Raw genomic sequence first — 115,343 nt, 5'->3', positions numbered from 1 at the left:
TAAAGTGTACTATATTTGCTACACAACAATAACAAAAATATGAAAAAATGAACATTAAAGCCATTTATAAAGTAATTATTACAAGAAGAATGATTTTTGATTCTAGTAAAAACATTTTTAAAAAAAAGAGTAAAACCTTACTAAGCAATATTAAAATTTTATTGAAAAAACACTATGATGAAATTAAAATGGTTTCAAAATCAAACGGTAAAAATCTAAACCCCACAGTTTATAAACCTTTCATATATAAAATTAACACTTTGAAGGTTCCCGTTTTAAACAAACCTTCTTTTAAACAGCACAGTGGATTACCTCCATTAAACTAATAAAATTTGATAATTCTGTATAAGTTCAGAACGGTCATGATTTTTGTTTTGTTGTAGAAAAGAGGGGAAGACCTCCCCTCTTTATTTAAAAAGATGATAATAAAATTTAAAATAGAAGATAAACTAAAGTTTGTTAAACAACAAAAAGGAGAATAAAGTAGAATGGTAAAAGGATTCTAATTTCACTCAAAATAGGTCATCTACACCTTTTCTCCTTTTTCAAATCAAAAACATATACATATGGAAAATCCAACAGGACAAAATGATAACTCTATAGACATTAAACTACCCATGACAGGCAAATTTTACGAACAAATTGCTCAAGAACTTATTAGGACATCCAAAAAAAATTTTATTAAAAAAATAACTGAAAAAGCCATTGAAATCAAAAAGGCTGAAATCCTAGCAACCGTATATACTCCACAAGAAATAGCCAAAAACACAAAGCTATCAACTCAAACGATACACAAACATATAGAAAAAGGGTATTTAAAAGCTTTCGGACCTGGAAGGCAAAAAAGAATTACCGCAGAAGCTTATCAAGAATACATAAATAATAGATTTTAATAAAACACTGCTTAGATAAAATATTAAAAAGATGAAGAACTTTGAATTAATATATACTGATCACCTAAAAAAGCTTAAACACTTAAAATCAGAAGACAACAACTACCAAGAACTCAACCCAACACATTCAAAAGCAGAATGTAATTCTCTTTTTGTTGATCATAATAGTAAAAGAATGTGTTTAACCACAATAGACAACGGTGGAAGATTGACCATTCTGAAATCACTCCTTTCTGAAAGAGGATTAAAAAATGAATTTGAATTGAAAACTTCTGATCCTTGGTCTAGTTATGAAAAGTTAGAAAAAGATGGGTATCATGAGCTTAACAACAGTCACAAATCCTTCTCAGAAAGCAACTGTTTATTTATTAATCACATAAACAAAACAATGTGGTTTACTACAAAGAACAACGGTGAAACATGTATTAATTTCTTAAAAACAACCGAACAAGCTTTAGCATAATGGGAGAAAAAAAGGAATTTACACTTATTGAGGCAAATGAGTCACATGAAAGTATCGCTAAAACTTTCGGGTATTCACCATCAGAAATTGCCGTAATTCAAAAAAGTGTAGCCAAAGACACCTCTAAGGTAGAACTGGCCTACTTTATCAATGTTTGTAAAACAATGGAGCTAAATCCATTTAACAAAGAAGTATGGTGCTATAAAGACAAAAAAGGCAACTTACTAATTTTCGCTGGTAGAGACGGATTCCTTTCTAAAGCACAAAAAAACCCATTATTTAATGGAATAAGAAGTGGTGAAATTAGAGAACATGATGACTGGAAAATTGATATTCCTAATGGGCATATTAAACACGATATAACCAAACCTTTAAAAGAAAGAGGCAACGTCATTGGAGGCTATTGTATTGTATTTAGAAAGGATGGTGAACCAACAATTGAATTTGCCGATTTCGATACATACAACAAAGGTTATAACACTTGGAAAAGTCATCCAGCCGAAATGATTAAGAAAGTTGCGGAAGCCCATGCCCTAAAAAAAGCATTCGGTATTAGCGGAATACAATCCGAATACGAATTCAATATAAAAAATGGTATTGCTATACCAAACAACACTTTAACTCTTGAAGAAAAAAAAGAAGCTTTAAAAAAGAAAGGAACTAAACCTGAATTACCATGATAGAACCAGAAAGAATACATCAATACAAAGGGTTAAGTACTGATCAATACGAAGAGCTATTTAGTAATTATTTGATAGAGAGCTGGAGCTATTCAAAAGTCAATACTTTTTCAAGAAATGAAAAAGCATTTGAAAAGCAATACATCTACAATGAAGCGTTCAAAAAATCAAGTACTACTATAGCAGGTAGCGCATATCATGAAGCTTTAGAATACTATTTCTCTAACAAAAAAGAGGGAGTAGAAAAAGATATTGTAGACATACAAGAAGTTGCCTTTAAGTATATAAAAGAAGTACCTTCTAATGAGTGGAAGATTCAAAAATCAACACCAAACATTGAAGCTTGTGTTCTTTCAGCAAATAAAACAGTTACCTCACTTATTACAAATTTCTATTCTGAAAAACATGTCTATGACTTTGATGAAATACTTTTTGTAGAAATATACAACAAAGAACTCTTGACTATAAACGGTGTGGACATCCCTATACCTTGTCATTCAAAAATTGATTTGATAGTAAAAAAAGATAATAAAATTATTATCATAGATCATAAGTCTAAAAAATCTTTCTCTGATCAAAAGGAAATTACTTTAAGCATAGGAAAACAAGCCATTACCTATGTAAAATCAATTGAAGCAAAAACCAAGCAAAAGGTAGATGAAGTTTGGTTTATTGAAAACAAATACAGTAAAAATAGAAATGGAAGCAATCAACTTACATGCTTTAACATAGAGCTAAATAAAGATAATAGGGCTGTCTACGAAGCTTTGTTATACGAGCCTTTAAAAAGAATGATTGAGGCAGTTTCAGATCCTAATTATGTCTATTTACTTAATGATAGCGACAACCTAGTAGATAAAGCTGAGTTAAATGCTTTCTGGTCCAGAACAATGATAGCAGAAGTAGATGATTTCAATATTCCTGAATCTAAGAAAGAGCTTATCGAAAAAAGGCTTAAAAAAATCAGGGATTCATCAATAGCAAATATCTCCCCCATAGCTATAAAAAAATTCAAAAAGAACGCATCAGAATTTATACAATTCAATTTAAATGATAAAGACATGAAGAATGAGGAAAAGATAGAACACGTTTTGAGAACCTTGAATGTTTTAGTTAAGGTAAATACCGTTTTAGAAGGATATTCAAGTGATACCTATTTACTAGAAGCTTCATCCGGAACAAACTTAGGAAGTATTTACAAATACAAGTTAGATCTAGCGCACGCTCTGAATGTTCCAAGCATAATTATAAAAAAAGAGCTTATTATTCATAACGAACAATCGTTTTTGGCCATTGAAGCCCCAAAGAAGAGAAAAGAAATACTGAATTTCGATTTAAAACACCTTCATGGTAAAAAGATTCCAATTGGCATAAATAATTTCGGTGATGTGGTTTTTTGGGATTTAGAAAACCAATCTACACCTCATGCAATCATTGGTGGGGCAACAGGATCGGGTAAATCAAAAATGCTCGAAAGTACGTTAGAATATGCTATTGCTTCAGGAATTGAGGACATCGTAATTTTTGATCCCAAATACGAGTTTGGAAGATACAATGAAAACCCTAACATAAATGTTTATAGCGACATTGACGATATAGAGTCCATGATGGAACTATTAGTGGAAGAAATGAATAGATATGTTAAAAATCACAAGCAAAAATTACGCTTAATAATATTCGATGAATTTGCCGATGCCCTATCATCATCTAGTAAAGGGAATGATCTGAAAGTTTACGAACATCAAGTTATCGGTAATTACAAAGATGGTCGAGAAAAAACAAAAAAAATACATGTAGACACCAAAAAATCTCTTGAAGAAAACTTAAAAATTTTATCACAAAAAGGTAGGTCTACAGGGCTCAGAATTGTAGCCGCTACACAAAGAGCATCCGTAAAAGTAATATCAGGTGATACCAAGGTGAACTTCCCTGTTCAAATATGCTTCAGAGTACCTAAAGAAATAGATTCAAAAGTAGTTCTAGGAGAACCAGGAGCTGAAACTTTAACAGGTAAGGGCGATGGCTTAATTAACTCACCAGAGTACACAGATTTAGTGAGATTTCAAGGGTTTTACAAAAAATAAAAATTATGCTAAACGAACACAAAATTATTGGTCATCTAGGAAATGACCCAGAAAAAATATCATTTGAAAACGGAGGCTCAATAACAAAGTTTTCTGTTGCCACCACCAAAAAATGGAGGGATAAGCTAACTAACGAAATGAAATCGGACACACAATGGCATAATATAGTTGCTTCAGGTAGATATTCCGATTTAACTCATCAATACCTAAAAAAAGGAAGTAAAGTTTATCTAGAAGGCGAACCAAGACACAGAAGCTATGGAGAACCCAAAAAATATATTACCGAAGTTCATATAAATAAAGTGATATTCCTTGAAAAAACTGAAAGACCAACACCTTTGGATAATATGCCAAATAAGATAAAAAGTAACGACGATGATGATTTACCATTTTAAAATTAAAACAACAATGATTTATGAAAATAGTAGCTGATAAGGAACAATTAATCTAAAAGGAAAGCCTTTATAGACCAACTCCTCCCCTCTCACCTAAAAGCATTTTAAGCTTATTAGCACAAAGAATAATAATCATAGATGCTGAATATTAACGAGCAACAATTAACTAAATCATTAACCGTAAGAACTACGTATTTACACATCTTAACACTTAAGAAGTGTGTTACATAGTAGATAAATTAATCGCTCTTATTAAAGAGCGCAACTAAACTTAATAAAATCAACAACAGATGAATACTTCTATTTTATCAAAAAGGTGGTTTAATTTCTCATTTGAAAACACCGAAAAAGCCCCCTCTACACATACAGCCATATACTTCTCTACTATCGATGCATGTAATCGTCTAAAATGGAAGCAGAAGTTCTCTTTTAGATCAAAAGAACCAATGGAGGCAATTGGAAATGAACTAAAATTTAATAGTAAAAAAGATGTCTAAAAAGCGATTTATTGATATTTCAACCTTGCCCAAAACTTGGCGCAAGCTTGATTCAAACTTAAAACTAACTTGGTACTGGCTTTGGAATAACTGCGACCCATCTGGAGTTTGGGAAATAGATGAAGATTTCTTCGAGTTTGAGAATGGATTTGAAATCGATACTTCAAGCTTGACTAAAGCTCTACCAAATGAAATTGAAGCTTCAAATGGGAAAGTTCTTTTAAAAAATTACATTGTTATAAACTATTGTGATTTTTCAAAATTAAAGGAGAATTATAATCCCCACAAACCTCTTTTCAGGAGTATAAAGAAAAACAACCTTAAGCTTCAACCAAGCTTAAATCAAGCTTGCTTTAAGCTTGTAGAAGAAGAAGAAGATGTAGAAGAAGATGTAGATGTAGATGTAGATGAAATTAAAAGTGAAAAAATCAAAAAAAGAATCACAGGTAACTTAACAGAAAAATCATTTAGCAACGAAGTCGAAAAATGTTACAAAAACTGTCTAATCCATTTCCCTGTAAACCTTCACCCAAAGGATGATGTAATTTTTAAATGGAAAGAAACCATAGACAAGCTGAATAGAATTGATAGAATCCCTTTTAAACTTATCGAAGAAATAGTAAACAAAACGAGAGCAGACAGGTTCTGGGCAACAAATTTTCTAAGCATTCCTAAACTAAGAAAAAACAATCCAGATGGCATTCCATATGTCGTTGTTTTCAATGAAAAATTCATTAAAAATGCAAAAAAAATCAAATCAATTAATAATTCAGAGCCAACAGGAACAATCTATTCAGAAGATTTCTACCGCAAACACACCTCTGGATTTGGCTCCAATGGTGGTTAATAAAATAGTCAGAACTAATAGCATTTCAGGAGTGTTAACTTTTGCCAAGGAAAATAACTTGAAGACTTTCGGAATGATAAAAAAAGACAAAGGAATCAACTTTGTTAAGTCAACTATTTCTATTTGGATTGCTGGGCTAAATGAGTTTATATATGGCAACGACAGAGACAAGGCTTTAACTGAATTTCAGATAGAAAATACAGCAGACATCTTATCGGAGCGATTTGAATTCTCAAATATTAACATAGCCGATTTAAGTTTCGTATTCAAAAAAGCCTATGCTGGAGGTTACGGGAAGCTTTATGGCAGACTTCGACCCGATATTATAATTAATTGGTTTATTGAATATTTCAATGAAAGATGTAACACAGCTGCTCAAATCAGCGATAACCAACATTTTAAATCAAAGAACTTTTTTAGAGATGTTCCCAGAGATACTGAAAAGTCAGATTTCAGAAACTCGATACGAGAAGCAAAAAGTTTTTTAAGAAGAAATAAAGAAAGATCCGAAGCTAAAGAGAGAGTCAGAATTGCAAAGGAAAATTTCAATAAAAAATAAACCTCTAACGTGGCTAAATCAAAATCATTCAAATTACCTCCAAATACTGAAGTCGAAGTAGTGATGACAAAGGTTATGACAATGAAAAGATACGAGAATATATTCCAAAAGGCGAAGAAAGAAGGATGGAAAGTACAAGCCTATCAAAAAGGGTTCAGAAATTAAATTCTAAAAAACTATGTCAAAAAACAAAATAAAAGAACAGGGTTATTTCGATACGTCATTTAGTTTGTCATTAGAAGATAGAATGACAAGCTTAAGAGCTGTTTCAATTGCTGTAATTTTTTACATTATTGGCTATGCAGCTAAACTTACCGTACTATTTAGCGATGCTTTAAACGCTAAAATCCCTAACATCTACATCAGAATACCTACTTCTTTATTTACTGCATTAGCATTATCAGTAGGCTTGTTAATTGTATCAGTTAATGAGAATAACAAGAAAACACCTTACCTGATTGCCTTAATGGATGCCATTGCTTTATTCTTACTATTTGATGTTCTGAACTCTCAAGGAACAGATATAATAACAACATCATTTCTAAGTGTGTTTATGGCTTTTGTTGGTTACAACTTAATTAATGTATTTGTAACAAAAAGAAAGCAAGAATTTAACGAAGCAAAACAAACTCTAAACAACTTAGAGCAAGAAGTTAGCAACAAGAAGCAAACCCTAAACAATACAGAGCAAGAACTTGACAACGTAAAACAAGCTCTTAGCACATTAGAACAAGAAAAAACAGAAGTAGAGCAACAAAAAGCAATAATAGAACAAGATTTAAAGGAACGAACTTGTCCACATTGCGACACAACATTTACATCTAAAAAGGCTTTGAATCCTCACATAGACAAATGTAAAATGAATCCAAAAAACATAAAAAACTAACTGTAGTTATGGAAACATTTGAGGAGTTCTTAAAATATTTGAAAAAGAATAAGATAACTGAATTTACATTCAAATCATTGTCTGAATTTTTATCAAAGGAATTTTTAGTTCCTAAATCAAGAGTAATTTCTTTTTGTAAAAAAATGAAAGATATAAGTATGATTGAAAAAGTATCTATAAGCGGAAATTGTCAAAGTACTTGTGCGAGTTGTTATGAGTACGGATGTGAAGAACCAGGAAGACCGCCAATTAATTTTTGGAAAGTAAAAACATTAAATCTGTAGAAATAGTGGAAGATTTAATAATTGAAATTATTAGAGGTTTTTATTTGAGTTCAGGAGCATTAGACGGAGAGTTCGACATAAATGATTTTAATACATCGTATGTTGATAGCGTAATTGATGAGCAAACTAAAATTAACATTTAATCAGTAGTAAAAATGGCAAAGCAAATTTATAACGGAGGTATTCAAGCTGGAATATTGAGAGCAGCTAAAGATAGTGGAGCGATTCTAGGAAAGGAAGATGAAGAACGTTTAAAACTTTTGGAATCACTTCCAAAAAATCAATGGATTGATTTGGATGATAGCGATAACCCAATATCTAAAGATGAAGCTAAAAAGAATTGGAACGATCATCTTTCAAAATTTAAACCAATTAAATAACTGTAGAATATGGAATGTGTTATAACTGATTTGAATTCTGTTTGCAATGGATGTGGCTATTTTAATACGAACACCAACGCAAATAATGGTTATGCTTGCTCTCATTCAGATTGTAGTGATTGGGTTACCGTTGATAATGATGGTTATACAACGGAAATTGAAAACAACACAGCTATACGATTGGTTGCCCAATCCTTTACAAAAAGGAACATTAAATGCAATCGAAGATTAGCTAAAAAATTTTTGAAGAAAGCAAGAAAATCAGATTTACGAATGGAACTTACTAAAATAGGAGTCAAGACTATTGGACTTTGTTTCAGTTTTACCTGCCCAATTGCTTGGAGCGTCGATTTTGAAGGGATGAAAAATTACTCTAATTCAAAAGAGTATGATTATATCGAAAGCAAAGATGAAATGCCCTGGGGATTTGGAGATGATTTAATGGGTATCGAAAAATCAAAAGCAGATAAATTAGGAATAACAGTAGTAAAAATGAAATAGATTTTGGGTTAAAAACGAAATATTAATCACGAACTACGATAGCAACTAGCTATCAAAGAAATTGCACACAAGATCCCTTTGATGGGTGGAAAGCAATACAAGTAAACATTTATCGGGAGGTTTCGCACAAATGCTTTTTGTACCGATTTTTAAAACAATAGAATTATGAATAAACTAAAATAATAAATTTTGAAGATACTAAACGCATATGCAGGGATCGGTGGAAATCGAAAATTGTGGGGAACTGAGCATGAAGTTACAGCAATAGAATTTGATGTAGCAACAGCAGAAGTATATAGTAACTATTTTCCTAATGATAATGTTATTGTTACTGATGCTCATAAGTTTATCCTAGATTACCATAAAGACTTTGATTTTATTTGGAGTTCTCCACCTTGTCCGACTCATTCTGACATTCGCCGGTGTGGAGTTCACTCAGGTCAATACAATGCCTTGTATCCTGAAATGACTTTATATCAAGAAATAATTCTTTTACAAAATTTTGCACCTAAAAGAACTAAATGGGTTATAGAAAATGTAATACCCTATTATGATCCATTGATACCAGCAACAAAGAAGTTACACAGACATTTATATTGGTCCAATTTTCCTATAGGTAATTATGAAGTCGATAAACAGGAACGTAGACATGATAAAATTACAGGAAATTCAACAGTCTACGGTTTCAATATTAGTAAATCTAAAATTAAAAATAAGCGTAAAGCATTAAGAAACATGGTTGATCCCAAGTTAGGAAAATTCATTTTGAATTGTGCTTCCGGTGTCAGAGTAAAACAAAATATAAACCAAATAGACATATTTGACTTATTAGAAAAATCTTAGAACTAATGAAAAGAACGCTGAAAACAGAAGAAATAGCACTGTACTTACCGCATAAACTAAGATGTATAGTTGAAGGAGAAGAAAATGTATTTGATTTTGTAGGAATATCATATTTTACTCGGATTGAATTGAACGAATTGCCAGACTTTGATTGCTTTTAAATCTGTAGTATGAAAACAACATTTTTTACAATAATGATTTTTAAGGTAATCGGTTTTTTAGCAGGAAGATACCAAAGTAAAAACAATCAAAAACAGTAAAATTTTAGATATGGAAACACATGAAGATTATATGAATGTTTGGGCGAAAGCTGAAAACGAGATTTACGAAAAAAACCAAGAAGTATTGAATCTGGTTAAAGAAATGGTTAGCCAATCTTTTTTTGAGGAGTTAGAGGAATATTTAGAGGAATGCGACAATACTTCACAATATAATTTAACAAATGATTCTCCAAATGATAAACATAAACAAGATGAAAGCGATTACGAATTAATCAAGGTCGCTTGGGTTAATCAATATAGAAATGGTGGCTATACTGGAGATGACTTCGCAGGGCAAATTTGGATAAAAATAACCAATGAAAAGTATTTTACTTTTCATTACGAAATGTAAAACAAACAGTAGAAATCATGATAACAAGAGAAGAATTAAAAGAAATAGGTTTCAAAGAATTATCACATTTTGCAATAGGAAATCCTCTTAATTACAATTTTTCTAGAGGCAGATTCTTATCAATTTCCTGTATAGGTACACCTAACGAGATGATGGTAATAGGTCAAAAAGATGATGATGCTTCTAACGAAGTAACGGACTTAGTGGTACTCCATAATTGGGACTATGATAATTTTTTAAAAATAGATAAGGTAAAATCAATAATTAAAATACTGAGATAATGGAAAAAAATTCAAGCATATTCAATCTCATGAATGGAAGGCAAAAAAAGGTTTTTGCGAAAGAGTTCATTAGTCATGAAAAATATCATCTCCATAAAATTAACGATGTGATTATATTTAGTTTTTTTGAAGAATTTGGTGTTGTGAACAAACAATCAAATCACTTTCAATTTTTCGAAGATGAAAAAACAGCATTAAACCATGTTCTCGACTTCTTCAAAGATACAAAGAATGAACAACAGCAATTAAACTTGTAGTAAATGAAGCTAATAAAAGATATATCATTTTATGTATGCATAGCAATTATAATTTCATTGATTACAGAAGTGTTGAGCTTTAAGTTTTTATTTAATTATCTACGGCAAAATGTTATTGGTATTTTATTAGCTATGTTGACTATTAATACCACCATGTTAGTTTTAATCGCATCAAAAATTCATAATACTTTAATTAAATACCCAAAATTAAACTTTTCCAACACAAAAAAAGAAATGAAAATTTCACTTTTAGAACAGGCAATATTGATTCTGGTAAGTATTATTTGCCTGCTAATTTTAGATAATTCTAAAATATCTTATGAAGATAAAGACTTCGCAGTTAATACAATTTTGATAACTGTATTAATTTATGCGGTTAGTATTTTATGGGATACTGGGAGAGCCGTTTTCGTATTTAATGATGAATTGAAAAAAATAAAATCATGAGTATCAAAAAAAAGAACAAACAACAAAATCAAATTTAAACTAACAGTATAAAATGAAAAAATTAAGAAAAACAGATTTAGCTAGAAAAACATTTAAGAATAAAGGATTTTCATACTCAAATATAGGAAGTAAAGAAATAGGAATCCTTATTAAAATATTGAAGATAGAACTCGCTAAATTTAACAATAACGGCTTTAGAATGACATTACAAAAAGTAAGAAAAAAAGATATTGAATTCAACGAAGACGGAACTCTCAAAAAATGTTTTTTAACTGTTAATGGTTATTTAATTGAAAATAGTCTGGAACAGCTTTTTAAAGACCGTGAAGCTATTTCCTTTAACACACCAGACAAAAATGGAAATCACTTCATAGGTTTTGCAGGATGGAGTTCTTCAGCTAATGAAAAACCATTTTTAACTGCTTTTTATAAATTCATGAATACCATGGAAAACAAGAGATAAATAAGATAATTAAAATTAACTTTATAGGTATGAGATGTATTATTCAAATAGACGAGACTTGCTTTGTTGCAGGGTGGCCACAAGGAAATCCACCAAGAACTACTAAAATAGAATTTGCGCAACAATTTAACTCTGATAAAGAGGCTAACAAAAGGATTAATGAAATCAAAGCCTCTGATCCTTTAAAAATGCACAAATACAAAATCCTGAATTTTTAATTAAAAGAAAATAACTTCATTTAAAATTTAAAAAAAATATGAAAGACGATGACCTACATTTATTGAGAAAGAGAATGCAAGGAGCTCAAAATTTTATATGTTTCGCTCAAGAATATTTTTCTCCTAAAACGGGGGAAATAAAAAAAGAAAAAATTTTACCCTTGATAAAAAAAACAATCCCTCATGCAAATGCATCAATGGAGTACTTAAGAACATTTATACCTTCTTCACACTTTAGAGACAACGATGAATAAAAAAATAAAACTCGGAAAAAGCAATTCCGAGTTTTATTTTTTTGAAATAAACTTCCTAGTTGTATCCTATTTTTTTTATCTCGTTATCTTTCAAACTACTATTCTCTTTTAGTTCCTTTGGTGCGTTTAAAAACTTCATTAAATTTTCTTGGTTATAATCCCCACCTAGAATCATATTTTCAACACCATCATAAATATTCTTAAAAGTATCAGCATTTATAGATTTCGTTTTTAAATAGCCTTTTAATAATTCAAAAAGCACATTCTCATTAAACTCTCCGGAATCTTTATACTCTTTTTTTATATCATTAAATATCGTTTCCATTTCAGAAAAAATAATTGAAGATTGATAATTCCAATTCTTATCTAAAACAGCATTATTGTAGCCCCATTTTAAAACATCACTTAGAATAAAAACACCATCAAATAACCCAAGTAACCCTGCTCTTGTAATCTCATCTACGTCATCATCATCCCAATCTGTTAAAACACCAGGAACACCGCTAGCTACATACTGCCATAACATCGGCAATAAATGAGTATAGAGTAATACATTCTCTAAATCTTTGAAAGTATCTCCTTCTTTTGAAACCCTTTTAAAAGCTATTCGAGAGGCTTTTGAATTATTTATTCCTTTATTGATTTGCTCTTCTTTATAGTTTTTATACCGTCTGAGTATGTTATTACTATTTGCCGAAATTCTTCTAAAATAACTAAATTGTGAGTTTTTAAAAGGAACAAACAAACTTGTTAAAACTCCTTTTCCGTGCTGTATAATACTCAAATCGGATGCATCAGACGACTGTTGAGATAATTTAAAACTAATCTCAAAATCTCTAATTGCTTTTTTATGCGCTTCCTTTTTACTTAATCCTTTTTTAATATATTTTTTATGTTGTTGATCATAATAAACTTTTCCTCCTGTACTAATTGTTATTGCATCAATAAACTTATTCGGTGTAATTCCTAATTGAGCTATTTTTTTCAACGTCTTTTGATAAAATGAATTAGATTTTTGAGAAAATAAATTATCTATAAACTCATCACCAATACTCCCTCTACTTATTCTATCACTAAAATGTTGCGAGTTTTTCTTTAAGAATTTATAAGATTTTAATACTGAAGCAGGGTTCAAACTTATAAGCATTTTAGAACCAAAAGCAATTTTACCAACAAAAGGTAGCCGAATTTGATGCCCATTAAGCCCAATATGAACGTCATTTGCTTTTTCTGTATAGGCAGGCATTGAAAGAAACTGTTTCAATGCTGTATAACCTTTATAACCGATATACCCCGCTGCAATAGCTGAATTAAATTTATATATCTTATTTTCCCATACATGGGACCTTATCTCTGAAACATCGCCTATAACTGCTTTACTTAACTTAGTGAAATCATTAAAAGACTGCTCATCTAAGGTTTTTAAATTTCTTCTTACATTCTTATTTGATAACACCGCGTTTAGGTCTTTTGTAAACCTTCCATAATGATGAAACCTTTCCATTGATTTTAGATAACCATCAAAAACATCAAAAGCATTCGTAGTGGTATCAATTTCAATTTTATTTTTTACTCTGTTTTTTAAATGACCATTTGAGACGTTGGGTAAAGTAAAATTACTTCCTCCTAAATCAACTTTAATTGTTAAATCCTCCTCGCGATACTTTAAAGGAAAATAACCTTCCTCGAAATTCAAATCAGTTCGTAAAAGATCATTGTAAGTTTTATTGTACTTTTTATACTTGTCTTTCAAATAATCTGTCATAAACTCACTCAACTTAACATATTTTTCTCCTAGAAATTTATTAAGATTTTCAAAAGCAATTTCATCCCACCCTTGCTTGGTTAGCTTATCCTTTCCGGTTTCCATTTTTGAAACGAGATGTATGTATAAAGCTTGACCAATAGAGAGTTCTTGCGAAACTTTTTGCCTTTCTCCATCTACAATTAATTTTATATCTGTTTGTTTAATTTCATTAATCGTTTTGTCATATTTATGAGTTCGAATAAGAGAGTTTAACTTTTTTCCTAAAATCTTTTCAAAAGCAACTCTAACATCCTCTCTGATCTGCTTTTGATCTTTCTTAAAGTTTGCATCTAGCTGAACAACTCCATTTTCACCAGAATAAAAATATTTATAAATATCTCCTTCTCCATGATTATGAACTTGATCAAAATACCCTAAAAGATACTCGAAAGAGTTTGTAACCGGTTGAGTAAAGAAAGCATTTATATTTTTTCTTTTCCCTGTAATTTTTCCAAGAATAGATGTTTTTCTTTTTTCTAGTTCCGTAGCTTTTTTATTATTGCTTTTTACATCATTCCATTTATGATTGGTAGCTTCTGTAAAAGTATCTGTTATGCCTTTTAATCTTTGTGATTCTTCTATTAGCAATTCTTTTAACTTATATTTTCCCTCGTTAAGTAAAGCTTCTAAATCATTAAATACAGTTTCTTTCAAATAGGTTGCTATTTGTACCGCTTCAGAGTTTTCTTTGTTATTTTTCTTGTTCTCTATCTTCTTGGTATCCTTAAAAAGTTTTTCAGCTTCTTTTATTTTTAAAACTGTCTCTACTGCAACTTTCTCGTTTAGAATTTTATCGGAGATGTCTCCATCATTAATTCTTTCATCTAGTTCAATACTTCGGTTATAATTTGAATCCACACTTTCATCTAACTTCCTAAGTATATAATTAAACAATTTTCGAGTATCATTATCGACAATAGCCGCTTTCTGTTTTCCTTGAATAGATTTTGTAAACTTTTTGGGGTATTTTAATAAGGTAGAAACTTTTTTATCGATGTTTTTGTATTCCGCCAAAGAAATAGTGTAGCCTACCTTTTCAGCCAAAGCGTCTACTCTTTTAAAAGAATTAGCCTTATTCATTCTGTTCAAAATCAAAGAAATATCTGTTTTAGTAAAATTAGATATTGTCTCAGAATTGATCCTTTCTTTTATGTTTTTGATAAGGTCTTTTTTATACCCCTGAACGTCAGCATGCTTTTTTCTTAATCTTCTAGTAGTATCTTTAAGTTTTTCAGCTCGTATGTCTGATTTTTTCTTCTCTCTTTTAACAACATCATCAATAACTTTGTTTAAGTTGTTGAAGACGTTTCTCTCGTCTTTTAAAACATTAAGAACCTTGCTTTGTTCTTCTTTATTTAAGTTTTTATACCAATCAGTAGAAGTAACATATTTACGTCCAGCCTCAAGAATATCGAATCCAGTTTTTGCAGTCTTAACAGCTAATCTCATGGCCTGAATCATACCTCTAGCTACCACCACAGGCATATTCATACCTAAAGTTTCTGACCCGGCTTTTTTTAGATAATCATCAATTTCTTTTAACTTTTTATCCCAAGTTTCAAGAGTATGTGTTATTCCTCCTCTGTCTTTTTCTCCGTTCTCTTTAGAGACTCTAACTTCTCCTTCAGTTTCGGGTCCTTCTTTTGTTTCTGAAGTAAGTCCAGTTTCAACTTCTGAATCATTCCTTTGCTGTGTGTTTGCTTTGTCATAATAATAATCTTTATTAAAATCTAAATACTCATTAGCCAATGCTAAAACTTCCTCGTCGCTTAAATTATCAATTAAATGAGAATCATTCTCTTTTTTAAGCTTCTGGTTAATTGCCATTTCCAAATACTTGTCATTAGCTGGTAAACCTGTTAGTTCACTAAACTTATTCTCAAGTGGTTTGAAATGCTCATTTTTTAATTTCCGATAAACCTCTTCTTTACCATTTGGGTTATCAACTATGAAGTCAATAATATCTTGTGAAGATATTTCTATATTGTGGTCCTCTGATAACTCTTCACTTAAAGTATCAATTGCTTTACCATCTTTCCTTAAGTAAGATTTTGCTAGAGATTTATTTATTAAATTTTCATCGCCAAATTTAATGAATTGATCCCTACTAATAACCCCTATATTTTCAGCTATTATTCTTTGTTTGTAATCAATATTGTTTTCAATAAAACTTGTATTTCTTATAGATAATAAGCTTTCCGCTATTTCTCCAGGATTGAATGAACTTTGAGCTATGCTTTTATGATAATCCTCATTTTCAATTATATTCGCCGTCTCTCCTATCGTAAAATCAAATCCTTCGGCATACTTATCTCTTACTTTCCTATATGTAGGTTGACTAATTGATTCATTATTAGCACCAGTTATAGACAAACCTTCTTCATTAAAAACAACATTATATGATTTCCCTTTCTCTGAAAGTTTTATAGTTGATGCTTTATTTGAAATCTTTACCGAATCAGAATCTAATTTCTTCTCGGTTATTGGTGAACTTAGAATTTCTTTTTGCTCATTCTCTAATCTTTGAAAATCTTCCTTTGCATCTTTTAAAAGAATCTTCTGAACATTTTCAGAAATTTGTTTATTGCCCTTTATTTTGTCTGATTCTTCTACTAATTGTTCTTTTTTAGTTTCTTTCTTCAGAATTTCACTATAATTATTATCTGTTAAATTAGATACCGTTTCACTTACCTCTTTGAAGTTATCTTTCAGACTGATTTTCTTTTGATCTACTTTACTTTTTAGCTTCTCTTTAATTTCTTCAGGTAAATTATCCGATTCATTTAGCTCCTTCTCCAAAACAGAAATTTCATTGATAATGGAATTTAATTTTGACTCTTTATTTAAAAAAGGCTTTATTGTCTCTTTGAGTAACTTAGTTCCATGCGCTCCGCTTGATAAACTAACACCTAAAACACCTGCTGACGCTATTGCGTCTTTTAAACCATCACTTAAATGAACTTCTTTTTTTCCAAGTGCATATCGATCTAAGACATTTTGAAAAAACTGTGTTCCTCCTTCCTCTGTCATTTCAGCAGAAATCATCTTGAAAGAATCTTTTGCATACTCTTTGGCCCTATTAAACATTCCTTGAGCAATTGATTTTCGTTCAACTGCTGAAGCCGACTTAATAATTCTTCCAGCGTTCTTCATTACTGATAAATCCACTAAAGAACCTACCGCTTCCGCACTACCATAAGCGAAAGGAACCAACATTTTTTCAATATTTCCATATCCACCCTCTTCCGTCATTTCAGCATACTTGCTACCGACACTAGATGCACCAATATAACTTACACCTCCTACTCCTGTTGAAGTAATCGCTAAAATTGGTAACTGTTGAGCTATTACAGTATTCATGAACCAATCTCCAAAGTCTCCCATTGAACTGATTTGTTCAACACTCATAGGTCTTTTGATTCCTTTTCTTATGTTATCAGCGTCTTCTTTAAAATAATTAGCTCCTTTTAATAAAGTCTCCGAAACAGGATCATAAGAATTAATTCCTGTACCAGCAAGTTCTTTCATATCGTTTAGATAAGCCAAACCTGCAATACCACCCCCAATTAAATCAGCAGTCGTGGCCCGCACATTTTCTGTTAAATTTTTAAAAAAGCTATAATCTCTTTTAAATAAATCAAGATTATCATCTACGTTTCCGATTTGATCTCGGTTCTCTGAATATTTAACAAAGTTATCTTTAACCTCGTTTAATGTTTGAAGATATTCTTTGTTCTTCTCTACCAACTCACTTTTAATATGTTGAGAATCCCCCTCATGCTTCTTTCTTTCTCCTATATTTTTTATATCATTGACAACTCCTTCTAGTTTTCCTCGTAATAACTCTTGCTCTGTTAAAAGCCTTTTATCCTCTCTATTAAAACTTTTTCTTTCGAAGTTTTGATAAACAGCTAACAATGTTTTTTCTGTTTCTGGAATATTTTCTAGATAATCCTGTTTCTTCTTCTCCTCTTTTGACCTTTCTCTTTTTAGAAGCTCTAATTCCTTAGCTTTCGTGTTTATCTCTTCCTCTGAATATTGTTCTAATTGTTTACTATCTTTAAGATGCTTTACAACTTCTTCTTTAGATCGAGCTAAAGGACTAATGTCTGCTTTTAAACCTTCCTCATCAAATATATCATTCCATAAACTCTTTGCTTTATTCTTTAAAGTATTCCAAATACCTTTACCCTCAATGTCTTTTTGCAATTCTGCATTTATGATATTTTTTTCTTCAGAGGTTAATTGAGTCGCTTGTTTGTACTTGTCTATTGATTCACTGTAACTAGGGACATTCTCTTTCATTAACCTATGGTTCCTTTCTTGCTCGGATTCATGCTTATTGACTGCTCCATTTTTAGTTAAATAATGCGTTTTTGATTTTTCAGTAATATCTCCAAAATACTCATCATGAAAAGAGTTAAAATTTTTGCCATTAGTTAAAGAGTTGTCTTTTAAAAACATAAAAAGTTTGTTAGACGCTTCTTTATTTGTTCCGTATTTTACTTCAAACTCTTTAAAAGAGGATTTTGTTAGGTTGTTTTGCGACAAAAACTTATATAATTTTTCTCTTTTAGGCGGATCTATATTATCTGTCATAAATACTATTTAAAAACCTCCTTCTGGAAGATGAGTTTTATTAAAACTTTGTTGTTTTGATTTAACATCCTTTTTTTCTTCATCATCCTTTTTTTGAGTAGTAAGTGCCTCCCAATGGTTTTCTATATATTCTTTTAGTGAATTCATTCCGTCTTCGGTATCTACATTTTCAAATTTTTTACCATTAATTGAAATGTTATTTTTAAACCACCCCCCCAAGTCTTTAACATTTATAATTCCTAATTTTGCAAGTTTCTTAGTTAATTCACCTGATTTTGAAGTCTTCCCAAGTTTATTGCTTATTTCTAATTTTGTGATTCCTTTTTTCTCGTTCTTTTTATATTCTACCTCCGAAACCCCTTTTCTATACTCCTCTTCTCTGCTATCTGGATCGTCATTAGGTCTGATCATTTTTAAAATTTTAGCTACCGCACTTTTTTTGTCAGCCGTATCAATAACTTTTAGGTTTTGATCATTTAATCTTAAAACAATTTTTCCGTCTGAATAATCAACTTCTCTTATATAAACATCTTTACCATCGCTTCCCTGCTCTTCTAGTTTTTGATTTTCTAAAGACTTTAAATAGGTGTCATCACCAACTAAAATGCCATCCACTGTCGTTTTTAAACTATTACTAGGCTTATCTTTTTTATTGTACTTGGTCCAAGCTAAAGAGTTTTTACTTCTAGCATTCTTTGCACTATGATTTGTTGTTTCAAAGTCTTTAGATTTATAAAGGTTTCTAAAATCTTGTTCCAATTCACCTATAATACCTTCGTATATTTCAGGATTTTCTTGAACCTGTCTAGGTGTATATCCTTTTTGATATAAAAAAGACTTTCCTTGATTAGTTAGAGAATTAACATCCGTTCCTAAAACTTCTCGATACTTATTCTTAACATCCTCTGTATGAGATAAATTATAACCTAACTTTTCTTTTGTTGTAAAAGTTCCATCATCATTCTTCGTGTGCTTTTCTGCAAATTGTTTTTTAAGCTCTGTGTTAAAATTATTTAAATTGAAATCAGCCTCCCAAACTCCGAAATTATTTATATCTGAAAGAGATTCTAATGAAAGTTCATCTGGTAACCCATCGCCATCTAAATCAACGTTACCTTTGTTTAATATTCGAACATTACCATAATCGCCAATTTCAAATTCAACTTCTCCATTATTAATGCGATCCATATTAGTTAAATAACCTTCATTTAGTTTTTTACTAATCTTTCCACTTGCAATGCCTTCTGCTAACTTTTTATTGTAGCCTAAAATGGCATTCTTTATCCCCGCAATTCTTTGTACTTGCTGTTCTATATTGGTTTTAATAGCTATGGCATTGGTATTACCAGGGTCTGATTCTAATGTTTCCTGAGCTTCAGCATACTTGTCAATTAAGCCACCTTCTTTTCTAAATGCATCATTTAAGGAATGTTCAAAATGTAAGTATTTTGTAGATTTTCCACTATTGATTCCTTTAAGCTCCGAAGCTTTTTTATTTAAAGCCCTTTCTTTTTTTTTATTTTCTAAATCTAATCTTGCCTGATCTTCTTTTTTCTTTTGATCATTAAGTTTCTCTTGAACCAAGATAGTATCTGAAAGATCATTGTTAGGCTTAGAAAGTCTTTGCCAAGTAGCTCCTTGTCCAGTATTCATTTTATGCTTTTTAATTAAAAAGAAAGAGCTGGTAACTCAAAATTCAATTCATGACTATCCATTCCTCCAAACATTCCTCTTTCAAAATTATTTGAAGAGTTTCCTCCAAAATTCATTTGTCTTCCAATACTACCTAATGAAGAAATTCCTGTCTTAATTCCATTCCAAACCGAATGTTGCCCTACATCATACATTTGTCCATAACCAGCAAGTTCATTCTGATATCTATTTTCTTCAAATCTATTTCGTTTTTCTTCATATGATGCAATCGCATAATCTCTCTTAATCATTTGAGAATCTATATCCCTCATTGCTTCTTGATTAATCTGATTATTCATTGAAACTATTTTGGGTAATGCACTTAACATGTTCCTAGCCCCAGAACCTTGAAGTGAATTTAAAATATTAGCTGTCCTTCTTTGACCTTCTTCTATTATTAAATCACTCCCCATTGTGCTTATGCGAACATCTTCATATGGATTTTTTAATTCAGGTATTTCCAAATTAGCTATCGCCTCTTTTGCTTTTGCCTTTTGCTGTTCTCCATCGTAGATAGAATACGCTGCTGATGTTGCTCCTAGCACTGCTGATGTAACTGCTGCCATATAATTCTGATTTATTACAAATATAATTATAATAAATAAAAAGAATACAAAAAGAAAACAAATGAAGTGTAAAAGTATTAGTTTAGCATCTCAAAAGAATAGATTTGGAATTAGGACTAGAAATAAGAAATACAAAAATCACAGATTACGAAGAATTGAAATCATGGTGGAAATGGCACCGTTTCCCTATACCGAGTATCGATCTTTTAGACAACTTAAAATACGGGCTAATAGTCAGTTTCGGAGATGAAAATATTTGTGCGGGTTTCATCTATTTTACAAACGCAAAAGCATATGGTATGATGGAGTTTATTGTTTCAACCCATAAGGTTAAAAATAAAGAAATAAGAAAAAATGCCATAGAATTCTTGATTAACACAATAAAAGAAATAGCAAAATCTAAAGGTGTAAAGTATATCTACTCTAGTCTTAGAAATGAAAACTTATTAAAACATTATGAGATATGTGGATTTATAAGTGGGTCTAAAAATACAACTGAGGTTGTCTGTAAACTTTGAACTTAAAAGAAGGTTATTCTTTTTAAAAATATTTTGGCTCGGGCAGAGCCAATGTACGCTAACGTGGTGCATTAGTACGTGTGTTGTGCAAGAATCCTCCCCGCTTTAGGCAGGAGAGTGTCAATAATAGAGGTACAGTCAAGAAGCAATCGCGCGATGTGAAAGGCTAGAGTATAACGAAAGTGAGGCAAACCAAAAACAAAAAGCAAGAAATTGTGTAAGTGAAGCTAAACCAACATCGAATAGTAAACGCTCTACCTCTTTTAAATCTAATTTATCTATATCATGAAAAAACCACAAATAATAGAAATATATACCGATAATGGAGCATTAAGTCATTATGCATTGATTGATACAAATACGGGAGAAAAGCTTTGGAGTCAAAACCCTGAAGAATTTAAATCTATGGGGTTTCCTGTTAAGTTTAGCTACTTAGAGGAAAACATAAATGGAGATTATCATAGATGTAAATCTAAATCTAGCAAGTTTATAATGAATTAAAAAAACTGTTGAAAATGAATAACACGAGAAGTTTAACTAAACGAAATAATCACAACTTTTTTTGGATTGAAGATAATATTGTTTACGAATCATACGATACGACAAGGGGGCTAAGACACATGCCAATAGCAAATGTTATAATGGAAGACAAAAACTTTTTGACTGAAGAAGATATCAAGCATGTCAATGATATTCTAGAAGCAAACTATGTCGAACCATAAAATAACTTAATAAAAACGATACGAAATGAAAAAACGAGACTTAACAAATTTTTTAGATTCTATAGCTGGTAGCATAGAACAGAAAGAAATCAATTTATTCAAGTCAATAATTGAGTCAAGTGAAATTACCAACTTTAAAGATCACGAGGAATTTTTCCATGGCGTTTTATACCCATTTGACCAATTCATAAGAGGGTTCGTAAAAAGTAAAATCGCTAATAATGAAGACGTAGTTTTCATCATTAAAAATCAAAACTACATAGAGCACAATTACGCCCGAATAATAGAACAAAAAGAAGGTAGTCCTTGTAGTGCGGATAAATCACGAACCATAATAAAATGTCTTTTAGACTACTACAAAAGCGGACAAGAAATAAATTTCAACTATGAACAAGAATACACCTACCATTTACCAAAAGAAGTATTTAAAACCCACGACCACATTATTAAATTTTACGAAGGTTTAAAACATTTGTGGTATGGGAATAACAGAAAATACTTAGAAGCTCTTCTGATAATAAACGAATCACTAAAACAGTAATTGAATAAACAATAAAATGAGTAAAAATTCAACAGAAAAACAAGAGGTTATTTATCAATATCAATTAAAAATAATAGCAGCTCTACAAGAGGGATGTTTTGATGAGGACAGCGATAATCATATTTCATTTAGTGAAATGAAAGAAAGCGAAACATTACCGGAGTTTTTTCATGTATTGGCTAATTGTGTGCCAACATTTTTTTATGCCGAGTACGTAGATGATAAAGTAAACTTTTTAGATTTTAATCATATCGCTAACAAGTTGTGCTTTCAATTTTCAAATAAAAAGAAATAATGAAAATAATAGTAATAGTAGTAGCAATAATATTGATCAACGTTTTTGGGGCTTCAGAAAAACCATATACACATGAAGAATGGGACGAAGAATGCATAAAGATGTTAAAAAAATATGGACCAGTCCCGGAAGATGAAGAATAATTAAAGTCTGTAATAAAGTAAAAATCAATTTGAACTGTAGAAATTATGACTTAGCAAGAAAAAATAAAAAAAGAATGGATAAATAAACGATGATAATAAGTCAAAAAGATAAACCTTCAGTATTAGGTTGTAAGCACAATAATACATCGATAGTCATAATTGCGGGTTTTGCTGAATGGGAAGAAACGGAGCTCATTTGTGTTGATTGCAGAAAAAAAATATCCAAACCTGATAAAACCATCATTTCAATTTAGAAATGTTTGCCTTGTAAAAACATTTTAATAATCACCAAAATAAAAAAGTATGATAAAAAGAACGAGATCAGAATTAAATAAGTGTATTGTACACAAAGTCGCTAATAAATTTAATACAGGAAAAAATTCACTTTCGGAACAATTAATAAAATTTGATGAAAAAAGCTATGAATTATTTCTTCCTTTTCTTTTAAAACCTTTTAGCTCTGTTACACAAAGCTATCGTTTTAACCATCGATTTGATAATAGTCTAAACAAGATGAATAAGTATTCAATAGAGATTTTTAAGGAAGAAGATTCTTTTATTGAACATTCTAAAAACATCGTAAATCATTTGTATGAACAATCAAACTCAGCTAACATAAAAACGGGTGATGTAATTGTTGCTTATTTTGATGGACTCGAATATAGAGATGTTTTAGTTGAAGCTATAGGTGTGTTTAAAATTGAGAGTAAGGTAGATTTTTTCCAAACATATTTAGATGATGAAGAGAGTTATGATGTAGCTGTTCAAAAAGGAATTTCATCAAAAAAACTTGATAAAGGATGCCTTATTTTAAATTCCTCAGATGTTGAAGGAAATGTGGTTTTATCAGTAGATAATAATAATTATGATACTCAATACTGGATTAAAAATTTCTTAGATGTAAAGTATGCTAATGATAGAAACTTACACACTTACAATTATATAAACTTATGTAAAGAATTTTCAGAAGAAGTAATTAAACTGGAATTCGGAAAGCATGAACAAAGTAAATTCTTAGCAAATACGGTAGATTATTTTAAAGAAAATGAGAGTATTGATATTGCGGATTTTCAAGAACAAACTCTTCTTGATAAACAAAAAAATCTGTTTAAAGAATATATAGATAATTTCCAAAAATCAAATGACCTACAAATAGAAGATAAATTCGAAGTTTCTGATCTCGTATTTAAAAAGGAGAAATCTAAATTAAAAACAGAGATCAAATTAGATACCAAAATTCAAATTAAAATTGATGTCGATTCACCAGATGCTTCCGCAGAATATTTAGAGAGGGGTTTCGATGAGAGTAAAAAAATGAAGTTTTATAAGGTTTTCTTCAATTCAGAAAAGTAACATCTAATCAATTAATAATTGAAATCAAAATCAATACTGAATGAAGAAAAGAGAATTAGAATTACTAAAGCATCATCAAGAATTAAAAGACAGTTTAGATATCAGCGTAAAAATTGCTTATCAGCAAGTTTTTAAAATTACAGTTGAAGACTTAATTAAAAAAAGAAATGCCCCTTCAAATAAAGTAAGACAAAGTTTTGATGATGTTCTTAAATATTATTTAGGAGAAGAGGATTTTAAGAAAATTGTAATAGAGCAAAAACCAATTTAAATTGTAGTTAGTATGTCAAGAGATATAATTTTAAGAATGTAAAAAGATGAATTTGAAGCATTTTTTGCAATGGCTGAAGAAAACGCTATTAGTATTGGTGGTTCAGGAGATGGAGATGATGATCCTTTTGGAGATATCAATACAGAAAGAGTCAAAATAATTAATAAGATGTTGAGATACAACAGAAGAAAAGAACAAATCGAATATTAAAAGTTGTGTAGTAAAAATAGAAACTATGAAATTTCACAAAAACACAGAATATCCGCAAGTTTCAAAAGCAGATGAAAATTATTCTGTTGATGTTATTACATCAAATCCTGATGGTTTTTTAAATATCGGCTTCTATCATTTCAAAGATAAGGAATGGCAATTTCATACAGATACTTTAACCGATCCTTATGAAAATGGTATGCTCCAACCCTTTGTTTGGTGGTATCCTCCAACAGAAAGAATAGAACAATTTTAAGACAGTAGCATTTCCGCAAGTAAATAAAATATAAATACAATGAAATCAATTAAAATTTTAGCAATAATCTTAGTCACTACACTAACCTCCTGTACAGAAAAACAAAGATCTAGATCATTTGGGGGACAATTTGAAGTCAAATTGCCAAAAGGTCAAAAACTGATTGAAGCAACTTGGAAAGGAAAAGATTTGTGGTACCTGACAAGACAAAGAAGAGAAGGTGAACCGATAGAGCGATATCTTTTTAAAGAAGAATCTTCATTTGGGGTCATGGAAGGTTCAGTAATATTCAAAGAACTGTAGCTATTTAGCTATCAAAGAAATTGCACACAAGATCCCTTTGATGGGTGGAAAGCAATATAAGTAAACATTTAACCTGTAATAAAAACGATACGAAATGGAAGAAAGAAAAATCAATTTCAGAATAAACGATGATCCTACTTTGGTAGTAGATAAAGACGGAAATTTAGCGAATAAATTAGAAAAACTATATGGTTATATACACTTAAACCTAGCCTCTTGCTTCGAGCAACTTAAAGAAGGAAAGTTAACGGAAGGAATGAAAGAAACACATTTATCTCTAACTGAAAGTTACACCATAGATTTTTTAAAGGAAGCTAATTATGATAGCATACTGGCTAAAGAAAAAGAAAAAAGACTTTCAGAAATTAGGTCTTTAAATGATGAGAACAGAGAATTGAGAAAAAAATTAGGTGAAAAGGTGTCAAACGAAGATGCCAGAGAAAAAATGAAAAACCTTTCAGAATCGGTAAAAAAATGGTGGAATATTTTTGGTTTTGGTCATACTTCTAAAATTGGATATGGTCAGAACGGTCATATGGAAATAGTTTTTTCTGGTATGATTAGCGAAGGTTATTATGCTAAACCTGATAGGATTACTAAAGAAAGAAAACTAAAATATTTAATTGATTTAGGTTTTTCTTTTAATGAAGATGAGTGTGTTATAATCTCAGATGAAAATATAAACAGGTTAATAAGGTTGATTAATTCAAAATATCCTAGTGCGATGATGAAAGAATTGACTTGTGACTTTTATTCCAAACATAAAACGCTTCGAGATATAAAAGTATCAATTACTAACCTTGAGGATATATCTAATTAATTGTAGCTATTAGCTATCAAAGAAATTGCACACAAGATCCCTTTGATGGGTGGAAAGCAATACAAGTAAACATTTATCGGGAAGTTTCGCGCAAATGCTTTTTGTACCGATGTTTTAACTAAGGAGCTAATGACACAAGATGAATTGAACGAATTGCCAGACTTTGATGGCTTTTAAATCTGTAGTATGAAAACAACATTTTTTACAATAATGATTTTTAAGGTAATCGGTTTTTTAGCAGGAAGATACCAAAGTAAAAACAATCAAAAACAGTAAAATTTAAGATATGGAGAAAATCCTACGAAATATCTAACAAGCTTTTGAAAAAAACTTCCGTACATTTGTGTAAATTCAACACAAAATGAAAATTCCTCAAAATATAAAGGTTGCAGTAGATGCTGTTGTATTCGGATATTCAGAGAACAAACTACAAATATTACTCATTCAACAAAAATTTGGAATTGAAAAAAATAAATGGGCTTTACCTGGAGGTTTTGTAAGAGATAACGAAACACTTGACCAAGCAGTTATTAGAGAACTGAAAGAGGAAACAGGAGTAAAAGCAAATTATTTGGAGCAATTATATACGTTTGGGAACTTAGATAGAGACAAAAGAGATAGGATTATTTCAATATCATATTTAGCACTATTGAACCCTAAAAACTTTACTATAAAAGCTGATACAGATGCAAAAGATGTAAAGTGGTTTAGTATAAGTGAAGTACCTAACTTAGCTTTTGACCATAACAAAATACTTCTAACAGGATTAACCCGATTACAAAATAAAATCAACTACCAACCTATCGGATTTGAATTATTAAAAAAAGAATTTCCCTTTTCCGACATAGAAAATCTATATCAAACAATACTAAATAGAAAAATTGACAGGAGAAACTTCAGAAAAAAACTTTTAAGTTTTGGTTTTTTAGAAGAAACCGAAAAAATATATAAGCCAGTAAGTGGACGTCCTGCTAAGCTATTTCAATTTAATCAAAAAAAATATAAAGAGTTAGAAAGTAATGGTTTCCATTTCGAAATTAAGTTTGCGTAAAAAAAACACAAAATAATTTTGCAGAGGAAATAAAAACATTTAGATTTGTGTAAAAATAACGCAATATGATTTTAAACTTAGACAAAGATTTTAAACCTTACGATAATCAAAAAGAAATTGAATTTGAGTACTTCACATTTTCAGGGGGAGAACCACACATAAAAATCAAGTCAAATCTTGAAGCTGTAAAAGAAGTAAACATTAGTCATCGAGTAAAATCATTTAATGATATAGGAATACTATTTCTATCTGTGAATGCCTTAAGAAATATAGGTATAAAAACAATCAACTTGTTTTTACCTTATTTTCCAGCAGCAAGACAAGACAGATTAATGGTTACGGGAGAAGCCCTCTCGGTTAAAGTATATGCTGACTTGATAAACAATCAAAACTTTAACTCTGTTACAATATTTGACCCACACTCAGAAGTTACACCTGCCCTATTAAATAACTGTAAAGTAATTGAAAACTATAAATTCATAGAAAAAGTTACAAAGCAATTACCAAAGGACTTATTATTAATATCACCAGACGGAGGTGCTTTAAAAAAAATTTATAAAGTAGCCGAGTATCTTAAAGATTATGAGGTAGTTGAATGTTCTAAATCACGAGATGTTAAAAATGGTAAACTATCTGGATTTAAAGTCTATTCAGATGATTTAAAAGGAAAAGATTGCTTAATTGTAGATGATATTTGTGATGGAGGAGGAACATTTTTAGGCCTTGCAAATGAATTAAAAGAAAAGAATGCAGGAAAATTATACTTAGCTATTAGTCACGGAATATTTAGTAAAGGATTTGAAGAAATAGATAAATATTTTGATAAAACATTTACTACCGATTCTTTTAAAACAATTGAAAAAGAAACAAAATTTGAACAAATTAATATTTTAGAAATTATTAAATAAAACACTATGAATCCATTATTATATACAGACGGCTACAAGGTAGACCACAGAAGACAGTACCCTAATCAAACAACATTAGTTTATTCTAATTGGACACCAAGAAAAAGTAGAATTGAAGGTATAGATAGCGTTGTGTTTTTTGGATTACAATATTTTATAAAAAGATACATCATTCAAGATTTTCAAAATAATTTCTTTAATCAACCAAAAGAAGTAGTTTGTACTAAATATAGTAGACGTATCAATAACTATTTAGGCGAAAATTCAGTAGGAATAAAACATATTGAAGATTTACACGATTTAGGATATATTCCTATGGTAATTAAAGCACTGCCAGAAGGGGTTTCTGTACCAATTAGAGTTCCTATGTTTACAATGTATAATACTTTACCCGATTTTTTCTGGTTAACTAATTATTTTGAAACATTGTTATCTACTACAGTTTGGATGCCTTGTAATTCGGCAACTATCGCTAAACAATATCGAATGATATTAGATAAATACGCAAACGAAACATCATCTATTCCTGAGTTTGTAGATTGGCAAGGTCACGATTTTTCAATGAGGGGAATGGCTGGTTTAGAAGCAGCAACAATTAGTTCAGCAGGACATCTCTTAAGTTTTACAGGAACAGATACAATTCCTACAATAGATTTTTTTGAAGAATATTACAACGCTAATTCAGACAATGAGTTAATTGGTGGTTCAGTTGCAGCTACGGAACACTCTGTAATGTGTATGGGAACAAATACTGGTGAGCAAGAAACATTTAAACGTCTAATTACAGAAGTATATCCAAACGGAATAGTTTCAATAGTATCTGATACTTGGGATTTATGGAAAGTTTTAAAAGAGTATTTACCAAATCTAAAAAATGAAGTATTGGCTCGTGATGGAAAAGTCGTAGTTAGACCAGATAGTGGTGATCCTGTAGATATTATTTGTGGTAATCCTAATGGGAAAAGTATAGAAGAGAAAAAAGGTGTTATAGAATTACTCTGGGAAACATTTGGAGGAAATACAAATCAAAAAGGTTTTAAAGAGTTAGATAGTCATATTGGAGCTATTTATGGTGATAGTATTACATTAGATAGAGCAACGCAAATTTGTGAACGTTTAAAACAAAAAGGTTTTGCTTCTACCAATGTTGTTTTAGGTATTGGTTCTTTCACATACCAATACAATACTAGAGATACCTTTGGTTTTGCTATGAAAGCAACATATGGAGAGGTTAAAGGTCTTGGTCGTGAGATTTTTAAAGACCCAATAACTGATGATGGAACAAAAAAATCTGCCAAAGGACTTCTAAAAATAGAACTGGAAAATGAAGAATATAAACTCTATGACCAAGTTAGTTGGGAAGAAGAAAAACAAGGAGAATTAAAAGAGGTTTTCAAAGATGGGAAAATCCTAATTGAAGAAAAATTAAGTGAAATAAGAGACCGTATACGCGAAAACGTTTTACGACAATGTATATAAAACACATAATAGGGCGTTTGGGTGCTAAGCTCAAACGTCTTTTCTTATTTACAAAGTCCACTAAACATAAAATTTTCCATTTAAAACGGAAAATATTTTTATTTAGCTAAATGCAAAACTGAAGCGAAAATACGTGTCTACTGCCCTACGTCTCATATGCTAAACGTTGAAAAACATACTTACCGCATAACACTTTTATTTAGGTGTTTTTTATTTTATGTAAGAAGGAACAACTTCAGTACTTACAGAAAATAATTCATTTGCTTCTCTTGAATTATCTGATAACTCAATTTCAATAAAGTACCCTCTTATATCTCCACCTTCAATTCGATTATTTTTCTTTGATAAATAAAACCAATTCAAATTCATCGGCTTGCTATTGTCAATAGAAATCGTATTAGAGCTTATATCTAAAATTCTTCCAAGAGAATTAACTTTATTACCATCATCTATAAAACAAAGAATATCACCAACACTTACATTGGGTGGTACTTCATGGAATTGTAACTTATTCTTATTGATTTTTATTGCGGTACCAAAACCTTGTGAACTTCCGTATAGGTTTTCTAGGCTCTCATCTTTGAAGAAATGTGTGTACCAACGTGATCCTCTTTTATGAAATTCAGATGATTTTAGATGTCCTTTTGATAAGTTTGTTTTAAACCTAACAGACCAGCTATCATAAGCATCTTGTATGAGTGTTTTATAAATAATATCAGTTTTTGAAAAATCATTTAAAACAGTAGTTACTTTTGATTCATATTGAACACCGTAAAAATTATTATACCCTGCTCCTTTAGCGTTTTGCTCCCATAACTGACCATTTTTAAATGTATAAAAGTTATTACTCATTCGTAAGGCCCAATCTGGTAAAAACGAATGAAAGGAAGTAAACCCTTTTACCTTTTCATCAAAAGTAAGTGTTTGATTATTTAAACATAAAGTTAATTGGTTATAATGTGGATCATAAGCCAATAAATTCTTTAAATTATTACTGTTTTTAAAATAATCTCTAAACCAATTAGTCATTCCTTTATTAGAAATTACCTCAATACCACTTTGCCCCTTTCTTAAAACTACTCCTCTTTTTCTATCAGTCCAATATCTATAATTACCAAAAGAAACTAAGCTCTCAGGATTTTTACTAATTCCGAACTCTCCTACATATGCTTTTACACTTCCTAGCAATAAATCGCTCTTAGCCACATTCGAATTCCCATCTTCATTATAGAGTGTGGTCTTACCATATTGAACTTGGTGTACTTTATCTTCTTGCCAAACATCTAAATCGGTATTATATGCCATTATTGTCTGAATCTCTCCATATTTATCATCCAAGTCTTTAAAGTTCAATGTAGATAAATTAAACTCGTTTAAGCCGTTGTAGTTTAAACTTTGATCGTAAGGCTTACTATATGTCAATCCAGATATTTTAATATTCTCCCTATAATCGTCTATTGGCGAAGATGGTCTAGTTTTAATTGACATTTCTTTTGCGTTAAACTGATCTTTAATTTTATAGCTTTCAAAACCATTTCCCCAAGAGAAACAGTTAAAAAAAGGAAGGTTTAAAACGACGTGGCTATTTGCAGTTTGCGATGTATCGGAATCATCAAAACCAAGGTGAAACCCTTGATCAATTTTATAGGTTCTTTCTGTCTCGTAAAATACATCAGAGTTCTCTTCTACTGGGTCAGTCTCGAAAATAACTCTGTTTTTGAATTGCTTAATCTCAATAATGAATCTAATACGAGTTGAATCATCCCTCCCTCCATCCTCATACCCAAGGGACTTAATTAACAAATTCATAGTTCCTGTTTTTCCATCAGAACTGATATTAACATATCTTTCTGGGTCTTTTACACCATGAGTCCCCACATCTCCTCTTCTAAAAAAAAATCGATTAGATGCGATTCCCTTTTTTGCAAAATCTATATCGATTTTATCTCCATAAAACCATTCCTCTAAGTTTTCATAACTAGTTGTCGATATGTAATGAAAATAGAGTTTTTGATTCTTATTGTTGTATTCTTCATAGATTATATCAATAATAGAGCCTGTTTCAATCCAATCATCTTCTAACCCCCTATAAACAGCTAATGACCTTCCTGTCCAATCATCATGTGCTGTTCTCCATGATTTAGCTCTCAAGACCCATTCGTCATTATAAACATGCCCTATTTCATTCTCAAATTTCAAAGAAATACCATCAGCAACTGGGACCTCAATATCTGACTCAATTTCTTGCTCTTCAACTATAATCTCATTATTATATTCTACTATAAATTTATCTTTTGTGGTATTGCCATCCCCCTGAAAAGTTATTTTTATATGGAAGCTTTTATCTGAATTTCCAAAATAATCACCAGAAATAGTAAGGTCATTTAAAGAACTAATTCCGTAAAAAATTGGAGGCTGTATCACGTTTCTATTATTCTTTATGGGAAAATAGGGTCTCGTACTCCATTCAAAACCATTAAAATAATACCTATTCAAATCCTCTAAGTCCAAACTAAATTTTTCAGGTTTAATCTTCATATATAAACCAGGTAATTGCTTAAACTCTGCTGTGCCTGTTGTATCTAAAAAGTTTTTGTCCTTTTTTACTACTTCAATTACTTTTACCTTAATTATATCGTCTAATACTTTTCTTGTATCAGATTTCACATTTAAGTACTGACCCTCGACCACTGCATCCTTTTGATTCCCTTCTAATTTAACCCATACAAAACTATTTTCTTCATAAAAGATATTAGGTACAATGGTATGATATCCAAGTTTATTCTGTTTAATATAGACTCTATAGTATTTAGCAAAATATGGAGCTTTGTTTTTTATTTTTAAAACCAAGCTATTTTTATTTTTGGTATTTAAGTGTTCAATATAAGTAGTATTGTTTTCACTTACCAAAGGTGTTGTCTGCCTTCCGTAACTATCTAAATAAGCGATAGCAACTTCATAATCTCTATTTGTTTTACAACTTTCAGCTACACCAGAAAAAGGAACATTATTTTGGCCCAATTCTAAGTCAATATAAATTTGCTCTCCGTTCTGATTAACCAAATTATAATTCTCGGTATAATTCGCAAAAATGAGTGTATTGTTAATTAGCTCCAATGCTTTAGCCTTCAATGGTAAAGCGTCGAATAATCTATAAATTTCTTCTTCAGGGAGGCTTCTAGTTATTTTATTCTTCGAAAAGGACGTTTTATAATCTGTATCATCACTCCATCCTTTGTTTTTCTTATTAAAATTATCTACTAGGTAAATAATATTTTTTCCACATTCAATAAAAACAACCTCGATGGCCTTAACATTCTTGCTCCCTGAATTAAACTCTATCTCTACTTCATTAAATGAGTTTATCATGCTTTTATTAGTAGAAGTATAGTAATCATATTCAAACACTTTTGGTCTAAAACATACTCTACTGAAAGGAGATAATGGACTATACTCTCCATCACGGTAAACATAACGATAAGCAAACCTTAAAAACTTTTCTTCTAAATTGTTTTCTCGACTTGAATTTAATTTTAGTGAAATTTTAGGTCCAAATATGGGGGGCCGTTTAATTAAGATAATATCATCCAAATCAAAGCCGTTTTCAATAAAAGTTTTAGCTCTTTCAATATTTATAAATAACGGTTGGTTATAGTTGTCCGTTATCAAAAGGAACTTAGAATTATTATCAGTATCTATAAGTATTCTGGATGATGTTATAAGATACTCCTCTTTAAAGTTCAATACATTTTGAAGTCTTGTGTCTTTTAAAACAAATTGAGTTTCTTTATTTATAATATCATACTCTATAATAAAGCTTCCTAAAGAACTTTTTACAAACCAATAAAGGCTTTCATTGAATTCATCCGAAACACCACCGATAGTCTTTATATCTGATCCTAATTCTAAACTTGTTAGTTGTTTATTACTTAAACTTTTTTCAATAGCTCCGACATCGCTACCTTCACTATTTATTACACGAATATTTAAACCGTTTCTTATTTCTCCTTTTCTTAATAAACGTTCGTCAACATCCTTATTCATTCGTGCTGAAACAAAATTATTAGATATTCTAGACATAATTAAAAATTAGAATTTCTTGCCTTTCTAGCAATCTCGATTAAATTAAACTTTGATCTTTTTAGTTTCGCTTGATGCTGGCTAGACTTTAGTTTATTCGAAGCTCTTATTTTTTCTGATTGAGAAACATTTCTTTTGAATTGTATTAAATCAAAATAAACCCAATCAATGAGAACATTAAGTATTTCTTTATGAACCTTTATTTCTTCTTCTCCATAGGTGTCATATGATAATCCATCAGAAAAATATTCCAAAACAATTGGTTTATCATATAAATCACTACTAAATACGATCTCTTTATCTGTCACACTATATTCTCCATTTCGACTGTACTGTTTTGCGTCCCCTCCACAATGAAAAACATATTTTTTATAAGGTATATTCTGAGCATTATATGCGTCAGCCTTTAGTACATATCCATCTTTGTCAAACAAAATTTCATGTTTATGGTCCTGCAAGTAAGCTATGGCCGTGTGCATGTTATTGTTTTTGTCTAAAGGAAATAATCTGTATGACTCACTAAGCTGATCATAAAGTAAAACGCTAAGTCTAGCCAACGAAACAAAATCGTGTGGCAATGCTATTCTCAAGCTTTCGGGAACATGAATTTCCATTAGTTTTACTTCGTTCAATTTATTCAAGGTCAAATCTGATATGCCAGCCTTTATCGAAGCTATAATCTGTGAACGTTTTATGTGTTTTAAAAGGCTGTCATCATCCAAAGAGATTCTCTCAAAATGCTGAACAACTTTTTGCAATGTTACATATTGATAGCTACCATGTAAATCTTCTTTATTGTGATATTGAAATGGAGTAAGTTTCATTAGTTCGCGATTTCTTTATTAAACATATTCTGTTCTTCATTTTGAGCAATTGCGGTAATATCTTTATCCTTTAAGTTTATCCCTAGCTTTTGAAGGACTCTTATAAGTAATTCATACTTCTGAGAAGAATGAATATCTACATCAGAAAAATCACTTTTCGAAGGGTCGAATAGTGCTACACCGTTAAACTCCCTGTAGGTCCATTTAGCTAGTTTTGGTTCTCTCAAATAAAACAATTCTACAGAGCTTTTAGGTTCTGGAAATATTTGTACGCTGTTGCCATCTCTTAATCCTATTGGATAGCTATTGCTTGCATTATCTTTGTTTAACAGAAATGCTCTTTTATCCTTGCATAGCTCAACTTCATTGGCTCCAACATAAATTAAATCAACATATCTTAGATTAAGCGGAAGCTGAATAGTATTCTTAATTAATGGTGCATTTTCTTTATTAAGATAGTGTTGAATTCGATCTCTTATTTTTTGAGTAGTGTTCTCAGTAAGTGTACTAACTAATCCTCTATTTTGCCTATTTATAGACCTATTTACATCAAAAAACATTTCTTCATATAACTCTTGAACTGATGAGTTAATAAATCCGTCTATGCTTTCTGGTTTTGCGTTTCCAACACTATCTGTATTGGACCATTCCTTTACTAGCCTATGAATTGAATTAACAGAAACCATTTAATTATTTTCAAACAAATATAATTATAATTTAATTCTTTTCTAATACTTATCAAATACAAAAAGCCCTTGCATTATATACAAGGACCTTTTCAACCAATAAATGAAGGGGAATATAAATTTATCTATGCTCTTCTAATTTTTCTCTTATCCATTCTTCCTTATTTAAAAAGGCATTAGGCACTTTTTTTCCTGTCTTCTTAAAATACTCGTCTCTAAGTAATCCTATTTCGCTTTGATCTTGAGAGACACTATTTAATTTCGCCAATTCTGCTCTTAACTCAGCATTTTCCCTTTCAAGCTCATTATTCTTTAAACTTTCTTCTTGGCTTGAGATAACTACGTTGTCAATTTTTTGATTAAGCGCATTTAAAACCAACAAGCTGTCTTCTGTGTTTTTAGAAAGAAAATCACCTAATTTAACTAAGCCATTTTCTCCACGAGCTAAAGGTAATATTTCGCCACCTTCAGTATCATTCCAAACTACAGCGGTACTTCCTAAATTGTTTTTCACAATTTTCTTGTTAAACGCTAAGGCCGCTAAATACTTACTCTCATAATCTTTGGATTCTAAAACTTTTTTCAATTCAAAAGGTTTCAACCTCGCATATTCACGTAGCTCAAGCTCAGCCTTACTATCTGTCCACTGAATAGCATTAATTCCAAAAACAGCCAAAGCAATTGCTTTTCTTTGATCGTCTGAAGTCTCGTTTATGATGGTTAGAACTTCATCTCTCTTTTTATGCTCTGCTAATTTTTGATTAACCTCTGCCTCTTCTGACCATATATAATAATACTTGCCATACCAAGGATGCTTTTGTAAAATTTCATTAAGTAGTATATCTGATTCGGGTACTCTTAACTCTCCATTTTCAAACCAAATAGAAGGAATCGCTTTATAATCTCCTTTTAGATCTTCCTCATAAATTGAATTGGCTCCTGGTACATACTTAACTCTGCGTTGCCCTAAAGACTTCAACCTATTAAAATCTTCAACAAATTTCTCAAGAGTTAATCCCCTTAGCGGAACTTGAAAACTTTTTGCTTGTTTAAATTCTTTTAATCTATATATAATCTCTCCCATGATAATACTTTGTTAAAGGCAGCCATAACAACTGCCTTATTAAATTTAATTTCCAGTATAAACCCCTGTTCCTCTTCTGAATACAAAGAATTGATTTGCCCCAATAACCTGATTCGTCATTTCAGTTTCAATGTGCATTTCCATAGTATCTACCTTATGTTCTGTTCCATAAGGACCTCCAAAAATCTTTGTCTTACGGTATCTATTAATACCATTTTTTTGACGGTATCTAATCGTTAAACGAGGTCTTGAATAGTGGTTTCCATTTTCCAAAACATTTGCTTCTCCCAACGGAATCATTAATGATTGAACACTCGTATTTCTAAACTTTTGAGACCCCAATAATTCTGGTTCATCTAAGGTTGTTAGTTCTGAAGAATGGAAAGTAACACCATCTATATAGACCTCCTTAAATCCAAGTTCTAGAGCAGTTTCTTTACTGTTGTTAAACATTCCATAATTTCCACCATTTAAATAATTGGCATTAACTGATGCAAGCATTCTTCTAAAAGCGGCACTTTGTTTATGATCGTGCCACCATGAGTAAGAAGTTGCCCCTCCTTGTTGCTTAATCCTAAAAGCAATATCAGAAAGTTCTTCTATATCTTCCACAGTACTGTTTCCTATATTTCCACCTTCTTCAACTTGCTGAACAATACTTTTCATTCCTTTAGCATAACCAGCGGCGGTAGCTTCAGAATCATCATCTGAACGTCTATGTAAAAGATGTGTTAATTCAATTAAGTTATCGTAAGAGTCAATGGTACGCTGAAACTCGGGATTAAACCACCCTTCTCCACCTGCATAACCGGGTGTTTCTACCCATATATTATGCGCCATATCCGATTCGGGGGTGTCGTAAAAATCTTTAATTATTTGTGGATAATTATACTTAAACTCAGGGGTGTCTTTTCTTCCTTTTGTAAAATTACCTTCCCCTTTACCCCAACTGTTTGAGAACTTAGAAATAGTTAAGCTTCCATTTAAACCAAAGCTTCCTGCTTGTTTATTCTTTCCTATGAAAGTAGTATCGGAAGTAATTTGGTCAACCACAGCTTGCCTTTCCATTGTTCCGTCAGAAATCATAACAATTTCGCCTACACGTAAATTGTGTTTTGTCGTAGTAGTAAATGTACCGTTTGTTGGGTTAAACGAAACATCACGAAGCGATTGATGTAAATCACCTAACTCTGCGTGTTGTACTTGATCTGAAGCAAATGTGAGCAAACTACCCATCATAGAACAAAAAGGGAGTAGCTTTCCCTTTCCTCGTTGTAAGTGGATTTCTCTCATTTGGTCTGGTGCATAAACCATTCCATAAGAATAAGGGTCAATAAAATTAGCCGATGTTGCTAATTGCCCTGAAGGAGATATTAAAGACGATTGTCCCGTTACTGTATTTTGTTTTAACTCAAAAGCCATTTTTAAAATTTTAAATTAATATTTAACTCCAAACCCACTATTATTTCTTTCCGTAAAACTTCCATAACCTGTTTTCTTGTTATTTTTTTTGATTTCTTTGCGTGTGAAGTTCTCATTATTGGATTTCGCTATGAATTCCTCAATAGTTTTAGCTCTAACTTGTTTCATTGCCATCCCCATATATTTATCAAAATTGATTCCTTTGTGAATAAAGGTTGCCAATTCTTTATGGTTCAAACCATCTTCCCCCATGAAATTCTTTTGAATAAAAGAATCAACGTCTGAAGCATCTGACAGCATACTATGCCTGTCATCATCCGTAAATTCATAGGTAAAGTTTAGAGGTGTTTTTTCTCCGTCATTTTCAATAATTGATTCAACCGCTAATGATGCAGCACTGCTCACACCTTGCTTCATTGATTCAATGTATTTTTTACGATCATCCATTAAAGTATCGTATTGAGACTTTAACATTCTCTGACCGTTTTCAAGAGTTACAAATTCCTCTTTTTGCTGATTAGGATTATAATTTTGAGTAGGTTTTTTATATTCTTCTTGTAATTTTTTTGATTCTTCTATTATATCCTTTACAAAGGATTTTATTTCTAAAGCGTTGTACTGACTTTTATCTTCGTCTGTTAAGTCAATATTTAACTTATGTTCTAAATATTGGTTAACATCTTCATTGCTAATTTTACTATTTGGGTCAATTTTTTGAAGTTTTTTCTTAACCCAATCAAAATCAGAAATAGCGTCTAAGTCTTTCTGAATAAAATCATATTCATCTCTTGATCTTCCTGTATTCTTTTTGAATTCAAAATAATTTATATCATTTTGATCCATTACCCCCTCATAAGGATTAACCGTTTTTTCTACGATCTTTTCAATTTCCTTTTCTTTAACCTGAAAGATATCGTCAAATTGTTTGAACTCTTTTCCAACCTTTTGATTTATATAGCTAAGAACTGCGTCATCCGATAACTCAACTTGGTTAGTTTGCTCTGATTGACCTCCATCTGGAGTGTTAGTGCTGTCTTCTTGTTTACCCGTAGATAAGATAGATGCGCTCCCAAAAGGATTAGACACATCTGTATTTCCATTTGTTTCCCCTTTACCAAATTGAAGTCCAAAAGACATATAAGTATAATTTATAGTTTACGCAAAAATAATAAAAGAATTAAATAAAAACAATAAAGAATTAAATAAGAACTTAAAAAGAATTAATCAAGTAAATCTAAACTAAAATCATGAGGGTCAGAATCTCTTTTTCGTTGATCTATCAACATACTTTGATGTGACGATTTAACATTTTGCCTATCGTCTTTAGCTTTCTCTTTAAATTTAGCCATATCAAATTCAGATAATTTCTTTAATTTTTCCAAATAAACTTCTTGCTGAAACTTTTTCTCTTTTTCTGGCTCTCTTATCTCTTGGATGGCGACCTCTTCTGCAACTCTAATGCTACTGAGAGCTTTTTCAATCGTAATTTTCATCTTTGCTTTTATATGTTCTTCTTCAATTCTTCCTGACGAAGCTTGTTTTGCTGCAGCAATATCACTTTGAGTTTTCATTTGCATGGTAGCTTTCTTTTCCTCATTCATTTGCTCCATTCTTCGTCTTGACATATACGCTAAGTACTGAACAGCTAACTTTATGTTTGTTTTAGCTATACGCACTGCTTCACTCTTAATCTCTGGAGAGATTAATCCTTGCTGTAAGTATAAACCTAAATCCTCTTTGAATTCAGTAATTTCTTGTTGTGTCGGAAGTATTTCTATGGTAAATCCAAAATCATGTAAATGCCTATCTTTTAAACTTTCCAAGGCTTCTAAATTTTGTTTACCTACAGCTCTTTCGAGTTTCTTCCTTAAGTGTTTGGCCTTTGGATTCCTAAAAATGGCATGAATACGACTACTAATTACTTCAGCAACTTTTTTATTAAATCCTAAAGCAGCATCAACAATATGTTCCGTGGTAGTATTGCTACTCAAAAGATTCAGCTGATTAACTCCTAAAAGTGCATCATGTGGCATACTTCCATCACGAGCTGGGTTCACTCCTGTTATATCTCGTATTTGATTATAATAATGAGCATACAAGTTTAAAAGTTGAACTAAACCACTTCCTTGTTGTTGAGACATTGGACGCACTGCTGCACCATCTTTCATCCCGTCTTCTCCCATGTTAATGCGTTGACTAAATACAACCCCTTTTACATTTAAAATTGATAAGGAATGTTCCCAATTTTTTTTCTTATCTCCTTCGGTTTCCAATTCCGCTAATTGGTCTAAGTCAATATGAATTAAGTCCGGTTTTAGTTCCGAACGTAAATGTTGAATTTTTATGTGGATGTTCTGTAGCTCATCAGCTAATGGCTTTATATCATCTAAGAATGAATGTAAGCGATTTTCATACATATCAGAAGAAAAAACTACGAAGGGTGATTGCGCTTTATTTAACTCATCTTCTATAATATTCTCACTCTCTTTGTAGTCATATATAAATTCGGTTCCAATCACATAGGAACCCTCCATCCAGGTATCTTTAAAATCAACCTTCTTCTCATAATCTGATCTTTTCGGAGGCTCAAAAGAATCGTCCTTTTTGGAAATATGAATGGCACTCCCCTTCTTTTTGATAACTTTATAATTTTCCTCTTTCGTTGTTTTAAATGCAAATCGTAAAATATCAACTTTACACCACCCTATATCCTTAAAATCATCATTGGATTTATTTCTTTTAGAATACGTTTTTGCTATTTTTTTTAATTCTGAGCTTTCAAGACCGGATTCTCTTTGCAAATCATTGATCGTAATAGTGTCGACTACCCCATAATAAAAGGCATCGGAAAAATCATTCTCCGTTACATTACTATGAACTAACTGTTCAATATCAAAAGAATCTATTTTAATACCCTCTCGACTATCTGTATAAATACGAACACCGCAAATTGCATTTTCTACTAAATCTTTATTCTTCTTTTTTTCAATAATGGACCAGCGATTTGTTTTTTTTACATGATTAATAATAATTTCTTCCGCTATTTCAATCTTAGTCTTTTCTTTTAGCTGATCATAGATATTGAATTCCTGTAAATCTCTTGGTACAAAACCTTGAGGCATTAAATTAACTTTTAGTGATTTTGTAGCTTCCTTGAGTAAAGGCATTGCTCTCATATTCTTTAAATGCTTTTCCCTCTCTTTAGCTTTAATATTTAAAGAAAGTCGATCGTTAGTTCGTATATCAATCTTGTAATGATCGTCTCTAATTCCATTGCTTACCACTCGGCAAAATTTTTTCAAAGCATTTATGATCCGCCAATCCAAATTAACCAAACTTAAATCGCCGTCTTGACGCATAAATAAGTCTTTATATTTTTTTGTGTCTTGTTCCCCCCTAGCATAAAGTCTATTTTCTCGAATCTTTGCTGAACGATAAGAATATTCACACTCGCTATCTGTCAACCCTCCATTAAACCAATCTTGAGAAATTGTTTTTGCAAAGGCTAAACCATAACTATCATCTAACTTATTACTCCATTTTTCTAATGGGTCTGGAAATGTTGTTTTACTCATATTGCTTGGGATATATTACCTGAATTGTCGTATCTTTTAAATGGGTTTCTTCTTGGTTTTTTCTTTTCATCTGGCTTCTTTATTCTTCTTTGGCAACCAAGTCGGCTTAATGAACTTGAAATAAAAGCGTCATACTTTGTTCTATCCTTTAAATCAACATCTTTCCATTGTTCTAAAGTTCTAGTAAATGGCATATCTCCCATATTTCCTTTAGGCCTATTTCTGTCATCTCTAGCCACACCAATATGGTCTTCGACATAACTTTCAATAGCGTAAAATTGTTGATCTGCAATTTTTGAATTTTGGGGTGGAGCACCACCTAATTTCTTTTCTGTTGGGTTTAATTGGTTATAGCTTTTAAATGGATTATTTAATGAATAATGGCGATATCCTCTGTCTGAGATATATTGTAAAAAAGCTTCGTTTGAAAGCTCACCCAACATAGGTATTGAATAATAAACCATAGCCATCAAAACCTCTTCAAAAAAGATGGTGACTTTTTTTGCTCTATCAATGTATTCCAAAATAAATGCATCATTAGGCAAAGTAGATGTATTATAAGTAGTTGATAAATGTATAGCTCCTTTTGAGCCTCTACCATCAGCACTTTTATCTCTATTATATGGGTCTACACCAAAGCAACCTAAATGCTCTCCTTTTGGTGTCCATGCTAGAACACCGTTTTTAAATTTCTTTTCCTTTATGTTTCTATACTCTAATGGAGGGTGACAACCTTTTCTAATCCAGAAACGACCATTTAAAGGATCAGGATTCCAAACAACCTTAGTGTCCTGAATTCCATTTTCCCATGTAAAATTCCCTCTTTCAATATCATTATTTATTATAGGGTCACTTCCAGTAAATTTCTCTTCCAGCTCTTCTTTATTGTAATCAATTTGTTCCAAAATTTTAGACAAATTGAATTCACAGTCTTCACTTTCGTCTCTGAAAGCTTCTTTAACAGTTCTAGGGAACTGTCTTAACTGCTCATTATATGCCTCTGGGTCTTCTCTTAAGGCTTCTAGCTCATTATCCAAATGAGTGTTTGCACCAATAGTTATCCATTCACCTAAATCGTTAAGAACTGGTTTTTCTGGATCATCAACAATACTAAAGCCATAAGTATCGTAGAATCCTTCTAAACCATAAGCCGCAGAGATAAACAAGTTGTATAAACCACTAGCCGTTTGTCCATTTTTACTCCTTTCCCTTGGATCCGATTGCATAAAAACAGTTTCAAACTCTCTACCTCCTTTCTTCTTGGAATTCACCGTTGAACCTACCATAGATTTACCAACAATCCTTTTTCCTTGCCTATGTGACGTTTTTACGATTCTCCAATACTGATCGAATGGACATTCCTTTGGGAATTTACCTCCTTCATCAATTAAACTCAGGAAAATTTTATCTCCATCCATTGAATTCAAAACAGTATTATGCCATTCGATGGTTGTGTCTAGACCTTCTTCAAAATCATCTTCATCTTCTCCTAGTTTCTTTTTGCGAGTTGGTTCGGTTAAAACTAATTCTTTTTTCGGTGTTGTGGAACCATCCCATGAAGGTTTGAAAAAGACAGGAAGCTTTTTAAATGTTCTTACTAATTTTCCAAAGTTTTTTCGGCTATCTTTTCCTGTTTTTGAGATAATCCCTATTTCTTTGTTTTCATTAGAAGTTCCAAGATTTATTCCTTCAGAGTTGCAAATAGAAGTCCATCCCCAACGCCTGTTTTTTACATAATCTACACCATAACACCTATGATCAGCTTTACAGGCTTCCCAATAAATCAGCAATTCGTTTTGAATGATTCTAAAGACTGGGTAGCCTTCATCTAACTTATTCCATTGATAGAAGAAATGTGAAGAACCAGGCATGTAAACCAATTCCCCTTTGATAAAAATAAAGGTACCGTAAAGACGAAGATTTATTTGTCTCTCAATAAACCCCTCGTATTTTTGTTCAAACTGTGTTTTTGAGTTTAGCCCTTTCGGTTCTTCATCTCTTTTCCATTTTTGATTCTTTGTAGTTTTATCCCAATTTATAATCTCTTTTCTGTCTGAAGGCGGTTCTGGCAAACCAATATGAATTCCATTAACATAAAAAACTGATCCAAGAGTACCATCTTTAGATATAACTATAATGTCATGTTCATGGTCGTAACCATAAGACCATGACTTGAGTTTATTTCTTCCTAAGCGAACCTTTTCTTCAACTTTATCTGTTATTTTATTTCCTAAGTAGAATATCATCTAAAATTATTTTGTTTGTTTATTCTTAGATGCTGTCCTTTTTGCCCAACTCTTTTTTTGTCCGACTTCCTCTTTAGAGTTTAATTCTGTTTCTAGTTCATCAATTTTACTAATCCCCCAATCAAAATCAATAGCGGCCATTTGTCTTGACTTAATTACATTATGCAGTCTATCCTCCGTTACAGATATGTTTTTTCCTGCTCTCATAACCGCCTTAGTTACATCTGGACCTAACATTTCATTCAATTCTTTCTCAACTGAAACTAACTCATTGTAATCATCTTCATGAGGGTTCAATTCAATATCAATGACTTCCAAATTCAAATCGCACATGGTTTTCAAATGCTCAATTAATTCAGGGAGTTCCTCTTTGTAATAACTAGACAGTTCATTTTCAGATAAATTATTTAATTCTTTATAGGCTCTATCTACCTCTTTCATACCCCAAATAGACTGTTCAGCCGCTTGTCTTCTTCCTTTTACTATGTTGTGGTACTTATCCTCAGAAATAACATTATCTACTTCCTTTGTCATAACTTCATAGTTTAGAGCTACCATGCTTTTTAATTTTCTTATGTAGCTCGGAAGTTTCTCCTTTCTATAACTAGACAATCTTTCCATAAACATCTTGTGTTCTTATCCACCAATACTCCTTTCCTTCAATCCAAAATTGAACTCCTCCTCTTGGGTCCATTAATACAACATCATTATTACTAATTCCTTGATCTTGTAGTTCAGAATTTACATAAACTATCTTAACCTTTCCTTTAAATTCCTTTGTATTCTTAACATTATCAGGTAGAAATAATGTTGATTTAATTTCTTTTTCCTCCAGTACTGGTTTTACCAGTAAGTTCTTATTAAAACCTTTCCAATCATGATTTTTTGATTCACGATAGCAAACAATCATATTTGGTGTTATATGATACAAATTCTGGTCTGCATCTATAACACTATTATACCATTGCTTAACACCATGATAGATTTGTCTATAAAAAATGGTGAAGTCTATTAATACCTCATGACCTTTTTTTAAATCTCCTTCATGAAGTGCCGGGACTCCTTTAATTAAAGCAACTCTATTAGATAGCCTTTCGGGATTAAAATCAACGTTTCCAAAGAGTTCAATACCACTTTCTGTTTTAAACTTCTCGCCATACGGAGTTTCTAATTCTATGATATAATTAATTAGTCCTTTCATTTAATATTTTGTAAATAGATTCCATTTGTAACCAATCCTAATTCCTTTATTAGAATTAATTCCTAATTCAAGTATATTTCCCGTCTTGGTTTGAAATCCTGTGTTTAATTCAATTGATGTTTTATTAATAATGTCTGAGGTTATGATACTTGCTCCTCCTAAAATTGAATATCTTGGTTTAATCTTTATTACCTTCTCATAATACTTTGTTTCCTGTGGAAATACTTTGTATGAGAAATCGATACTTTCTAGAGTTCCTTTAGTCTTTACATTAATCTTGGCCGAAAGAAAACTATCCTTAACAATCTCTTTATATTCCCGTAATTGAATAGCTTTCAATAACTCCCGTAATATCATAAGAGAATCTGCTTTTTGATTATTTCTGATCTCAAGCTCTCTAATCAATCTAACATACTGTTCATTATTATCTTTATATACTACCTTATTAACTTCTCTAGGCTTTTCTATTTTAAATGAATTAGACTTTTCGGGGATTATCTTGACCACCAAAGAACTATCAACACTAATGATGTTGGTATCCTTTGAATGGTTCTTTTTATTTTTCCTTCCCAAAAAAAAGAAAAGAAGGAGCCCTATTATTAAAAAATATACTATCCGCTCTTTATTCATTTTTAGAATTAAAAAATCTACAATCTCCTAAAATCTAATAACCTATTTTGATGATATGCTTTAATGCAAACTTTATTATTTTGATTTCCACCAAGCACCCAAATCCAATTCTCATCTTGTCTTATAAAAAAGCCAACGTGACCTTTCCAGCTCTCCATACTCTCTCTCCATAAAACAACTATATCTCCCATTCTTGGGCTATCGTGAACTGTCCTGCCTATTTTCAACCAACTTCTTGCTGTTAATTTTCTAGTCATTTTTTCCCCTGCCCTCTGACAACACCAGTTCGCAAAAGCAGAACACCAAGCTGTTTCATCTTTAAGCATCTCACCATTAAACCCTATTTCATTAAAATACTTTAAAACTTCTGGGTTATCTTTTTTTCCTCTTATCTCAGCTATTCCAATTTGAGAAAGAGCTATTTCTAATACTTTATTCATCTTATTAAAAATTTTTCTAACAATCCTCTTATTAGCCGTGTTACAACTTTAAATAAGTAAGTAACAGCGTCGTATTCTCGTAAATTTTTTCCTGAATAAACTGATCCTGCATTAGCCACAACTGAATATCCTTCTGCTATAGCCAAGGCAATTAAGGAGGTGTTTACTACTCTAATAGCATTATTTTTATCAAATAATCCCCAAGTAAAACCTACGACAACAGGTATCGAAAACATTATAATTTTTGATACAATTCCTTTTTTTGCCTCTCTGGAAGATGGATTTTTCAACTCTGGTATTTTCTTTGCTTTTAATACTCCAAAGAACATATCTAATACCATGAAAAGTAGTAGAACATGAAACGCATAAGCATCTATTCCTACACTATTTAACCATGAATAAAAACATATTGCTAAATAACTCACAGCTTGGATAATTCCTTTTAAACTAAAATCTACTTCCATTAGTTATTCCATCTGATATCTTTTTTAAACTCCTACTCTACGTTAGCACCTAGTAAAGTCAACTTTTCATAAGCCCACTGATTTTCAGATACACGAACATAATAATATCCAAGTTTGCTTGGATTAGTATTGACTATTTTAAAACCTACAGGATATTTATCAAATGGAAACTTTTTATTCAAAATTGCATCCGTAGGGTTAGATAAATCATGACTCTGTGTGTTCATTATATCATCCAAGTGAGCAACAGTACCATCTTTGTCTTGTACTGTTAAAGAGCGTTTACTTGTTATACCGGAAACATCTAACAAAAAAGCATAATCCGAATGTCTTAAACCAAAAACAACTTTATTGGTTTCTGTCGCTCCTATTTTGAAACCTGATGCTCTAGAACCTTTTTCAGTTGTATTTCCGCCAATCATTACACCAGAAGTTCCAGTCATTACTGCTGTACTACAAGTAACAGAGTCTCTTGCTTGAACATAATTAGTAGCTATACCATGTATCTCAGTATGTCCTAAAATCCTTACTGTTGAATTTTTCTTAGGAGATATTATTTCTACATTTATAATACGATACCCTGCCATATCTAGGTTTTGAGTAGCTGTGTGATCTCCTAAATCGTCTCCATTCCTTTTTTCAAAAAAATTAAACTTTCTATTTGAATAATTAATTCCAAAAGCAATAGCCCCATCTGGATAGGTAAAATCATTTCTCAAAACCTTATCTGAAATTTTATCCGATTGTTTTGTTTCTCTCCATATATATTCTTTATGAGTCTTTATGCACCTCACGACCATATCCTCATAATACTTAAATGCATTTATCTCTATATTCAACCTCATTTCATCTAGAGTTAAAAACATCGTTTTACCATCAAGAGGAGATTGAGTTGCTACTTCTATAGAACTACCAATTTGAACTTTGCTATTTTTCATTTTATTTTTTAATCTATTTTATAAAATATTGTTGAAGGAGCAACATACTCTTTACTTAAGAAGTATATTGTTTTGGTTACTTCATCATACTGTTTATGAAAAAGTATGTCAGTCACGTCGTTATTCAAAAAATCGAAAATAATTGGTTCATCTCCTCTTGATATATTTTTAATTACAAAACCATACCTGCCTACATTTTTAAAAACAAATTTTTTACCATCATATACTGAGTCCTCAGAATGCAATGTTCCATAATTAGATAAAAATGAGTCATTTACTTCAGATAAGTTATCAATCCCTTTATTCAAATTGTTGAACTGAAAACTATAATACTCAACTGGAGGTTCAACCACGGTATCTATAACCTCAATATGAACTACTCCCTGACTGTTAGTACCATCAGAATTAGATATACTATATGCAAACTGATCTCTTCCGAAATAATTTAAGTTTGGCTTATAAGTAAAAGAACCATCGTTTGAAAAATCCAAATTTCCATTACTGGTTTCAAAAGCTTTAGTGAATTTATTTTCGCCATCTCCGAGTTGATCATTATGAGATACATTTCCTGTTAAGACTTCATTCATATTAACACTAAACTCATCATTAACTGCTACTGCTTGTAATGCATCTTTAGGCTTACCTTTACAAATACCGCATATACTTTCGATCAGAAAGTTTACGTTTTTGCCTGTTTTACGGCATGTTCCAAAAACAAGGTCTCCTTTTTCTGGAGTCTTGACTTTATACACTTTTAAATCACTTGCTTTCGCCATAAGAAAATATTATTCCTTTAAACAAAAATATAAAATATTTTTATTATTATATTCTAAATTAATACTTTTTTAATACTTATAGTTATATTTGAACCATGAGTACAAAAAAAGAATTACCTAACGATGCTCAGAAATTACTGAAAGGAACTAAAATCAGCCCTGTTTTTGTAAACAAGGATAATGACCATTATTCTAAAAAAAGATTTGCTTATGTATATAAAGGGTATGATTTTCTAGAAAATTTATACCCTGTAAGAATTTATATCCAAAAACGTTATGATCTTGATAGACATATTTTAGAAATACTACTAAAGCTAATGGGAATGAAAATTTTTACCCGGGCTCTATATTCTGAAATCTCGAAGAGCTTTACTTATTCACGATGGGATTCTATAGTAAAAAGTGGCTACTTAAACTTAATAATGGATCATCCCGATGTCGAAAAAAGAATGTGGACACTTAACTCAAAAGGAAGAAACATTGTTATTAAATTTTACAAATATCTTTCCGGTGAAGAAAAAATACCCGAAGATAGTGTCCATAACCCCATGGCCAATAAAAAAACACAGAAACCATTTGACCGAAAGAAGATGGAAACAATTAGAAAGCTAAATCAGTTAGAGGTCCCAGAACACAAAAGAAGCCTATTTTCTTAAATAAGAAACTACATAGCAAAATTGTGACAAGTACAACAAATCTTTATAGTCATTTGTAAATGATTGTAAACGTTTTTGTTCGGATAAATAGTGTTCTAAAACCATATAAATTGTTGATTTTTTTGAAGATTTTTGAATGGTTATTATTAATTTAACGATGTGAAAGTTAAACACACAATAAGAACAGAATGGAGAGTAAACAAAAAACTGACATACTAGAATTCTTTTTAAAGAAACCTTTATACTCTGAATTTGACTTATATACTTTAAGGTTAGAGGAAACCTTAAGCATTCTATTTTTTCATGAACATTGTCGAATTGGAGATTATCACATTGTAAATAAGTTTAAAACCATAGATAGTTATTGCACAGTTTGCAATAAAGAAACTACTTTTACTAGTAGTGTTACGGATTTAGATGTAGTAAATCAAATTTTACGGGATCCTACTAAAGATAACGTAAAAATATTAAAAATATTAAAGGAAAAAGGAACCCATCAGAGAGAACTCCAAGGAGTCTATCAGAGAGTCTTCAAATGCCCTAGACCAGAAAGTAATTCGTCACACGACCAAGTTTTTATATTTAGAGTTAAAGACTCTAAAATTATTAAAGTTGGACAAAGCCCTTCAATTGCTGATCTATCAAAAAAAGAAATTGCAAAATATAGAGCATTAAAAGAAGATATATATCAAGAACTAAATAAAGCAATTGGACTAGCGTCTCACGGAATTGGAGTTGGTTCATTTGTATATTTAAGACGTATCATTGAAAAACATATTGTTTCTCCTAAACTTGATGAACTTTTAAATGAGCAATCAATAACTCAAGAAGAAATAGATCGATCAGATTTTAAAAGCAAAATTAAGCTCGTAAAAAGTAAAACACCTGATTTTCTAGTTGAAAACAGAAAAATTTATTCTATTTTGAGTAAAGGAATCCACGAATTAGAAGAAAACGAATGCAAGGATTTTTTTCCAATTTTAAATGATGCAATTCAAATCATCTTAGACGAAGAAATTGAGAGAAAAGAACGTGAAAAAAAGCGTAAATCAATAGCTGATAAACTGAGTAAAATAAATTAAAATTACTGTGCCCGACGATGGCTTTAAGAAATTGCTTGTTCTCGTCTACTTCTGAAAGTTAGTAGCAAACCAAGCAATCACTCATAGCCGAGACTGTTAAAAAACATGTGACCCATCCATAAATATCTCTACAAATTTAATAGATAAAATTATTGAAAAATCTAAAGTTTAAATAGATCATGAAAACCGATATCAATTTAGAGCATTTACGAAATTCTTGGAGAAGTAAAGAATACTCTCTTAAAATAAAAAAAGATAACAGCATATACACTGGAAAACTATCTAAAGTCCCCAGTGTTCTTGAAAAAAACAAAATAATTGAAGGTCCAGTTTCATTCAGAGAAAAAAAACATCCAATTTATGAAATAGCAATCGGTAGTAATAAATATGATTGTATTATCAGTATAAATTCAGTTGCAAATAATTTTATCCGTAGAAAGGATGTAATCGAAACAATTACAATGAAAATAGGAGAAGATGATGATATTAAGTTTTCAAGCAGTCCAAACTAAAATATTAAATAACGATAAAATAATAAAGTTTTAAATACTATAGCTGTTTAGACTAGTTCATAAGGTAATTATCTGTTTTTTATAACATTTAATAAAACTGACTAGAATACCTGAAACGGTGAATAAAAAATAAAAAACAAACTGAATGGGAATGTTTTATAATGGAGCAAATTGTGATATCTATATCGGAAAGGGAGCAGGAAAAAAGCTCTTAAGTGACATACGTAATGCACGGAAATCTATTAAAATTGTTTCGCCATATTTATCTCCATTTTTAATTACAGAATTAATAAAATTCCGAAAGAGAAATCTTGATATTGAATTAATAACAACAGATAATATTGAAGACTTTTATGGAAATTACGACAAAAACATACATAAGCTAATAAATCAAAATGTAGAAACCGACGAAATAGCCGTTGAAAAAAGAGAAAAATGGAAAACCATTTCTAAAATTCTAACTTATATTGCATTTGGACTTCTCACAATATTAATCGGTATTACTTACTATGTTAAAAACATAAAAATGATATTTGGATTAATCCCAATTATAATTCTGTTTTTAATTGTTAAACTTTATAAAAACAAAATAAAGAATAAGCAGATTTATTCCTATTGGTATTCTCAACTTTTCCCTTTTAAAGTTTACATGTCACCTGACAAATCTGATCAAAGTGACACATTTATCCACAGTAAAATCTATTTAATTGATGATCAAATAGCGTATTTAGGCTCTCTAAATTTTACATCTAATGGAACTAAAAATAATTACGAAAGTAGAATAAGAACAGAAGACCCGAATGCCATCCAAGAAATTAAAGACGAGATTTATCAACTAATGAATCATTCTCATTTACCTGAAAGAGACATTCAGCTTTGGGGTAAACAATTATATAAAGAACCTATCAATTGAAAAAATACTATTAACCTACAACATATATAAATCTGCTATAAAACAGCTATTAAACCAGTACTTTCTTGAAAGATCAACCCTTCAATATTTTCATATTCGAAGGGAACGCCTGTATTTGAATAATACTTTACCCTATCCCCTTTCTTAACAACCTTACATTTTATTCCAACCTCTAGTACTTTTCCTATTTGTTGACTTTGCGCGGTCCCCGGTAATAAGATTCCATTAATGTTCTTTTCCGATTTAATAGGTTCAACTAGGACCCTTTCTCCTAAAATTTTCATTTTGTTTATTTCAATTAATATTTTATTTAGACTCAAAATCGGCACCTAACTCACTTTATTCCGTGTATTAACATATATGCATCTCGTTGTTCTTGATTACTTCGATTTATTCCTGTAATACTTTTAAAAAACTTGCTATTTACTTTTGATTTTCTAGGCTTAATTGTTCTATATGGTAGTTTTAAAAACTCAATCATTTCAACAATCTTCTTTCCTGTTTCATGATTAGAACCAGTTCGTTTTCCTATCTCCGCATTAATAGCGGCTGAACCGTTTTTATTTTTATGCCAATTACTTTTATTAAGCCATCCTGCTTCTACAACAACCAAAATATTTTCCTTGGTTGTTTTAACTCTTTCACTTTTCTCACTTAGAAACACGAACAAGTCAAAGAAAGAGAGATTAAATACTTCAATATGGTCGTTAATCTTTAATGCTACGCCACTTTTGTCTACATCTGGATCAATCCCTATTAAAATGTGCATTGTTCTTTTAAAGCTGCTAAATTTTCGTACTTCTCTATTTGTTTTTTAATCCATATACCATTGTGCCTAACTCCACATAATTGCAATACTTTTCTATGGATTCGAAACAGAATGGGTATTAAATAAATCCTATCTCCATAGTTATTGTGACATTCGCGACATACTGCCATTATATTTTCAATCTGATTTAATCCTTCTGGGTGTTTTTTTCGAGTCAAAATATGATGAATATCTGTAGCTCTAACCTTTTCTGAGCATGTTTCGCATTGACAAAAGTCTGATTCATCTAACCCAAAAGATTTTAAATAAACTCTAGTATAACTCTGCATCTAAAACATCGATATTTAAATAATTCTGCTCAACTGGCTATGGTAGGTTTAGCAATCGATCTAGTCTAATATTATCCAATCTTCACTAAGTATTAATTTTCTTTAATTCAATAGAAAAATCTTCTTGAAACTTCCTTGGGTCTTTTGTGTATGCTTCACGAATTTGATTCATCATTGCAAAATCGACTAAATTGAATTTCGCAACCTTTTCAATAAACTCCTCAGTCTCTCTAAATAAATTTAAAGTCAGTTCTGGATTGGATTCATATATACCGTCCACTTGCTTAACAAAAGGCTCTAACATCTTCTGAAAATTATTTCCGGCTTTCTTTATGTTTTGTTTGTAAAGATTTGTTCCTTTCATATCGTCAATAGCTTCACTTAGAAGTGCGCTCAACATGACCACCTTTAAACCATCTATTCTTAAATCTTTTTCCATTAAACTATTTCATTTTCTTTATTTAGCTCTTCCCAAAGCTCTTTGATTGTTCCTCTTTCAAAGTTATGATCGAAACAATACTGTTGAATTTTACAATTATTCTCTAAAGGGGGGAATTGGGAGTGTAATAATTTAAAAAGCTGATTTACCAACCTACTATTATCATATGGGCCCACAACCGTCTCTTTTGTGTTTAAAGCATGTTTTAAACTATCTTCAATAAGCTTTACTTTTTTCTTGTCATAGCTAAATTGATCTTTAATAGACTCTATAGTTTCAATAAACTCTCCTTCAGTAAATTTCATTTTGTTATATTTCCAGTTAGGTGTTGTTTCTTTCCCACAACCAAAGTCAGTCTTACAATTATTCTCTAAAGGCAACTTAAAAGGGTATCAAATCCCCTCGACTCAACCTTTAACAATATCCATTCGAATACATAATTGATAGCAACCTTGCCGACAAGCAAAGAAATGTCTGAGTCGATCTATAATACAAATATAGAATAAAAAAAGAATTAAAAAAGAATAGTTTAAATAAAAGAATCAAATAATAAAACTATATAAAAACATAATAGAATACTAAAAGAATTAAAACTTGTATCCACACGGTGTAGGAAGTAGACTAACTACCTAAAAAGCAAATATTTAAAAAAAACTGATTTCGAGCTAATTCATAAAAAAAATGATCTATGTGAGTAGGTTTGGAAGTGTTGGGGGGCTTGCGAGGCAAATGTCACGTTCAGAAAGTGATTTTGTTTAGGGTATGGGGGTACTTTTTGTTATTAGTTCTCTGTAGTTTTTCAGCTTTTCTAGTTTAGCCTAATTATTGGTATTAGCTCGGTGTTTACTTTTGTATGAAATAATACTTAGTTTTCTAACACCTTGTTTTTATTGGGGAAAACTGATTTAAGTATATCATTTTGACGACCATTTGTACAACTACTATTTTAAACAATATTAAAACATAGAATTTCAGAAACATATTTTTTTTATCTGCGTTCAAGTTCGCCTCAGCTTTTTTAAAATTTTGGTTTAGTGTGTGTAAAACATTTTTAGTTTATTTACTTTATAAGCTTACTATTTAAACTAAGTTAGATTTTATTGTTTCCCTTATTGATTGTATAGTGTTTTGTTTATAGTCTCTATATTATATCTGTTGTTGTTCTTTTGTTTTAGCTTGGTTACTTTTCTTTTACTTGGTCGTTCTTTTTGTTATAGGCTTTTAGTTTAATTGGTTTTGTTTTTGTCTTGTTATTTCTTTTGTTGTTCTTTTTGTATTTAAGCTATTCTTTTTTAATTCTTATCCCTTTTGTTTATTGGGTTTGTGTCTTTTAGATTGTACACTTTCTAATACTTGTTTTTTATATCTTCTTTGATCTTATTTGTAGCGTTTGTAATGCTCTTTAGTGTTTTGATCTTTTTATTATTTCGCTCTTCTTTCTATGGCCTGTACTTCTAAAATTTATAATTATTATATACTTATTGCCCTTGCAAAAGCTCTTTTGTATTCTAAATAAATTAAAACTATACAAAATATGTTTTTTATAAATTCTTAGTATCAATTTGTATTCAAAAAGTATTATATTATAATTCTTTTTTAATTCTTTTGCCGTATATTTGTATAGCGAAAGCAATCAAATAAAAAACAACAACAAACAAAAATTTTTAATCATGGCTTTTATTAATTATAACGAAAATTCACTTTCCGTAAATATTAAGCAGTTTGAAGAAATAGGGTCTTTTTTAGATGTTGAAATAAAAGACTCCGAAGTTTGGGAGATAGCGCGAGAATATGAAGAGATACCATACTTCACAAATATTTATCAAAGCTTACTATTAAGTAGAATAGTTGAAACTGCAAAAAATATTTATTCCTTAGAAATGGATTGCTTTATAAATGGCAGAGATACACACCTATACAACCGTAAAAACAACCAGTGGACAGCTATATCAAGTTTAGAAGAACTACAAGAACTAATAAATTAACAACAACAAACAAAAATTTTTAATCATGAAAACAGCGACAAATTTTATCAAAAAACAAACAGTGAAATTATTAAACGTATTAGAGGAGTTCGGCAAAGGCGCAAGCTATGCATTAAGAAATTAAAACACCGAAACAATTATAAAAAGTAAACCCGTCTAACAGCGACGAAAGGACGGGTTTTAAACATAAAATTTTATAAATAAAATCTTATAACATGGCAAATATAACAAATACAAAGGCAACGCCAGAAATTGGCACAATTATATTTTTAGACGGCTACGGAAAAACAAAAGGAAGCGCAAAAAACGAGCATATTGTATACAAAATAGAGCATACTAAATTTGGTATAAAATATTTAACCGTTGAAAAAACAACACTAGCACTACAGACAAAAGATTTCGTAAAAAATTATAATAATCTTTTCGGTATTGGTAGTTATTTTTTACCTGAATATAAATTCGATGGAACACAAGACGAATTAGATAATTTGGTAATTGATGCACATAAAAAAGCCAAAGAGGACAAAAAAGCCGAAGAATCAGAAAGACTACTACAAAAACAACTAAGAAACGCTAAAATTGAGGAAGGAAAGAAACTTATAACTATCCCCGAATGGGCAAAAGCTGTTATAGTTGCAGACCACTATCAAAATGACAGCGATACTATGACTGATTATTTTTCAACAAGCATTAAAGAAATCAATTATTTAGCTTTCTCGCGTACAACTCGTAACAACATGAACGAACTAAAAAAAGCTTGTGAAAACTGGGAAAAAACAAAAGAATTATTAAATGATCCCGAAACGGGAGAGCATAAAAAAAGTAGTAGTTATTTACCCAATTTTTTTATCGGTACTGATCATTGGTTCGGATTAAAAGTTAATAAAACAGATTCTTTCTTTGATCTGAGCAACGAAGAAAATAGAAACATGATATACATTGCAGCGGCTGAAAATCGTTGTCATTTTCCTACTGAGAAACCAACAAAAGAAAACAATAATTTAAATGTTGGAGACATCCAAATAATCGACTATTCAGAAAAAGCTATTGCAGTTATAGGAAACACAAAGCCAATTAAAGACGACTTAAAAAAACTTGGCGGAAGGTTTAACTTCAGATTATCCTGCGGGGCTGGATGGGTATTTCCAAAAACAAAACAAGAAGAAGTTAAACAACTTTTAAACCTATAATTAACCTCCTCCCCGACTAGTTAGTTTGGGGAGGTTTAAAACTCATCAAATGACATTCCAAATAAACCAACATACAGCAATAGAGAACTTTAAAAGACTAGATGAATTTGAGATTTTTCAAAAGTTTGGAGAACCATATAAATACCAAGCATTTACGGGAAAAATGGATAGAGAAAAAGTAAAAGGATTCATTTGCCTTGCTGATAATAATATTTACAAGTTAGAAAAAGAAGAAAATTAAAGCCTTTAAGGGTTAATAAACCTATCTAAAAAACAAGGCTTCATGAAAGACTGAAGCCTTATTAAAATATTTTTACTATGAAACTATCTAAAAAAGAAATAAAACTACACGAACAATCAGAGGAGATACTAAAAAAAGACAACCTTACATTTGATGAAAAGCTATTTGTCTTTAAGAACTGGCAAGAAGGAGCATTAAATATGAATTCAAAAACTGGCGCTTTTTTTACTCCTCAAGGTCTTGCAAATGATTTTTCTTTAGAAATTTATTCAGACAGTGACATAATAGACTTATGTGCTGGAATAGGAACCTTATCCTTTTTTGCTTATCACTATAGAAAATGCAATGTAACATGTATTGAATTAAATCCTGGTTACATAAGAGTGGGTAAAAAACTGTTACCAGAAGCAAACTGGATCGAAGGCAACATTTTAGATGAAAACACTTTGCTAAAGGCTGGATCTAATTTTTTTCAATCAATTTCAAACCCTCCATTTGGCAAAATTAAATCTACATCAGAAACTAAGACTAAACTAAACTACAAAGGCTCAGAGTTTGAACTAAAAACAATTGAAATAGCATCAAAAATAAGCAAATACGGAACGTTTATTTTACCTCAAATGAGCACTCCCTTTGAGTATTCTGGAAAACAAGGTTTAACAAGGGTTGACCCATCTCCCAAAGTAAAAAAATTCATAAAAGAAACTGATTTAGAATATGAATTTAATTTAGGATTAGATACTTCACTATACTTAAATGAATGGAAAGGAGTAAGCCCACAAGTTGAAATAGTCAATTTCGATTTCTCCGAATCTCCTAAATTAAAAAGAAAAGATCAAAACATACAGTATTCAATATTTAATCACAACAAAACAGCTTGAAAATGCGTAAAAAAATAATACTAAGGGGAAACCCAAAAGAGATAGATAACTTAAAAGGGTTGTTAATAAATAGCAAGGAAAGTATGCCAGAAATCTGCCCTGAATCTCAAACCTTAAATCTATGGCAAATTAAAGATGTACAAAACAAATATGAATGTACAGAGGAGGAAGCAATGGAAGTACTAGAAGAAGCCCTTTGCAATGAAGCAACAATTGATCAAATCCGGTTTGCTATCGATTTTCATGCCGAAGAATTAGGACTTGACAAAAAATAAATAAACATCATGGCAAATTACTGCAGCAACTATATAGCAATTCAAGGAAACAAAGAAGACATAAATACCCTACACGAAAGAATAGAAAAAAGTTTAGATAATGACTTTGTTTGCTTCACTAAACTATTACAAAAAGACGAAATAAAGGATTATTACACAGAACTTGGAACACGTTGGTTTTGTATTGATTTAGACAAAACAGACGAAGAAACTTTAACAATAACTGGAGACAGTGCATGGAGTCCAGCTCTACCACTTTTCACAACCTTAAGTAAAGAATTCCCAAAACTACATATTGAATATGACTATGAAGAAGGCGGCTGCGATTTTGGAGGATGGGCTGAAATATCAAACGGAGAATGTAATGATAATTGTTTTAAATATTGGGAATACCATTCTATAAGAGATTATCATTTATTCATAATGAAAGTCTTCGAAGATGAACTTCCAGACGTGATTGAAACTAGCTATGAACCAGAAGGCACAGCATTCTTCCAGTACTTGAAAGAAGACGACAAAAAGAAGTTTCTAGAAAACTATCAAGCGGAAATAAAAACACGAGCTTAAACATAGTTAAAGGCTAGAAAATTGACTTCCCCCCCACTCATTAATTTAACTATATTGCTTCCCATTTTAATTTTAAAAAAAAGAATTGATAATCAACAAAAAAGAGAAATGAATCCAGAAATAGAAACAAAAAAAGAAATAAAAAAAGAAATAAAAACAGGAATAGAACCAATTAAAAACTCTAATGAGAACTCAAGGTTTTATGATCACTTAAACATTCCTTTCAACGACAAAACTATTTTATCTGGCGTTTTCGGGATAGGAAAAACTCACTTTATAAAAGAGTTTTTTAAAGAAAATAAAGATAAGTATGTAGCATTAAAATTATCGCCAGTAAACTATTCCATTTCAAAAAATGACGACGTAATAGAGTATATTAAAAACGATTTAGCATTTAATCTTCTTTCTAAAAAAATTGACTTCGAAAAAACGGACTTTTCTTTATTACTATCATCTGAACACTATTTAAAAGATAACTTTTTAGATACTGCTTCAATCCTCGCAAAGAATGCGGTAAAAATAGGAAAAACCATTAGTGGCATTTATGAGAGCATAAAGGAGATAAACGATAACATCAAAAAACACAATAAAGAAGTCAATATTGATGAGAAAAAAGAATTAACTGATTTTTCAAAAGAATTCACAGAAAAAATTGGTTCTATCTATGAAGAAAATAGAATAACTCAATTAATATCTATCTTAATTGAAAAGCTTAAAAATAAAGAAACAGAAGATGAAAAAGAAGTTGTTTTAGTTATTGACGATTTAGACAGACTGGATCCTGAACATATTTTTAGGATTTTAAATGTATTTGCTTGTCACTTTGATTTAGAAGGTGAAAACGGCAATAAGTTTGGAGTTGATAAAATAATTCTAGTTTGTGATGTAGAAAACATTAGAAACATCTTCCATACTAAGTATGGAGCTAATGTTGACTTTACTGGTTATATTGACAAGTTTTATAGTAGAGAAATTTTTTATTTAAATAATACAAAAATTACTTATGAAACTGTAAACTATGTTTTAAATTCACTCGAAACAATTGGTATCTCAGATAGTGTTTTAAATCTAAAAGATGAAAATAACATAGGCACTTACCTTTTGAGAGAGCTACTTTTTGAATTTATAAATTCTGACCTCCTTAGTATGCGTAACTTGTTGAAATTATATGGAAAAAAATATTCTTTTGAATATTTTAATTTCTATTATTCAAGTGATTTAAAAACAATGTCAAATAGATTATTTCCTCTTTTATCAATCTTTGAACTTTTAACATTATTTTTTGGATCAATTAACAATGTTAAAATAGCACTTGATAAATTGATTCAAAAAAAACCTTTAAAAAGAATTAGTTTTACTCATTTTTATATTTTATCATATATAATTCCTTTTCTAGAACATAAACAAAAAGGTTTTTCAGATAAAAAACATGTCAATTTCACTGATACTGATTTAAAACTACAAATTGATTACATACAAGAATTTTCAAGACAGAACCGTGTCAGAACTGCAACAATACATAAAATTAACTATAATAAACATGAAATAGATTGGTACGGAAAAAATGACACAATTTCAATTAACCTTCCTTTTACTCAACTAGTAAAAAATGCATTTGAAAAGTACATCACATTAGATAAAGAAATAGAATAATTTACAAATCAAAAATGAGAACAGCGACAATATTTTATTCTGATGGTTGTATACACAAACACCGAGTTACGGGTACAACCCCTGAAATAAGAAAACAATTTTCGATTGGAAAATTGTTTTATACAGACGATTCGAAAATAAATACAGTAGAAATAAAAGCATTAACAATCGAATAAGCAATGGAACAAAAAAACGAAAAAACAACTAGTGAAATAGGAGCTAAATTTTCGCAATTCTTAAAAGAAAAAAGAATTGCGAAAGGACTTTCAATTCGAAAATTTTCTATTCTTATTTATGGAAGTGAGTCTCAAAATAGTTATTTAAACGATATAGAAAATGGAAAAAGAGAGCCAAATCTTAAAACATTAAGTCTTATTTTAGATCGCTTAAATTGCTCTATAGATTTTATCGAACATTAAACAAAAATTATTAAAACCAAAAAAGTAAAAGACAATGAAAAAATTGATAGCATTAGTTGGATTAATAGCCTTAACTTTATCATGCAGTAGTGAAAGCGAAAAATCAACTAATAAAAATAAAGAGCTTATTTATGGCTCATGGAAACTCACCAAAAGACTTGATGAGAACGGAAAATCATTAGATATTGATGAGTGTTCGAAAAAAGGAACTCTTATTATTAAACCGACGGGCACATATGACTACATTAATTTCGAAATTATAAATGGGGAGTGCAAAGAAAATGGCACCAAGACGACCAGATTTGATTTAACCGATGATAGAATGATTATTTACGACGGAGATTATCAAAAACAAGCATGGATTAACTTTCCTGATGAAAATACTTTTGAATTTACAGAGATAGTGGACGAGGTGAACGAAGTATCTGGAGAGTTCCCAGGAATCAAAGACGTTTGGAAAAGAGCTTTTTAAGCTCTTTCACTGTCTTCAAATGGTCGTCAAAAAACTGAGAATAAACAAACATAACCCCCTAGAAATAAAACATTAATAAAAAACAAACTAATTTATTATCGAAACAGTTTCAAAAAAGCCCTCACCAAGTTCTATCTCGTTTTTCAAGCTGATACTAATCGTATCTAAGCTTCATAGCACTTCGTAGTTTGTGAACCATATATCAAATAGGCTCGTGAATTTTTATATCCTAATTGATGTTAAATCTCTATTTCTGAGAATGATTTCTTTGTACTCATAATAAAATGCATAGCTATAGACCAATATTGAAAAGGTTACTTACTACTTTACATCACTGTACCGATTTTTAATTTAGTACGGTGTTTACACTTTTTACATTCTATTTGCTCTCGGTATCACTTCCAATAGTGAGCTGTAATACCACATTTTCAACAGGTAATCCCTTGCCTTATTTTGTTCGCTTTATAAGCCGCTTTGCAACTTTGTTCATTAGGTTTTTTTTATAGCTTCTAATGATTTCATATTACCTAAACATGAAAGAACTTATAGGAAAACAAGCTATAAGCATGTTTTATTTACATATGATATTTAAACTTTTTTAAAAAACAAAGAACAATACGAGTCAAATTTTTAACAAATTACACCTATTTAGTCCTTACTTAAAAATTAAGTAGTATATTGATTTTGTAATTTTGAATATAACAACTACACAAATATGTAGAATTGAAAAAGTTGCAAAATAAGTTTACGTTTGAAAAGCAAAAAAACAATTTGTTATAGATAAAATGCCACATTTATCATAAATTAATAAATACAGTTACCGCAAAAAACATGCTTTTTTTAACAATAAACTCAACTTAAGTATATAGAGTATATCGTTTATTTATTTAATTTCTCCTCTCTTCTTTTTTTTCTTTCTGCCCTTCTTTTTTTTCTTTCTTCTCTTCTTTTTTTTCTCAACTCATACAGAAATAATAACTCCTCTTTACTGTATTTATTCATAGATCTTTCTAAATCTTCTTCAGCACTTCTTTGCTGATTAATGGAGTTTTGTATAAAAGTATCTGAAAAGTTTTTAAAATCTTCCTTAGACTTTTGTAAAAATTCTTCACTATTTAAACCCTCTAACAATTCATTTGCATTAGGTCTTGTTTGTCTGTTATTTAAAGAATTATTTTGAAATTCTGTAGGACTATTAATAGGAGATGGTTCCTGATTATTGTTTAGGTTATTTATAGAATTAACAAAAACAAATCTATCGTCATTACCTATTATACTTTTAAATTTACCTTGCTTAGCAGAACCGTTAGAACGATTGAAGAAATTAATTCTTACTTGACCAATACGTTGAACCTTTCCAACATTTACAGAATTATATGAAGAAAAATAATCTACATTAACTGAACCCAGTGATCTAATTTTTCCCGTATTTGAATAGTATGAAGAAAAATATCTTATATTAAAGGTTCCTAATCGAGTCACTCTACCCATATTATCATATCTAATGGCTATATTTCGAATCCTTGAAAGTCTATTTACATTGCCAGGACTTGTTGTATGAGAAGAATAATAATCAAAAGTTATATCATTAATTTGCTTTATTTTACCTCGATTTTCAGAATTATAAGAGTCTATATAATCTATGGAGCTAAAATTACTTACATAAAAACCTATTCTAGATAAAACAAAATGATGAGTGGGGATGCTATTAAAATCAGGTCTATTTAAAAATCGAGTGGCCTGGGTTTGTGAATTAAAAGCATAAATACTGATTAATTCACCCTTTTCGCTTAATTTAAAAACATATTTGTCTATGCTTTTATAAATTGTATTTATAGTACCGTCTTGATAATTAAAATTTATAGATAAACTTTGAGAATTAAGCTTAAAACCCATAAACCAAATAGCAATAATTGTAAATATTTTTTTATTCATAATTTTAAATTTAAAAAACAATAGCAATTACATACACACTAACAATAGCTGTTTTTTTTAAAAAAATACAAAAATTATACCAAATAAATTCGATACTTGTATGTTTTATAGGAGTTTATTTTTATTTATCAACTAATCTTACACAAAAACAAAGGAGTGTCTACCTTTGTTGTGGCGATTTTTTTAGAGCCCATAAAGTATTTATATAATAGATTATAGTAAAAAATATGATAACAATTAAAGGTAATTATAGAAGGACTATTAAAATCTGGGAGTAAGACCAAACAATTTAGAGATAATTTGGGGTAACCATAGGGCTGATTAATCGATGCAAACTAGAGCTCTCAACAAGATTTGGCAATTTTTCTAAAAGGAAGATAACTATTCAGCCGATTAATACTTTGAAAAAATATTTTTAAATTATAGATAAAAAAAGTTCATTAACATTTGTTAATAGCTAATTGACAATTAAGTATTAAATTTAAAGTGTGATTAAATTAATTATTCATTTTGAATAATTAAAGCTATTTGTCTTATGCTATCAGAATAAAATGACACTCAATATGTAATTCTGATAGCTTTTATTATTAAATACAAATACTTCAAAAATACTACACCTAATTTCAATTTAAAAAAATAAAATACTTTTACAACTGTAAGATGTTATAAGCTAAACTATAACACAAAATCTTGAACATTTAATTTTTTAATAGCCGTCAAATTAATTATTCTAAACTTTATTATGATTAATGATGGCTGTTACTTTTATTTATGTTTAAACTTTATAAAAATATTTAAGTCATAAAAAGCTTTTAGTTGTTATTACCACGCACAAACTTACAATTACCTCTCATATTAGTTCATTATATAACTTATTGTTTTTCTTATATATGATACTTTGGATACTATTAATTTTAAATATTCAAAAGACTGCAAACATAGTACTAATGAGCATAATTATTTTGCAACATTTTCACCAAATAAATTCTTAGCATAAAATTATAAGCAATATAATTTTATGATCGCAAATAAGATGTAAACAGTGTTTTGTAGATTTTTCAAACTCTAAAACAGTCCTTTTTAGAAATCTATAAGGAGTTTTATATCACTAATAATGAAAAAAAAATCAAAATTATTAGCCAAAACCTATCAAAAACCCCCATAAACACTAATGGTAATCACTGTACTAAAAATAGTGATACTACTTATTTGTATATTTAATAATAAGTTGTTAATTTGTATTCTCTTAGAAACAATCTAAGATATTTATTTTTTATTTTATTTTAACCTGCTCGAGTTCTTTGAGCAGGTTCTTTTTTGAGAGTTAAAAAAACAACTTTTGTTCAAGGAATTTAAAATATTTCTTTTCCTATGAAAAAGGTAAATAATAGATCTTGACTATAATAATTTAACCACTCTACAAAATTATTACTTAAAAAAGAAAAATTGACCATGTGTAGTATATTTATATAGCCTATTAAAGTGTGTTAATCTCAAATTTAATCATTGAATAAATGTTACAACTATTATAAGCAACAGTCTGAACCACATAAAACACTCATATTCAAATATTTTAAAAAATAAAAAAATAAAAATAATGAAACATAGATGTTGTACATATGTCGTACTTTTTTAAGCTTTTATTAACACGAAAATAAGTATAAAAATTTGTCAAAAGGGCAAATTAAACTTTTTTTGAATATTTGTAATCTCGAAATAGCTTCTAAAAATGATAAGAATCTTTTAATCAATTTTCAATGAAAATAAATTTAGCTAGAAAAAGAAGAGTTCCGTTTTCTCTTTAAAAAATAAAAGTATATCTATAATTATTGACTATAATAAAATATGCATTGCACTAAAACTCTTTCGTTTTTTTGTTTTATTTAAATTTTAACGTATTCAACTTAATCTGATCTGTTTATCTAGTTACGACACCAACTAATGAAAATTGACTTTTAAACATGAAAATTTTATCCTCTAATATGAGTATTCAAATAATGTACAAAATGATTTATTGAAAAGATTCTCAAGTAGCAAACTTAAATAAGTAATTTTATTTTAAAAAAAACATTTTCTTATTTCAATTATTTACTTTATATTAAATATGTTTTTAAACTGCGTGTTGATCAAACTTTCTAACTATTTATTAAAAACCTTTCTTAAGAAAGCGTTAATACGCAGTATTTATTACACTTTAATTATTCCATGTAATAAAAACAATATTATACGTTAAGACAATTGATTATTTTAATTTTTAAAAATATTTACACTACTGTAATACTTCTAAAAAGGGATATTTAGAGTTCTTGAATCACCTCTTATAAATAAATAGGATATAACTCAAAACTCAACGTTTTTTTAATAAAAGTAACTATGATGCAAACATATAAATTATACTCTTCAATTAAATAAGCGCTACCTAACAACCGAAATAATTTTCGTGATTATTATTTTAATAGTTATTAATTATTTCTTTTTGCTTCCTTCATAAAGCTCGTACCTAACAAATCTACAGTCCAAATCACCGTTTTTTAAAGGTATTCTTTTCGAAGTTCTAAGACCTACATTTTTTAAAGCTTTTATGTCTGAGGTTATTAACCATGCAGTTGAATTAGTATAGTTGTGTTTTAAAGTATCTCCTATTTTTCTATAGAACTCTTCTACCTCGATATTCAATCGTTCTCCATATGGAGGGTTAAAAAGTATTGTTGTTTTACCAAAAACCTCTTTTTTTGAATTAAAAAAATTTACATGATGTACACCTATAAACTCATCTAAATTAGCATTTATAATATTTTGTTTGGCTTTTTTTACAGCTGACGGAGCTTTATCAAAGCCCATGATTTTAAAATGAGAACTTCTTATTTTTTTTAAAAGAGAATCTTGAATAACAAAATACAAATCTTCATCATAATCATTCCAATTCTCAAAGGCAAAATGTTTTCTATTAATATTCGCTGGTATATTATTAGCAATCATAGTAGCTTCTATCAATAATGTGCCAGAACCACACATAGGGTCAATAAAATTTTCTTCTCCTTTGTATCCTGATAATAATACTAAACCAGCTGCTAAAACCTCATTTATTGGAGCAATGTTAGTTGCACTTCTATAACCTCTTTTATGGAGTGATTCTCCTGAAGAATCCAATGATACTGTTAGCCACTCTTGATGGATATGAATATGTACTTTTAAATCTGGGTATTTCAAATCTACATTTGGCCTTTTCTTAAATTTATGATTAAAATAATCTGCAATAGCATCTTTTGACTTTAAACTAATATAATGAGAGTTTGAAGTGAAATTTTTTGAATTAACAACTGCTCCAATAGAAAATGTTCCTTCTACGTCAAGATAACGCTCCCATTTAATTCTTTGTATTGCTTCATATAAATCTTCTTCATCAAAAATCTTACTCCGTTTTATTGGTTTTAATATTCTTATAGCCGTACGCAATGCTATATTAGCTTTATACATAAACCCTTTATCTCCTCTGAAGCTAACATTTCTAACCCCTTCTGCAACTTGCATTGCTCCCAATTTGCGTAACTCATCTGCTAAAACCCCTTCTAACCCAGCAATAGTTATAGCTGTCATTTTAAAATCTTTCTCCATGTACATTATTTATTCAAAACAAAAGTACTATTAATTTAAAATCTATCAATAATATTATAGGTAATTAAGTTCTTACATTTATAAAAAATCATTATTTCATTTATTCTAAGAATATATTGATTTTTAACGAATGATTTATAGTTAAACTGCAAGTTTTACGTATTTTTGTCGACACTTTTTACTATGGAAGCAAAACAAGATTGGTTTACCGAATGGTTCAATACACCATATTATCACATACTATACAAGCACAGAAATAACAGTGATGCTCAGTTTTTCATTAAAAACATAACCTCGTTTTTGAATATTAAAGAAAATGATTGGGTTGCTGATATTCCTTGTGGAAAAGGAAGACACTCTTTATTTCTAAATTCTCTTGGCTTTAATGTTCACGGGGGAGACTTAAGTCCAAACAGTATTGAGTACGCAAGAAAATTCGAAAATGAAACATTAAAATTTGAGGTTTGGGATATGAGAACTCCTATGGAAAATGACTACAATGTTATTTTTAATTTATTTACAAGTTTTGGGTACTTTAAAGATGATCGAGAAGATATTTTAGTATTGAATAATTTTAAAAAAGCATTGAAAAAAAATAAAGGTAAATTAGTACTAGACTTTTTAAATGTTGATAAAGTTAAAAGGACATTAATACCTTACGAGGAAAAAACAATCGATGGGATTAAGTTTAAAATAAAGAAAGAAATCAAAAATGACTACATATTAAAACACATTGATTTTAAAGCAAGTAACAAACTATACTCATATACTGAACAGGTAAAGCTATTATCACTTAATAAAATGCGTCGTTATTTTGATTCCGCTGGTTTAAAAATTAAGCATATATTTGGCGACTATTCTTTAAACAAATTTGAAAAATTAAATTCGGATAGATTAATCCTTATAGCTGAATGAGTTCTATTTTATTGATTTTATCGGTTTTGGTTGGAGCATTTATTGTTTTATTTATTCAACCAACAAAACAGTTTATAAGTTTACTTTTAGCCTTTAGTGGTTCTTATTTACTTTCTGTTACTGTCTTACATTTACTTCCAGAAGTCTATTTGGATTCAAATACTCCTAAAACAATTGGAATATTAATATTATTTGGAATTTTATTACAATCAATACTTGAATCTTTCTCAAAAGGTGCTGAACATGGTCATATCCATTTACCACTAAATAAAAAAAATTTTCCTAAGCTATTATTTATAAGCTTAAGCATACATGCCTTTACAGAGGGGTTGCCCATTCATGAACATAGTGGTCATCAAAGCAATTTACTTTGGGCTATTTTTATTCATAAAATACCAATAGCTATTATATTAACAACATTTTTATTGAAATTAAAATACTCCAAAAAAACAATTTTATTTTTCTTAATTTTCTTTTCACTAATGAGTCCTCTTGGAATTCTAATATCTGAGCACTCTAAACTTATTCATAAACTTCATTCTGAAATTACCGCTTTTACAATTGGTATTTTCTTCCATATATCTACAATAATTCTATTTGAAAGTTCAGAAAATCATAAATTTAACATTCAAAAATTTACTGCTATAATTTTCGGTATATTATTAACTATACTAACCCTTTAGTAATTTTTTTTAGATTACAGTACTCATTTTCTTTGTCAGGAAAAATAAAAAGACATTCTTTAAAGTAATATGTAACAATTTTTAAGCTTAAATCAAATTAATCATTAATTTACTTTTAAAATAGTATAATTAAGAACCAATAATTTTTCAATTAGTATACCTTTATGTTCAATAAAACAAAGGCTTATGTTTATAATAATATTTTAATTAACACCAACAATAGACATAAGCCAGAATTTTTTATCATAGTTTTAGTTAAACCATATTGTAAAAGACTTAATTTTAGCTAAATCTGGTATTTGATCAATGCTTACTTTCTGCATACTAAACTCTTTTAATCCAAGGTCAGATTTATCAATTGAAATAGTAGCATTTAAATCATCAATAAAAAGCGTAGCTGAGGAAAAAGAAGTTTCTACTTTAGTTATGTTATTGTTCGCGTTTATTTCTTGAAAATCAGAGTTTATATTCAAACCTGTTTTAGTTTGAAATCGTTCATCAAAAATTTCGATACTCTTAATTGTTGAGTTTAAATCTAGCTGATCTTTAGGAATTATAGTAAGTAAATGTTTTCCTCCTTTTTCATAAATTTCATACTTATCGTCCTCACTGAGATCATATTCTCCTTTTTCTCCTTCACTTAAAATTTTTACGATAGAATCGTTTTCGAAAATAACATCAATTTCATTTATTTTAGTTTTTGTAGTTAAATTACCCACATTTCCCTTTGATACATTAAACCTGCTGTTATTGCAGTGAATAAAAGTCAAAGTTATAATTGTAATTGTTAGTGTTTTAAATAGTTTTATCATGTAATTAATTTTATTTATAACGTTTTTTTTTTTATTAAAATTGTTCTTAAATTATTTTTTTTAATATCCCAAACACACTCCTTATAAAAGTAGCACTTGTAAGTACTTTTACAACGGGATTCATAGGTGTTGATCTCTTTGAAGAAGCGGATGTTCTCCTTACTGGTTTTGTATTTACTTTATTTTTTTCTTCTTCTTTGTTTAATCTTTCAATTTTCTTGTTTAACATTTCATAAGCACTTTCTCTGTCTACAATATCATTGTATTTTTTAGCTAATTGTGAATTTCCTATAAGTTCATTAAGTTCTTTATCGGTTAAAATACCCATTCTACTCATTGGAGCTCTTAGCATAGTTCTTACTAGAGGTGTTGGAATTCCTTTTTCGTTTAATACAGAAACTAAAGCTTCTCCAATTCCCAATTGAGTTAAAACTTCTTCGGTTTTGTAGTATTCAGAATCTGGATAATTCTCAGAAGCTAACTTTAAAGCTTTCCTGTCCTTGGCTGTAAAAGCTCTTAAAGAATGTTGAATTTTCATACCCAACTGAGCCAAAACATCTTCAGGTATGTCTTTGGGGTTTTGTGTTACAAAATACAATCCTATCCCTTTTGATCTTATAAGTTTTACAATACTTTCAATCTGACTTAATAAAGATTTTGATGCCTCATCAAAAACCAAGTGTGCTTCATCAATAAATATAACAAGCTCTGGGCTTCCACTATCTCCCTTTTCTGGAAAAGTTTCATAAACCTCCGCTAGTAACTGCAACATAAAAGTGGAAAATAGCTTAGGCTTATCCTGGATATCAGTCAGTCTTAAAATTGAGATAATTCCTTTACCATCATTGTCAATACGTGTTAAATCTTCAACATCAAAAGACCTCTCTCCAAAAAACAAATCACCTCCTTGCTGCTCTATTTCAACTATTTTTCTTAAAATTGCTCCTGTACTAGAGGAAGATATTCTTCCATACTCTTTTTGTATATCCTCTTTTCCTTCATTTGTTATAAACTGTAGTATTTTTTTAAAATCTTTCAAATCTAGCAGTGGCAACTGATTATCATCGCAATATTTAAATATAATAGCTACTATACCTGCTTGAGTTTCTGTAAGGTCTAATATTCTTGAAAGAAGTACTGGACCAAATTCTGACACTGTTGCTCTTAACCTGACTCCATCTTGCTCTGAAATTGTCAAAACTTCAACAGGAAATTTTTTAGCATCAAATGAAATCCCTATTTTTTCATGTCGTTCATCTATTTTTACATGTCCTGAACTTTTTTGAGCTAAACCACTGAGATCTCCTTTGACATCCATAAGTAATACAGGAATTCCTTTTTCTGACATATTTTCGGCTAAAACCTGTAATGTTTTTGTTTTACCTGTTCCAGTAGCACCAGCAATTAAACCATGGCGATTTATTGTTTTTAGAGGAATATTTACAAATGCTTTTGTTATTGTTTCTTCTTCTAACATACCAGCACCTAAAGTTAAATAATCACCTTTACAAGCATATCCTTCCTCAATGTGATTAAAAAAAGCCTTTTTATTACTCATTGTAGTTTAAATTTTGATAAAAATACTATTTATTGCTTCAAATCAAATACAAGATTCTAAAAATCTTGATAAAATTAACTCCATACAAACTATTCTCTTTTACAAGATTATGTTTTATAAGTGTATCTGAACTAATAGATAATAAGCAAACACAATTTCGTATTAATCTTTATTTTAACAAAACAGTTAATGATTTTAATAATTTTTGACAAAACATATTAGTAATTTAGTACTCTCTTTAGTCTAAACAAGATTAAAATGAATTTTCCATAAATATTTATCTTAAAATAAACATACAAGAACTACCTTTGCATCCGATTTATTTTATTGGAAGATACCTAAATCAAATTTTAAAGTAGATGGATAATAAGACGAAAGAATTAGTAAATAAAGGCGAAATGCTTCCATTAATGGAAGAGTTTTATACAATTCAAGGAGAAGGAGCTCATACGGGTACTGCAGCATATTTTATTCGAATAGGTGGTTGCGATATTGGTTGTCATTGGTGTGATGTAAAAGAAAGTTGGAATGCCGCAATTCACCCTCCAACACATGCTGATATTATTGTTGAAAACACAAAAAAATATGCTAAAACGGTTGTTGTTACTGGAGGGGAACCATTAATGTGGAATTTAGATTATTTGACAAATAGACTAAAAAGTTACCATATCAAGACTCATATAGAAACGTCAGGCGCTTATTCATTTTCTGGTAATTGGGATTGGTTTTGCTTGTCTCCAAAAAAAACGAAACTCCCATTAGAAAAAAGTTACAATGAAGCAAATGAACTAAAAATGATCATTCATAATAAAAGTGATTTTTTATTTGCAGAAGAGCAGTCAAAAAAGGTTAATACAAAATGTCAATTATTTTTACAACCAGAGTGGAGTAAGAAAGAAAAAATGACTCCTTTGATAATTGATTATGTTATGAAAAATCCTAAGTGGAGAATATCATTACAGACTCATAAGTATTTAAATATTCCTTAATTGACAACAATATTTGCTAATATAAAACATAACTTACAAAACTGTGAAACTCCATTCTACTTAAAAAGCTTATTTTTTTATTTAGAATTTGTCACATTTTCTAAATAAAAACAATGGCTTTCCTTGAGGTAATTTCTTAGAAACGTGTATAAATAGTTACATAAAAAATAAAATGACTCTCAAATATAAGGATACTTGAATAAATAAGTAGCCTAAACAGTCAGATTCACTTTACCTTTATCTATTATAAACGCACCTAGAAAACAACTTTTCTTTAAAAACAATTAGATTATCTACTTAGTTAAAGAAGAATGAAATCTTAAAATTGCATTTATTACAAAAACTAAAACACTTAAAATCAGGTAGTTTGTTTTTTTAACATATTTTTATAAAAAACAAAATATAAAAATAAAATGACAATATTTACAAAGAGATTTTATGCTCTTATCTTTACATGCTGCTTCTTAATTCATTTTAGTTGCTCAAAAGAACAATTTGAAAATAATACATCTAATGAAGTCGATAATTTTGAGTCAAAAGCTTTTCAGAAAATCTTAGAAAATGAACTTAAAAACTATACTGCTTCTGATAGAAAAAAGCTATTTAAAGATCTAAAAACCTACATCGACACCTACAATAATTCTTCTCAAAAAACAAGTATTTTAACACTTGATAACTTAACCGATAATTTTTTATTTAGATTATTTTCTGACTTTTTCGGCGACTTTTTTGGTAGACTTCATTCAGATCGCTATGCATTTGACTACAATTCGCACAACCCTATAATTAGTAAAAAAGGACTAGCAGACCCATGTGTTATTAAGCATAATGGCAAGTACTATCTCTATCCAACTTCTAATGGGCGAGAGTATCGTGTTTATGAATCAGACAACCTTTATGATTGGGTCGATAAAGGTGTTGCTTTTAGTTCTGATAAACCCAATGTATGGGCTCCTGATGTATACAAACACACAGATGGCATGTTTTATTTGTATTATTCTGTCAACTTTAAAGTCGGTGTTGCCAAATCCTCAACTCCCTTTGGGCCATTTATAGACCACGGTGTGATTGCTTCTGGTATTGATGCTCATTTATTTCGAGACCCTAAAGACCAAAATTTATACTTATACTATACAAATTATGATAATGGTCCTTATGCTACTAATGACATGGTAGTCAGAAAAATGAAGAATCCATTAAAAGTTGACTCAAAAGAATTTTTTATAATGAGAGCTGATAAAAAATGGGAAAATGGACCTTTAATTATTCCTTTTGGTATTACAGAAGCCCCGACAGTTGTTTATAAAGAAGAATTTGATTTATATTACCTAATTTATTCAGGAGATTTTTATTTCAATAACGGTTATGCAACAGGTTATGCCACATCAAACTCTCCTCTTGGTCCCTTTAAAAAATATGAAAAGAATCCTTTTTTATCTCAAATCCATACAGATGTTATGGGCCCCGGTCATGCGTCGTATCTCAAAGGATATGATGGAAATGAATATTTATTTTATCATCAAAAATCTACACCAAAATGGACATTCACTAACGAAAACGACACAAGATATATTGTTGTGGATAAGATAAAATTCGATGCAAATGGTATTCTTAAAATATCCCCAAACGCATTAAATCCATCTAAAATGTAAATAAATAAAGTGTTAAAATAAAAAAGTCGTGTTAAACACGACTTTTTTATTTTTAATAATCTTGATTAACATTCCAAGACTCTAATATTTCTTTTAATGTCTTTATAAACATTCCTCCAAGAGCCCCATTAACAACTCTATGATCATATGAATGAGAGACTATCATCTTATGTCTGATCCCTATGAAATCACCTTCAGGTGTTTCAATTACTGATGGCATTTTTCTAATAGCTCCCAATGCAAGTATCGCTACTTGTGGTTGATTAATAATTGGCGTTCCCATTATTGAACCAAAACTACCTACATTTGTAACGGTATATGTTCCTCCCTGTATTTCGTCTGGCTTTAATTTATTTTCTCTTGATCTAGAAGCTAGATCATTGACTTGCTTTGTCATGCCTACTAAACTCAATTGATCTGCATTCTTAATCACAGGAACAATTAAATTTCCATCTGGAAGCGCTGCAGCCATACCTAAATTAACATTCCCTCTCTGTATTATTTTATCACCATCAACAGAAATATTAATTAAAGGATGCTTCTTGATAGTTTGTGCAACGGCTTGCATAAAAATTGGTGTAAAAGTTAACTTTTCACCCTCTCTTTTCTGATAAGCTGTCTTTACTTTATTTCTCCAATTTACAATATTTGTAACATCAATTTCTATAAATGACTGAACATGAGCAGAGGTCTGAATTGAATTAATCATATGCTTTGAAACGAGCTTACCCATACGACTCATTTCAATAATTTGATCTTGCCCTCCAAGGGTTATCGGTGTCGAAGCTTGTTTATTTTCTTCTAAGGAAGAAGGTCTGGTAGCCTCCTGCTTGAAAGCTTTTTTGGAACTATTATTTTTTTTATTCTCTATAAAGTTCAAAATATCAGTCTTTGTCACTCTCCCTCCTTTTCCTGAACCTTGAATATCATTAAGCTCTCCCAAAGAAATTTTTTCTGCCTGGGCAATACTTTTTACTAAGGGGGAATAAAAACGATCTCCTGAAGTTGTTTCGGTTGTAATATCTTTTACTTTCTTAACATTTTGAATTGTTTTTTCTATCTCCAAAGCAGCTGGTGAAGACACTTCATCGTTGGTTTCTTCTTTTTCAGTGATTACCTCGTTATCTTCTCCATCTATTTCAATAACTGCAATTGTTTGTCCAACCTGAACAACCGTATCTTTCTCAAATAAAATCTCTACAAGTTTTCCCTCAACTTCACTAGGCACTTCACTATCTACTTTATCAGTTGCAACTTCTACAATGGTATCATCTAATTCAATCGTATCTCCAACTTCTTTCAACCAAGAAGTAATTGTTGCTTCTGCAACACTTTCACCCATTTTTGGTAATTTGAGTTCGTATCTAGCCATATTCAATTATTTTGATGCTTGCGAATTTAGTAAAAACTAATGATTTTTCTATGATTTTGACACAAAAGATTTACAATAATATTTTATTTTTTTTATATTATTCATAAAAAAAACACTTAATCACATATTAAAACAAAATATAATCATATAAAACGATATTTTTTTTACGTAATTCATATTGCGAATTATCTAAAAAAAACAAGTTAATTTAGTATTACTATTATTTTTTTAGACAAAAAACGATCGTTATATATTTATTTACGCCCATTTTTTGGGTTCTCTTAAAACTTCAATTAAAGCAGCTTCTTGAGATCCTTCATTTGGTTGATGATCATATTTCCATTTAACAGTCGGTGGCAAACTCATAAGGATACTCTCTATTCTTCCATTCGTTTTAAGCCCAAATAAAGTTCCTCGATCGTGCACTAAATTAAACTCGACGTACCTACCTCTTCGTACCTCTTGCCATTCTCTTTGTAATTGATTGTATTCGGTGTCCTTTCTTTTTTCAACAATGGGTATGTATGAATTCAAAAAACTATTTCCTACTTCCGTTACAAAATTATATCGATCATCCATTGAGAAAGTATCTGTTTCTTTTAAATAATCAAAAAATAAACCACCAATTCCTCTAGCTTCATTCCTATGCTTATTCCAAAAATAATGATCACAAGCTTCTTTAAATTCTACATAATAATTTTCATGATGCTTGCTACACGCCTCCTTGCAAATACTGTGAAAATGAAATGCATCTTCTTCGAACAAATAATATGGAGTTAAATCTTGTCCCCCTCCAAACCATTGGGTTACAACATTATTATTCTCATCATACATCTCGAAATACCTCCAATTTGCATGTACTGTAGGTACAAAAGGATTTTTTGGGTGTATCACTAAACTTAATCCACACGCATAAAAATTACCTTCTGCTACGTTAAATTGTTTTCTTAAAACATCAGGTAACTGTCCATGAACTGCTGATATATTAACCCCTCCTTTTTCAAAAATATTCCCATTTTCAATTACTCTTGTTCTCCCTCCACCTCCTTCATTACGTTTCCATAAATCTTCTTTAAACTTTGCCTTACCATCAACTTCCTCTAACTTGTCTGTTATGGTGTCCTGAAGTTCTTGTATATATGCGTAAAACTTATCTTTCATTTGTTGAATATTTGTATTACAAAAATAAATAATCTGACTATTCTAAGTATAAATTCTTTTGATTGTTTCTTCGATTACTTCTATAACAGAAAAGGGGAAAATGAAAACAGTACTCAATACGGGAATCAACATCATTAACTTAAAAACAATTCAATTAACTATAGCAATACCTTATTCTTTAGAAACATTGATGCTTTCTTAATACCCTTATTATATTTCAAAAGTAGAATCTACATTTACAGATTCCGTTTAATAGACTTTAATTAGTAAAAAAAGAATACATTGATGATATTAACTCAACTACAATACAACTTAACAAGTAAAAACAATACAATAAAAATTATCCCCATCTAACAACGGCGAAAGGACAGATTTTAAATCTAAAAGTCATATAAAAACTTATGTAAAACGGAAAATTAATTTAAGTTCTCCAATACCTTAAAAAGGGAAATGTTCTTTGACATAATTGTGGTAAATAAAATAAACGTTTGTATTCGGATAAATAGCACCCTGTAACTATATAATATGTTGTTTTTTAAGCTTTTTAGATGGTTTAAATTAATATTACATTTGTAGCGGAAATATACACAATTGTGTATATCCACTAGTTGTAAGCAATTAAACCGAACCAATGCTGACCATTGAGAAAATAAAAATTTATAACAAGTTTGGCGGAGACATTGACGGATTAGTCCGAGTCGGAAAATCGACTGAAAAAAACTTGATTAGTTATAATGATTGGTTCTTAATTGACGAATTTGAACAGGATATAAAATTGATTTCTGATAGACTTGTATCAAAAGAATATAGAGAAAAATCTTTAATCAAGCTAAATGAAAATTGCGATTTGGAAACCAAAGACTATTTCAAATTCAAAATTCCATTTTATTCGGACTTTAAAGAAGTTTCAGAAATAGTAGATAATATCAAATCAAGAATTAATGATGAAACTGATAGTGTTTGGGCTGGATTTGACAATACGGAGGTTTTGATAAAAGAACTTGATTATGACCAAAAACAAATAGAACTTTTGGATTTTGATACTCTTGAGAAAATAATGGTGGAATTTTTACCGACCAGCACTTATCAAGAATTAGCAATGTCAAATGGTTGGAGTAATGAATATTCAAAAATAGCGAAGAAATTTGATTCCATTCATAAGCAAATCAAAGAAAAACTGCTTACAACAAAGTATAAAAATAATGGCGGAAATTCTGCTAAAATCAAGAACAGTAATAACAATAAACTTTGGTCTAAACTGAAAAGTTTGTGGTCTTAAAACCACCACTATTCTTATACAAGACCGTTAAAAATACAGTTATACAAAGCACATTTATAGTGTTTTTTATGACCAAAATTTAGAAAGCTTACTACCAATAAAGAATAGTGGTTATATGATAATTCAAGGAAATAAAAGAAACGTAAATACCCTAGGTGAGAGCATAAACAATAGTCTGGACAATTACTATATTAATTTCTAATACTATCAAGCAGAAATAAAAACGTAGTCTTTAAAGATCGTTAAAAATTAGAAAATTGACCTTTTACCCCTTCTTAATTTACCTATATTACTTTTCATTTTGATAAAAAAATGGTAATTGATTATGGATAAAAAAGAAATTACCTATTTAGTACTAAAGTAAAGGCATGTCCTATTACTATTGATATCTGTAAACTTATCGAAATAGGCACTCAAAAGAACTTTCATAATTTTAATTTAAAAATTACTTTTAATGTCTTTGTATAAAAACTCATACCTTTTAAAACATTTGGATCCATAACCATAAGTTGAAATAACAAAAAAACCTCTTTTCTTAAACGAAAGAGGTTGGTTATTTATAATATTTTGTTTTTCTATTAAAGTACTGGTTTTATAAACTCCTCTAATTCTTTTTCGTTAATTTCATTAACTTTTTCCCAATTCATTTGTTTAGAAGGATATGCGGCACCTCTTCTTACACTAAGAAATCTCTTATCTTTACTAATCAAATAAGTTGTAGGATAATCTAATTTATGGAAAAAACCAAAAGACTCTGTATAGGCTTTATTATCAAATTTTTTTGTTGGTGGAATTAATTTAATTCGTGGATCAAGCTTTTTTTGCATTCTCTGAATACCTTTCAAGTCGTCCCAAAAGAACATAACAAACTCCAGTTTACCAGCGTACTTTTCAACCATTTTATTTAGGGCTGGAATATCACCCCAACATGGAGCACATCTTGTGGACGCAGCTATCAAAACTATAGGTTTTTTAACCTTGTCTGTACTTATTTTTTTTCCATCAATTGCTACGAAATCATAATTTAAGAGATAAGAACCTATTAGGCAATCACTTATTAATCCTTCCGCAGTTTCTGCCTCACAGTTATTTACGGCAAAATTGTAATATACTTTCTCTTGAGCAAGGGCTCCGATCGAAAACAAAATACTTAATAAGAATACTATTTTCTTCATATACTTTAGGATAATTAAGGGGATTATTATTTTAAACTTTATATTCCTTTACAGCATCAATAAATGCTTGCGCATTTTCTAAAGGAATATTGGGTAAAATTCCATGCCCCAAGTTAACAATATATTTATCTTTACCAAATTCATTTATCATTTGGTGTACCATTTTTTTTATGTCTTTAGGGGGAGACAATAACCGTGAAGGATCAAAATTTCCTTGTAAAGTTATATTTCCGCCTGTTAAATACCTTGCGTTTTTTGCAGAACAGGTCCAATCTACTCCTAAGGCTGAGGCATTAGACCTAGCCATCTCATTTAACGCAAACCAACATCCTTTACCAAAGGCGATAACAGGTGCTTCATCTTTAAGAGCCTCAATAATTTGATTTATGTATTGCCATGAGAACTCTTTGTAATCCGTCGGAGATAACATACCTCCCCAAGAATCAAAAATTTGAACAGCATTTACACCTGACTTTACTTTTTCTTTTAAATAAGCAATAGTGGTCGCTGTTATTTTACTTAACAATTCGTGTGCCAAAATTGGTTTACTGAAACAAAATTCTTTAGCTTTATCAAAATTTTTTGAGCCTTGTCCTTGAACCATATAACATAAAATTGTCCATGGAGATCCTGCAAAACCTATTAATGGGATTTCATCATTTAACTTCTCTTTAGTTAACTTAATAGCATCCATAACATACCCTAATTCTTCTTGAATATCTGGAACAATAACATTATCCAATCCTTTTTGATCTCTAATAGGATTTGGCAAGTAAGGGCCAAAATCGGGTTTCATTTCAACCTCAACATTCATTGCTTGAGGAACCACCAGAATGTCAGAAAATAAAATAGCTGCATCCATTCCGTACCTTCGAATTGGTTGCACTGTTATTTCTGAGGCCAGCTCTGGAGTCTTACACCTTGTAAAAAAGTCATACTTTTTCTTTAACTCCATAAATTCTGGCAAATACCTACCCGCTTGTCGCATCATCCATACAGGCGGTCTATCCACCGTTTCACCTCTTAAGGCTTTTAAAAATAAATCGTTTTTAATCATTTTTAATATTACGCCTCCTCTAATATAATAAAGTATTTTTTAACAAACTAAAAAACAGAAACTTACAAAAGAGTAAAGACTTTTTAAATTACATATTCGATACTGCTTGAATTGATTTATCAATCGCTTTTGTTATATTTTTTAAATCCTTGTTAGAAATAGCTGAAGTCAAAAACCATGCTTCGAATTGCGATGGAGGTAAGAAAACACCATTTCTAATCATTTCCCAAAAGAAAACAGCATACTTTTTAGTATCACTAGTTTGAGCTTCCTCGAAATTTGTCACATGTACATCTGTGAAAAATGTATTGATCATTGATCCAAACCTATTAACCGTAACTTTCACATCATATTTTTTTGCTGTCTCCAGCAAAAATACTTCTAATATTTTTGCTATCTCGTTAAACTTTTCATAAGGATCTTGTTTTTTTAATTCAGAAAGAGTAGATATACCTGCTGCCATTGCAATAGGATTACCACTTAATGTACCTGCTTGGTACATACCACCTAAAGGAGCTACCATCTCCATAATTTCATTACGAGCTCCATAAGCTCCTACGGGGAATCCTCCTCCTATAACTTTTCCTAAACATGTTATATCGGCTTCTACATCAAACTTCTCTTGAGCACCTCCAAAATTCGATCTGAATCCTGTCATTACCTCATCAACTATAAGTAATGCTCCTTTTGAATTAACTAGTTTTTTTAAATCCTTTAAAAAGTTGTTTTGAGGTACAACAACTCCCATGTTTCCAGCGATAGGCTCCAAAATAACGCCAGCAATGTCATCATGTTCCTCAAAATGCGCTTTTACACTTTCAAGGTCATTGTAATTAGCTATTAATGTATTTTTGACAGCCCCTTCAGGAACCCCTTTACTTCCAGGCAAACTCAACGTTGCTAAACCAGAACCTGCTGCTACCAGTAATGCATCTTGATGTCCATGATAACAACCTGAAAACTTTATAATTTTGTCCCTTCCAGTATATGCCCTGGCCAACCGAATACCACTTAAAACGGCTTCAGTTCCTGAGCTTACAAAACGAATTTTATCCATTCCAGAAAACGCTTCGCAAATAATTTTAGCTAATTTAATTTCGTTTTTAGTTGAAGCTCCAAAAGAATAACCATTTTTCAGTGCCTTTGAAACAGCTTTTTGAACTTTCTTATGACGATGACCCAAAATCATAGGGCCGTAAGACAATACCAAGTCTACATAAGTGTTGCCATCAACATCTATAATCTTACTCCCTTTTGCTTTTTTTACAAACAAAGGATTTCCACCAACAGATGCAAATGCCCTCACTGGAGAGTTTACCGCTCCAACTAAATTTGTTAATCCTTTATTATAAAGTTCTTGTGATTTTTTAAAATCCATAAACTAGATCGTATTTTTATTGATTTATTTTATTGTTTTTCAACCCTTAAAAGAAAAGACAAATCTTTATTCTTAAAAAATTCAAAGTGATATATTTTATTCTTTATAAACGGCTTGATTATCAATGAATGGTAGTTGTTTTTTTCTGAACCTATATATATTTTACCTCCTTCAATCTTCCATTTGCGTCCTGATAACGACAATGTAACTTTAGCAAATGATTCAGACATATGTTCTGTTTTCAAACCAAAATTTTGTGTTTTTTTAAAATAAAAAAAAGCCCTTTTAAAACTAGTGATCAATTTTTTATCAATATTTTTATTCGGTAACCTCAACACCTTTGTTACTTTCCAAACACCTGAAATATCTTCATTTTTTAGATTTTGGCTATTAATATTCGTAAACCAAAACAGAACGAATATAATAAGGTATTTTTTCATAAGTGGAATTATTTTGACTACTAAAATAAAGATAACTCATAAAAATAATATTAATTTATCCATGTTTTTAAGAGCTCTAAGTAAAAGAACTTCTAAATAAATGCTACAAGAAAAATTACTTTTTTAACAATTTAGCTGCTTCTTTAGCGAAATAAGTAAGGATGATATCAGCTCCAGCTCTTTTCATTGATAGTAAACTTTCCATAATAACCTTGTCTTCATCAAGCCACCCTTTTTCACTTGCTGCCTTAATCATCGCATATTCTCCACTGACGTTATAAGCTGTAATGGGTACATTATAGTTGTCTTTTAAAGACTTAATGACATCAAGATATGAAAGGGCTGGTTTTACCATTATCATATCAGCTCCCTCTTCGATATCTAGGTCGGCTTCTATAAGTGCTTCTTTAGAGTTTGCAGGATTCATCTGATATGTCTTTTTATCACCAAACTTAGGAGCCGAATCTAAAGCGTCTCTAAAGGGTCCATAAAAGGCACTTGCATATTTTACTGTGTATGACATAATGGAAACGCTGGTATATCCTGCTTCATCTAGTATTCTTCTAATGTATCCCACTCGACCATCCATCATATCTGATGGTCCTAAGATATCAGCTCCTGCTTGAGCCTGTATCAAAGCCATTTTACCAAGAATTTCAAGAGTCTTGTCATTAATTATTTCTCCTTTTTCAACAATTCCATCATGTCCGTCACTTGAATACGGGTCCATAGCAATATCTGTCATCAATACAATATCCGGAAACTGTAATTTAACCTCTTTCAAAGCCTTGATATATAATCCATTTTTATTGTAACCTTCAGTTGCATACTTATCTTTTTGATCGTCTTCTAAAGAAGGGAATATACAGAAACCTTTAATTCCAAGTCTTATGCATTCTTCTATTTCTAAAAGTAATAAATCAAGAGAATAACGATATATACCTGGCATAGAGCTTATTGATTGTTTTTCATTTACCCCTGGTATTAAAAATAATGGAAAAATGAAATCATTTGCTGTTAGCGTGTTTTCTGCAACCATCGCTCTAATGGCCCCAGACTTCCTATTCCTTCTTGGTCGTCTATTTTGTAACATTAATAGTTTTTATTATAGAAAAAAGAGATAAAAATTTATCTCTTTTATTTTATGATTCTGCAGCAAAATGTATCCCTACCATTTCAATAACACTCTCAACAGTAGGTATTTTAGCTATTTGTACATTTTTAAAATATTTAGCAGCTTCCTTAGCTGTTGAATCGCCAATACAGAAAGCTATTTCTTCTGCATTATTTTCTTTTATATAACTTTCAACAGTTGAAGGGCTGTAAAATAAAACAGCATCTATTTTAGTTTCAAGTTTAACCGGACTGTACATTGTTTTATAAGCTTCTACCTCATTAACTAGAATACCTTTTACTCTTAATAAAGTCGGTAAAACATCTAATCTTAAACTACTACAGAAGTAGGTGATTTTTTTTGACACAACGTTCTCCTCTATATATTTGGCAAGCTTTTGGGCATTATTCTCTACATGGGTTACTTTTCCGATTTTTTGCTCTATTAACTTTTTTGTACGCCTTCCTACACAAAAAATATTTTTAAACTTTAACTCATCTTTCGTAAAATTATAAAGTAAAGCCTCAACACCATTTTTACTTGTTAAAACTACATTTTCTAGTTCGTTCTTAACCTCTTTTGGTGCAATTCTATTGAATCTAATTTTAATAAAATCACTATCTTGTACTTTTATGCTACTTGGTAATAATTTTTTTTGTACTTCTGAAAGTTTTTTAGTTGAATAAATTGAAAAATCTTTTTCAATACCTTCATCTTCTAAAATTATTAACTTTCCTCCTCTTTCTATAATTTTAGTAGCACAATCTTTTGCCAAGTACTTGTGAGCTCCCAACTTTACTTTTTTAGAAACCTCTAGCTTCTTACGCCCATCTCTACTTAATAATACCCCTTTGAAGTTTATTTCTTTATCTACTTCATTGATCATTGCCAAAGCACCTATAGGTGCTGTACAACCACCTTCTAGACGATTCAAAAACTCCCGTTCAATTTTCGTGCAAGTTTCTGTATCTCTATCATTAATTAAAGCACATGCTTCTTTTGAGAACTCATCGTCTTCTAGAACTGTTATCATTATGGCACCTTGAGCTGGTGCTGGAACCATCCAGGATAAGGATATAGCTCCTTTCGGTCTTTTTCCAATTCTTTCTAATCCTGCAGCCGCAAAAACAGCTCCATTCCAGTCATTGTTATCAAGCTTTTCAAGACGTGTGTTAACATTTCCTCTTAAATCTACTACTTCATGGGTTGGATATCTGTTTAACCATTGTGCTTTTCTTCGAAGACTACCTGTTGCTATTATTCCTTCCCTTTGCGCCATAAACTCTTCAGTATCTTTCAAGACCAGGATATCATGATGATTTGCTCTTTTTAAAACCGCTGCTTGTACAATTCCTTTGGGTAAAACAGTTGGAACATCTTTCATAGAATGAACTGCAATATCTATATCACCATTCAGCATAGCTATATCAAGATTCTTCGTAAAAATTCCAGTAATACCTAATTCGTATAAAGGCTTATCTAAAACAATATCACCTGTAGATTTTATCGGTACAATATATGTTTCATATCCATGATCTTCAAGTTGCTTTCTTACTTTATTCGCTTGCCACATGGCTAGTTCGCTTTCACGCGTACCAATTCTAATAATCTTCTGTTGCATTAATTGTTTCTAAATTGTTCCCAAAAACTTTAGACATAACCTCGATACTTTGGTTAATTGAGGTATTTTCGTTTTTTAAATGTTTTACAAACTGTGTTGTTATTTTTTGAATTAACCTAGAGGTGATTACCTCCGCTTGTTCTTCATTAAAATTTTCTATTTTTTTCTTATGAAAATCAATTTCATCTTTTTGAATCGCTTGTAAGGATTGTTTTAAAGCACTAATTGCTGGTGTAAATTTTCTATGATTTAACCATTCATTGAACTCTTCCTTATGTGTAAGGATAATAGACTCAGCTAGAGGAATTTCTTTTTTTCTTATAGCCAAGGTTTTGTCTGTTATTTTAGATAATTCATCGAGATTTATTATCTCTACGCCCTCTTGTTGTTTTAACGATGGTGATACGTTTGCCGGCATTGATAAATCAAGAATCAATATTTTTTTACCTATTGGTATATGGCTTTTATCAATCGTTGGCTGACCAGCTCCAGTCGAAACAATTAGAACATCCGTCTTAATTATTTCTTGATGTAGATCTTCATATTTAGCATGCCTTATAGAATTGTTTTCCTTTATAAAACCCTCTACTTTATGCTCTGTTCTATTTACAAGACTAACTGTCTTGTTCTTAGTATACTCAGCTAAGTTTTTACAGGTATGCTTTCCCATTTTACCTAAACCAAAAACTAAGATATTTTTAGTATTGTAATCTTCTAAATTATTAATTAAATATTGAACTGCAGCATACGAAACAGATGTGGTTCCTGAACTTAGTTTAGTTTCATTTTTAACACGTTTACTCGCCTGCATTACATTACTTAACAGCCTTTCTAAATAGCCGTTAGTAGTTCCTATTTCTTTAGCTTGTTTAAAGGCTTGACGCAACTGCCCTACGATTTCGTAATCTCCAAGAATCTGACTGTCTAGTCCTGTTCCTATTCTAAATAAATGCTGAATAGCATCTTTCCCTTTGTTTACATACGATACTTTAGCAAACTCTTCAACGGAACCTTTTGAATGGTTGCAAAGCATACTGATTAGTTGAAACGGATGCTCTGCAAAACCAGTAATTTCGGTTCTATTACAAGTTGACAAAACAAAAAGCTCATTCATCCCCAAGCCCTTAGCCTCCTCTAAAAGAGCGATTTGATTCTCTTTTGACAAAGAAAACTTCCCCCTTATTGTGGCATCTGCTTTTACATAACTGATTCCTATATTATAAAATTTTGTTGGTCTTTTATCTTTATACATCGATATCTTCTTCCTAAAAATCATTCAAAAATAGAAACTTTACTTCGTTAAAAACACCGCTAAAAGAACTTTTAATATCGTTTCAAGTTTTTTGATGCAGTATTATAGCTAAACAGCCTAAAAATGTGTATTTTTGTAGTGATAGTAGGTGCTTTAAACACTATAATATAGAATTATTCTAAATAAAAGTAATTAGCTAATAAAAAACAATCATGTCAAAAAATGTCGCAAAAAGTACATTTAGAGAAATTCCTCTTGAAAAAGGTTTTTACATTCTAAAGTTTCAAAACAATACTGGAGAGGCAGATCAATACCAAAGGGACATCGATAACACTTTTATTCAAATTCACTATTGTATAAAAGGCAACATTAAATTTAATTTTAATAATGGTAATTACGTTTTTAACGTTTTAGATAAGCATTCTATATTTTTATACAACCCACAGCAAAAATTACCAATTGACATGGAAATACTTCCAAAAACATGGGTGATTTCAGTTTTAATTTCAATAAAAAAGTTTCATTCTTTGTTTTCAAAAGAAGCTGAATACATTCCTTTCTTAAGTGAAAAAAACAAGAATAAAAAGTATTACGATAATACCGAAATTAAAAACTCCGTCTTATTTGTATTACAGGAAATATTCGCTGCCGATAGTAATAGTTCAATTAAAGATCTATACCTAAAAGGAAAAACATATGAATTGTTGAGTCTTCAATTTGATAGTGGAAAAAAAACAAATGATGAATATTGTCCTTTTTTAGTTGATGACAGAGAAGTATTAAAAATACGAAAAGCAAAAGATATCATTATTTCAAATATGAGTGAACCTCCAACACTTCAAAAATTAGCTAATGAGGTAGGGCTCAATCTAAAAAAATTAAAAGAAGGGTTTAAACAGATATACGGAGATACTGTATATAGTTTTTTATTTGATTATAAAATGGAATACGCACGAAAACTTCTAGAGAGTAATCGTTTTAATGTAAATGAAGTAGGTATTCAAGTAGGGTATAGCACCTCAAGTCATTTTATTGCCGCTTTTAAGAAAAAATTTGGAACTACACCGAAACAGTATATTATTAATCTTAATCAATAAACACAAGTAGTTTTTATTTTCAATTTATAGATTTACGAAAACATGGAACAGCTTACACACTACGATGTTAAAAATAACAAAACAAAATTTCCTCTAACTATTGTATGCGATGCAATACGAACACCAGAAAATATTGGTATGTGCTTCAGAATTGCAGAGAGCTTTGGTGTTGCTAAAATATTTTTACATGAGCAATCTCCTTCTGTAGATAATAGAATTGTTAAAAAAACAGCAAGAAATACATTAGACCAAATTAAGTACGATACTTACTCTGATTTTTCAAAATTAATTGAAAACTTAAAAAAAAAAAATAACTTTATTATAGGTATTGAAATAACCGATAAAAGCATAAACATTAGCGATTATGATTTCACGCTTCATCAGAAAATTGTACTACTTTTGGGAAGTGAAAGACATGGAGTAAAAGATATAAATTATGCTGACGCAACCATTTCTATTCCAATGTACGGAAGAAATTCATCTATGAATGTAATTCATAGTCTTGCCATTACTCTGTATGAAGTAACCAATCAGTTAACAAAAATTAATACATAAAATATATTTTTAATGAAAGGTGTTTTATTAGTAAATCTTGGTTCACCAAATAGTACTGATCCAAAAGATGTAAAAAAATATTTAGGAGAATTTCTAATGGATGAAAGAGTCATAGATCTCCCTTTATGGTTACGTACTTTTCTTGTCAAAGGAATTATCTTAAATACTAGACCTAAGAAGTCTGCAAAAGCTTACAAAAAAATATGGTGGAAAGAAGGCTCTCCTTTAATTGTTCTTTCGGAACGATTACAAAAAAAAGTTCAACAAAAAACAGAACTTCCAGTAGCTTTGGCGATGCGCTATGGTAACCCATCTCTTAAAAATGGTCTACAAGAGCTTTACGATAAAGGAGTTAAAGAAGTTCTACTCATACCTTTATATCCTCAATTTGCAATGGCCACAACAGAGACTATTACAGTTTTAGCCGAAAAATTAAGACAACAATTTTTTCAGGATCTAACCATAAAGGATATACCAGCATTTTATAATAAACCTGAATATATTAAAGCACTTTCAAATAGCATTAAAGACTATTTATCCGATAAAGATTATGATCATTTATTATTCTCTTATCATGGTGTTCCAGAAAGACATATTAGAAAATCAGACATTACAAAATCTCATTGTAAAATTGATGGTAGTTGTTGTAACACTCCCTCAAAAGCTCATAAGTATTGCTACAGACACCAATGTTATCAAACTACTAAAAATGTAATTAATGAATTAAAATTAGATGATAAAAAAGTAAGTACCTCTTTTCAATCTAGACTTGGTGTTGATCCATGGTTGCAACCTTATACTGATAGAACTATCGTTAAAAAAGCAGAAAAAGATGGTATTAAAAACTTAGCCATCGTTACCCCTGCATTTGTGTCTGATTGCCTGGAAACACTAGAAGAAATTGCAATGGAAGGTAAGGAAGAATTTATTGAAGCTGGGGGTAAAAATTTCTATACTGTGCCCTGTATAAATGATAATGAAGAATGGGTAAATGTCCTTTCTGGATGGATTAATGATTTTAATTTAAAACCATAAATAATAATTTAATGGATTTTCTGTATGTAAAAGCACTCCATATTATTTTTATAGTTACTTGGTTTGCTGGATTATTCTATATTGTTCGCTTGTTTATATATCACGTAGAGGCTGAAAAAGAAGAGGAACCTGTTAAATCAATACTTCAAAACCAATATAAGTTAATGGAAAAAAGGCTTTGGTATATTATCACATGGCCTTCGGCTATTTTGGCTAGTCTTTTTGCTTTTTTAATGTTATATCAAAACCCTATATATCTGGAAATGTCTTGGATGCATGTAAAATTATCTTTTGTCCTCGCCCTTTATTTTTATCATTTTTCTTGCCATAAAATATATACACAGTTACAAAATAATATAATTAAATATTCCTCATTAAAACTTCGAATATGGAACGAGGTAGCTACCATTATACTATTTTCTGTAGTTTTTTTGGTTGTTCTAAAAGATGCTATAAGCTGGGTTTGGGGGGTAATAGGAATTATTTTATTTTCTTTTTTATTAATGTTTGGAATAAAAAGCTACAAAAAAGCAAGGGAAAAAAAAAACTGGGATAAATACGAAAGAGAACTTCTAAAAAAAGAAAAAAAAGAAGAATAACATCTTTTTTATGCCATCTAATATCTTTTTATTCATCTACAACTATTTAAACTTTACCTTAAAATTAAGTAAACCTAGCTAATTTACTTTAATTTAAAGTAATTAAAAAGTAAATTTAAATATGTTGTTGGGAGAAGAGGTTTTCTAACTAGTTGGCCTTTTCTCTTTTCTTTTTTTAAACTTATTTATCTTTTATGTAAGCATTCTTAAAAACAAACAACTCGAAAAAAGCATATCACTCCAAAATATATCACTTAAAAACAAAACCTTAACTAATTTAAAATATCTTTAAAATAGTATTTTCAAGATACAAATAATGGTTAATACTAGTGTATTTATTAGTAATATTATCTATATAAAAATTAATTTTATTTACTGAAATTTGTAAACTCGTTTTCAAACTACTACGTATTAACCAAGCAACGTGATTCCTTTCATTCATATTAAGTTAATGCGTAGTTTTTTTTAAAGTATTCTTTTCTAATTTAATATGATTTTTTACACATAAAAATGATAATAATATTTAGTTATAATTAATAAAAAAATTATTTCCTGCATATATTGATTTTACAGCTTTAATAATTGCTTCAGGTTCACTTTTTAAGGCATATCCTTTACAATCTAAAAAACGTGCAATTTTTGCACATTCAACTGGCTGATATTCACTTAACACTAAAACATTTTCTATTAAATTATTGTATTTCAACTTTTCTAATAAGTCTATACTATGAAAGTGTGGTATACTAAAAGTAACAATTACTACATCTACCTTATGTTGTTTTTTCCACTCAATAAACTCATCATGAGAGGTAAATATTTTTTCAATTTTTATAGAATCCTCAAATTTAAACAAGGAAATATAACTCTCAACAAGTCGTTGCTTTTCTTCGACAATTGCTACTTTTATTTCTGACATACTAAAAAACAAAGAGCTCTAAAGTTACTTTTCAAAAAAACTAAAATTTTAATTTTTAGTTAAAATCAAAAAAACATAGGTTAAAGTACAACCTCATATAAAAATGGTAAGACGAATAGACTATATAATAGGTCTATTCTCAAAAAATTGACTTATCAATTCAAGAAAACTTAAAAACGTATACCTAAATAAATATTATTTTTCCCTTTCTATTTCAACATAAGTAATAACAACTAAACTATGTTATCTCTATAGAAAAATCGATTCTAATTACTTTTACAGTAATTCTAAGCATTAACTTTAAAAACAAAAACACCTTAAATAAGGTGTTCATAAATGGAATACTTACATTTTTTTAGTTAAGTACATGTTTTAAAATTAAATTGTGAAAAATAGATTTGCTATCTATTAACCCTATAACAATAAAAAAAACACCTACCACTTTAAGAATTATTTCTGAAGCTGACGCAACTTTTCTGTTCTCGAATACTTCACTTTTCTCATAATTTGGATCATAAACTATGTCAATAGGTTTGCCAACTTCCCTAGCTATATTAGTTGCTGTAGATAACTTAAATTTTCTTTTATTATTTTTAGTATCTTCTACTTCTACAATTGTGTAGTAAAGTACACTTTCTCCAAACTCTGAGAGTTCATTATCAATTATTATTCCCGTAGCTTTTTTTCCATTTTTTTGAAGTAACTTTCTTTTTATTCCTGTTTTTATACCAAAAAATAAGAGTACTCCCCCTATCATAACAAAAACTAACATAGTTTTATTTTTGAATATTTAAAACACCAAATATAGAGATTTTATCAATGGCATAACTTTTACTTCTCTTATACCATACTTGTATTTTTTCTTTTTATAATAATTATTTGGCAGCATGCACTGATGACTATGGATACATCAATTCATTTCTAAAATCAAGGGCTATTATTTTTATTCATTCTAAAAAAACAACAAGACTAAAAGTGAATGACTTAAGACAATTATTCTTTTATCAGACTTTCAATAACTTCTTCTATTTCATTAATAGTTGTCGACTTTAACCCTTTAGTTAAATAGACAATTTTAGCATTTTCATCAATGACAATATTCGTTGGATAACTTGATATTTTATAATCTTTAATAACACTCTTACTATTCGGTATTATATGATATAAAAACTCCTGTTCTTTTAAAAAAGAATTAATTTGTGCACCTCCATTCCCTGAAAAACCTAAAAACTCAACGTTATCATCGTGATATTTTTTAACTAGATTATTTAGTTCTGGCATTTCCCTTACACAAGGCTTACATTCAATAAACCAAAAGTTCAAAACAATTATTTTTCCTTTTAAACTATTTAAAGATTTTTTGTTTCCTTTAATATCTGTTACTGAAAAGACAGGCGCATTCATTCCGATTAAACTACTTTTAACTTTCTTTTGCGCCATTGTATTTAAGCAACTAAAAATGTAAAGCAAAATTGTTACGGTTGTTATTTTTATATATTTCATGATTATTTTATTATAACCTCAAGACAATACATTTTATATAAAGTTACACAATATGTAAAAAATTATTCTTGTTGGTTTTTCTAAAGTAATTTTCTATGCTAAAAACAGATTACTTATTCTTTTCTTAAAATAACTAATAACCTTCAATTTAAATCTAATAACTACATTTATATAATGAATAGTTGCTCTATTAAAACCTTAGACAAGGTGATTACCTTATGACTATTTATAACAATTTTAAGCACGAAAAAGAATTTCTCATAATAGAATTATACCTACTACTTATTTTTTATTACTCATATCACTAGGATTAAGATGTTCACACAAATGAAGCTGTTGTTTTGTGAAATTTATCTCATAAAAAACCACAAAATACCATCTAAAAACAAAATGTTAAAGTGTTTTTTTTATTTACTGTCTCTTTGTGTCTTTATTTTTGTTTTAACCTATTCAAAAAACTGTTTTTTACAACAAAAAATTTTTAATAAGAAATTATTTATTAAGTTAAAAATAAGTTATCATAAATAGATTGTTTACCATTTTTTTATGGAACCCCCTAACCAATACTTCTTTTTACTATCCGATCATTCCTTTATATTTTTGGAGATATCATATTTTTTCAAAATCATCCATTTAAAATTGATCGAACAATTTTATATTCTCATAATTATTTGTGTTTCTGACACCTGTCATAATAACTCAATTACTCTTTTTTTGAAGAGCTCATAAAACTATAACAATAAACATTTTATAGAGATCGTTTTTATTACCTCCTAATACTATTCTCCCTGCTATTCGGTGAGCTATTCATATTCTCTACGAACTATAAATATTGCATAATTCCATCCACTAAATTATTTGCAGATGAAGGATTGTTACGAACCCATAATTCAGGTTCAATAATTTCTAATTCAGAAAGCATCGGTGCCCCTTTATCATTCCAAACGATATCTACCCTTCCATAGGCCGGTAGAGGATTGCAACTAGTAAAAACCTTTTCTGCTAATTTTATTTCATCTTTAGAAGGTTCATAAGAATGTACGGTTCCACCAAAATCGTCTTGTACTCTAAAATCTCCTGGCTTTGCCTTTTTTAAAATAGCATGCGTATACTTACCATTAAAAACCATTAATGACGCTTCTCCTCTACTCATTATTGTTGGCTGAAATTCTTGGACTAACATATCACGTTCAGCCACTAGTTCTTTAAATAGTGCCTCATACTCTGATATATTCGCTTTTTTAATTTTATAGGTATGAAAAGCACCTCCTGAAATCGCAGGCTTAATCACAATATCTGACCATCCTCTAGATTCACATATACTTGATAATAATTTATGCTTCCCCGTATCAATAAATTCTGTGGCTATAATTTTTACTCCTTTTAAAGACAAATCTTTTAAATAGTGTTTATCTATATTCCATCGAATAAGCTTCAATGGATTGATCAACTTTGTTTGTTGATTAACCTCATCCAACCATTTATTAAATTCTTCGAACCGTTCAAAATAATCCCAAACAGTTCTAAATACAACTGCTTTTGTTTGTGTCCAATCATAATTGGGGTTGTCCCAATATGTCCTAGCTACGGTCAATCCTTTGCTTTCTATAGCGTTACTTAACAAATATGCTTCCTCTAAAATGTTTTGAATATAAGGAGTTAATTCAGTAGGCTTATGATAGCTTCTTTGTGTTAATATTGTAATATCTACCATTCAAAATATATGAAATTCAAGCTACATTAAATAACTTTTCAATTAAACAATAAATTTTTAAGACAAATATATATTAAAACACTAAAAATCAAAACTCAACACTAAATATTTAAATTAGACATGCTCTCTAAAATGATAATCTAAGAGATTCAATTTTCTTTTTACTTGTTTTAGTATTTATTTACTACTAAGCATCATAATAGCAAAACCCCATGGCTATTTATAAATTCTAAAAGAATAATATTATAATAAATTGTTATTGTACTTTCAATAACTGAATCTATTTTTTATGATTAAATAAGTTAAAGTAATTATTTGTAAAAACCTATATATTCATTATCATTAGCGTTAAAAAATCCAATTTTTAGGTAATTCAATTAAAAAAATCGGTTAACATAATTACGTATGATAATGGAAGCAAATGATTAACAATATTATAAAGCTTTTCAATTCAAGAAAGGTGAAATTTTTCATAGATCCAAACATAAAGCTTACTTTGTAATTTACAAATTAACGCAAAAAAGTGATATTTGTTAACTTTTAATTACCTCTCTAATGAATTTGTAAAAGGAATTCTATTAACAATACTGCGTCCAAGTGTTATTTCATCTGCAAACTGTAATTCATCACCTACTGAAATACCTCTAGCTATAGTTGAAGTAACTATATTATACGCTTCTATCTGCTTATAAATATAAAAATTCGTTGTATCTCCTTCTATAGTGGAGCTTAAAGCAAATATTAACTCTTTCACTTCTCCAGATTTAACTTTACCTACCAGCGATTCTATTTGTAAATTCTGCGGACCAACCCCTTCTAAAGGAGATATTTTACCTCCTAAAACATGGTAAAGACCATGAAATTGAGACGTATTTTCGATAGCCATTACATCACGAATATCTTCCACCACACAAATTATTTCAGAATTTCTTTTTGGATTTGCACAAATATCACACAAAATATTATCTGAAATATTATGGCATTTTCTACACGATTTCAACTCGTTTCTCATAGTATTTAACGCTTGCGTTAAATATTTAGTCATCTCTTTTGGTTGCTTTAATAAGTGCAACACCAACCTTAATGCTGTACGCTTTCCTATGCCTGGTAAACGACTTACTTCATTTACGGCATTTTCGAGTATTTTTGACGAAAAATCCATACCGCAAAATTACAATATTATAACTTATATATCTTAACTTAAGGGCTATAATCTAGTCTTCTTTTTAGGCAAACATTATCAAAATAATTACCTTTGATCCGCTTAACAAAAATTAAAATTTTCATTATGAATTTAGAAATAAAAAATATAGAGCCCAAAGCTATATGGAGTCATTTTGCTGATTTAAATGCTGTTCCCCGCCCTTCAAAAAAAGAAGAAAGAGTCATTCAATTTATGGTTGATTTTGGAAACAAATTACGATTAGAAACATTTGTAGATAAAGTTGGAAATGTAATTATTAGAAAACCAGCAACGATTGGTATGGAAAACAGAAAAACCGTTGTATTACAAGGACACCTTGATATGGTTCATCAAAAAAATTCTGATACAAATTTCAATTTTGATACTGAGGGTATCAAAATGATTATTGATGGTGATTGGGTAAAAGCCGATGGTACAACTTTAGGAGCTGATAATGGTTTAGGAGTTGCTGCTATTATGGGAATATTAGCATCAACTGATATTATGCACCCAGCTATTGAAGCTTTATTTACGATAGATGAAGAAACAGGTATGACAGGTGCTATGGGACTTGAAGGAAATATTCTTAAAGGTGACATTCTATTAAATTTAGACACAGAAGAAGATGATGAAATTGGTATGGGATGTGCAGGAGGTGTTGACATAACTGCTACAAGAAAATATAAGGAAGATGAAGTTGGAACCGAATCTATTTCATACGAAATAGCTGTTACTGGTTTAAATGGAGGTCACTCTGGAATGGATATAAATAAAGGTCTCGGTAATGCCAATAAAATAATGAATCGACTATTATTTGATGGATTTACCAATTTCGGGCTACGTATTAGCGAGATTAATGGGGGCAGCTTACGTAATGCCATCCCAAGAGAAAGTTTTGCGAATATAGTGATTGACAAAGCTTCTAAAGAGCCCTTTTTATTTGAATTAAATGATTTAATTAATTCGATACAATTAGAATACAAGAGTATTGAGCCAAATCTTTTGATTACATTAAAAGAAATTCCTTTACCAAAAAAAATCATGGATCTAGGAGTTCAAGAGGAGCTTATTAAAGCTATTTACTCAGCATTAAATGGAGTTTATAGAATGAGTCCAGATATTGAAGGCTTAGTTGAAACTTCAAATAACATAGCAAGAGTCATTGTTAAAGACGGAAACATAATGATTGGTTCGTTAACGCGATCATCTTCAGAAACTAACAAATGGGATTTAGCAAACTCTTTAAGATCTTCCTTTGAATTGGCAGGTTTTAATGTTGAATTTTCCGGGTCTTATCCAGGTTGGCTACCAAACATTAATTCCGAAATTTTAAATACAGTTACAAAATTATACGAAGAGCTTTATAAAGAAAAACCAAATGTAGCTGCATGTCATGCTGGACTAGAATGTGGTATTTTAGGTCAAAACTACCCAAATATGGATATGGTTTCTTTTGGCCCTAACATTAGAGGCGCTCACTCTCCTGATGAAAAGGCCCAAATTTCTTCAACTAAAAAGTTTTGGAATTTTTTAATTGAAATTTTAAAAAATACTCCTAGTAAAAATTAAAATCTAGTTCATGAACAATCATGTCAACACATAAAAAATTCAAATTTATTATAACAACGTACTACAGATTTTAAATTTCAAGGTTATTAAAAAACAAGGACTTAAATCCTTGTTTTTTTTTTACTTTTACTCAATGAATTTTCTGGCACATTTATATCTTTCAAATAACAACAAAGGGTTAATGATAGGCAATTTTATTGCCGACCATGTAAAAGGGAATAAATTCTCTCTTTTCCAAGATAATATTCAGAAAGGAATTTTACTTCATAGGGCTATCGATAGTTACACAGATACTCATGAAATTGTAAGAACCAGTAAACGAAGATTACATGAACGATATGGTCATTATGACGGGGTTATTATCGATATATTTTATGATCATTTCCTAGCAATTAACTGGCGTGATTATTCAGAAATACCTTTGGATATTTTCGTGAACTCAGTATATGATTTACTTCAATCAAATATCAATACACTTCCTCAGAAAACACAAGATATTCTTCCTTCCATGATAAAATATAATTGGCTTTATAATTATCAATTTGCTAAAGGGATAAAAGCAGTACTAAATGGAATGAATAATAGAACAAATGGGAAATCAAACATGAATTTAGCTATTGAAGACTTACTATTGCACTATGATAACTTTAAAAATGATTTTACAATATTCTTCAAAGACCTTAAAAATTTTTCTGAAATTAAAATAATAGAACTTTTGAATAACTAATTTAACTTTAAAACAAATGAAAAAATCACTAATTGTAATACTCAGCCTCTGCTACCTGTTTAGTAATTGTAAAACAAATTACCTAAAAGAGAAAAATACAACTGGTGTAATTGCTAATACCGCGATGGTTGTTTCAGCAAGACAAGAAGCTTCTCAAATAGGAATTACTATTTTAAAAAAAGGTGGTAATGCTTTTGATGCTATGATGGCCACTGAACTTGCCTTGGCGGTAGCGTATCCATACGCAGGTAATATTGGTGGTGGTGGTTTTATGGTATACCGAACACAGACTGGTGAAATCGGGGCGTTAGATTATCGAGAAAAAGCACCTCTTTCTGCTCATAGAGATATGTATTTAGATGAACTAAAAAATATAATTCCAGGTAAAAGCACTAAAGGCGCTTCTGCTGTGGGAGTTCCTGGTACAATTGCTGGTATTTTTGAAGCTCATAAAAAATTAGGTTCACTCCCCATAGAACAAATTATTCAACCAGTAATTGATTTAGCTAAAAAAGGTATTGTTATAACAAAAAAACAAGAGAAAAGATTACAAAAATATCGAGACATTTTTTTAGAGGTTAATAAAGATACATTCTTATTAACACGTCCGTGGAAAGAAGGAGATACTATAAAATATAACGCATTGGCGGAAACATTAACTAAAATTAAGAAGAATGGTAGAGATGAATTTTATAAAGGCGAAACAGCTAAAAAACTAGCTGCATTTTTACAGAAAGAAGGAGGCTATATTACTGAAGAGGATCTTGCCAAATACGAAGCTAAATGGAGAAAACCTATTGTTTTTCCATATGATGATTTAACTATTATTTCAATGTCCCCTCCATCTAGTGGTGGTATATGTTTAGCAGAAATCATGAACGCTATTGAGCCTTTCGATCTTCATGAATACGGGCATAATTCTGCAAAATCAATTCAAGTAATTACAGAAGCAGAAAGAAGGGCTTATGCAGATAGAAGTTATTTTTTGGGAGATCCTGATTTTGTATCTATTCCTACTAAAAAATTAACAAGTAAAGAATATACCTCTGAAAGAATGGGTTCTTTTTCCTTTGAGAAAGCTACTAAATCAAGTGATTTATCACATGGAAATGTAGAAATTGTTGAAAGCAATGAAACTACACATTACTCAATTGTTGATGCATTTGGAAATGCTGTATCCGTAACAACAACACTTAACGGTGCTTATGGAGCTAAATTATTCACATCAGAACTTGGATTTTTCTTAAATAATGAAATGGATGATTTTAGCAGCAAGCCTGGTGAGCCTAATATGTTTGGACTTGTTGGAGCTAAAGCAAATGAAATTGCTCCTGAAAAAAGGATGCTGAGTTCTATGACACCTACTATTGTTGAAAAAAATGATAAATTATGGATGGTTGTTGGAACTCCGGGTGGTTCTACTATCATTACTTCCGTGTTGCAAACCATTTTAAATGTACATGAATATAAAATGGGAATGCAAGAAGCTGTAAGTAAACCTCGTTTTCATCATCAATGGCTTCCTGATGTGATAAAAATGGAACCCAATAGTTTTTCTAATGAGGTAAAATCAATGCTTTCTGAAAAAGGATACAGTATAGATGAAACAAACGCACCTGTAATCGGTAAAGTTGATGCTATTTTAGTACTTCCCAACGGCAAATTAGAAGGAGGAGCAGATCATAGAGGTGACGACACTGCCATTGGTTTTTAAACTTAAAAATAAATGATTCCATAAGGTTCTCTATGATATAGTTACTATTTTTTCTTTACACCAATTGACTAATAAAATTAGAAATAACAAATTTTGCAATGGTTATTCATTACATTTAAAAAAATATAAGTAATGAACAAACATCACGAATTCATGAGCGAAGCAGTTAAAGCTGCAATAATTGGTATAAAAAATAATGAAGGAGGACCTTTTGGATGTATAATTGTTAAAAATGGTGAAATTATCGGGCAAGGAAATAACAAAGTTACATCTACCAATGATCCAACAGCTCATGCGGAAGTTACAGCCATACGAAATGCTTGTAAAAAACTGAACAGTTTCCAATTACATGGTTGTACTATTTACACTTCTTGCGAACCTTGCCCTATGTGTTTAGGAGCAATTTATTGGGCAAGACCTGACAAAGTATACTATGGATGTGGGCAAAAAGATGCCGCTAAAATAGGCTTTGACGATTCTTTTATATACAAACAAATTCCTTTGTCTTACCATGAAAGAAATATTCCATTTGAACAAATAGGAAGAGAAATGGCCCTTATACCTTTTGAAAAATGGATTCATAAAAATGATAAAGTCACTTATTAAAAATTGATACAATTCATTTTTTATCAAAAAAGTTTATACAACAACGAATTACAAGCAGTATTATTTGTAAATAATATTGCTTGTTCTATTTTAATTTGACAGCTTACTTGGCTATGAATTGTTTATACTTTTAAATAAAATAGAGAGCATCGCCTTAACTTATAATAATACTTGATAATGAATATTTAAGAATTCTATTAAAGATACTAGGTTTATAACTTTATGAAATTTTTAAAAGAAAACAAAATTAAACTATCTATGCATTGATAATCCTATTTATTTGAAACGTAAACCCCCTGTATTATTTCGAATTGTAGTAAACTAATCATTAATACCTATCGAACTAAAAAATCAGAGTATAAACTAACCTGAAATGGTTTCGCTGGAAACTTACCATTCAATATTATTGAAAAATCTAATAAACATATTCTTTTTGAAATTCTATATTAAGAAAATACACTTTTAAAATATCTCTTTAAATTTGATTTACAAATAAAATACCTTTGAGTTTAAAATGAGATTGTAGTTACGATACTGATACTATTTTTTCACCAAAGATACTAATTCTACTTCTAATAGTCGTTTAACGACAAAACTTCAATTTTCAAGATCACTATATCGAATTCGACAAAAGAGGGTTTCCTATTATGCATATAAAACCTAAAAATGACTTCAGAAGAATAAAATTAGATTAAAAAAAACCTGTATATCAAATCACTACACAAGGTTTCTATAATTTTTTAAAAAATCAATTTTAAAAAATACGCTTAAAATGTAAGAAACATATGGCTGGTATAATTTTTTACATTCAAAATTGAAAACACCTTGCTTTCTGGACAAAAAGAGAAGGTATTTCTCTCATTTGTTTTGAACCATGGAGTGAAATTACAATCAAAATAATACTAATGGAATTTTTAAAGACAAAGCTGGAATTATAAAACTATATCTAAACCAACTTTATACCAATACATACACTATGCTGTTTTTTTAACTTTTTGATTCTAAAATCAAATTCATTGTTTTTTTACGCTGAATTTTTTGAGTATCCGTCTCCACAAATTTAGAAATTACATAGATTTCTTTTGGTTTTTCGTACCTTCCTAATATCTCTAAGTTATCTATTTTTTTCTTTAAATCTGAAAGATTCATATTCACTTCTTCTCCCTCAATAATAAGAATTAATTTTTGTCCTAAAACCTTATCCGGAATTCCCATTACAAAAAAACGTCTTAGAATTATTTGCACTAATTTTTCTTCAATAACTTCAGGATTCAATTTAATACCTCCAGAATTGATAATATTATCGTACCTCCCTACCCATTCAAAAGAACTGTTTGAATATAATTTTATAATATCATTAGTAACAACTATTTCTTCGGATATTTTAGGAGCATGAATTACCAAACATCCTCTATCGTCTTTCTCAAATGAAATTCCTGTAAGTGCTTCATAACAGGGTTTTTCTGTATTAGAAATAAAACCATTAAGTTTTTTAACTGCCACGTGGGTAACCGTTTCGGTCATTCCATAAGTTGCAAAAACTTCGGTAGAAAAGTTTTGGAGTTGTTTCAGAGTATCATTATTAACAACTCCTCCGCCAACAATTATTTTTTTTAACTTATTTAAGTCTTTTAAGCTTGCTTGCAGCTGCAAAGGAACCATCGCTGCGAAATCATAACTTTTTTTTGTGCTAGCTAAAGGATTCGCTATTGGCTGAACAATATCTATATTCCAACCAAGAACCATTGCCCTAACTAGCATCATTTTACCTGCAATATAATCAACAGACATACATAACAATGCTGTTGTGTTTTCATATAATTGAAAAAATTCTCCAGTTGCTTTTGCAGAGTTTATCATAAACTCCTTCTTTAACTTTATATGCTTCGGCTTACCAGTAGACCCAGAAGTTTTTACAATAATAAATTTATTACTATTAAACCAATCATAAAGAAAATCGTGAACTTTTCCAGAAATATTCTTTGTGAATTTTTGGATATCACTTGATGATGCAAATGATCTACCATTTAGTTTGAAACTTGAATGGAAATACATTAATTATGAATTAGAATCATTTACCATTTGACTCATAGCTTCTTGCCTTGGAAGGTCTATTTTACCAAATAATTTTTCCTTCCAATTTTTCCATTCATATTTTTTCGAAAAGAAAAACAATAGTATTGGATATAAAACAAGTACAGGTAAAAACATTTCTAATCCTACCGAAGGTTCTGATGAGTCAATAAATAAAGCATCTGTCTGAAATACAGTCCAATCGGTGGTTACATAAAATGCAGCTACGATATTGTTAATTGCATGTAATCCTAATGCTAATTCCATTCCTTCATCCAGTAAAGTAACAACGCCAAACAACAAGCCTGTCCCGATATAAAAAACCATCGTAATAGGGCCTAACTTAGCAACTTCTGGGTTCGCCCCATGAAGAAGACCAAAAATTACTGAGGTCATAATTAAAGGAAACCATCTATTTTTTACCAGTATTCCAAGTCCTTGCATTAAATATCCTCTAAACAGCAGTTCTTCAAAAGAAGTCTGAATTGGTAAAAATAAAAATGAAATTAATACTAACACTAAAAATGACAACGGTTTAAAATTCCATGTGTAGTGCTCTGGCTCTATCATGATTCCAATAGTTACAACAAAAAAAGAAATAAGTCCCCAGCTAATAAAACTAAACCAAAATCGTTTCCAATCAATACGATTTCTACTTGTAATGACCGTTTTAAAAGGTCTTTTGTGAAGAAATTTAACTCCTAACATTAAAAATAATAATCCAAAAGCAAACATTAGAATAATTAGAAATAGGTAAAGATTACTATTAATACCCAATCCTGTAAAATTGCTTTGCGCAGCAGCGTGAAATTCATTTATATCTTCCGCATGTCCAAATGCAGTGATCAGTAAAGGAATTACTCCTAAGAACTGCCAACCAAAACCAACAACAAATAACGTCATTAAATAAATGAACCATTCGTTTCTTCCTTTATAAGCTTGCTGTATAAAATTCATAATTTAAAAATTAAAGCTCCATTTTTTATCTTTATTATAATGCAACCCTCCTTGAATGACTTCTAAAGGGGAGTCGAAATTATTTGTAAATAAGCCTCCAGTTCCCAACCCTTGAGGTAAAGGATTACCCATAGAATGAGTCCATTGTGCTATTGCATTTAAACCTACATTACTTTCAAGAGCGCTTGTTACCCAGTTTCCAATTTTATAATTAGACGCAACTTTTATCCATTCGTTACTTCCTTTTATCCCTCCAATTAAACTTGGTTTTAAAATTATAAATTGTGGTTTGATTGTTTCAATACACTTTCTCTTCTCCTCTAAAGAAAATATTCCTATTAACTCCTCATCTAAGGCAATTGGTAAAGGTGTTTTACTACAAAGCACTGCCATTTCTTGCCATTGCCCCTGTTTTATTGGTTGTTCAATAGAATGCAACTCAAGATCCGATAATTTTTTTAATTTTTCTAGTGCATTTTGAGAAGAAAAAGCGCCATTTGCATCTACTCTTAACTCTATTTCTTCTTTTGAAAACTCACTCCTTATTGATTTTAGAAGTGAAATTTCTGTATCAAAATCAATCGCTCCAATTTTCATTTTTATAGTAGTAAAGCCTTCCTTTAATTTATTTTTAATCTGCTTTTGCATAAAAGCTTTATCTCCCATCCAAATAAGTCCATTAATAGCTATATTTTTTTTGGATTCTGTAAATTTTGATGGAAACAATAAATATGGATTCTTACTATTCAGCGATAAAAAGGCTTGTTCTAGGCCAAATTGAATAGAAGGAAACTCTATAGTTGCCTCTAACAACTTCTCAATACCTAGATTTATATGCTCACAAACCCATTTTATCTTGGTCTGATAGTCAAGCCTATCATCTATACTCAATCCCCTGAACAAACCACACTCACCTATTCCTTTCTTTCCCTCCTTCTCCAAAAGGATAAACCATGTTTCTTTGGTTTTCAAAATTCCTCTAGAAGTTCCGCTGGCTTGTTTAAATTCTAATATATATTTTCTGCAATCTGCTTTAATCATTTTCTCTTTCTACAAGTTTTTTAAAATTATTCAAATACTCTTGATCCTGTTTTGATAATTTACTACTAACCAATGGTAACATACAACCTAAAATAAAACTCTCACTTTTAATATTAGTCTTCAAAATTAAAGTAGTAACTTCATTTGATGCTGCTTCAAACAGATAATCATCTGTTTTGTACATTCCGCCTCCTTTGAAGAATAACTTAATTCTTTCATTTTGAATAAACTCTAAAACTCGCTCTTCTAAAATAATTTTACTTCCATTATTATTAACCTCAATTTCGTAGAAACTTCCTTTTTCTGACTCTGTCTGAGTTATAGGTTTTATAGATGTTATATCTGGTATCCAATCCATCAGTTTCGAATCATCATTGAATATTTTAAAAACTTCAGATAGTGGTTTTTTTATAACTATCTTAGATGTATAATTTATCTCTTGAAAAATAACTCCGAGAGCAAAAAACACTAATGATAAAACTATAATAATTCCTAAAATAACCTTTACGTACCTCATTTTTATCTTGTCTGCGCTTCTTTTCTTTGTCATGATAAGATACTTTTAAAGGCTTATACTATCCCCTATTTCTAATAAAAGAAGTTCTTTTTCTTTACTAGAAAACTGTTGTTTTGCTTTTTTTTCATCAATTTCTATTGGTGGAAAAGTATTGTAATGACATCCTATTACTTTATTACATTCAAGAAAATCACTAGCTATAATGGCGTCATCAACCCCCATCGTAAAAGTATCTCCTATTGGAAGAATTGAGGCTTGCAGACTTGTAGTCATTGGGATTAACTTCATATCCATTGTTAAAGCTGTATCTCCCGCTATATAAATAGATTTATTTTCTCCTGTAATTACAAACCCTCCTGGTTGCCCTCCATAAGTTCCATCAGGAAATGATGAGGTATGTACAGCATTTACATATTTTACAGAAAAATTTTCTGTATGATAAGTACCTCCATGATTCAAAGGATATCCTTTGATACCTTTTTCACCAAAATACATTACTATTTCAAAATTCGAAACTAGCAATGCGCCTGTCTTTTCTGCCAGTAATTCAACATCCAGAATATGATCCTGATGTGCATGTGTAACTAAAATATAATCTGCTTTAATGCTATTTAAATCTATATTAGATGCTTTTGAATTTCCCGTTATAAACGGATCAACGAGAATATTGATGCCGTTAACTTTTATTCCAAAACAAGCATGTCCGTAAAATATAATGTCCATTTAATTAACTGTATTTAAATATGTTTTATAAAAATAATCCTACTGAAAAGAGTATCGCGAAAAGAAAAGTACTCAAAGCTACTTTCTTTAATTCTCCATCTAATTTTGCTTCTTCTTTATTTTTCATTACGAATAATACATGTTTTATTAGTGGAACATATGCTACCATAAATAAAAATTGATAAGGGGAGCGATATTGCAAAACTGAGTATAGAAATGTGAATAAAAATGAAGAAGCAATTAAGTAATAATGATAATATTTTGCAAACTCAGAACCTATTTTTACAACTAAGGTATTTTTTCCTGAATTTTTATCCGATACTCTATCGCGCATATTATTTAAGTTTAAAACAGCTGTACTTAACAATCCAATTGTGAAAGCAGGAAAAAAAACAATATATGTTAATTGTTTAACATATAAAAAATAAGTACCAACTACTGCCAACAAACCAAAAAACAGAAAAACAAACAAGTCTCCAAATCCGCTGTATCCATAAGAAAATTCACCTATTGTATACTTTATAGCTGCAACTATTGATATCAATCCTAAAATAAGGAATAGCATAGAATAACCAAAATTTTCTTCGCCAAAAGCCTCATAGATTAATAAAATGGCTGTAACTATACTAATAATAGAGGTTACTACTATAGCTCGTTTCATTTGATTAGGAGAAATAGCCCCTGAAGAGACCATTCGAGCTTCTCCTTTTCTATTATCATCTGTACCTTTTATTCCATCTCCATAATCATTAGCGAAATTAGACAATACTTGAAAACCAATAGTTGTTAATGTAGCCAACCAAAAAATAGAGGATTGTAATAAATTGGTATTTGGTGTGGTTGTTTGTAAATTTTCTATTACAGAGCTTTTTAATACTTCAGTAAAACCTATAGAAGCTCCAACAATTATGCCAGAAACAGATAATGGTAAAGTTCGTAAGCGTGCCGCTTTTATATAATTTCTCATTTGTTTGCTAAAATTATAATAAATCTATAGTCAAAAAACATAATAAATGCATACCACATACACTATTAATCAAGACACATAGATCATTTAACTTTTATAAAACATCAAAGATACTTATTTGACATTAAAATACAGTTATGATACTTATTCTCATTATTTAAATACATAATACTTCAATCGCTTTACCAAATATTAATATCTAAAAGGTCCAATTAATAAAAAAGAGGAAACAAATTTAATTTGCCTCCCCTTTTTTAAATTAATTAAAAAATAAATTTGTTAAAACTTGAATGTTAGCCCTGCCCTAAATGAGGTTCCATTAAAGCCAAATTGACTTATTTCAAATGGATATCTAAAACGTCCTCCAACATTTGTTTTTGGATCCCCTTTAGGATCAATTTCATCTGGATAGATATTGAATAAATTATTCACTTGTGCTCTGAAAGCTACCATTGTAGATAGATCATAACCAATTGATAAATCTGTAATTACTTTACCTGTAAATGTTTGATCTTTTGTCCTTGCAAAAGGATGTTGCCAAGTAATCTCTCCAAAATAAGTATTATTTAAATTTGCTGAAAAACTGCCAATTCTATAATCTCCTCCAAATAAAAATTTCATATTTGGTCTAGCACTTGTAGTTTTAGATTGCTCCTTTCTATTAAAAATTTCATTCTTATAACCACTTAGTTTATTTGGAGTTTCTACTTCTCCATCTAATTTAGTTTTATTAACGTTAAGAGCTAAATTAACCCCTAATTTACCTGAAGCAAAATCAATATTCTTATAACGCATGGTATAATCAAGACCGTGCGTAATTGTATTTAATGCATTGATAAAAAATTTAATACTTTGTACATTATTATCATCTAAAATTTTCTCAATTACTGGGTTTGCAACACCATTATCATCAAAATCATCTATCTCTCCAGAAAATAACACTCGATCATTCACTTTTACATTGTAATAATCTAATGAGATTGTAAAATCTCTTGATGCTTTTACCGTTAATCCGGCAGAAATATTCTCCGAAGTTTCAGCAAATAAAGACGCAACTCCCAAGTCTTGAATTACATCACTTTCGTTATTAAAGGTACCTTGACTCGACACTGAACTACCTGAGACAATTGCTTGTATATTACTCAAGTAAACTTGATGTAAAGAAGGAGCTCTAAAGCCGGTACTATAAGCTCCTCTAAGAACTCCAGCTTCTCCAATTTTATATCTTGAATTAATTTTCCAAGAAGTATTTCCTCCAAAATCAGAGTAGTTTTCATGACGTACTGCCCCACCTATTAAAAATGTATCAGAAATATCCCAATCCAATGTTCCATATAATCCTATGTTGGTTCTAGTCTCATTCAACGCATTACTTGGTTGTAGACCTGGAAAAGATAAAGCTCCTTTACCTACATAAGATTCTATTTGACCTTCAGTTACTTTGAATCGTTCTTGTCTAGCCTCAATACCGAATGCCATACTTAACTCTCCAAAGGTTCTGTTAATATCAAAATTACCAATAAAATTACTAAAAGAATAGGCCCCTGCATTAAACTTAGTAGGACTACTTGATTTTAAGGTAGGATTTATCGTATTATTAACAGTGTAATCGACTTTATTACTACCAAAAGTGGCACTTAAATCTGCATTAAAACCAGCAATTAAAAATTCACTACCAGCAGTTAATAAAATATCCTTAATATCTGTTTCAAAAGTTGGTTGAAAGCCTTGATAAAAGCCGTCACCATTAAAAAGCGCATTATCTTGTGGTGAATTTTGACCAGGTATTTCAGGCCAGTATGGCGCTCTGTAAATCATAAAACTTTTTCCTTTTCTTAAATTAAACCCTCCAAAAGCATATATTTTTGAATTATCATTTAACGGAAATTCTGAGTTTAAATAAATATCTCCTTTTGTCATTTCTGGCAAACCTATAGTCATTCCTAAATCTGGGTTTGCTTTTAACCAATCTGTGTTACCATAGAGAATGTCTGCTCCGGTGGCCAAAACACCATCCGTTGCAAAATATCCATCAGCAGCTTCAATCGGATATTCTCCGTCAACATATCGTAAGCCATATAAACTGTCTCTTCCTGGTGTTCCTGCTCTATTTGTAGAATCCTGATGTCCAACCCCTAAAGTAGCATTTATAAAAGATCCGTTAGCAAAACTCAGTGTATGGTTTACATCTACATCTGCATTAAATCCATCTCCTCGAGAGGTAATTCCAGAGTTTATATTAACTTTTGATGTGTTTATACTTTTTTTAAGAATAATATTTACCACACCTGCAACGGCATCTGATCCATATTGAGCAGAAGCCCCATCTCTTAAAATTTCTATTCTCTCAATGGCTGCTGTAGGAATACTTTTCATATCTGTTCCTACTTCACCTTTTCCAGCTGTATCATTTACATAAACTAAGGCACTCTGATTTTTTCTTTTTCCATTTATAAGAACCAAAGTTCTACTTGGTCCTAAGCCCCTTAAATCAGCTGGATCAAAGTGAGATGTTGCATCAGAAACAGCGTGATTTGTTGAATTATAAGAGGGAGAAGTATAAGTTAACATTTGATCAATACTTGACTTACCCGTCATCTGTAATTCATGACTTGCAATATTATCAATAGGCACAGGAGAATCTAGAATAGTCCTTGGCTTCGATCTGTTACCTGTTATCACTATCTTATCGAGAATACCTTTATCTTCCTCTAAAATAATTCGTATGTCTGATATTTTTGATACTGTTTTTTCTTCAGTTTTATAACCAACTGAACTAAAAACCAACACTGTCGGTAATTTGGAAACATTTAAGGTAAATTTTCCATTTTCATCTGTTTCAGTGCCGTTAAAAGTTCCTTTTACGATTACATCCGCGAAAGGAAATCCGTTACCATCTATATCTTCAACTTTCCCTTTAATTGTTTGGGAGATAATGGATGTTGAATAACAGAATAAAAACAATGCAAACCATTGCTTAAGTTTTAATTGATTGTTCATTTGTGTAATTATTATTTGATCTAAATACTTTTTCAATATTCACCTGTGCCAATAAAATAAATTTTACGGGAGATTATTTTTAGCGACTAACTAAAACACATTTATTTAATTAGGACGATGAAATTTTTTAATTGGAATTTTAAATAATCATGAGCCTTAATCTTAAATAATTTAATATTAAAAGCAAGAATTATTTAGTAAATATGAAGCCTAAAATAATCATTGAAACCATAATATTTTACTGGTAACAATACTCATAATTTTAGGTCGGGAAACCATCTATAGCCAAGACAAATTAACAAATATTCAATTAAGACAACAAATTTTTAATGGCTCTTTATGCAAATAAAAAGTAATAAAAACAGCATCTCTTTTTAACAAATTGTTAATCAATAAAAAAGAAATTACAATAAAAAAAATTATTTATTTTATTAGAGATATTTATTCAAAATAAAATTAAAATTAGAGTTTTTTATTGTCAATTTCACCCCTAAAATAAATCTAATTACGCAAATTTTTTGGAGAAAGAATCTATATTGTATGAATACTATATATTGATTTTTTTTGATATTGTTTCCTTTTAAAACTCCAATCAACAGAATTTATTAGCGATTAACTATTACTGGCATTTGCTAAGGAATAAAATGATATAGTTGTATTAAATAAATAAATTTAAACGTATACTAAGTTGACTAAATAAAATCTTTTTATCTCGTATTAAACGTTAGAAGAATGATTTTCGAATAACTATTATAGCTTAGGTTCTTTTTAATTAAAAAAATTCCTTGAGCAATAAAAAAGACAGTAGTTTGATCAAACTACTGTCTTTTTCTAATAATTAAATTATCTTTAATCTTTATAGATTATTTGCTTCAGCAATTAATTCTGCAATATCCTTTACTTGAATTTGTTCTTCTTTTTCTTTGAACTTAACCCCGTCAGTCATCATCGTATTACAATAGGGACAGCCAGTAGCTATAATTTGCGGATTAGTTTCAAGTGCGTCTTCGGTTCTTAAAATATTAATGTCTTTACTCCCTTTTTCTGGTTCTTTAAACATTTGAGCTCCTCCTGCTCCACAACATAAAGCAGTAGATTTATTCCGTTTCATTTCTGTCATCTTAACACCTAAACGCTTTATTAGTTCTCTTGGTGTTTCATAAACCTCATTAGCTCTACCTAAATAACAGGGATCATGATAAGTTAATCTTTTGCTCTTCAGTACTTGATTTTTGACAGACAACCTTCCTTCACTAATTAGTTTACTAATATATTGTGTGTGGTGAAATACCTTATACTTACCACCTAGACCAGGATACTCATTTTTAAAAGTATTAAATGAATGGGGATCACATGTAACAATAGTTTTAACACCGTAGGCATTTAATATTTCAATATTTGCCATCGCTTGCATCTGAAATAGAAACTCATTTCCAGCTCTTTTAGCCGCATCTCCCGTTGAGCTTTCTTCAGTACCTAATACTGCAAAATCAACATTTGCCTCATTTAAAATTTTAACAAAGGCTTTTGTAATTTTTTTTGCCCTATCATCATAACTCCCTGCTGCTCCGACCCAAAACAAGACCTCTGGTTGCTTATCTTGTGCCATCATGTCTGCCATTGTTGGTACGTTCATAATTCTTTAACGTTTAATTATTGATATATTCCTTAATTGATCTATTTTTACTTTATCAAATTTAGAATGATTACTCATCTTTCCAATTCAATCTATCCATTTGACTATATTGCCAAGGAGCTCCATTGTTTTCAATGTTGGTCATCATCATATTCAGTTCTTGTGGTGCCGCTGATTCTTCCATTACTAAATAACGCCTCATTTCCATAATTATAGACAAAGGGTCTATTCCTATTGGACATTCCTGAACACATGCGTTACAACTTGTACAAGCCCATAATTCCTCTCTTGTGATGTAATCATCTAATAATTGTTTCCCATCTGGTTTGAATTCCCCACCATTAAGATCTATGTTGTTACCAACTTCTTCTAGACGATCTCGAGTTTTCATCATAATCGCGCGAGGTGACAATTCTTTACCTGTTAAATTAGCTGGACAGGAAGAAGTACAACGCCCACACTCTGTACACGTATATGAATTCATTAACTGGACCCAGTTTAAATCAGTCACTTCTGAGGCACCAAACTTTTCCGGATCTCCTTCTTCCCCACTATCCTCGGGCATCGCATAAGGATCTGCATCAGGATCCATCATCATTTTAACCTCTTTTGTAACTGAATCTACGTTTGTTAGTTGTCCTTTAGGATTTAAACTTGCATAAAAAGTATTTGGAAAAGCAAGTAAAATATGTAAATGCTTTGAGTAGTATAAATAATTTAAAAAAATAAGTATTCCTACAATGTGTACCCACCAAGTTGCCTTTTCGATAACATGTAATTGATCAGAAGAAAAATCCTGAAATAAAGGAGCCAAAAATTGAGAGATTACGTTACCTGCACCTGTCTGTTGAAAAGTTACATCGGTAGCATTCATAACTAAGAACAATGACATTAAAACTATTTCGAAATATAAAATAATATTTCCGTCATTTTTGGGCCATCCTTTCATTTCTTTATTCCAAAAACGTTTCACCTTTTCTATATTTCTTCGAAACCAGAATATGATTACTGCAACTAGAACAAGCACTGCTAATATTTCAAAAGTCCCTATTAAAAAACCGTAAATACTATTTCCAAGTGGTTTTTGAAATACCCTGTGAGTACCAAATAAACCATCAATAATAATTTCAAGTATTTCTATATTAATTATGACAAAACCAGCATAAACAACAATATGTAATATTCCTGACACAGGGCGTCTTACCATTTTATATTGACCTAAAGCTATTTTGGCCATATTTTTCCATCGTTCAGGCTTCCTATCATTTCTGTCTACATCTTTCCCTAGCTTTATATTCCTTATAAGCTTTCGAACATTCATTACAAAATATCCTATTCCTACAACTAGAGTAATTGCAAAAAATATATTTGACACGTAATTTTCCATTTGTTTTTTATTATTATTTGTGGTAATTCAAATTGTACGATTAAATTAAAAATAAAGCAGTATATTCATCAAGAGATTTTATAGGATAAAAATAATCTCCTAAAATCTTAAGATTTTATAATTGATTAGTTTTGTTAATTTATACATAGTTTTGGTTTATACTAAACTATTAGTTTGTTTTTATACCTTTACTATTGTTTGTATATGGCTCAGTTTTTTTTCCAAACAATGAAAAGTGTACAAATCGCTTTGGGTTTAATTTTATTTCTCTCAAAAGCTCTTCCAGTTCTTTTGACGCATGTGTTAAATTCATATACATTGTTTCGTCCTTCATCAGCTTACCCAATGTCCCCTTTCCTTGTTTTAAATCTGTTAAAACAACATTAACATTTGTTAGAGTTGTTTCTAGTTTTTTAACTGTTTTACTTAAATTAGAATTCGCTAGATTCTCAGAAATTTTTGAAAAATTTTCTGTTATTTTTTTTGCATTCTTAGCTGATGATTCAATATTTTCCTTACTATTTTTTATCACTGAGTTTAATAATGTTAAACTATTTTTTGTATCGAGTGTAATTTTCTCAAAATTCAGAATAGATCTATTTAAACTCTCTCTTGACTTCATATCTAGTATTTGGTTGAATCCTGTAACCAAAGAATCAACCCCTTCCATTGTATGTGCGATCTTTGGTGTTAATTTATCATTCAATGAAGACAGAAGGTCTTTTTCAACTTTACCCTGCAAATAGTCTCCTGAGACAGCCTCTTCTCCTGAATAATCCGGTATTATTGATAAATTTTGTCCTCCCATTAGACCAGCTGAATATATTTTTGCAGTACTGTTTTTACCAAACCTAAATTTATTTTCAATGGTAAATCGAACAATTAGTTGACCTCTTTTTTCTTGACTGTTATTAATCGTTATTTTTGAAATTTTACCTACTTTCAGACCATTAATAGTAACGATACTAGCTTCATTTAAACCACTTATGTTATCAAACTCTACATAAAAATATCTTGATCCAGGATTGAATATATTTTGACCTTTAAGAAAATTATACCCCCATATAAATAGAGCGATTATAATTACTGAAACTATTCCTGTTTTTAATTCTTTAGACATGCAAATTGATTCTTATAGCGAAAATAGTAATTATTTTAGTAGTTATCATGTAGATTTAATCTAAATTACAAAGAATTGAGAGCCTCTTTTAAGGTTATTTTTTTATTTCCCTTGAATGCTACAACAAAAGCTCCATTATACCCTAACTTTCTTACATTTGACTGAAATGTTTTAACCTCTTGAAAACTAGCAGTTTCACCATAGTAATATTTATAGTAACCATCGATAAAAAGTGTCCTAACACCACTCAACCCTTTAAATTTCAAACCCTTACCCCCCAACTTAGTTTTAGATGCAGCTATCTGTACGCTAAAATATATCTTGTTTTTGATCGATATCGTTTCTAATTTTGTATCCTCATTTTGATTTTCTACTTTTATTTTCTTTGGCGGATGGTTCAAAATTTCTTTTTTAATAGTGTCATTACGAATTATTTCTTTTGTAGTTTCTTTTGTATTTACTGAAATATTTGGCAATTCTTTTACTGAATTTATTCTGATCCTTTTAACATATTTTTCAATAGCACTTGCTATCGCCTTTGCCATTTTATACTGACCTGTTCTAGAATTCAAAAATTTACCTTCAATTTTGTTGGATATAAAACCTAATTCAATTAAAACACTTGGCATTACTGTTTCTCTCAAAACCAAAAAATTTGCTTGTTTTACTTTTCTATCAAATCTTTTGATACCTCTAAAATTCGATTGTACGAAACCACCAAAAGCCAAACTCAAATCTAAGTTTTCTTCCTGCAAAACAGAAAGTGCTATAACTGTTTCTGGGGAATTTGGATCGTAGTCATAATTCTTCTTGTAATCATCTTCCAACAAGATTACTTCATTTTCTTTCTTTACAATTTCAAAATTTTCCTTATTGCCTCGTAATCCTAAAACATAGGTTTCTGCTCCATGGGGTTTACTTGATTTATTTGCATTACAATGAATCGAAACAAATAAATCTGCATTTTTCTCATTTGCTATTCTTGCTCTATTGTGGAGTTCTATAAAAACGTCTTTTTTTCTAGTAAAAATTACATCTAAATCTTTTTCTTTTTTTAGAATTTCTCCTGTTTTCAGAGCTAAACTTAATGCAATTTTTTTTTCTACATAACCACCTCTTGACGCCCCATAATCTTTACCACCATGACCTGCATCCAGAACAATAGTAAATTTTTTTTGCGCGCTTATTGTTTTTATTCCCAAAGAAAAGGTAAATATCAAAAAAAGTGTAAAAGTTAACTTTTTGATAATATATTTACCACATTTTAAGATTCTCATCAATTATTTTTAAGTAATTTTGGCGTTCGAATTTGGATAATCAAATAAAAGACCAAAATTTAATTTAACACAAAAATAGTATTTATAGTATTGCGAACAAATCTAACTAACATAGTTTTATTTTTAAGTTTCTTTAGTATTCATCTTTGTTACTCTCAAAATTTGAGTATTAAAGATACTTTACAGCTAAAAAAGGCAACTTCATTAGATAAACGAAATGATACTTTAAATAAAAAAAAGTTAGAAAAAAAGCTACTTAATTCAAATGATTCTATTTCAAATGATTCCATTACAAAACCCAAAGAAGTTATTGACGGGATCATTACACATGATGCTAAAGACTACACTATCCAAAACGCAAAAAACAAAACTATTACACTGTACAATGAGGCAAGAGTCACATATACTGATATAGATTTAAAAGCTGGAATAATAATTTTAGATTACAAAAACAATACTGTTTATGCCAAGGGAATTAAAGATAGCCTAGGATATCATCAGATTCCTCAGTTTAAGCAAGGAGAACAAGAAAGTGAACAGGACTCTATTATTTTTAATTTTAAAACTAAAAAAGCCTTAATTTATGGGGTAAAAACAATTCAAGATGAAATAATTACTTACGGAACCAAAACAAAGCGAGTTAATGATTCTACAATTTATATGCGTAAATTACGTTTCACTACATCTCAGAAAGAAATTCCTGATTATTATATAGCTACTAACAAAGCAAAACTTGTCCCTGGTAAAAAAATTATTGTGGGAGGAAGTCATTTAGTACTTGCAGATGTTCCAACCCCTTTATACTTACCTTTTGCTTATTTTCCCCTCACAGATAAAAGAAGTTCTGGCTTTATAATTCCTACTTGGGGAGATAGTAATAGTCAAGGGTTTTTTCTACAAAATGGAGGATATTATTTCGCTATAAATGATTATTTTGACCTGACTGCTCTAGGTGATATTTACACAAATGGGAGCTGGGGATTACGAACTGATTCGAATTACTACGTGCGTTACAAATTTAGTGGTAATTTTAGTGTAAGATTTGAGAATATTATTCAAGGAATAAGAGGTTTAAGTAATTACAACAAATCATCAAACTTTAATATTCAATGGAGTCATAGTCAAGATTCAAAAGCAAGTCCAAACTCCCGATTTTCAGCCTCTGTTAATTTAGGAAGTAGTCAATACTATAGTCAATCTTTGAATGAATTTAATAATTCTCAAAGGCTAACAAATACATTAAGCTCATCTATTTCGTATTACAAAAACTTTGTAGGAACACCCTTTAATATGAATGTGACAGCTACACATCAGCAAAATACAAATAACAACAGCATTTCGATGACTTTTCCATCACTGCAAGTAAATATGGATAGGATTTATCCATTTACAGGTAAAGGAGGAATCAAAAATAATCCTATTCAAAAAATGGGGTTAAACTATAGTATGAGCAGCCAATATAGTATCACCACAACAGATGAAGAATTCCTGAGTAAAAAAATGTTTAGAGAAGCCAAATCTGGTATTCAACACAACTTAAGTACTAATACCAATTTAAAAGCTCTTAAATATTTCACTATATCTCCTTCAGTTAGTTATAAAGATGTTTGGTATTTTAAAAGTATTCATAAGAGATATGATTCTAATGTAATAAATAGTCAAGGAAATCAAGGTGCTGTAGTAAATGATACAATTAATGGATTTACAAGGTTTCATGATTATAATTTTGGAGCATCACTGTCAACTAATATCTATGGAACGTTTAATTTTAAAAAAGGACGATTAAAAGCCATTAGACATACTATTAGACCTTCAATTTCTTATAGTTACCGTCCCAATTTTGCAGAGGCACACGAACTAACAGTCCAAAACAGTAGTGACCCTAATGATATACTTACCTACACTCCTTTTGAAGGCGGTATCTATGGAGCACCAAGTAGTGGTATTTCCAATTCCATAGGAATTTCCATCAATAATGTTATTGAAGCTAAGGTTGCTCCAAAAGATCCAGATAGTGAAGAAGAATTAAAAAAAGTAACCATTTTAAATAACCTAAACTTTAGTACAAGTTATAATATTGCCGCAGATAGCTTAAAATGGAGTCCTGTTAGTGCAAATGCGGGTACAAGGTTGTTCAAAGATAAATTAGCCTTAAACTTAAATGCAACACTCGATCCCTACCAAGTAAATGACAGAGGAACTAGAATTAACAAATTTAACGCATCTATTTTCCGTGTAACCAATGTTGGTGTTACAGCTAATTACTCCATATCCAGTCAAGATTTCGAAAAAGATGAAAAAGACGACTCAAAAAACAATGGTAACGGAGCCCAAAATACACCTGATGTTTTTGGTCAAAACTTACCTAACAGCAATGCTTTTGTAAACGAAACGAGAACTAATAGCAACAATATTTCTAAAACAAAAGTTTCAAAATTATATAATTCAAAAATTCCTTGGAGTTTAAACCTAGTTTATGCTATGAACTATTCCAGTAATGGAATAACTAGCGGTATTGGAAATAATTCTTTGATGTTTAGTGGTAACCTTGAATTATCTCCCAAATGGAAAGTCGATTTCTCTTCTGGATACGATATAAAAAATGATGCCTTTACTTTTACAAGGTTAGGTTTTTCTAGAGACCTTGATAGCTGGAGATTTAACTTTAATTGGACACCATTTGGTAGAAATACGGCTTATTATTTTTTCATTGGGGTAAAATCATCGGTTATGAGTGATTTAAAATGGGATAAAAATAAACCACCAGATAGAGTTTTATTCTAAACCAAAAATCATTTTATAATATTTAATTCTGACTTTCTTAATTAAAACATATCAAAATCAGTAATTAAATAATTTTAATTATTATTACAATCTAATATTGATAACTTATTAATAAATGATTCAATCTTATGAAAGAAATTATAACAACAACAAAAGCCCCAGAGCCAATAGGTCCCTATAATCAAGCTATATTGAAAGGTAATACCCTATATACCTCTGGTCAAATAGCTATTGATCCTACGTCTGGTGAATTAGTTTTATCATCAATTGAAGAAGAAACTAAACAAGTTATGGAAAATATGAGAGAAGTTTTAGCTGCAGCAGGTATGACTTTTGAAGATGTTGTAAAAACATCAATTTTTATTTCTGATATGAATAATTTTTCAAAAATAAACTTAGTATACGGAGAGTATTTTAGTGATAATACTGCTCCAGCTAGAGAAACTGTAGAAGTAGCTAATTTACCTAAATTTGTAAATGTAGAGATTAGCATGATTGCTATTAAATA

At 30.1% G+C, this 115,343-nt stretch carries 121 protein-coding genes (1 of these 121 only partly in view); 69 read left to right on the top strand and 52 right to left on the bottom strand.

Features of this window, described 5'->3' with window-relative positions:
* Window positions 1-47 precede the first annotated feature (47 nt).
* The 24 genes from AC2GW8_RS14950 to AC2GW8_RS14835 all read left to right on the top strand — a co-directional run bounded on the left by AC2GW8_RS14950 (window position 48) and on the right by AC2GW8_RS14835 (window position 11,844).
* Window positions 48-326 (top strand): hypothetical protein, encoded by a 279-nt coding sequence (locus AC2GW8_RS14950; RefSeq protein WP_440880682.1) that lies wholly within the window; start codon window positions 48-50, stop codon window positions 324-326.
* Window positions 327-566: 240 nt separating this feature from the next.
* Entirely contained in the window at window positions 567-893 is a 327-nt protein-coding gene (locus AC2GW8_RS14945; RefSeq protein WP_440880681.1) for a helix-turn-helix domain-containing protein, read from the top strand.
* 31 nt (window positions 894-924) lie between these two features.
* On the top strand, window positions 925-1,356 hold the full coding sequence (locus AC2GW8_RS14940; protein WP_440880680.1) for a hypothetical protein: 432 nt from the start codon (window positions 925-927) through the stop codon (window positions 1,354-1,356).
* Window positions 1,356-2,036, top strand: coding sequence for a RecT family recombinase (locus AC2GW8_RS14935; protein WP_440880679.1), 681 nt, complete (start codon window positions 1,356-1,358; stop codon window positions 2,034-2,036). Before AC2GW8_RS14940 ends, AC2GW8_RS14935 begins: the two co-directional genes overlap by 1 nt.
* Window positions 2,033-4,120 (top strand): DNA translocase FtsK, encoded by a 2,088-nt coding sequence (locus tag AC2GW8_RS14930; RefSeq protein WP_440880678.1) that lies wholly within the window; start codon window positions 2,033-2,035, stop codon window positions 4,118-4,120. The genes AC2GW8_RS14935 and AC2GW8_RS14930 overlap by 4 nt, the downstream gene beginning before the upstream one ends.
* Window positions 4,121-4,125: 5 nt before the next feature.
* On the top strand, window positions 4,126-4,515 hold the full coding sequence (locus AC2GW8_RS14925; protein ID WP_440880677.1) for a single-stranded DNA-binding protein: 390 nt from the start codon (window positions 4,126-4,128) through the stop codon (window positions 4,513-4,515).
* Between the two features lie 290 nt (window positions 4,516-4,805).
* Entirely contained in the window at window positions 4,806-5,012 is a 207-nt protein-coding gene (locus tag AC2GW8_RS14920) for a hypothetical protein (protein ID WP_440880676.1), read from the top strand.
* On the top strand, window positions 5,005-5,859 hold the full coding sequence (locus AC2GW8_RS14915; protein ID WP_440880675.1) for a phage replication protein O: 855 nt from the start codon (window positions 5,005-5,007) through the stop codon (window positions 5,857-5,859). Before AC2GW8_RS14920 ends, AC2GW8_RS14915 begins: the two co-directional genes overlap by 8 nt.
* Window positions 5,849-6,418 carry a hypothetical protein gene (locus tag AC2GW8_RS14910; RefSeq protein ID WP_440880674.1) on the top strand — a complete coding sequence of 190 codons (570 nt, stop codon included), beginning with the start codon at window positions 5,849-5,851 and terminating at the stop codon, window positions 6,416-6,418. The genes AC2GW8_RS14915 and AC2GW8_RS14910 overlap by 11 nt, the downstream gene beginning before the upstream one ends.
* Window positions 6,419-6,427: 9 nt before the next feature.
* Window positions 6,428-6,583 carry a hypothetical protein gene (locus AC2GW8_RS14905; protein WP_440880673.1) on the top strand — a complete coding sequence of 52 codons (156 nt, stop codon included), beginning with the start codon at window positions 6,428-6,430 and terminating at the stop codon, window positions 6,581-6,583.
* A 13-nt stretch (window positions 6,584-6,596) separates the two neighbouring features.
* The gene (locus tag AC2GW8_RS14900; RefSeq protein ID WP_440880672.1) at window positions 6,597-7,304 is read left to right on the top strand and encodes a hypothetical protein; all 708 of its coding nucleotides are present in this window, start codon (window positions 6,597-6,599) and stop codon (window positions 7,302-7,304) included.
* Between the two features lie 8 nt (window positions 7,305-7,312).
* Window positions 7,313-7,588 carry a hypothetical protein gene (locus AC2GW8_RS14895; protein ID WP_440880671.1) on the top strand — a complete coding sequence of 92 codons (276 nt, stop codon included), beginning with the start codon at window positions 7,313-7,315 and terminating at the stop codon, window positions 7,586-7,588.
* Window positions 7,589-7,593: 5 nt separating this feature from the next.
* Complete coding sequence (locus AC2GW8_RS14890) at window positions 7,594-7,731, top strand: hypothetical protein (RefSeq protein WP_440880670.1); 138 nt, start codon at window positions 7,594-7,596, stop codon at window positions 7,729-7,731.
* A gap of 12 nt (window positions 7,732-7,743) precedes the next feature.
* Window positions 7,744-7,968: a hypothetical protein gene (locus AC2GW8_RS14885; protein ID WP_440880669.1), complete on the top strand. Its 225-nt coding sequence runs from the start codon at window positions 7,744-7,746 to the stop codon at window positions 7,966-7,968.
* A 9-nt stretch (window positions 7,969-7,977) separates the two neighbouring features.
* On the top strand, window positions 7,978-8,469 hold the full coding sequence (locus tag AC2GW8_RS14880) for a hypothetical protein (protein ID WP_440880668.1): 492 nt from the start codon (window positions 7,978-7,980) through the stop codon (window positions 8,467-8,469).
* A gap of 189 nt (window positions 8,470-8,658) precedes the next feature.
* Window positions 8,659-9,312, top strand: a complete 654-nt coding sequence (locus AC2GW8_RS14875) for a DNA cytosine methyltransferase (protein ID WP_440880667.1) — start codon at window positions 8,659-8,661, stop codon at window positions 9,310-9,312.
* Between the two features lie 5 nt (window positions 9,313-9,317).
* The gene (locus tag AC2GW8_RS14870) at window positions 9,318-9,473 is read left to right on the top strand and encodes a hypothetical protein (RefSeq protein WP_440880666.1); all 156 of its coding nucleotides are present in this window, start codon (window positions 9,318-9,320) and stop codon (window positions 9,471-9,473) included.
* 109 nt (window positions 9,474-9,582) lie between these two features.
* Window positions 9,583-9,924, top strand: coding sequence for a hypothetical protein (locus tag AC2GW8_RS14865; protein WP_440880665.1), 342 nt, complete (start codon window positions 9,583-9,585; stop codon window positions 9,922-9,924).
* Window positions 9,925-9,941: 17 nt separating this feature from the next.
* Window positions 9,942-10,205, top strand: a complete 264-nt coding sequence (locus tag AC2GW8_RS14860; protein WP_440880664.1) for a hypothetical protein — start codon at window positions 9,942-9,944, stop codon at window positions 10,203-10,205.
* Window positions 10,205-10,462: a hypothetical protein gene (locus AC2GW8_RS14855; RefSeq protein WP_440880663.1), complete on the top strand. Its 258-nt coding sequence runs from the start codon at window positions 10,205-10,207 to the stop codon at window positions 10,460-10,462. The genes AC2GW8_RS14860 and AC2GW8_RS14855 overlap by 1 nt, the downstream gene beginning before the upstream one ends.
* A 3-nt stretch (window positions 10,463-10,465) precedes the next feature.
* Window positions 10,466-10,909 (top strand): hypothetical protein, encoded by a 444-nt coding sequence (locus tag AC2GW8_RS14850; RefSeq protein ID WP_440880662.1) that lies wholly within the window; start codon window positions 10,466-10,468, stop codon window positions 10,907-10,909.
* A gap of 52 nt (window positions 10,910-10,961) precedes the next feature.
* The gene (locus AC2GW8_RS14845) at window positions 10,962-11,372 is read left to right on the top strand and encodes a hypothetical protein (protein WP_440880661.1); all 411 of its coding nucleotides are present in this window, start codon (window positions 10,962-10,964) and stop codon (window positions 11,370-11,372) included.
* Between the two features lie 29 nt (window positions 11,373-11,401).
* The gene (locus AC2GW8_RS14840) at window positions 11,402-11,590 is read left to right on the top strand and encodes a hypothetical protein (RefSeq protein WP_440880660.1); all 189 of its coding nucleotides are present in this window, start codon (window positions 11,402-11,404) and stop codon (window positions 11,588-11,590) included.
* A 38-nt stretch (window positions 11,591-11,628) separates the two neighbouring features.
* Window positions 11,629-11,844, top strand: a complete 216-nt coding sequence (locus AC2GW8_RS14835) for a hypothetical protein (protein WP_440880659.1) — start codon at window positions 11,629-11,631, stop codon at window positions 11,842-11,844.
* Window positions 11,845-11,899: 55 nt separating this feature from the next.
* Here AC2GW8_RS14835 and AC2GW8_RS14830 read toward each other — a convergent pair whose 3' ends face one another.
* From AC2GW8_RS14830 to AC2GW8_RS14820, 3 genes are read right to left on the bottom strand one after another with little or no spacing between them, the layout of a single operon-like run.
* Window positions 11,900-18,250 carry a rhoptry family protein gene (locus tag AC2GW8_RS14830; protein WP_440880658.1) on the bottom strand — a complete coding sequence of 2,117 codons (6,351 nt, stop codon included), beginning with the start codon at window positions 18,248-18,250 and terminating at the stop codon, window positions 11,900-11,902.
* A gap of 9 nt (window positions 18,251-18,259) precedes the next feature.
* The gene (locus AC2GW8_RS14825) at window positions 18,260-19,903 is read right to left on the bottom strand and encodes a hypothetical protein (protein ID WP_440880657.1); all 1,644 of its coding nucleotides are present in this window, start codon (window positions 19,901-19,903) and stop codon (window positions 18,260-18,262) included.
* Window positions 19,904-19,917: 14 nt separating this feature from the next.
* The gene (locus AC2GW8_RS14820) at window positions 19,918-20,508 is read right to left on the bottom strand and encodes a hypothetical protein (protein ID WP_440880656.1); all 591 of its coding nucleotides are present in this window, start codon (window positions 20,506-20,508) and stop codon (window positions 19,918-19,920) included.
* Window positions 20,509-20,612: 104 nt separating this feature from the next.
* Between AC2GW8_RS14820 and AC2GW8_RS14815 the strand changes: the two genes are divergently transcribed.
* The 16 genes from AC2GW8_RS14815 (at window position 20,613) to AC2GW8_RS14740 (ending at window position 29,378) form a co-directional block, all read left to right on the top strand.
* On the top strand, window positions 20,613-21,026 hold the full coding sequence (locus AC2GW8_RS14815; protein WP_440880655.1) for a hypothetical protein: 414 nt from the start codon (window positions 20,613-20,615) through the stop codon (window positions 21,024-21,026).
* Window positions 21,027-21,311: 285 nt separating this feature from the next.
* A complete protein-coding gene (locus AC2GW8_RS14810) occupies window positions 21,312-21,527 on the top strand; it encodes a hypothetical protein (RefSeq protein ID WP_440880654.1) in 216 nt (71 codons plus the stop codon).
* Between the two features lie 14 nt (window positions 21,528-21,541).
* Window positions 21,542-21,748 carry a hypothetical protein gene (locus AC2GW8_RS14805; protein WP_440880653.1) on the top strand — a complete coding sequence of 69 codons (207 nt, stop codon included), beginning with the start codon at window positions 21,542-21,544 and terminating at the stop codon, window positions 21,746-21,748.
* Window positions 21,749-21,773: 25 nt separating this feature from the next.
* Window positions 21,774-22,289 carry a hypothetical protein gene (locus tag AC2GW8_RS14800; protein WP_440880652.1) on the top strand — a complete coding sequence of 172 codons (516 nt, stop codon included), beginning with the start codon at window positions 21,774-21,776 and terminating at the stop codon, window positions 22,287-22,289.
* A 16-nt stretch (window positions 22,290-22,305) separates the two neighbouring features.
* A complete protein-coding gene (locus tag AC2GW8_RS14795) occupies window positions 22,306-22,584 on the top strand; it encodes a hypothetical protein (protein WP_440880651.1) in 279 nt (92 codons plus the stop codon).
* Window positions 22,584-22,727: a hypothetical protein gene (locus AC2GW8_RS14790; RefSeq protein WP_440880650.1), complete on the top strand. Its 144-nt coding sequence runs from the start codon at window positions 22,584-22,586 to the stop codon at window positions 22,725-22,727. The genes AC2GW8_RS14795 and AC2GW8_RS14790 overlap by 1 nt, the downstream gene beginning before the upstream one ends.
* Before the next feature lie 89 nt (window positions 22,728-22,816).
* The gene (locus AC2GW8_RS14785) at window positions 22,817-22,981 is read left to right on the top strand and encodes a hypothetical protein (protein WP_440880649.1); all 165 of its coding nucleotides are present in this window, start codon (window positions 22,817-22,819) and stop codon (window positions 22,979-22,981) included.
* A gap of 49 nt (window positions 22,982-23,030) precedes the next feature.
* Window positions 23,031-24,080 carry a nucleoid-associated protein gene (locus tag AC2GW8_RS14780; RefSeq protein ID WP_440880648.1) on the top strand — a complete coding sequence of 350 codons (1,050 nt, stop codon included), beginning with the start codon at window positions 23,031-23,033 and terminating at the stop codon, window positions 24,078-24,080.
* Window positions 24,081-24,120: 40 nt separating this feature from the next.
* Window positions 24,121-24,351: a hypothetical protein gene (locus AC2GW8_RS14775; RefSeq protein ID WP_440880647.1), complete on the top strand. Its 231-nt coding sequence runs from the start codon at window positions 24,121-24,123 to the stop codon at window positions 24,349-24,351.
* A gap of 69 nt (window positions 24,352-24,420) precedes the next feature.
* Complete coding sequence (locus tag AC2GW8_RS14770; RefSeq protein WP_440880646.1) at window positions 24,421-24,561, top strand: hypothetical protein; 141 nt, start codon at window positions 24,421-24,423, stop codon at window positions 24,559-24,561.
* Window positions 24,562-24,586: 25 nt separating this feature from the next.
* Window positions 24,587-24,817 carry a hypothetical protein gene (locus tag AC2GW8_RS14765; RefSeq protein ID WP_440880645.1) on the top strand — a complete coding sequence of 77 codons (231 nt, stop codon included), beginning with the start codon at window positions 24,587-24,589 and terminating at the stop codon, window positions 24,815-24,817.
* 39 nt (window positions 24,818-24,856) lie between these two features.
* Window positions 24,857-25,120, top strand: coding sequence for a hypothetical protein (locus tag AC2GW8_RS14760; protein WP_440880644.1), 264 nt, complete (start codon window positions 24,857-24,859; stop codon window positions 25,118-25,120).
* Window positions 25,121-25,214: 94 nt separating this feature from the next.
* A complete protein-coding gene (locus AC2GW8_RS14755) occupies window positions 25,215-25,940 on the top strand; it encodes a hypothetical protein (protein WP_440880643.1) in 726 nt (241 codons plus the stop codon).
* A gap of 361 nt (window positions 25,941-26,301) precedes the next feature.
* Complete coding sequence (locus AC2GW8_RS14750; RefSeq protein WP_440880642.1) at window positions 26,302-26,991, top strand: NUDIX hydrolase; 690 nt, start codon at window positions 26,302-26,304, stop codon at window positions 26,989-26,991.
* Between the two features lie 65 nt (window positions 26,992-27,056).
* Window positions 27,057-27,899, top strand: a complete 843-nt coding sequence (prs, locus tag AC2GW8_RS14745; RefSeq protein ID WP_440880641.1) for a ribose-phosphate diphosphokinase — start codon at window positions 27,057-27,059, stop codon at window positions 27,897-27,899.
* 6 nt (window positions 27,900-27,905) lie between these two features.
* Window positions 27,906-29,378: a nicotinate phosphoribosyltransferase gene (locus AC2GW8_RS14740; protein ID WP_440880640.1), complete on the top strand. Its 1,473-nt coding sequence runs from the start codon at window positions 27,906-27,908 to the stop codon at window positions 29,376-29,378.
* Window positions 29,379-29,588: 210 nt separating this feature from the next.
* Here the strand turns inward: AC2GW8_RS14740 and AC2GW8_RS14735 are convergent, their stop codons facing one another.
* From AC2GW8_RS14735 to AC2GW8_RS14665, 15 genes are all read right to left on the bottom strand, one after another.
* The gene (locus tag AC2GW8_RS14735) at window positions 29,589-33,458 is read right to left on the bottom strand and encodes a hypothetical protein (RefSeq protein ID WP_440880639.1); all 3,870 of its coding nucleotides are present in this window, start codon (window positions 33,456-33,458) and stop codon (window positions 29,589-29,591) included.
* Between the two features lie 2 nt (window positions 33,459-33,460).
* Window positions 33,461-34,282: a hypothetical protein gene (locus tag AC2GW8_RS14730; protein ID WP_440880638.1), complete on the bottom strand. Its 822-nt coding sequence runs from the start codon at window positions 34,280-34,282 to the stop codon at window positions 33,461-33,463.
* A complete protein-coding gene (locus AC2GW8_RS14725; RefSeq protein WP_440880637.1) occupies window positions 34,282-34,968 on the bottom strand; it encodes a hypothetical protein in 687 nt (228 codons plus the stop codon). The genes AC2GW8_RS14730 and AC2GW8_RS14725 overlap by 1 nt, the downstream gene beginning before the upstream one ends.
* 121 nt (window positions 34,969-35,089) lie before the next feature.
* Window positions 35,090-36,052 carry a hypothetical protein gene (locus AC2GW8_RS14720; RefSeq protein WP_440880636.1) on the bottom strand — a complete coding sequence of 321 codons (963 nt, stop codon included), beginning with the start codon at window positions 36,050-36,052 and terminating at the stop codon, window positions 35,090-35,092.
* Window positions 36,053-36,097: 45 nt separating this feature from the next.
* A complete protein-coding gene (locus AC2GW8_RS14715) occupies window positions 36,098-37,474 on the bottom strand; it encodes a hypothetical protein (protein WP_440880635.1) in 1,377 nt (458 codons plus the stop codon).
* Between the two features lie 15 nt (window positions 37,475-37,489).
* Window positions 37,490-38,611 carry a hypothetical protein gene (locus AC2GW8_RS14710; protein WP_440880634.1) on the bottom strand — a complete coding sequence of 374 codons (1,122 nt, stop codon included), beginning with the start codon at window positions 38,609-38,611 and terminating at the stop codon, window positions 37,490-37,492.
* 83 nt (window positions 38,612-38,694) lie between these two features.
* Window positions 38,695-41,049 (bottom strand): hypothetical protein, encoded by a 2,355-nt coding sequence (locus AC2GW8_RS14705; protein WP_440880633.1) that lies wholly within the window; start codon window positions 41,047-41,049, stop codon window positions 38,695-38,697.
* A complete protein-coding gene (locus AC2GW8_RS14700; protein ID WP_440880632.1) occupies window positions 41,046-43,295 on the bottom strand; it encodes a hypothetical protein in 2,250 nt (749 codons plus the stop codon). Before AC2GW8_RS14700 ends, AC2GW8_RS14705 begins: the two co-directional genes overlap by 4 nt.
* A 6-nt stretch (window positions 43,296-43,301) precedes the next feature.
* Window positions 43,302-43,916, bottom strand: coding sequence for a hypothetical protein (locus AC2GW8_RS14695; protein ID WP_440880631.1), 615 nt, complete (start codon window positions 43,914-43,916; stop codon window positions 43,302-43,304).
* A complete protein-coding gene (locus AC2GW8_RS14690; protein WP_440880630.1) occupies window positions 43,900-44,496 on the bottom strand; it encodes a hypothetical protein in 597 nt (198 codons plus the stop codon). The genes AC2GW8_RS14695 and AC2GW8_RS14690 overlap by 17 nt, the downstream gene beginning before the upstream one ends.
* On the bottom strand, window positions 44,497-45,126 hold the full coding sequence (locus AC2GW8_RS14685) for a hypothetical protein (RefSeq protein ID WP_440880629.1): 630 nt from the start codon (window positions 45,124-45,126) through the stop codon (window positions 44,497-44,499). It abuts the gene before it with no gap.
* Between the two features lie 17 nt (window positions 45,127-45,143).
* Entirely contained in the window at window positions 45,144-45,566 is a 423-nt protein-coding gene (locus AC2GW8_RS14680) for a TIGR02594 family protein (protein ID WP_440880628.1), read from the bottom strand.
* On the bottom strand, window positions 45,563-46,030 hold the full coding sequence (locus AC2GW8_RS14675) for a phage holin family protein (RefSeq protein ID WP_440880627.1): 468 nt from the start codon (window positions 46,028-46,030) through the stop codon (window positions 45,563-45,565). The genes AC2GW8_RS14680 and AC2GW8_RS14675 overlap by 4 nt, the downstream gene beginning before the upstream one ends.
* 32 nt (window positions 46,031-46,062) lie before the next feature.
* The gene (locus AC2GW8_RS14670; RefSeq protein WP_440880626.1) at window positions 46,063-46,968 is read right to left on the bottom strand and encodes a hypothetical protein; all 906 of its coding nucleotides are present in this window, start codon (window positions 46,966-46,968) and stop codon (window positions 46,063-46,065) included.
* 8 nt (window positions 46,969-46,976) lie between these two features.
* Window positions 46,977-47,744, bottom strand: coding sequence for an Ig-like domain-containing protein (locus tag AC2GW8_RS14665; protein WP_440880625.1), 768 nt, complete (start codon window positions 47,742-47,744; stop codon window positions 46,977-46,979).
* Window positions 47,745-47,839: 95 nt separating this feature from the next.
* Between AC2GW8_RS14665 and AC2GW8_RS14660 the strand changes: the two genes are divergently transcribed.
* The 4 genes from AC2GW8_RS14660 to AC2GW8_RS14645 all read left to right on the top strand — a co-directional run bounded on the left by AC2GW8_RS14660 (window position 47,840) and on the right by AC2GW8_RS14645 (window position 50,907).
* The gene (locus AC2GW8_RS14660; RefSeq protein ID WP_440880624.1) at window positions 47,840-48,400 is read left to right on the top strand and encodes a hypothetical protein; all 561 of its coding nucleotides are present in this window, start codon (window positions 47,840-47,842) and stop codon (window positions 48,398-48,400) included.
* Between the two features lie 188 nt (window positions 48,401-48,588).
* Window positions 48,589-49,482 carry a hypothetical protein gene (locus tag AC2GW8_RS14655; protein ID WP_440880623.1) on the top strand — a complete coding sequence of 298 codons (894 nt, stop codon included), beginning with the start codon at window positions 48,589-48,591 and terminating at the stop codon, window positions 49,480-49,482.
* Between the two features lie 179 nt (window positions 49,483-49,661).
* Entirely contained in the window at window positions 49,662-49,994 is a 333-nt protein-coding gene (locus AC2GW8_RS14650) for a hypothetical protein (RefSeq protein ID WP_440880622.1), read from the top strand.
* Window positions 49,995-50,139: 145 nt separating this feature from the next.
* Window positions 50,140-50,907 (top strand): phospholipase D-like domain-containing protein, encoded by a 768-nt coding sequence (locus AC2GW8_RS14645; protein WP_440880621.1) that lies wholly within the window; start codon window positions 50,140-50,142, stop codon window positions 50,905-50,907.
* Between the two features lie 35 nt (window positions 50,908-50,942).
* Here AC2GW8_RS14645 and AC2GW8_RS14640 read toward each other — a convergent pair whose 3' ends face one another.
* The 5 genes from AC2GW8_RS14640 to AC2GW8_RS14620 all read right to left on the bottom strand — a co-directional run bounded on the left by AC2GW8_RS14640 (window position 50,943) and on the right by AC2GW8_RS14620 (window position 52,824).
* The gene (locus AC2GW8_RS14640) at window positions 50,943-51,191 is read right to left on the bottom strand and encodes a co-chaperone GroES family protein (protein ID WP_440880620.1); all 249 of its coding nucleotides are present in this window, start codon (window positions 51,189-51,191) and stop codon (window positions 50,943-50,945) included.
* A 50-nt stretch (window positions 51,192-51,241) separates the two neighbouring features.
* Window positions 51,242-51,676, bottom strand: a complete 435-nt coding sequence (locus AC2GW8_RS14635; RefSeq protein WP_440880619.1) for a hypothetical protein — start codon at window positions 51,674-51,676, stop codon at window positions 51,242-51,244.
* On the bottom strand, window positions 51,664-52,005 hold the full coding sequence (locus AC2GW8_RS14630) for an HNH endonuclease (RefSeq protein WP_440880618.1): 342 nt from the start codon (window positions 52,003-52,005) through the stop codon (window positions 51,664-51,666). Before AC2GW8_RS14630 ends, AC2GW8_RS14635 begins: the two co-directional genes overlap by 13 nt.
* 85 nt (window positions 52,006-52,090) lie before the next feature.
* Window positions 52,091-52,444: a hypothetical protein gene (locus AC2GW8_RS14625; protein WP_440880617.1), complete on the bottom strand. Its 354-nt coding sequence runs from the start codon at window positions 52,442-52,444 to the stop codon at window positions 52,091-52,093.
* Window positions 52,444-52,824 (bottom strand): hypothetical protein, encoded by a 381-nt coding sequence (locus AC2GW8_RS14620; protein ID WP_440880616.1) that lies wholly within the window; start codon window positions 52,822-52,824, stop codon window positions 52,444-52,446. The genes AC2GW8_RS14625 and AC2GW8_RS14620 overlap by 1 nt, the downstream gene beginning before the upstream one ends.
* A 1,290-nt stretch (window positions 52,825-54,114) precedes the next feature.
* Here AC2GW8_RS14620 and AC2GW8_RS14615 point away from each other — a divergent pair.
* From AC2GW8_RS14615 to AC2GW8_RS14570, 10 genes are all read left to right on the top strand, one after another.
* The gene (locus AC2GW8_RS14615) at window positions 54,115-54,429 is read left to right on the top strand and encodes a hypothetical protein (RefSeq protein WP_440880615.1); all 315 of its coding nucleotides are present in this window, start codon (window positions 54,115-54,117) and stop codon (window positions 54,427-54,429) included.
* 215 nt (window positions 54,430-54,644) lie between these two features.
* Entirely contained in the window at window positions 54,645-55,619 is a 975-nt protein-coding gene (locus tag AC2GW8_RS14610) for a hypothetical protein (protein WP_440880614.1), read from the top strand.
* A gap of 49 nt (window positions 55,620-55,668) precedes the next feature.
* The gene (locus AC2GW8_RS14605) at window positions 55,669-55,860 is read left to right on the top strand and encodes a hypothetical protein (protein WP_440880613.1); all 192 of its coding nucleotides are present in this window, start codon (window positions 55,669-55,671) and stop codon (window positions 55,858-55,860) included.
* Window positions 55,861-55,937: 77 nt separating this feature from the next.
* The gene (locus AC2GW8_RS14600) at window positions 55,938-56,741 is read left to right on the top strand and encodes a class I SAM-dependent methyltransferase (protein ID WP_440880612.1); all 804 of its coding nucleotides are present in this window, start codon (window positions 55,938-55,940) and stop codon (window positions 56,739-56,741) included.
* Between the two features lie 2 nt (window positions 56,742-56,743).
* Window positions 56,744-57,016 carry a hypothetical protein gene (locus tag AC2GW8_RS14595; RefSeq protein WP_440880611.1) on the top strand — a complete coding sequence of 91 codons (273 nt, stop codon included), beginning with the start codon at window positions 56,744-56,746 and terminating at the stop codon, window positions 57,014-57,016.
* A gap of 9 nt (window positions 57,017-57,025) precedes the next feature.
* Window positions 57,026-57,583 (top strand): DUF1281 family ferredoxin-like fold protein, encoded by a 558-nt coding sequence (locus AC2GW8_RS14590; protein ID WP_440880610.1) that lies wholly within the window; start codon window positions 57,026-57,028, stop codon window positions 57,581-57,583.
* Window positions 57,584-57,637: 54 nt separating this feature from the next.
* Window positions 57,638-59,236, top strand: a complete 1,599-nt coding sequence (locus AC2GW8_RS14585; protein ID WP_440880609.1) for a P-loop NTPase fold protein — start codon at window positions 57,638-57,640, stop codon at window positions 59,234-59,236.
* Between the two features lie 14 nt (window positions 59,237-59,250).
* Window positions 59,251-59,412: a hypothetical protein gene (locus AC2GW8_RS14580; RefSeq protein WP_440880608.1), complete on the top strand. Its 162-nt coding sequence runs from the start codon at window positions 59,251-59,253 to the stop codon at window positions 59,410-59,412.
* A 3-nt stretch (window positions 59,413-59,415) separates the two neighbouring features.
* Complete coding sequence (locus tag AC2GW8_RS14575; protein ID WP_440880607.1) at window positions 59,416-59,655, top strand: helix-turn-helix domain-containing protein; 240 nt, start codon at window positions 59,416-59,418, stop codon at window positions 59,653-59,655.
* Between the two features lie 34 nt (window positions 59,656-59,689).
* The gene (locus tag AC2GW8_RS14570; protein WP_440880606.1) at window positions 59,690-60,127 is read left to right on the top strand and encodes a lipocalin-like domain-containing protein; all 438 of its coding nucleotides are present in this window, start codon (window positions 59,690-59,692) and stop codon (window positions 60,125-60,127) included.
* An 879-nt stretch (window positions 60,128-61,006) separates the two neighbouring features.
* On the opposite strand, the gene AC2GW8_RS14565 is transcribed toward AC2GW8_RS14570, so the two are convergent.
* Together AC2GW8_RS14565 and AC2GW8_RS14560 are read right to left on the bottom strand one after the other, a co-directional pair.
* Complete coding sequence (locus AC2GW8_RS14565; RefSeq protein ID WP_440880605.1) at window positions 61,007-62,062, bottom strand: hypothetical protein; 1,056 nt, start codon at window positions 62,060-62,062, stop codon at window positions 61,007-61,009.
* A gap of 2,466 nt (window positions 62,063-64,528) precedes the next feature.
* Entirely contained in the window at window positions 64,529-65,677 is a 1,149-nt protein-coding gene (locus AC2GW8_RS14560; RefSeq protein WP_440880604.1) for a THUMP domain-containing class I SAM-dependent RNA methyltransferase, read from the bottom strand.
* Between the two features lie 183 nt (window positions 65,678-65,860).
* On the opposite strand from AC2GW8_RS14560, the gene AC2GW8_RS14555 reads away from it, so the two are divergent.
* On the top strand, window positions 65,861-66,592 hold the full coding sequence (locus tag AC2GW8_RS14555) for an SAM-dependent methyltransferase (RefSeq protein WP_440880603.1): 732 nt from the start codon (window positions 65,861-65,863) through the stop codon (window positions 66,590-66,592).
* Window positions 66,589-67,275 carry a ZIP family metal transporter gene (locus AC2GW8_RS14550; RefSeq protein WP_440880602.1) on the top strand — a complete coding sequence of 229 codons (687 nt, stop codon included), beginning with the start codon at window positions 66,589-66,591 and terminating at the stop codon, window positions 67,273-67,275. Before AC2GW8_RS14555 ends, AC2GW8_RS14550 begins: the two co-directional genes overlap by 4 nt.
* 251 nt (window positions 67,276-67,526) lie before the next feature.
* Here the strand turns inward: AC2GW8_RS14550 and AC2GW8_RS14545 are convergent, their stop codons facing one another.
* Together AC2GW8_RS14545 and AC2GW8_RS14540 are read right to left on the bottom strand one after the other, a co-directional pair.
* The gene (locus tag AC2GW8_RS14545) at window positions 67,527-68,087 is read right to left on the bottom strand and encodes a hypothetical protein (RefSeq protein WP_440880601.1); all 561 of its coding nucleotides are present in this window, start codon (window positions 68,085-68,087) and stop codon (window positions 67,527-67,529) included.
* A 46-nt stretch (window positions 68,088-68,133) separates the two neighbouring features.
* Entirely contained in the window at window positions 68,134-69,645 is a 1,512-nt protein-coding gene (locus tag AC2GW8_RS14540; protein WP_440880600.1) for a helicase HerA-like domain-containing protein, read from the bottom strand.
* A 359-nt stretch (window positions 69,646-70,004) separates the two neighbouring features.
* Here AC2GW8_RS14540 and AC2GW8_RS14535 point away from each other — a divergent pair, with 359 nt between their 5' ends.
* Window positions 70,005-70,634, top strand: coding sequence for a 7-carboxy-7-deazaguanine synthase QueE (locus tag AC2GW8_RS14535; RefSeq protein WP_440880599.1), 630 nt, complete (start codon window positions 70,005-70,007; stop codon window positions 70,632-70,634).
* 413 nt (window positions 70,635-71,047) lie between these two features.
* On the top strand, window positions 71,048-72,286 hold the full coding sequence (locus tag AC2GW8_RS14530; RefSeq protein ID WP_440880598.1) for a glycoside hydrolase family 43 protein: 1,239 nt from the start codon (window positions 71,048-71,050) through the stop codon (window positions 72,284-72,286).
* A 52-nt stretch (window positions 72,287-72,338) separates the two neighbouring features.
* On the opposite strand, the gene AC2GW8_RS14525 is transcribed toward AC2GW8_RS14530, so the two are convergent.
* Both AC2GW8_RS14525 and hemF read right to left on the bottom strand, forming a co-directional pair.
* Entirely contained in the window at window positions 72,339-73,658 is a 1,320-nt protein-coding gene (locus tag AC2GW8_RS14525; protein ID WP_440880597.1) for a dihydrolipoamide acetyltransferase family protein, read from the bottom strand.
* Between the two features lie 258 nt (window positions 73,659-73,916).
* On the bottom strand, window positions 73,917-74,819 hold the full coding sequence (gene hemF / locus AC2GW8_RS14520; RefSeq protein WP_440880596.1) for an oxygen-dependent coproporphyrinogen oxidase: 903 nt from the start codon (window positions 74,817-74,819) through the stop codon (window positions 73,917-73,919).
* A gap of 631 nt (window positions 74,820-75,450) precedes the next feature.
* Here hemF and AC2GW8_RS14515 point away from each other — a divergent pair.
* Entirely contained in the window at window positions 75,451-76,098 is a 648-nt protein-coding gene (locus AC2GW8_RS14515; protein ID WP_440880595.1) for a hypothetical protein, read from the top strand.
* Between the two features lie 578 nt (window positions 76,099-76,676).
* Here AC2GW8_RS14515 and AC2GW8_RS14510 read toward each other — a convergent pair.
* The 7 genes from AC2GW8_RS14510 to hemA all read right to left on the bottom strand — a co-directional run bounded on the left by AC2GW8_RS14510 (window position 76,677) and on the right by hemA (window position 84,135).
* The gene (locus AC2GW8_RS14510) at window positions 76,677-77,273 is read right to left on the bottom strand and encodes a TlpA family protein disulfide reductase (protein ID WP_440880594.1); all 597 of its coding nucleotides are present in this window, start codon (window positions 77,271-77,273) and stop codon (window positions 76,677-76,679) included.
* A 31-nt stretch (window positions 77,274-77,304) separates the two neighbouring features.
* Window positions 77,305-78,330, bottom strand: coding sequence for a uroporphyrinogen decarboxylase (gene hemE, locus AC2GW8_RS14505; protein WP_440880593.1), 1,026 nt, complete (start codon window positions 78,328-78,330; stop codon window positions 77,305-77,307).
* An 88-nt stretch (window positions 78,331-78,418) separates the two neighbouring features.
* Window positions 78,419-79,708, bottom strand: coding sequence for a glutamate-1-semialdehyde 2,1-aminomutase (gene hemL, locus AC2GW8_RS14500; protein WP_440880592.1), 1,290 nt, complete (start codon window positions 79,706-79,708; stop codon window positions 78,419-78,421).
* Between the two features lie 29 nt (window positions 79,709-79,737).
* Window positions 79,738-80,148, bottom strand: coding sequence for a hypothetical protein (locus AC2GW8_RS14495; protein WP_440880591.1), 411 nt, complete (start codon window positions 80,146-80,148; stop codon window positions 79,738-79,740).
* A gap of 115 nt (window positions 80,149-80,263) precedes the next feature.
* On the bottom strand, window positions 80,264-81,241 hold the full coding sequence (gene hemB / locus AC2GW8_RS14490; RefSeq protein WP_440880590.1) for a porphobilinogen synthase: 978 nt from the start codon (window positions 81,239-81,241) through the stop codon (window positions 80,264-80,266).
* Window positions 81,242-81,290: 49 nt separating this feature from the next.
* On the bottom strand, window positions 81,291-82,883 hold the full coding sequence (gene hemC, locus AC2GW8_RS14485; protein WP_440880589.1) for a hydroxymethylbilane synthase: 1,593 nt from the start codon (window positions 82,881-82,883) through the stop codon (window positions 81,291-81,293).
* Window positions 82,864-84,135 carry a glutamyl-tRNA reductase gene (gene hemA, locus AC2GW8_RS14480; protein WP_440880588.1) on the bottom strand — a complete coding sequence of 424 codons (1,272 nt, stop codon included), beginning with the start codon at window positions 84,133-84,135 and terminating at the stop codon, window positions 82,864-82,866. The genes hemC and hemA overlap by 20 nt, the downstream gene beginning before the upstream one ends.
* 212 nt (window positions 84,136-84,347) lie before the next feature.
* On the opposite strand from hemA, the gene AC2GW8_RS14475 reads away from it, so the two are divergent.
* Genes AC2GW8_RS14475 through AC2GW8_RS14460 form a run of 4 tightly spaced genes read left to right on the top strand, consistent with a single transcriptional unit; the run spans window position 84,348 to window position 87,421 of the window.
* Window positions 84,348-85,232, top strand: a complete 885-nt coding sequence (locus AC2GW8_RS14475; RefSeq protein ID WP_440880587.1) for a helix-turn-helix transcriptional regulator — start codon at window positions 84,348-84,350, stop codon at window positions 85,230-85,232.
* A gap of 42 nt (window positions 85,233-85,274) precedes the next feature.
* Complete coding sequence (locus AC2GW8_RS14470; protein ID WP_440880586.1) at window positions 85,275-85,787, top strand: TrmH family RNA methyltransferase; 513 nt, start codon at window positions 85,275-85,277, stop codon at window positions 85,785-85,787.
* Window positions 85,788-85,799: 12 nt separating this feature from the next.
* On the top strand, window positions 85,800-86,822 hold the full coding sequence (gene hemH / locus AC2GW8_RS14465) for a ferrochelatase (protein WP_440880585.1): 1,023 nt from the start codon (window positions 85,800-85,802) through the stop codon (window positions 86,820-86,822).
* 11 nt (window positions 86,823-86,833) lie between these two features.
* Window positions 86,834-87,421: a CopD family protein gene (locus AC2GW8_RS14460; protein WP_440880584.1), complete on the top strand. Its 588-nt coding sequence runs from the start codon at window positions 86,834-86,836 to the stop codon at window positions 87,419-87,421.
* Window positions 87,422-87,944: 523 nt separating this feature from the next.
* Here AC2GW8_RS14460 and AC2GW8_RS14455 read toward each other — a convergent pair.
* From AC2GW8_RS14455 to recR, 5 genes are all read right to left on the bottom strand, one after another.
* On the bottom strand, window positions 87,945-88,337 hold the full coding sequence (locus AC2GW8_RS14455; RefSeq protein ID WP_440880583.1) for a response regulator: 393 nt from the start codon (window positions 88,335-88,337) through the stop codon (window positions 87,945-87,947).
* A 355-nt stretch (window positions 88,338-88,692) separates the two neighbouring features.
* On the bottom strand, window positions 88,693-89,109 hold the full coding sequence (locus tag AC2GW8_RS14450; RefSeq protein WP_440880582.1) for a DUF3592 domain-containing protein: 417 nt from the start codon (window positions 89,107-89,109) through the stop codon (window positions 88,693-88,695).
* Between the two features lie 221 nt (window positions 89,110-89,330).
* Window positions 89,331-89,777, bottom strand: coding sequence for a peroxiredoxin family protein (locus tag AC2GW8_RS14445; protein ID WP_440880581.1), 447 nt, complete (start codon window positions 89,775-89,777; stop codon window positions 89,331-89,333).
* 886 nt (window positions 89,778-90,663) lie between these two features.
* Window positions 90,664-91,554 carry an ATP-grasp domain-containing protein gene (locus tag AC2GW8_RS14440; protein WP_440880580.1) on the bottom strand — a complete coding sequence of 297 codons (891 nt, stop codon included), beginning with the start codon at window positions 91,552-91,554 and terminating at the stop codon, window positions 90,664-90,666.
* A gap of 544 nt (window positions 91,555-92,098) precedes the next feature.
* The gene (gene recR / locus AC2GW8_RS14435; RefSeq protein WP_440880579.1) at window positions 92,099-92,716 is read right to left on the bottom strand and encodes a recombination mediator RecR; all 618 of its coding nucleotides are present in this window, start codon (window positions 92,714-92,716) and stop codon (window positions 92,099-92,101) included.
* Window positions 92,717-92,842: 126 nt separating this feature from the next.
* On the opposite strand from recR, the gene AC2GW8_RS14430 reads away from it, so the two are divergent.
* The 4 genes from AC2GW8_RS14430 (at window position 92,843) to AC2GW8_RS14415 (ending at window position 97,353) form a co-directional block, all read left to right on the top strand.
* Window positions 92,843-94,306 (top strand): aminoacyl-histidine dipeptidase, encoded by a 1,464-nt coding sequence (locus tag AC2GW8_RS14430; protein ID WP_440880578.1) that lies wholly within the window; start codon window positions 92,843-92,845, stop codon window positions 94,304-94,306.
* Window positions 94,307-94,439: 133 nt separating this feature from the next.
* Window positions 94,440-95,033: an acyl carrier protein phosphodiesterase gene (locus AC2GW8_RS14425; RefSeq protein WP_440880577.1), complete on the top strand. Its 594-nt coding sequence runs from the start codon at window positions 94,440-94,442 to the stop codon at window positions 95,031-95,033.
* Between the two features lie 16 nt (window positions 95,034-95,049).
* Window positions 95,050-96,747 (top strand): gamma-glutamyltransferase, encoded by a 1,698-nt coding sequence (gene ggt, locus AC2GW8_RS14420; RefSeq protein WP_440880576.1) that lies wholly within the window; start codon window positions 95,050-95,052, stop codon window positions 96,745-96,747.
* Window positions 96,748-96,879: 132 nt separating this feature from the next.
* Window positions 96,880-97,353: a nucleoside deaminase gene (locus tag AC2GW8_RS14415; RefSeq protein ID WP_440880575.1), complete on the top strand. Its 474-nt coding sequence runs from the start codon at window positions 96,880-96,882 to the stop codon at window positions 97,351-97,353.
* A gap of 987 nt (window positions 97,354-98,340) precedes the next feature.
* On the opposite strand, the gene AC2GW8_RS14410 is transcribed toward AC2GW8_RS14415, so the two are convergent.
* The 11 genes from AC2GW8_RS14410 to AC2GW8_RS14360 form a co-directional block, all read right to left on the bottom strand.
* The gene (locus AC2GW8_RS14410; RefSeq protein WP_440880574.1) at window positions 98,341-99,408 is read right to left on the bottom strand and encodes an AMP-binding protein; all 1,068 of its coding nucleotides are present in this window, start codon (window positions 99,406-99,408) and stop codon (window positions 98,341-98,343) included.
* 3 nt (window positions 99,409-99,411) lie between these two features.
* Window positions 99,412-100,383: a CPBP family intramembrane glutamic endopeptidase gene (locus tag AC2GW8_RS14405; protein WP_440880573.1), complete on the bottom strand. Its 972-nt coding sequence runs from the start codon at window positions 100,381-100,383 to the stop codon at window positions 99,412-99,414.
* A gap of 3 nt (window positions 100,384-100,386) precedes the next feature.
* Window positions 100,387-101,424 (bottom strand): o-succinylbenzoate synthase, encoded by a 1,038-nt coding sequence (locus tag AC2GW8_RS14400; RefSeq protein WP_440880572.1) that lies wholly within the window; start codon window positions 101,422-101,424, stop codon window positions 100,387-100,389.
* Window positions 101,417-101,974: an SRPBCC family protein gene (locus AC2GW8_RS14395; protein ID WP_440880571.1), complete on the bottom strand. Its 558-nt coding sequence runs from the start codon at window positions 101,972-101,974 to the stop codon at window positions 101,417-101,419. Before AC2GW8_RS14395 ends, AC2GW8_RS14400 begins: the two co-directional genes overlap by 8 nt.
* Window positions 101,975-101,986: 12 nt before the next feature.
* Window positions 101,987-102,664, bottom strand: coding sequence for a metal-dependent hydrolase (locus tag AC2GW8_RS14390; RefSeq protein ID WP_440880570.1), 678 nt, complete (start codon window positions 102,662-102,664; stop codon window positions 101,987-101,989).
* A 25-nt stretch (window positions 102,665-102,689) separates the two neighbouring features.
* Entirely contained in the window at window positions 102,690-103,631 is a 942-nt protein-coding gene (gene menA, locus AC2GW8_RS14385) for a 1,4-dihydroxy-2-naphthoate octaprenyltransferase (RefSeq protein WP_440880569.1), read from the bottom strand.
* 279 nt (window positions 103,632-103,910) lie between these two features.
* Window positions 103,911-106,631 (bottom strand): TonB-dependent receptor, encoded by a 2,721-nt coding sequence (locus AC2GW8_RS14380; RefSeq protein ID WP_440880568.1) that lies wholly within the window; start codon window positions 106,629-106,631, stop codon window positions 103,911-103,913.
* An 856-nt stretch (window positions 106,632-107,487) separates the two neighbouring features.
* Complete coding sequence (locus tag AC2GW8_RS14375; RefSeq protein ID WP_440880567.1) at window positions 107,488-108,267, bottom strand: (Fe-S)-binding protein; 780 nt, start codon at window positions 108,265-108,267, stop codon at window positions 107,488-107,490.
* Window positions 108,268-108,337: 70 nt separating this feature from the next.
* Entirely contained in the window at window positions 108,338-109,654 is a 1,317-nt protein-coding gene (locus AC2GW8_RS14370; RefSeq protein WP_440880566.1) for a 4Fe-4S dicluster domain-containing protein, read from the bottom strand.
* A 169-nt stretch (window positions 109,655-109,823) separates the two neighbouring features.
* The gene (locus AC2GW8_RS14365) at window positions 109,824-110,774 is read right to left on the bottom strand and encodes an MlaD family protein (protein WP_440880565.1); all 951 of its coding nucleotides are present in this window, start codon (window positions 110,772-110,774) and stop codon (window positions 109,824-109,826) included.
* A gap of 65 nt (window positions 110,775-110,839) precedes the next feature.
* The gene (locus tag AC2GW8_RS14360) at window positions 110,840-112,051 is read right to left on the bottom strand and encodes an N-acetylmuramoyl-L-alanine amidase family protein (protein ID WP_440880564.1); all 1,212 of its coding nucleotides are present in this window, start codon (window positions 112,049-112,051) and stop codon (window positions 110,840-110,842) included.
* Between the two features lie 162 nt (window positions 112,052-112,213).
* On the opposite strand from AC2GW8_RS14360, the gene AC2GW8_RS14355 reads away from it, so the two are divergent.
* Together AC2GW8_RS14355 and AC2GW8_RS14350 are read left to right on the top strand one after the other, a co-directional pair.
* Window positions 112,214-114,835 (top strand): putative LPS assembly protein LptD, encoded by a 2,622-nt coding sequence (locus tag AC2GW8_RS14355; RefSeq protein WP_440880563.1) that lies wholly within the window; start codon window positions 112,214-112,216, stop codon window positions 114,833-114,835.
* Between the two features lie 128 nt (window positions 114,836-114,963).
* On the top strand, window positions 114,964-115,343 hold the 5' portion of the coding sequence (locus AC2GW8_RS14350) for a Rid family detoxifying hydrolase (RefSeq protein ID WP_440880562.1). Its footprint extends 1 nt past the window's final position; the window shows 380 of its 381 coding nt (coding positions 1-380); it begins with the start codon at window positions 114,964-114,966; the stop codon is cut by the window's right edge — 2 of its three bases fall inside, at window positions 115,342-115,343.

This window comes from Tenacibaculum profundi (genome assembly GCF_057162725.1).
The sequence above is the reverse complement of the archived record's forward strand: the minus strand, read 5'-3'. Positions and strand labels throughout refer to the sequence as shown.

What these genes read in the sequence shown, in the direction of transcription:
- AC2GW8_RS14950 (WP_440880682.1), top strand. Translation starts at nt 48, where the DNA reads ATGAACATTAAAGCCATTTATAAAGTAATTATTACAAGAAGAATGATT.
- AC2GW8_RS14945 (WP_440880681.1), top strand. Translation starts at nt 567, where the DNA reads ATGGAAAATCCAACAGGACAAAATGATAACTCTATAGACATTAAACTA.
- AC2GW8_RS14940 (WP_440880680.1), top strand. Translation starts at nt 925, where the DNA reads ATGAAGAACTTTGAATTAATATATACTGATCACCTAAAAAAGCTTAAA.
- AC2GW8_RS14935 (WP_440880679.1), top strand. Translation starts at nt 1,356, where the DNA reads ATGGGAGAAAAAAAGGAATTTACACTTATTGAGGCAAATGAGTCACAT.
- AC2GW8_RS14930 (WP_440880678.1), top strand. Translation starts at nt 2,033, where the DNA reads ATGATAGAACCAGAAAGAATACATCAATACAAAGGGTTAAGTACTGAT.
- AC2GW8_RS14925 (WP_440880677.1), top strand. Translation starts at nt 4,126, where the DNA reads ATGCTAAACGAACACAAAATTATTGGTCATCTAGGAAATGACCCAGAA.
- AC2GW8_RS14920 (WP_440880676.1), top strand. Translation starts at nt 4,806, where the DNA reads ATGAATACTTCTATTTTATCAAAAAGGTGGTTTAATTTCTCATTTGAA.
- AC2GW8_RS14915 (WP_440880675.1), top strand. Translation starts at nt 5,005, where the DNA reads ATGTCTAAAAAGCGATTTATTGATATTTCAACCTTGCCCAAAACTTGG.
- AC2GW8_RS14910 (WP_440880674.1), top strand. Translation starts at nt 5,849, where the DNA reads ATGGTGGTTAATAAAATAGTCAGAACTAATAGCATTTCAGGAGTGTTA.
- AC2GW8_RS14900 (WP_440880672.1), top strand. Translation starts at nt 6,597, where the DNA reads ATGTCAAAAAACAAAATAAAAGAACAGGGTTATTTCGATACGTCATTT.
- AC2GW8_RS14895 (WP_440880671.1), top strand. Translation starts at nt 7,313, where the DNA reads ATGGAAACATTTGAGGAGTTCTTAAAATATTTGAAAAAGAATAAGATA.
- AC2GW8_RS14885 (WP_440880669.1), top strand. Translation starts at nt 7,744, where the DNA reads ATGGCAAAGCAAATTTATAACGGAGGTATTCAAGCTGGAATATTGAGA.
- AC2GW8_RS14880 (WP_440880668.1), top strand. Translation starts at nt 7,978, where the DNA reads ATGGAATGTGTTATAACTGATTTGAATTCTGTTTGCAATGGATGTGGC.
- AC2GW8_RS14870 (WP_440880666.1), top strand. Translation starts at nt 9,318, where the DNA reads ATGAAAAGAACGCTGAAAACAGAAGAAATAGCACTGTACTTACCGCAT.
- AC2GW8_RS14865 (WP_440880665.1), top strand. Translation starts at nt 9,583, where the DNA reads ATGGAAACACATGAAGATTATATGAATGTTTGGGCGAAAGCTGAAAAC.
- AC2GW8_RS14860 (WP_440880664.1), top strand. Translation starts at nt 9,942, where the DNA reads ATGATAACAAGAGAAGAATTAAAAGAAATAGGTTTCAAAGAATTATCA.
- AC2GW8_RS14855 (WP_440880663.1), top strand. Translation starts at nt 10,205, where the DNA reads ATGGAAAAAAATTCAAGCATATTCAATCTCATGAATGGAAGGCAAAAA.
- AC2GW8_RS14850 (WP_440880662.1), top strand. Translation starts at nt 10,466, where the DNA reads ATGAAGCTAATAAAAGATATATCATTTTATGTATGCATAGCAATTATA.
- AC2GW8_RS14845 (WP_440880661.1), top strand. Translation starts at nt 10,962, where the DNA reads ATGAAAAAATTAAGAAAAACAGATTTAGCTAGAAAAACATTTAAGAAT.
- AC2GW8_RS14840 (WP_440880660.1), top strand. Translation starts at nt 11,402, where the DNA reads ATGAGATGTATTATTCAAATAGACGAGACTTGCTTTGTTGCAGGGTGG.
- AC2GW8_RS14835 (WP_440880659.1), top strand. Translation starts at nt 11,629, where the DNA reads ATGAAAGACGATGACCTACATTTATTGAGAAAGAGAATGCAAGGAGCT.
- AC2GW8_RS14830 (WP_440880658.1), bottom strand. Translation starts at nt 18,250, where the DNA reads ATGACAGATAATATAGATCCGCCTAAAAGAGAAAAATTATATAAGTTT.
- AC2GW8_RS14825 (WP_440880657.1), bottom strand. Translation starts at nt 19,903, where the DNA reads ATGAATACTGGACAAGGAGCTACTTGGCAAAGACTTTCTAAGCCTAAC.
- AC2GW8_RS14820 (WP_440880656.1), bottom strand. Translation starts at nt 20,508, where the DNA reads ATGGCAGCAGTTACATCAGCAGTGCTAGGAGCAACATCAGCAGCGTAT.
- AC2GW8_RS14810 (WP_440880654.1), top strand. Translation starts at nt 21,312, where the DNA reads ATGAAAAAACCACAAATAATAGAAATATATACCGATAATGGAGCATTA.
- AC2GW8_RS14805 (WP_440880653.1), top strand. Translation starts at nt 21,542, where the DNA reads ATGAATAACACGAGAAGTTTAACTAAACGAAATAATCACAACTTTTTT.
- AC2GW8_RS14800 (WP_440880652.1), top strand. Translation starts at nt 21,774, where the DNA reads ATGAAAAAACGAGACTTAACAAATTTTTTAGATTCTATAGCTGGTAGC.
- AC2GW8_RS14795 (WP_440880651.1), top strand. Translation starts at nt 22,306, where the DNA reads ATGAGTAAAAATTCAACAGAAAAACAAGAGGTTATTTATCAATATCAA.
- AC2GW8_RS14790 (WP_440880650.1), top strand. Translation starts at nt 22,584, where the DNA reads ATGAAAATAATAGTAATAGTAGTAGCAATAATATTGATCAACGTTTTT.
- AC2GW8_RS14785 (WP_440880649.1), top strand. Translation starts at nt 22,817, where the DNA reads ATGATAATAAGTCAAAAAGATAAACCTTCAGTATTAGGTTGTAAGCAC.
- AC2GW8_RS14780 (WP_440880648.1), top strand. Translation starts at nt 23,031, where the DNA reads ATGATAAAAAGAACGAGATCAGAATTAAATAAGTGTATTGTACACAAA.
- AC2GW8_RS14775 (WP_440880647.1), top strand. Translation starts at nt 24,121, where the DNA reads ATGAAGAAAAGAGAATTAGAATTACTAAAGCATCATCAAGAATTAAAA.
- AC2GW8_RS14770 (WP_440880646.1), top strand. Translation starts at nt 24,421, where the DNA reads ATGGCTGAAGAAAACGCTATTAGTATTGGTGGTTCAGGAGATGGAGAT.
- AC2GW8_RS14765 (WP_440880645.1), top strand. Translation starts at nt 24,587, where the DNA reads ATGAAATTTCACAAAAACACAGAATATCCGCAAGTTTCAAAAGCAGAT.
- AC2GW8_RS14760 (WP_440880644.1), top strand. Translation starts at nt 24,857, where the DNA reads ATGAAATCAATTAAAATTTTAGCAATAATCTTAGTCACTACACTAACC.
- AC2GW8_RS14755 (WP_440880643.1), top strand. Translation starts at nt 25,215, where the DNA reads ATGGAAGAAAGAAAAATCAATTTCAGAATAAACGATGATCCTACTTTG.
- AC2GW8_RS14750 (WP_440880642.1), top strand. Translation starts at nt 26,302, where the DNA reads ATGAAAATTCCTCAAAATATAAAGGTTGCAGTAGATGCTGTTGTATTC.
- prs (WP_440880641.1), top strand. Translation starts at nt 27,057, where the DNA reads ATGATTTTAAACTTAGACAAAGATTTTAAACCTTACGATAATCAAAAA.
- AC2GW8_RS14740 (WP_440880640.1), top strand. Translation starts at nt 27,906, where the DNA reads ATGAATCCATTATTATATACAGACGGCTACAAGGTAGACCACAGAAGA.
- AC2GW8_RS14735 (WP_440880639.1), bottom strand. Translation starts at nt 33,458, where the DNA reads ATGTCTAGAATATCTAATAATTTTGTTTCAGCACGAATGAATAAGGAT.
- AC2GW8_RS14730 (WP_440880638.1), bottom strand. Translation starts at nt 34,282, where the DNA reads ATGAAACTTACTCCATTTCAATATCACAATAAAGAAGATTTACATGGT.
- AC2GW8_RS14725 (WP_440880637.1), bottom strand. Translation starts at nt 34,968, where the DNA reads ATGGTTTCTGTTAATTCAATTCATAGGCTAGTAAAGGAATGGTCCAAT.
- AC2GW8_RS14720 (WP_440880636.1), bottom strand. Translation starts at nt 36,052, where the DNA reads ATGGGAGAGATTATATATAGATTAAAAGAATTTAAACAAGCAAAAAGT.
- AC2GW8_RS14715 (WP_440880635.1), bottom strand. Translation starts at nt 37,474, where the DNA reads ATGGCTTTTGAGTTAAAACAAAATACAGTAACGGGACAATCGTCTTTA.
- AC2GW8_RS14710 (WP_440880634.1), bottom strand. Translation starts at nt 38,611, where the DNA reads ATGTCTTTTGGACTTCAATTTGGTAAAGGGGAAACAAATGGAAATACA.
- AC2GW8_RS14705 (WP_440880633.1), bottom strand. Translation starts at nt 41,049, where the DNA reads ATGAGTAAAACAACATTTCCAGACCCATTAGAAAAATGGAGTAATAAG.
- AC2GW8_RS14700 (WP_440880632.1), bottom strand. Translation starts at nt 43,295, where the DNA reads ATGATATTCTACTTAGGAAATAAAATAACAGATAAAGTTGAAGAAAAG.
- AC2GW8_RS14695 (WP_440880631.1), bottom strand. Translation starts at nt 43,916, where the DNA reads ATGGAAAGATTGTCTAGTTATAGAAAGGAGAAACTTCCGAGCTACATA.
- AC2GW8_RS14690 (WP_440880630.1), bottom strand. Translation starts at nt 44,496, where the DNA reads ATGAAAGGACTAATTAATTATATCATAGAATTAGAAACTCCGTATGGC.
- AC2GW8_RS14685 (WP_440880629.1), bottom strand. Translation starts at nt 45,126, where the DNA reads ATGAATAAAGAGCGGATAGTATATTTTTTAATAATAGGGCTCCTTCTT.
- AC2GW8_RS14680 (WP_440880628.1), bottom strand. Translation starts at nt 45,566, where the DNA reads ATGAATAAAGTATTAGAAATAGCTCTTTCTCAAATTGGAATAGCTGAG.
- AC2GW8_RS14675 (WP_440880627.1), bottom strand. Translation starts at nt 46,030, where the DNA reads ATGGAAGTAGATTTTAGTTTAAAAGGAATTATCCAAGCTGTGAGTTAT.
- AC2GW8_RS14670 (WP_440880626.1), bottom strand. Translation starts at nt 46,968, where the DNA reads ATGAAAAATAGCAAAGTTCAAATTGGTAGTTCTATAGAAGTAGCAACT.
- AC2GW8_RS14665 (WP_440880625.1), bottom strand. Translation starts at nt 47,744, where the DNA reads ATGGCGAAAGCAAGTGATTTAAAAGTGTATAAAGTCAAGACTCCAGAA.
- AC2GW8_RS14660 (WP_440880624.1), top strand. Translation starts at nt 47,840, where the DNA reads ATGAGTACAAAAAAAGAATTACCTAACGATGCTCAGAAATTACTGAAA.
- AC2GW8_RS14655 (WP_440880623.1), top strand. Translation starts at nt 48,589, where the DNA reads ATGGAGAGTAAACAAAAAACTGACATACTAGAATTCTTTTTAAAGAAA.
- AC2GW8_RS14650 (WP_440880622.1), top strand. Translation starts at nt 49,662, where the DNA reads ATGAAAACCGATATCAATTTAGAGCATTTACGAAATTCTTGGAGAAGT.
- AC2GW8_RS14645 (WP_440880621.1), top strand. Translation starts at nt 50,140, where the DNA reads ATGGGAATGTTTTATAATGGAGCAAATTGTGATATCTATATCGGAAAG.
- AC2GW8_RS14640 (WP_440880620.1), bottom strand. Translation starts at nt 51,191, where the DNA reads ATGAAAATTTTAGGAGAAAGGGTCCTAGTTGAACCTATTAAATCGGAA.
- AC2GW8_RS14635 (WP_440880619.1), bottom strand. Translation starts at nt 51,676, where the DNA reads ATGCACATTTTAATAGGGATTGATCCAGATGTAGACAAAAGTGGCGTA.
- AC2GW8_RS14630 (WP_440880618.1), bottom strand. Translation starts at nt 52,005, where the DNA reads ATGCAGAGTTATACTAGAGTTTATTTAAAATCTTTTGGGTTAGATGAA.
- AC2GW8_RS14625 (WP_440880617.1), bottom strand. Translation starts at nt 52,444, where the DNA reads ATGGAAAAAGATTTAAGAATAGATGGTTTAAAGGTGGTCATGTTGAGC.
- AC2GW8_RS14615 (WP_440880615.1), top strand. Translation starts at nt 54,115, where the DNA reads ATGGCTTTTATTAATTATAACGAAAATTCACTTTCCGTAAATATTAAG.
- AC2GW8_RS14610 (WP_440880614.1), top strand. Translation starts at nt 54,645, where the DNA reads ATGGCAAATATAACAAATACAAAGGCAACGCCAGAAATTGGCACAATT.
- AC2GW8_RS14605 (WP_440880613.1), top strand. Translation starts at nt 55,669, where the DNA reads ATGACATTCCAAATAAACCAACATACAGCAATAGAGAACTTTAAAAGA.
- AC2GW8_RS14600 (WP_440880612.1), top strand. Translation starts at nt 55,938, where the DNA reads ATGAAACTATCTAAAAAAGAAATAAAACTACACGAACAATCAGAGGAG.
- AC2GW8_RS14595 (WP_440880611.1), top strand. Translation starts at nt 56,744, where the DNA reads ATGCGTAAAAAAATAATACTAAGGGGAAACCCAAAAGAGATAGATAAC.
- AC2GW8_RS14590 (WP_440880610.1), top strand. Translation starts at nt 57,026, where the DNA reads ATGGCAAATTACTGCAGCAACTATATAGCAATTCAAGGAAACAAAGAA.
- AC2GW8_RS14580 (WP_440880608.1), top strand. Translation starts at nt 59,251, where the DNA reads ATGAGAACAGCGACAATATTTTATTCTGATGGTTGTATACACAAACAC.
- AC2GW8_RS14575 (WP_440880607.1), top strand. Translation starts at nt 59,416, where the DNA reads ATGGAACAAAAAAACGAAAAAACAACTAGTGAAATAGGAGCTAAATTT.
- AC2GW8_RS14570 (WP_440880606.1), top strand. Translation starts at nt 59,690, where the DNA reads ATGAAAAAATTGATAGCATTAGTTGGATTAATAGCCTTAACTTTATCA.
- AC2GW8_RS14565 (WP_440880605.1), bottom strand. Translation starts at nt 62,062, where the DNA reads ATGAATAAAAAAATATTTACAATTATTGCTATTTGGTTTATGGGTTTT.
- AC2GW8_RS14560 (WP_440880604.1), bottom strand. Translation starts at nt 65,677, where the DNA reads ATGGAGAAAGATTTTAAAATGACAGCTATAACTATTGCTGGGTTAGAA.
- AC2GW8_RS14555 (WP_440880603.1), top strand. Translation starts at nt 65,861, where the DNA reads ATGGAAGCAAAACAAGATTGGTTTACCGAATGGTTCAATACACCATAT.
- AC2GW8_RS14550 (WP_440880602.1), top strand. Translation starts at nt 66,589, where the DNA reads ATGAGTTCTATTTTATTGATTTTATCGGTTTTGGTTGGAGCATTTATT.
- AC2GW8_RS14545 (WP_440880601.1), bottom strand. Translation starts at nt 68,087, where the DNA reads ATGATAAAACTATTTAAAACACTAACAATTACAATTATAACTTTGACT.
- AC2GW8_RS14540 (WP_440880600.1), bottom strand. Translation starts at nt 69,645, where the DNA reads ATGAGTAATAAAAAGGCTTTTTTTAATCACATTGAGGAAGGATATGCT.
- AC2GW8_RS14535 (WP_440880599.1), top strand. Translation starts at nt 70,005, where the DNA reads ATGGATAATAAGACGAAAGAATTAGTAAATAAAGGCGAAATGCTTCCA.
- AC2GW8_RS14530 (WP_440880598.1), top strand. Translation starts at nt 71,048, where the DNA reads ATGACAATATTTACAAAGAGATTTTATGCTCTTATCTTTACATGCTGC.
- AC2GW8_RS14525 (WP_440880597.1), bottom strand. Translation starts at nt 73,658, where the DNA reads ATGGCTAGATACGAACTCAAATTACCAAAAATGGGTGAAAGTGTTGCA.
- hemF (WP_440880596.1), bottom strand. Translation starts at nt 74,819, where the DNA reads ATGAAAGATAAGTTTTACGCATATATACAAGAACTTCAGGACACCATA.
- AC2GW8_RS14515 (WP_440880595.1), top strand. Translation starts at nt 75,451, where the DNA reads ATGCTGACCATTGAGAAAATAAAAATTTATAACAAGTTTGGCGGAGAC.
- AC2GW8_RS14510 (WP_440880594.1), bottom strand. Translation starts at nt 77,273, where the DNA reads ATGAAGAAAATAGTATTCTTATTAAGTATTTTGTTTTCGATCGGAGCC.
- hemE (WP_440880593.1), bottom strand. Translation starts at nt 78,330, where the DNA reads ATGATTAAAAACGATTTATTTTTAAAAGCCTTAAGAGGTGAAACGGTG.
- hemL (WP_440880592.1), bottom strand. Translation starts at nt 79,708, where the DNA reads ATGGATTTTAAAAAATCACAAGAACTTTATAATAAAGGATTAACAAAT.
- AC2GW8_RS14495 (WP_440880591.1), bottom strand. Translation starts at nt 80,148, where the DNA reads ATGAAAAAATACCTTATTATATTCGTTCTGTTTTGGTTTACGAATATT.
- hemB (WP_440880590.1), bottom strand. Translation starts at nt 81,241, where the DNA reads ATGTTACAAAATAGACGACCAAGAAGGAATAGGAAGTCTGGGGCCATT.
- hemC (WP_440880589.1), bottom strand. Translation starts at nt 82,883, where the DNA reads ATGCAACAGAAGATTATTAGAATTGGTACGCGTGAAAGCGAACTAGCC.
- hemA (WP_440880588.1), bottom strand. Translation starts at nt 84,135, where the DNA reads ATGTATAAAGATAAAAGACCAACAAAATTTTATAATATAGGAATCAGT.
- AC2GW8_RS14475 (WP_440880587.1), top strand. Translation starts at nt 84,348, where the DNA reads ATGTCAAAAAATGTCGCAAAAAGTACATTTAGAGAAATTCCTCTTGAA.
- AC2GW8_RS14470 (WP_440880586.1), top strand. Translation starts at nt 85,275, where the DNA reads ATGGAACAGCTTACACACTACGATGTTAAAAATAACAAAACAAAATTT.
- hemH (WP_440880585.1), top strand. Translation starts at nt 85,800, where the DNA reads ATGAAAGGTGTTTTATTAGTAAATCTTGGTTCACCAAATAGTACTGAT.
- AC2GW8_RS14460 (WP_440880584.1), top strand. Translation starts at nt 86,834, where the DNA reads ATGGATTTTCTGTATGTAAAAGCACTCCATATTATTTTTATAGTTACT.
- AC2GW8_RS14455 (WP_440880583.1), bottom strand. Translation starts at nt 88,337, where the DNA reads ATGTCAGAAATAAAAGTAGCAATTGTCGAAGAAAAGCAACGACTTGTT.
- AC2GW8_RS14450 (WP_440880582.1), bottom strand. Translation starts at nt 89,109, where the DNA reads ATGTTAGTTTTTGTTATGATAGGGGGAGTACTCTTATTTTTTGGTATA.
- AC2GW8_RS14445 (WP_440880581.1), bottom strand. Translation starts at nt 89,777, where the DNA reads ATGGCGCAAAAGAAAGTTAAAAGTAGTTTAATCGGAATGAATGCGCCT.
- AC2GW8_RS14440 (WP_440880580.1), bottom strand. Translation starts at nt 91,554, where the DNA reads ATGGTAGATATTACAATATTAACACAAAGAAGCTATCATAAGCCTACT.
- recR (WP_440880579.1), bottom strand. Translation starts at nt 92,716, where the DNA reads ATGGATTTTTCGTCAAAAATACTCGAAAATGCCGTAAATGAAGTAAGT.
- AC2GW8_RS14430 (WP_440880578.1), top strand. Translation starts at nt 92,843, where the DNA reads ATGAATTTAGAAATAAAAAATATAGAGCCCAAAGCTATATGGAGTCAT.
- AC2GW8_RS14425 (WP_440880577.1), top strand. Translation starts at nt 94,440, where the DNA reads ATGAATTTTCTGGCACATTTATATCTTTCAAATAACAACAAAGGGTTA.
- ggt (WP_440880576.1), top strand. Translation starts at nt 95,050, where the DNA reads ATGAAAAAATCACTAATTGTAATACTCAGCCTCTGCTACCTGTTTAGT.
- AC2GW8_RS14415 (WP_440880575.1), top strand. Translation starts at nt 96,880, where the DNA reads ATGAACAAACATCACGAATTCATGAGCGAAGCAGTTAAAGCTGCAATA.
- AC2GW8_RS14410 (WP_440880574.1), bottom strand. Translation starts at nt 99,408, where the DNA reads ATGTATTTCCATTCAAGTTTCAAACTAAATGGTAGATCATTTGCATCA.
- AC2GW8_RS14405 (WP_440880573.1), bottom strand. Translation starts at nt 100,383, where the DNA reads ATGAATTTTATACAGCAAGCTTATAAAGGAAGAAACGAATGGTTCATT.
- AC2GW8_RS14400 (WP_440880572.1), bottom strand. Translation starts at nt 101,424, where the DNA reads ATGATTAAAGCAGATTGCAGAAAATATATATTAGAATTTAAACAAGCC.
- AC2GW8_RS14395 (WP_440880571.1), bottom strand. Translation starts at nt 101,974, where the DNA reads ATGACAAAGAAAAGAAGCGCAGACAAGATAAAAATGAGGTACGTAAAG.
- AC2GW8_RS14390 (WP_440880570.1), bottom strand. Translation starts at nt 102,664, where the DNA reads ATGGACATTATATTTTACGGACATGCTTGTTTTGGAATAAAAGTTAAC.
- menA (WP_440880569.1), bottom strand. Translation starts at nt 103,631, where the DNA reads ATGAGAAATTATATAAAAGCGGCACGCTTACGAACTTTACCATTATCT.
- AC2GW8_RS14380 (WP_440880568.1), bottom strand. Translation starts at nt 106,631, where the DNA reads ATGAACAATCAATTAAAACTTAAGCAATGGTTTGCATTGTTTTTATTC.
- AC2GW8_RS14375 (WP_440880567.1), bottom strand. Translation starts at nt 108,267, where the DNA reads ATGAACGTACCAACAATGGCAGACATGATGGCACAAGATAAGCAACCA.
- AC2GW8_RS14370 (WP_440880566.1), bottom strand. Translation starts at nt 109,654, where the DNA reads ATGGAAAATTACGTGTCAAATATATTTTTTGCAATTACTCTAGTTGTA.
- AC2GW8_RS14365 (WP_440880565.1), bottom strand. Translation starts at nt 110,774, where the DNA reads ATGTCTAAAGAATTAAAAACAGGAATAGTTTCAGTAATTATAATCGCT.
- AC2GW8_RS14360 (WP_440880564.1), bottom strand. Translation starts at nt 112,051, where the DNA reads ATGAGAATCTTAAAATGTGGTAAATATATTATCAAAAAGTTAACTTTT.